Annotated in this window: 103 protein-coding genes and 5 tRNA genes (1 of these 108 running past the window's edge); 56 read left to right on the forward strand and 52 right to left on the reverse strand. The window is 66.0% G+C overall.

The window, feature by feature from the left end:
- The 3 genes from hisB to hisA form a co-directional block, all read left to right on the forward strand.
- Positions 1 to 91: the 3' end of an imidazoleglycerol-phosphate dehydratase HisB gene (gene hisB / locus INR38_RS02025; protein WP_012207318.1), read on the forward strand. It extends 515 nt beyond the left edge of the window; the window shows 91 of its 606 coding nt (coding positions 516-606); its start codon lies off the left edge, out of view; its stop codon occupies positions 89 to 91.
- 81 nt (positions 92 to 172) lie between these two features.
- Entirely contained in the window at positions 173 to 841 is a 669-nt protein-coding gene (gene hisH / locus INR38_RS02030) for an imidazole glycerol phosphate synthase subunit HisH (RefSeq protein WP_207441758.1), read from the forward strand.
- A gap of 61 nt (positions 842 to 902) precedes the next feature.
- Positions 903 to 1,643: a 1-(5-phosphoribosyl)-5-[(5-phosphoribosylamino)methylideneamino]imidazole-4-carboxamide isomerase gene (hisA, locus tag INR38_RS02035; protein ID WP_012207316.1), complete on the forward strand. Its 741-nt coding sequence runs from the start codon at positions 903 to 905 to the stop codon at positions 1,641 to 1,643.
- A gap of 85 nt (positions 1,644 to 1,728) precedes the next feature.
- Here the strand turns inward: hisA and INR38_RS02040 are convergent, their stop codons facing one another.
- Positions 1,729 to 2,919 carry a spherulation-specific family 4 protein gene (locus tag INR38_RS02040; protein WP_207441759.1) on the reverse strand — a complete coding sequence of 397 codons (1,191 nt, stop codon included), beginning with the start codon at positions 2,917 to 2,919 and terminating at the stop codon, positions 1,729 to 1,731.
- A gap of 85 nt (positions 2,920 to 3,004) precedes the next feature.
- On the opposite strand from INR38_RS02040, the gene INR38_RS02045 reads away from it, so the two are divergent.
- Positions 3,005 to 3,907 (forward strand): D-hexose-6-phosphate mutarotase, encoded by a 903-nt coding sequence (locus tag INR38_RS02045; RefSeq protein WP_207441761.1) that lies wholly within the window; start codon positions 3,005 to 3,007, stop codon positions 3,905 to 3,907.
- Positions 3,908 to 3,977: 70 nt separating this feature from the next.
- Here the strand turns inward: INR38_RS02045 and INR38_RS02050 are convergent, their stop codons facing one another.
- Complete coding sequence (locus INR38_RS02050) at positions 3,978 to 5,129, reverse strand: Do family serine endopeptidase (RefSeq protein ID WP_013800805.1); 1,152 nt, start codon at positions 5,127 to 5,129, stop codon at positions 3,978 to 3,980.
- A 298-nt stretch (positions 5,130 to 5,427) separates the two neighbouring features.
- On the opposite strand from INR38_RS02050, the gene INR38_RS02055 reads away from it, so the two are divergent.
- From INR38_RS02055 to pdxA, 3 genes are all read left to right on the forward strand, one after another.
- On the forward strand, positions 5,428 to 6,753 hold the full coding sequence (locus tag INR38_RS02055) for an MFS transporter (RefSeq protein WP_097201457.1): 1,326 nt from the start codon (positions 5,428 to 5,430) through the stop codon (positions 6,751 to 6,753).
- Between the two features lie 74 nt (positions 6,754 to 6,827).
- A complete protein-coding gene (locus tag INR38_RS02060; protein WP_065345736.1) occupies positions 6,828 to 7,583 on the forward strand; it encodes a Nif3-like dinuclear metal center hexameric protein in 756 nt (251 codons plus the stop codon).
- A gap of 101 nt (positions 7,584 to 7,684) precedes the next feature.
- Positions 7,685 to 8,746: a 4-hydroxythreonine-4-phosphate dehydrogenase PdxA gene (gene pdxA / locus INR38_RS02065; RefSeq protein ID WP_207441763.1), complete on the forward strand. Its 1,062-nt coding sequence runs from the start codon at positions 7,685 to 7,687 to the stop codon at positions 8,744 to 8,746.
- A gap of 92 nt (positions 8,747 to 8,838) precedes the next feature.
- On the opposite strand, the gene mscL is transcribed toward pdxA, so the two are convergent.
- Complete coding sequence (gene mscL, locus INR38_RS02070; RefSeq protein WP_012207302.1) at positions 8,839 to 9,267, reverse strand: large conductance mechanosensitive channel protein MscL; 429 nt, start codon at positions 9,265 to 9,267, stop codon at positions 8,839 to 8,841.
- A gap of 149 nt (positions 9,268 to 9,416) precedes the next feature.
- On the opposite strand from mscL, the gene petA reads away from it, so the two are divergent.
- From petA to INR38_RS02100, 6 genes are all read left to right on the forward strand, one after another.
- On the forward strand, positions 9,417 to 10,013 hold the full coding sequence (gene petA, locus INR38_RS02075) for a ubiquinol-cytochrome c reductase iron-sulfur subunit (protein WP_097201459.1): 597 nt from the start codon (positions 9,417 to 9,419) through the stop codon (positions 10,011 to 10,013).
- 14 nt (positions 10,014 to 10,027) lie between these two features.
- Positions 10,028 to 11,443 carry a cytochrome bc complex cytochrome b subunit gene (locus INR38_RS02080; RefSeq protein ID WP_013800811.1) on the forward strand — a complete coding sequence of 472 codons (1,416 nt, stop codon included), beginning with the start codon at positions 10,028 to 10,030 and terminating at the stop codon, positions 11,441 to 11,443.
- Positions 11,444 to 11,460: 17 nt separating this feature from the next.
- Positions 11,461 to 12,216, forward strand: a complete 756-nt coding sequence (locus INR38_RS02085) for a cytochrome c1 (RefSeq protein ID WP_012207299.1) — start codon at positions 11,461 to 11,463, stop codon at positions 12,214 to 12,216.
- A 103-nt stretch (positions 12,217 to 12,319) separates the two neighbouring features.
- A complete protein-coding gene (locus tag INR38_RS02090; protein ID WP_012207298.1) occupies positions 12,320 to 12,931 on the forward strand; it encodes a glutathione S-transferase N-terminal domain-containing protein in 612 nt (203 codons plus the stop codon).
- Between the two features lie 101 nt (positions 12,932 to 13,032).
- A complete protein-coding gene (locus INR38_RS02095) occupies positions 13,033 to 13,569 on the forward strand; it encodes a ClpXP protease specificity-enhancing factor (protein ID WP_207441767.1) in 537 nt (178 codons plus the stop codon).
- Between the two features lie 98 nt (positions 13,570 to 13,667).
- Positions 13,668 to 13,743: transfer RNA gene (locus INR38_RS02100), tRNA-Thr, on the forward strand.
- Positions 13,744 to 13,812: 69 nt separating this feature from the next.
- Here INR38_RS02100 and INR38_RS02105 read toward each other — a convergent pair.
- The gene (locus INR38_RS02105) at positions 13,813 to 14,118 is read right to left on the reverse strand and encodes a hypothetical protein (protein WP_034396930.1); all 306 of its coding nucleotides are present in this window, start codon (positions 14,116 to 14,118) and stop codon (positions 13,813 to 13,815) included.
- 311 nt (positions 14,119 to 14,429) lie between these two features.
- On the opposite strand from INR38_RS02105, the gene secA reads away from it, so the two are divergent.
- The 4 genes from secA (at position 14,430) to INR38_RS02125 (ending at position 20,251) form a co-directional block, all read left to right on the forward strand.
- The gene (secA, locus tag INR38_RS02110) at positions 14,430 to 17,177 is read left to right on the forward strand and encodes a preprotein translocase subunit SecA (RefSeq protein WP_013800813.1); all 2,748 of its coding nucleotides are present in this window, start codon (positions 14,430 to 14,432) and stop codon (positions 17,175 to 17,177) included.
- Positions 17,178 to 17,327: 150 nt separating this feature from the next.
- Positions 17,328 to 18,560, forward strand: coding sequence for a bifunctional glutamate N-acetyltransferase/amino-acid acetyltransferase ArgJ (argJ, locus tag INR38_RS02115; protein WP_123690460.1), 1,233 nt, complete (start codon positions 17,328 to 17,330; stop codon positions 18,558 to 18,560).
- Between the two features lie 165 nt (positions 18,561 to 18,725).
- Positions 18,726 to 19,682 carry an ATP-binding protein gene (locus INR38_RS02120; protein WP_123690462.1) on the forward strand — a complete coding sequence of 319 codons (957 nt, stop codon included), beginning with the start codon at positions 18,726 to 18,728 and terminating at the stop codon, positions 19,680 to 19,682.
- Positions 19,683 to 19,732: 50 nt separating this feature from the next.
- Entirely contained in the window at positions 19,733 to 20,251 is a 519-nt protein-coding gene (locus tag INR38_RS02125) for an NUDIX domain-containing protein (RefSeq protein ID WP_065345741.1), read from the forward strand.
- Between the two features lie 10 nt (positions 20,252 to 20,261).
- Here INR38_RS02125 and INR38_RS02130 read toward each other — a convergent pair whose 3' ends face one another.
- The 8 genes from INR38_RS02130 to INR38_RS02165 form a co-directional block, all read right to left on the reverse strand.
- Complete coding sequence (locus INR38_RS02130) at positions 20,262 to 20,498, reverse strand: DNA gyrase inhibitor YacG (RefSeq protein WP_123691054.1); 237 nt, start codon at positions 20,496 to 20,498, stop codon at positions 20,262 to 20,264.
- Between the two features lie 17 nt (positions 20,499 to 20,515).
- Positions 20,516 to 21,271 (reverse strand): cell division protein ZapD, encoded by a 756-nt coding sequence (zapD, locus tag INR38_RS02135; RefSeq protein ID WP_012207290.1) that lies wholly within the window; start codon positions 21,269 to 21,271, stop codon positions 20,516 to 20,518.
- Positions 21,272 to 21,360: 89 nt separating this feature from the next.
- Positions 21,361 to 22,005, reverse strand: coding sequence for a dephospho-CoA kinase (gene coaE, locus INR38_RS02140; RefSeq protein ID WP_207441768.1), 645 nt, complete (start codon positions 22,003 to 22,005; stop codon positions 21,361 to 21,363).
- Between the two features lie 14 nt (positions 22,006 to 22,019).
- Positions 22,020 to 22,904: an A24 family peptidase gene (locus tag INR38_RS02145; RefSeq protein ID WP_123690466.1), complete on the reverse strand. Its 885-nt coding sequence runs from the start codon at positions 22,902 to 22,904 to the stop codon at positions 22,020 to 22,022.
- Positions 22,904 to 24,121 carry a type II secretion system F family protein gene (locus INR38_RS02150; RefSeq protein WP_207441769.1) on the reverse strand — a complete coding sequence of 406 codons (1,218 nt, stop codon included), beginning with the start codon at positions 24,119 to 24,121 and terminating at the stop codon, positions 22,904 to 22,906. The genes INR38_RS02145 and INR38_RS02150 overlap by 1 nt, the downstream gene beginning before the upstream one ends.
- A gap of 38 nt (positions 24,122 to 24,159) precedes the next feature.
- On the reverse strand, positions 24,160 to 25,902 hold the full coding sequence (pilB, locus tag INR38_RS02155) for a type IV-A pilus assembly ATPase PilB (RefSeq protein ID WP_207441772.1): 1,743 nt from the start codon (positions 25,900 to 25,902) through the stop codon (positions 24,160 to 24,162).
- A gap of 130 nt (positions 25,903 to 26,032) precedes the next feature.
- A tRNA-Pro gene (locus INR38_RS02160) sits at positions 26,033 to 26,109 on the reverse strand.
- A gap of 33 nt (positions 26,110 to 26,142) precedes the next feature.
- Complete coding sequence (locus tag INR38_RS02165) at positions 26,143 to 27,072, reverse strand: polyprenyl synthetase family protein (protein ID WP_034396917.1); 930 nt, start codon at positions 27,070 to 27,072, stop codon at positions 26,143 to 26,145.
- 230 nt (positions 27,073 to 27,302) lie between these two features.
- Here INR38_RS02165 and rplU point away from each other — a divergent pair, with 230 nt between their 5' ends.
- From rplU to proB, 4 genes are all read left to right on the forward strand, one after another.
- Positions 27,303 to 27,614 (forward strand): 50S ribosomal protein L21, encoded by a 312-nt coding sequence (gene rplU, locus INR38_RS02170; protein WP_012207284.1) that lies wholly within the window; start codon positions 27,303 to 27,305, stop codon positions 27,612 to 27,614.
- 15 nt (positions 27,615 to 27,629) lie between these two features.
- Complete coding sequence (gene rpmA, locus INR38_RS02175) at positions 27,630 to 27,887, forward strand: 50S ribosomal protein L27 (protein ID WP_012207283.1); 258 nt, start codon at positions 27,630 to 27,632, stop codon at positions 27,885 to 27,887.
- A 149-nt stretch (positions 27,888 to 28,036) separates the two neighbouring features.
- The gene (gene cgtA / locus INR38_RS02180) at positions 28,037 to 29,152 is read left to right on the forward strand and encodes an Obg family GTPase CgtA (protein ID WP_207441778.1); all 1,116 of its coding nucleotides are present in this window, start codon (positions 28,037 to 28,039) and stop codon (positions 29,150 to 29,152) included.
- An 83-nt stretch (positions 29,153 to 29,235) separates the two neighbouring features.
- Complete coding sequence (gene proB / locus INR38_RS02185) at positions 29,236 to 30,384, forward strand: glutamate 5-kinase (RefSeq protein ID WP_012207281.1); 1,149 nt, start codon at positions 29,236 to 29,238, stop codon at positions 30,382 to 30,384.
- A gap of 66 nt (positions 30,385 to 30,450) precedes the next feature.
- Here the strand turns inward: proB and INR38_RS02190 are convergent, their stop codons facing one another.
- Positions 30,451 to 31,140, reverse strand: coding sequence for an RNA pyrophosphohydrolase (locus INR38_RS02190; RefSeq protein WP_099732891.1), 690 nt, complete (start codon positions 31,138 to 31,140; stop codon positions 30,451 to 30,453).
- 93 nt (positions 31,141 to 31,233) lie between these two features.
- On the opposite strand from INR38_RS02190, the gene INR38_RS02195 reads away from it, so the two are divergent.
- Positions 31,234 to 32,979: a proline--tRNA ligase gene (locus tag INR38_RS02195; protein ID WP_099751233.1), complete on the forward strand. Its 1,746-nt coding sequence runs from the start codon at positions 31,234 to 31,236 to the stop codon at positions 32,977 to 32,979.
- Positions 32,976 to 33,629 carry a lytic transglycosylase domain-containing protein gene (locus INR38_RS02200; RefSeq protein ID WP_034396910.1) on the forward strand — a complete coding sequence of 218 codons (654 nt, stop codon included), beginning with the start codon at positions 32,976 to 32,978 and terminating at the stop codon, positions 33,627 to 33,629. Before INR38_RS02195 ends, INR38_RS02200 begins: the two co-directional genes overlap by 4 nt.
- Before the next feature lie 54 nt (positions 33,630 to 33,683).
- On the opposite strand, the gene INR38_RS02205 is transcribed toward INR38_RS02200, so the two are convergent.
- From INR38_RS02205 to hemA, 5 genes are all read right to left on the reverse strand, one after another.
- On the reverse strand, positions 33,684 to 35,057 hold the full coding sequence (locus tag INR38_RS02205; RefSeq protein WP_034396907.1) for a hemolysin family protein: 1,374 nt from the start codon (positions 35,055 to 35,057) through the stop codon (positions 33,684 to 33,686).
- 186 nt (positions 35,058 to 35,243) lie between these two features.
- A complete protein-coding gene (grxD, locus tag INR38_RS02210; protein ID WP_012207276.1) occupies positions 35,244 to 35,567 on the reverse strand; it encodes a Grx4 family monothiol glutaredoxin in 324 nt (107 codons plus the stop codon).
- A gap of 116 nt (positions 35,568 to 35,683) precedes the next feature.
- A complete protein-coding gene (gene prmC / locus INR38_RS02215) occupies positions 35,684 to 36,553 on the reverse strand; it encodes a peptide chain release factor N(5)-glutamine methyltransferase (protein WP_207441784.1) in 870 nt (289 codons plus the stop codon).
- A 10-nt stretch (positions 36,554 to 36,563) separates the two neighbouring features.
- Positions 36,564 to 37,646 carry a peptide chain release factor 1 gene (prfA, locus tag INR38_RS02220; RefSeq protein ID WP_099735051.1) on the reverse strand — a complete coding sequence of 361 codons (1,083 nt, stop codon included), beginning with the start codon at positions 37,644 to 37,646 and terminating at the stop codon, positions 36,564 to 36,566.
- Between the two features lie 173 nt (positions 37,647 to 37,819).
- Complete coding sequence (hemA, locus tag INR38_RS02225; RefSeq protein ID WP_012207273.1) at positions 37,820 to 39,145, reverse strand: glutamyl-tRNA reductase; 1,326 nt, start codon at positions 39,143 to 39,145, stop codon at positions 37,820 to 37,822.
- Between the two features lie 72 nt (positions 39,146 to 39,217).
- On the opposite strand from hemA, the gene INR38_RS02230 reads away from it, so the two are divergent.
- Positions 39,218 to 39,493 carry a hypothetical protein gene (locus INR38_RS02230; RefSeq protein WP_013800828.1) on the forward strand — a complete coding sequence of 92 codons (276 nt, stop codon included), beginning with the start codon at positions 39,218 to 39,220 and terminating at the stop codon, positions 39,491 to 39,493.
- Between the two features lie 55 nt (positions 39,494 to 39,548).
- Here the strand turns inward: INR38_RS02230 and INR38_RS02235 are convergent, their stop codons facing one another.
- Entirely contained in the window at positions 39,549 to 40,472 is a 924-nt protein-coding gene (locus INR38_RS02235) for a LysR substrate-binding domain-containing protein (RefSeq protein WP_013800829.1), read from the reverse strand.
- A gap of 148 nt (positions 40,473 to 40,620) precedes the next feature.
- Between INR38_RS02235 and INR38_RS02240 the strand changes: the two genes are divergently transcribed.
- Positions 40,621 to 41,613, forward strand: a complete 993-nt coding sequence (locus INR38_RS02240; protein ID WP_012207270.1) for a tripartite tricarboxylate transporter substrate binding protein BugE — start codon at positions 40,621 to 40,623, stop codon at positions 41,611 to 41,613.
- Positions 41,613 to 42,518 (forward strand): N-formylglutamate amidohydrolase, encoded by a 906-nt coding sequence (locus INR38_RS02245; RefSeq protein ID WP_013800830.1) that lies wholly within the window; start codon positions 41,613 to 41,615, stop codon positions 42,516 to 42,518. Before INR38_RS02240 ends, INR38_RS02245 begins: the two co-directional genes overlap by 1 nt.
- Here INR38_RS02245 and INR38_RS02250 read toward each other — a convergent pair.
- The 6 genes from INR38_RS02250 to ugpB all read right to left on the reverse strand — a co-directional run bounded on the left by INR38_RS02250 (position 42,515) and on the right by ugpB (position 50,210).
- Positions 42,515 to 44,941, reverse strand: coding sequence for a DUF3772 domain-containing protein (locus INR38_RS02250; protein ID WP_207442160.1), 2,427 nt, complete (start codon positions 44,939 to 44,941; stop codon positions 42,515 to 42,517). The genes INR38_RS02245 and INR38_RS02250 overlap by 4 nt on opposite strands.
- A gap of 153 nt (positions 44,942 to 45,094) precedes the next feature.
- A complete protein-coding gene (ugpQ, locus tag INR38_RS02255; protein WP_207442147.1) occupies positions 45,095 to 45,859 on the reverse strand; it encodes a glycerophosphodiester phosphodiesterase in 765 nt (254 codons plus the stop codon).
- Between the two features lie 90 nt (positions 45,860 to 45,949).
- Positions 45,950 to 46,960, reverse strand: coding sequence for a sn-glycerol-3-phosphate ABC transporter ATP-binding protein UgpC (ugpC, locus tag INR38_RS02260; protein ID WP_034396898.1), 1,011 nt, complete (start codon positions 46,958 to 46,960; stop codon positions 45,950 to 45,952).
- 89 nt (positions 46,961 to 47,049) lie between these two features.
- A complete protein-coding gene (ugpE, locus tag INR38_RS02265; protein WP_012207265.1) occupies positions 47,050 to 47,898 on the reverse strand; it encodes a sn-glycerol-3-phosphate ABC transporter permease UgpE in 849 nt (282 codons plus the stop codon).
- A gap of 2 nt (positions 47,899 to 47,900) precedes the next feature.
- On the reverse strand, positions 47,901 to 48,782 hold the full coding sequence (gene ugpA / locus INR38_RS02270) for a sn-glycerol-3-phosphate ABC transporter permease UgpA (protein ID WP_012207264.1): 882 nt from the start codon (positions 48,780 to 48,782) through the stop codon (positions 47,901 to 47,903).
- 123 nt (positions 48,783 to 48,905) lie between these two features.
- Entirely contained in the window at positions 48,906 to 50,210 is a 1,305-nt protein-coding gene (gene ugpB / locus INR38_RS02275; RefSeq protein WP_013800834.1) for a sn-glycerol-3-phosphate ABC transporter substrate-binding protein UgpB, read from the reverse strand.
- 420 nt (positions 50,211 to 50,630) lie between these two features.
- On the opposite strand from ugpB, the gene INR38_RS02280 reads away from it, so the two are divergent.
- The 22 genes from INR38_RS02280 (at position 50,631) to INR38_RS02385 (ending at position 75,309) form a co-directional block, all read left to right on the forward strand.
- Complete coding sequence (locus INR38_RS02280) at positions 50,631 to 54,545, forward strand: FAD/FMN-binding oxidoreductase (protein WP_141835063.1); 3,915 nt, start codon at positions 50,631 to 50,633, stop codon at positions 54,543 to 54,545.
- Positions 54,545 to 55,000, forward strand: coding sequence for an HIT family protein (locus tag INR38_RS02285; protein WP_207442146.1), 456 nt, complete (start codon positions 54,545 to 54,547; stop codon positions 54,998 to 55,000). The genes INR38_RS02280 and INR38_RS02285 overlap by 1 nt, the downstream gene beginning before the upstream one ends.
- Positions 55,001 to 55,010: 10 nt before the next feature.
- Positions 55,011 to 55,433 (forward strand): DUF971 domain-containing protein, encoded by a 423-nt coding sequence (locus INR38_RS02290; protein ID WP_013800837.1) that lies wholly within the window; start codon positions 55,011 to 55,013, stop codon positions 55,431 to 55,433.
- 227 nt (positions 55,434 to 55,660) lie between these two features.
- Positions 55,661 to 56,392 carry a bifunctional demethylmenaquinone methyltransferase/2-methoxy-6-polyprenyl-1,4-benzoquinol methylase UbiE gene (gene ubiE / locus INR38_RS02295; protein ID WP_088163872.1) on the forward strand — a complete coding sequence of 244 codons (732 nt, stop codon included), beginning with the start codon at positions 55,661 to 55,663 and terminating at the stop codon, positions 56,390 to 56,392.
- Between the two features lie 53 nt (positions 56,393 to 56,445).
- The gene (locus tag INR38_RS02300) at positions 56,446 to 57,462 is read left to right on the forward strand and encodes a Tim44-like domain-containing protein (RefSeq protein ID WP_012207258.1); all 1,017 of its coding nucleotides are present in this window, start codon (positions 56,446 to 56,448) and stop codon (positions 57,460 to 57,462) included.
- Positions 57,463 to 57,585: 123 nt separating this feature from the next.
- Positions 57,586 to 58,224 carry a hypothetical protein gene (locus tag INR38_RS02305; protein WP_065345757.1) on the forward strand — a complete coding sequence of 213 codons (639 nt, stop codon included), beginning with the start codon at positions 57,586 to 57,588 and terminating at the stop codon, positions 58,222 to 58,224.
- Entirely contained in the window at positions 58,221 to 59,786 is a 1,566-nt protein-coding gene (gene ubiB / locus INR38_RS02310) for a ubiquinone biosynthesis regulatory protein kinase UbiB (RefSeq protein WP_013800840.1), read from the forward strand. The genes INR38_RS02305 and ubiB overlap by 4 nt, the downstream gene beginning before the upstream one ends.
- Before the next feature lie 58 nt (positions 59,787 to 59,844).
- The gene (locus tag INR38_RS02315; protein WP_013800841.1) at positions 59,845 to 61,293 is read left to right on the forward strand and encodes a sodium:solute symporter family protein; all 1,449 of its coding nucleotides are present in this window, start codon (positions 59,845 to 59,847) and stop codon (positions 61,291 to 61,293) included.
- Positions 61,294 to 61,470: 177 nt separating this feature from the next.
- The gene (locus tag INR38_RS02320) at positions 61,471 to 63,489 is read left to right on the forward strand and encodes a DUF11 domain-containing protein (RefSeq protein ID WP_207442145.1); all 2,019 of its coding nucleotides are present in this window, start codon (positions 61,471 to 61,473) and stop codon (positions 63,487 to 63,489) included.
- A 223-nt stretch (positions 63,490 to 63,712) separates the two neighbouring features.
- Positions 63,713 to 64,030: an FmdB family zinc ribbon protein gene (locus tag INR38_RS02325; RefSeq protein ID WP_012207253.1), complete on the forward strand. Its 318-nt coding sequence runs from the start codon at positions 63,713 to 63,715 to the stop codon at positions 64,028 to 64,030.
- Positions 64,031 to 64,048: 18 nt separating this feature from the next.
- Positions 64,049 to 64,672 (forward strand): DUF502 domain-containing protein, encoded by a 624-nt coding sequence (locus INR38_RS02330; protein WP_012207252.1) that lies wholly within the window; start codon positions 64,049 to 64,051, stop codon positions 64,670 to 64,672.
- 41 nt (positions 64,673 to 64,713) lie between these two features.
- Positions 64,714 to 66,516 (forward strand): aspartate--tRNA ligase, encoded by a 1,803-nt coding sequence (gene aspS, locus INR38_RS02335; protein WP_043824963.1) that lies wholly within the window; start codon positions 64,714 to 64,716, stop codon positions 66,514 to 66,516.
- Positions 66,517 to 66,594: 78 nt separating this feature from the next.
- Positions 66,595 to 67,419, forward strand: a complete 825-nt coding sequence (locus INR38_RS02340) for a CsgG/HfaB family protein (protein ID WP_207442144.1) — start codon at positions 66,595 to 66,597, stop codon at positions 67,417 to 67,419.
- Positions 67,419 to 67,904 carry a dihydroneopterin triphosphate diphosphatase gene (gene nudB / locus INR38_RS02345; RefSeq protein WP_012207249.1) on the forward strand — a complete coding sequence of 162 codons (486 nt, stop codon included), beginning with the start codon at positions 67,419 to 67,421 and terminating at the stop codon, positions 67,902 to 67,904. The genes INR38_RS02340 and nudB overlap by 1 nt, the downstream gene beginning before the upstream one ends.
- Before the next feature lie 27 nt (positions 67,905 to 67,931).
- Positions 67,932 to 68,705: an endonuclease/exonuclease/phosphatase family protein gene (locus tag INR38_RS02350; protein WP_012207248.1), complete on the forward strand. Its 774-nt coding sequence runs from the start codon at positions 67,932 to 67,934 to the stop codon at positions 68,703 to 68,705.
- A 129-nt stretch (positions 68,706 to 68,834) separates the two neighbouring features.
- Positions 68,835 to 69,557: a GTP cyclohydrolase I gene (gene folE / locus INR38_RS02355; protein WP_013800846.1), complete on the forward strand. Its 723-nt coding sequence runs from the start codon at positions 68,835 to 68,837 to the stop codon at positions 69,555 to 69,557.
- A gap of 112 nt (positions 69,558 to 69,669) precedes the next feature.
- Positions 69,670 to 70,551 (forward strand): EamA family transporter, encoded by an 882-nt coding sequence (locus INR38_RS02360; RefSeq protein ID WP_013800847.1) that lies wholly within the window; start codon positions 69,670 to 69,672, stop codon positions 70,549 to 70,551.
- A gap of 14 nt (positions 70,552 to 70,565) precedes the next feature.
- Entirely contained in the window at positions 70,566 to 71,429 is an 864-nt protein-coding gene (locus tag INR38_RS02365; RefSeq protein WP_207442158.1) for a DUF429 domain-containing protein, read from the forward strand.
- A gap of 45 nt (positions 71,430 to 71,474) precedes the next feature.
- The gene (locus INR38_RS02370; RefSeq protein ID WP_012207244.1) at positions 71,475 to 72,119 is read left to right on the forward strand and encodes a LysE family translocator; all 645 of its coding nucleotides are present in this window, start codon (positions 71,475 to 71,477) and stop codon (positions 72,117 to 72,119) included.
- Between the two features lie 62 nt (positions 72,120 to 72,181).
- Positions 72,182 to 73,069: an alpha/beta fold hydrolase gene (locus INR38_RS02375; protein WP_242698931.1), complete on the forward strand. Its 888-nt coding sequence runs from the start codon at positions 72,182 to 72,184 to the stop codon at positions 73,067 to 73,069.
- Positions 73,070 to 73,127: 58 nt separating this feature from the next.
- Positions 73,128 to 74,153, forward strand: coding sequence for an AraC family transcriptional regulator (locus tag INR38_RS02380; protein ID WP_012207242.1), 1,026 nt, complete (start codon positions 73,128 to 73,130; stop codon positions 74,151 to 74,153).
- Between the two features lie 142 nt (positions 74,154 to 74,295).
- Positions 74,296 to 75,309, forward strand: coding sequence for a tripartite tricarboxylate transporter substrate binding protein (locus tag INR38_RS02385; RefSeq protein WP_207442143.1), 1,014 nt, complete (start codon positions 74,296 to 74,298; stop codon positions 75,307 to 75,309).
- Here INR38_RS02385 and INR38_RS02390 read toward each other — a convergent pair.
- From INR38_RS02390 to INR38_RS02415, 6 genes are all read right to left on the reverse strand, one after another.
- Positions 75,296 to 76,771, reverse strand: coding sequence for an amidase (locus INR38_RS02390; protein ID WP_207442141.1), 1,476 nt, complete (start codon positions 76,769 to 76,771; stop codon positions 75,296 to 75,298). The genes INR38_RS02385 and INR38_RS02390 overlap by 14 nt on opposite strands.
- 100 nt (positions 76,772 to 76,871) lie before the next feature.
- Positions 76,872 to 78,365, reverse strand: a complete 1,494-nt coding sequence (locus INR38_RS02395; protein ID WP_013800854.1) for an ABC transporter substrate-binding protein — start codon at positions 78,363 to 78,365, stop codon at positions 76,872 to 76,874.
- A gap of 129 nt (positions 78,366 to 78,494) precedes the next feature.
- A complete protein-coding gene (locus INR38_RS02400) occupies positions 78,495 to 79,352 on the reverse strand; it encodes an ATP-binding cassette domain-containing protein (RefSeq protein ID WP_123691058.1) in 858 nt (285 codons plus the stop codon).
- The gene (locus INR38_RS02405) at positions 79,349 to 80,401 is read right to left on the reverse strand and encodes an ABC transporter ATP-binding protein (protein ID WP_063328213.1); all 1,053 of its coding nucleotides are present in this window, start codon (positions 80,399 to 80,401) and stop codon (positions 79,349 to 79,351) included. The genes INR38_RS02400 and INR38_RS02405 overlap by 4 nt, the downstream gene beginning before the upstream one ends.
- 15 nt (positions 80,402 to 80,416) lie before the next feature.
- Positions 80,417 to 81,340, reverse strand: a complete 924-nt coding sequence (locus tag INR38_RS02410) for an ABC transporter permease (protein ID WP_207442139.1) — start codon at positions 81,338 to 81,340, stop codon at positions 80,417 to 80,419.
- Positions 81,337 to 82,299 carry an ABC transporter permease gene (locus tag INR38_RS02415; protein WP_099752818.1) on the reverse strand — a complete coding sequence of 321 codons (963 nt, stop codon included), beginning with the start codon at positions 82,297 to 82,299 and terminating at the stop codon, positions 81,337 to 81,339. Before INR38_RS02415 ends, INR38_RS02410 begins: the two co-directional genes overlap by 4 nt.
- A gap of 308 nt (positions 82,300 to 82,607) precedes the next feature.
- Between INR38_RS02415 and INR38_RS02420 the strand changes: the two genes are divergently transcribed.
- Positions 82,608 to 82,871 (forward strand): YfhL family 4Fe-4S dicluster ferredoxin, encoded by a 264-nt coding sequence (locus INR38_RS02420; RefSeq protein WP_012207234.1) that lies wholly within the window; start codon positions 82,608 to 82,610, stop codon positions 82,869 to 82,871.
- A 4-nt stretch (positions 82,872 to 82,875) separates the two neighbouring features.
- Here the strand turns inward: INR38_RS02420 and pth are convergent, their stop codons facing one another.
- The 7 genes from pth to INR38_RS02455 all read right to left on the reverse strand — a co-directional run bounded on the left by pth (position 82,876) and on the right by INR38_RS02455 (position 88,805).
- A complete protein-coding gene (gene pth, locus INR38_RS02425) occupies positions 82,876 to 83,499 on the reverse strand; it encodes an aminoacyl-tRNA hydrolase (protein WP_207442137.1) in 624 nt (207 codons plus the stop codon).
- 126 nt (positions 83,500 to 83,625) lie between these two features.
- On the reverse strand, positions 83,626 to 84,255 hold the full coding sequence (locus tag INR38_RS02430) for a 50S ribosomal protein L25/general stress protein Ctc (protein WP_013800859.1): 630 nt from the start codon (positions 84,253 to 84,255) through the stop codon (positions 83,626 to 83,628).
- Positions 84,256 to 84,428: 173 nt separating this feature from the next.
- Positions 84,429 to 85,388: a ribose-phosphate pyrophosphokinase gene (locus INR38_RS02435; RefSeq protein WP_012207231.1), complete on the reverse strand. Its 960-nt coding sequence runs from the start codon at positions 85,386 to 85,388 to the stop codon at positions 84,429 to 84,431.
- Positions 85,389 to 85,432: 44 nt separating this feature from the next.
- Positions 85,433 to 85,509 (reverse strand) — tRNA-Gln (locus INR38_RS02440).
- A 29-nt stretch (positions 85,510 to 85,538) separates the two neighbouring features.
- Positions 85,539 to 86,402, reverse strand: a complete 864-nt coding sequence (gene ispE / locus INR38_RS02445; protein WP_096913894.1) for a 4-(cytidine 5'-diphospho)-2-C-methyl-D-erythritol kinase — start codon at positions 86,400 to 86,402, stop codon at positions 85,539 to 85,541.
- Between the two features lie 70 nt (positions 86,403 to 86,472).
- Positions 86,473 to 87,021, reverse strand: a complete 549-nt coding sequence (locus INR38_RS02450; RefSeq protein ID WP_242698932.1) for an outer membrane lipoprotein LolB — start codon at positions 87,019 to 87,021, stop codon at positions 86,473 to 86,475.
- Positions 87,018 to 88,805, reverse strand: a complete 1,788-nt coding sequence (locus INR38_RS02455; protein WP_170962004.1) for a tetratricopeptide repeat protein — start codon at positions 88,803 to 88,805, stop codon at positions 87,018 to 87,020. The genes INR38_RS02450 and INR38_RS02455 overlap by 4 nt, the downstream gene beginning before the upstream one ends.
- Positions 88,806 to 88,866: 61 nt before the next feature.
- Between INR38_RS02455 and mutM the strand changes: the two genes are divergently transcribed.
- From mutM to mutY, 3 genes are all read left to right on the forward strand, one after another.
- Positions 88,867 to 89,697 (forward strand): bifunctional DNA-formamidopyrimidine glycosylase/DNA-(apurinic or apyrimidinic site) lyase, encoded by an 831-nt coding sequence (gene mutM, locus INR38_RS02460; RefSeq protein WP_207442135.1) that lies wholly within the window; start codon positions 88,867 to 88,869, stop codon positions 89,695 to 89,697.
- Positions 89,698 to 90,033: 336 nt separating this feature from the next.
- Positions 90,034 to 92,031 carry a dynamin family protein gene (locus tag INR38_RS02465; RefSeq protein ID WP_013800863.1) on the forward strand — a complete coding sequence of 666 codons (1,998 nt, stop codon included), beginning with the start codon at positions 90,034 to 90,036 and terminating at the stop codon, positions 92,029 to 92,031.
- 4 nt (positions 92,032 to 92,035) lie between these two features.
- Positions 92,036 to 93,106: an A/G-specific adenine glycosylase gene (gene mutY / locus INR38_RS02470; protein ID WP_207442133.1), complete on the forward strand. Its 1,071-nt coding sequence runs from the start codon at positions 92,036 to 92,038 to the stop codon at positions 93,104 to 93,106.
- A 21-nt stretch (positions 93,107 to 93,127) separates the two neighbouring features.
- Here mutY and INR38_RS02475 read toward each other — a convergent pair whose 3' ends face one another.
- The 7 genes from INR38_RS02475 to INR38_RS02505 form a co-directional block, all read right to left on the reverse strand.
- A complete protein-coding gene (locus INR38_RS02475) occupies positions 93,128 to 93,370 on the reverse strand; it encodes a hypothetical protein (protein ID WP_012207224.1) in 243 nt (80 codons plus the stop codon).
- Positions 93,367 to 94,800, reverse strand: a complete 1,434-nt coding sequence (gene creD, locus INR38_RS02480; protein WP_207442131.1) for a cell envelope integrity protein CreD — start codon at positions 94,798 to 94,800, stop codon at positions 93,367 to 93,369. Before creD ends, INR38_RS02475 begins: the two co-directional genes overlap by 4 nt.
- 109 nt (positions 94,801 to 94,909) lie before the next feature.
- Entirely contained in the window at positions 94,910 to 96,370 is a 1,461-nt protein-coding gene (gene creC / locus INR38_RS02485; protein ID WP_207442130.1) for a two-component system sensor histidine kinase CreC, read from the reverse strand.
- Positions 96,371 to 96,386: 16 nt separating this feature from the next.
- On the reverse strand, positions 96,387 to 97,091 hold the full coding sequence (gene creB, locus INR38_RS02490) for a two-component system response regulator CreB (protein WP_065345775.1): 705 nt from the start codon (positions 97,089 to 97,091) through the stop codon (positions 96,387 to 96,389).
- Between the two features lie 44 nt (positions 97,092 to 97,135).
- On the reverse strand, positions 97,136 to 98,038 hold the full coding sequence (gene rapZ, locus INR38_RS02495; protein ID WP_012207220.1) for an RNase adapter RapZ: 903 nt from the start codon (positions 98,036 to 98,038) through the stop codon (positions 97,136 to 97,138).
- A gap of 4 nt (positions 98,039 to 98,042) precedes the next feature.
- On the reverse strand, positions 98,043 to 99,818 hold the full coding sequence (recN, locus tag INR38_RS02500) for a DNA repair protein RecN (protein ID WP_207442129.1): 1,776 nt from the start codon (positions 99,816 to 99,818) through the stop codon (positions 98,043 to 98,045).
- 2 nt (positions 99,819 to 99,820) lie between these two features.
- Positions 99,821 to 100,717, reverse strand: a complete 897-nt coding sequence (locus INR38_RS02505) for an NAD kinase (protein ID WP_012207218.1) — start codon at positions 100,715 to 100,717, stop codon at positions 99,821 to 99,823.
- A 30-nt stretch (positions 100,718 to 100,747) separates the two neighbouring features.
- Between INR38_RS02505 and hrcA the strand changes: the two genes are divergently transcribed.
- From hrcA to INR38_RS02520, 3 genes are all read left to right on the forward strand, one after another.
- Entirely contained in the window at positions 100,748 to 101,752 is a 1,005-nt protein-coding gene (gene hrcA, locus INR38_RS02510; RefSeq protein WP_034396851.1) for a heat-inducible transcriptional repressor HrcA, read from the forward strand.
- A 67-nt stretch (positions 101,753 to 101,819) separates the two neighbouring features.
- A tRNA-Ile gene (locus INR38_RS02515) sits at positions 101,820 to 101,898 on the forward strand.
- A 177-nt stretch (positions 101,899 to 102,075) separates the two neighbouring features.
- Positions 102,076 to 102,152: transfer RNA gene (locus INR38_RS02520), tRNA-Arg, on the forward strand.
- Positions 102,153 to 102,227: 75 nt separating this feature from the next.
- On the opposite strand, the gene INR38_RS02525 is transcribed toward INR38_RS02520, so the two are convergent.
- From INR38_RS02525 to INR38_RS02545, 5 genes are all read right to left on the reverse strand, one after another.
- A complete protein-coding gene (locus tag INR38_RS02525; protein ID WP_207442126.1) occupies positions 102,228 to 104,597 on the reverse strand; it encodes a CHASE2 domain-containing protein in 2,370 nt (789 codons plus the stop codon).
- A 27-nt stretch (positions 104,598 to 104,624) separates the two neighbouring features.
- Positions 104,625 to 106,424 carry a FecR domain-containing protein gene (locus INR38_RS02530; protein WP_207442153.1) on the reverse strand — a complete coding sequence of 600 codons (1,800 nt, stop codon included), beginning with the start codon at positions 106,422 to 106,424 and terminating at the stop codon, positions 104,625 to 104,627.
- Positions 106,418 to 107,131, reverse strand: a complete 714-nt coding sequence (locus tag INR38_RS02535; RefSeq protein WP_012207214.1) for a response regulator transcription factor — start codon at positions 107,129 to 107,131, stop codon at positions 106,418 to 106,420. The genes INR38_RS02530 and INR38_RS02535 overlap by 7 nt, the downstream gene beginning before the upstream one ends.
- Before the next feature lie 94 nt (positions 107,132 to 107,225).
- Positions 107,226 to 108,518 carry a tryptophan--tRNA ligase gene (locus INR38_RS02540; protein WP_207442125.1) on the reverse strand — a complete coding sequence of 431 codons (1,293 nt, stop codon included), beginning with the start codon at positions 108,516 to 108,518 and terminating at the stop codon, positions 107,226 to 107,228.
- A gap of 75 nt (positions 108,519 to 108,593) precedes the next feature.
- A complete protein-coding gene (locus INR38_RS02545; RefSeq protein WP_170962005.1) occupies positions 108,594 to 109,262 on the reverse strand; it encodes a site-2 protease family protein in 669 nt (222 codons plus the stop codon).
- Positions 109,263 to 109,447: 185 nt separating this feature from the next.
- Between INR38_RS02545 and INR38_RS02550 the strand changes: the two genes are divergently transcribed.
- Positions 109,448 to 110,800 (forward strand): methyl-accepting chemotaxis protein, encoded by a 1,353-nt coding sequence (locus INR38_RS02550; RefSeq protein WP_207442124.1) that lies wholly within the window; start codon positions 109,448 to 109,450, stop codon positions 110,798 to 110,800.
- Between the two features lie 105 nt (positions 110,801 to 110,905).
- On the opposite strand, the gene INR38_RS02555 is transcribed toward INR38_RS02550, so the two are convergent.
- Both INR38_RS02555 and INR38_RS02560 read right to left on the reverse strand, forming a co-directional pair.
- Positions 110,906 to 111,550, reverse strand: a complete 645-nt coding sequence (locus tag INR38_RS02555; RefSeq protein WP_207442123.1) for an L-threonylcarbamoyladenylate synthase — start codon at positions 111,548 to 111,550, stop codon at positions 110,906 to 110,908.
- A gap of 25 nt (positions 111,551 to 111,575) precedes the next feature.
- The gene (locus tag INR38_RS02560) at positions 111,576 to 112,439 is read right to left on the reverse strand and encodes a 3',5'-nucleoside bisphosphate phosphatase (RefSeq protein ID WP_013800875.1); all 864 of its coding nucleotides are present in this window, start codon (positions 112,437 to 112,439) and stop codon (positions 111,576 to 111,578) included.
- Positions 112,440 to 112,539 lie beyond the last annotated feature (100 nt).

Below are 112,539 nucleotides of genomic sequence, written 5' to 3' on the forward strand. Positions count from 1 at the left end.
CTTCAAGGCCTTTGCACGCGCCCTGCGCTTTGCGCTGGAGCATGACGAGCGCATGGCTGGCGTCATCCCCTCGACCAAGGGCGCTCTGTAAAGAGAAGCGATTGACTCCGGTCAGAGCTTGATCTGACCGGGCAATCCAGCCGAAAATCCGACCGAACACGCGCCACACGCTATGAGTTTGACTGACAACACCGTCGCCGTCGTCGATTACGGCATGGGCAATCTGCGCTCGGTTTCACAGGCCGTGCGCACGGCCGCCGCCGACTCCGGCTGGCAGGTCGTGGTCACCGCCGATCCCGAGGTGGTGCTGGCCGCCAACCGGGTCGTGCTGCCGGGCCAGGGCGCCATGCCCGACTGCATGCGCGAACTGCGCGAATCCGGCCTGCAGGACGCCGTGCTGCATGCCGCTGCCAACAAGCCCCTGTTCGGCGTCTGCGTGGGCATGCAGATGCTGCTGGACCACAGCGACGAGGGCGATGTGCCTGGTCTGGGCCTGATCCCCGGCAATGTGCGCAAGTTCGATCTGGCGGGCCGCGTCCAGGCCGACGGCAGCCGCTTCAAGGTGCCGCAAATGGGCTGGAACCGCGTGCATCAGAAGCACAATGCCGGGCAGTCCCACCCGCTGTGGCGTGGAATTCCCGAAGACAGCTTCTACTACTTCGTGCACAGTTTCTACGCCGTGGTGCAGCAGCCCCAGCATTGCGCTGCAGAGGCCGACTACGGCGGGCGCTTTGCCTGCGCCATCGCACGCGATAATATTTTCGCCACCCAGTTTCACCCCGAAAAGAGCGCGGACCAGGGCCTGGCCCTGTTCCGCAACTTTCTGGGCTGGAAGCCCTGAACCCTCTTTCCCTCCCCGCACCGGCCGCTGCATCCCAGGCCTTCATTGCTCGCAAACCATCATGCTGCTCATTCCTGCCATCGACCTCAAGGACGGCCACTGCGTACGCCTCATCCAGGGTGATATGGACCAGTCGACCACGTTCGGCGAAGACCCGGCCATCATCGCCCGCCGCTGGCTCGACGCCGGCGCACGCCGCCTGCATCTGGTGGACCTCAATGGCGCGTTTGCGGGCCAGCCCAAGAATCTGGTGGCCATCAAGGCCATCCTCAAAGAGGTGGACGGCCGGATTCCGGTGCAGCTCGGCGGCGGCATCCGTGACCTGGACACCATCGAGAAATACATAGACGCCGGCATCAGCTACGTGATCATCGGCACCGCTGCCGTGAAGAACCCCGGCTTTCTGCAGGACGCCTGCAGCGCCTTCGGCGGCCATGTGATCGTTGGGCTCGATGCCAAGGACGGCAAGGTGGCCATCGACGGCTGGAGCAAGCTCACGGGCCAGGACGTGCACTCGGTGGCCAAGCGCTTCGAGGACTGGGGCGTGGAGTCCATCATCTACACCGACATCGGCCGCGACGGCATGCTCACGGGCATCAACATCGACGCCACCGTCAATCTCGCCCAATCGCTGAAGATTCCCGTCATCGCCTCGGGCGGCCTGGCGGGCATGGCCGACATCGAAGCGCTGTGCAAGGTCGAGGACGAAGGCATCGAAGGCGTGATCTGCGGCCGCGCCATCTACTCGGGCGACCTTGACTTCGCCGCGGCGCAGGCCCGCGCCGACGAGCTCAGGGCCTGAACGGCCTGCGCCTTCCCTGTATCCGCGGGCGCCTGTGCTTCACAGGCGCCCGCGCTGCATTCAGCGCCAGGGATTCAGGCTTTCTTTACGAGCAGGCGGGCATGGCCTGCCCGGCATTGGCGGCGCGCACGGTCTGCACAAAGGCATCCCAGTAGTTCGGCAGCCCGGCCCAGGGGTTGCCAACGCCGGTGCTGGGCTCGAACTCCAGCTGGGTCACATAGATCCATCCCGCCTGGTAGCGGGCCGAGGCGGCCGACTGCACGGCCGTCTGCATGGCCGCGCAGCCCGACACGTTGTGCACCAGCGAGGCCTGGTGGCTGTTGGGCAACCCGTACAGCCAGTCAAAACTCGTCGTGCGCGGATCATAGGTGGCGTAGGTGGAGCCCTTGCCCTCGAACGTGGTCAGCACATCGGCCACATCGGCATAACCGGCCACGGGCACGAGGCCCGGGTTGCCGATCACGATCAGGTTGGGATTCTTGGCCTTGATGTACTGGTAGATGCTGCGGTAGAAGTCCAGCCGGTTGGTGGTGGCCGCCATCTCGTCAATGAAGAAGCCCTTGACCAGGCCTGCGCCGTAGTGCGTGAAATAGTTGTCGATATTGGCCTGGATGTTGGCCAGCGATCGCGTGCCCGTGCCATAGCTGGAGCTCACATAGCCCACCAGCTGCCCGCCCGCGTTGGCAAAAGCGGTGGCGGCGCGCGTGATGTTCGCGTCCGGGCCACTGAAAATGCCGTTGGCCGGATTCAGGATGGCCGTCATCTGCACGGTCGGATTTGCCTGTGCGCTGGCCGTCAGCGCATTCCAGGCCGTGGCGCCCGAGCCGGTGGGATAGAAATACGTGGGCACCAGCACCCGCAGCGGTGCAGGGGCAGGACGCAGATAGAAGGTCTGGGAAGCGCTGCCCGTGCGGCCTGCCACGGTGGCGCTGGCCTGTACCTGCTGGCGGCCCGGCGTGGCGCCGGTCAGCGAAGCCGTTGCCACGCCGGAGCTGGTCAGCGCCGAGGTGCTGACGCCTGTGGCTGCGCTGAAGCTCACCACGGTTCCATCGGCGGCATTCACGCCATCGGCCAGAACACCTGCGCGCAGGGTCAGTGCCGAGCCTGCAGTCACCACATCCCTGGCGGCAGGGGCCGTCCATTGCACGGTGACCGAGGTCACTCCGGGCTGGCCGGTGCCGCCATCACCCCCATTACCGCCATTGCCGCCGCCAGCGTTGCTGTCACCACCGCCGCCTCCGCCGCAGGAGGCCACCGAGGCGGCCAGGGCGAGCATGCCGAGTCGCAGGACAAGAGGAGAGGGAGCGGGGGAGCGTTGCATGACAGAGGAGGGCTGAGCGGGGGAAAGGCTATATTCAAGCATGAAAGTTACATCTTCCTTTCCCGCAGTAACAGCTTTACCTGCGGCCGCGCAAGCTCCCGGCGCCTGCGCTGATGCATGGCAGGGCCTGCCCGCCATCCGCCTGCGCCTGGCCTGCGGCGATACCGCCCTGGTGGCCTTGCAGGGCGCGCAACTGCTGTCCTGGCAGGCCGGTGGCGAGGAGCAACTGTTCCTGAGCCCTCATGCCGCCCATGACGGCCACACACCCATACGCGGCGGCATTCCGGTCTGCTTTCCCCAATTCAACCAACGCGGCCCACTGGTCAAGCACGGCTTTGCGCGCACCCTGCCGTGGCAGGCTGATGCAGCACAGGCCGAGGTTCTTGCCGGCGATGGCTTGTTCCTGCGGCTCAAGCTCGCCGACACGCCGCAGACGCGCGCCGTCTGGCCGCACTCCTTCGAGACCTGGCTGGAGGTCACGCTGTTGCCCGGCCGGCTTGACGTGGAGCTGGTGGTGCACAACCGGGGAGACACGCCTTTGGCCTTCACTGCCGCCTTGCACAGCTACCTGCGCGTGGCGGACGTGGAGCAATGCCGGCTGCAAGGCCTTGACGGCCTGTCCTACTGGGATGCCGTGGCCGACACCCATCCCACGCAGCAAGGCGACGTGCGCTTTGGCGAAGAGCTCGATCGCGTCTACTCCCGGCCCGGGAAGACCATGGAACTGGCCGTTCCTGCCGGAGGCTTGCGCATCTCGCAGGATGCCGCCTGGAGCGAGACCGTGGTCTGGAACCCCGGCCCTGCGCTGTGTGCCCGCCTGGCCGACATGCCGCCACAAGGGTGGCGGCAGATGCTGTGCGTGGAGGCCGCCGCCATCGATGCGCCCGTGCATGTGGCGCCCGGCGCGCATTGGCGCGCGGCGCAGCGCTTGAACAAGCGGTAGTCCGGCACCCGCTCTTGAACGAAAAAAGCGCCTGTGAACAGGCGCTTTTTTCATGGGTTCGTGAGCCGGGTCAGCGGCGCTGCATGCGTTGTGCCGACTGCGCTGGGCGCAGGCCCGGGGTGATCTGCAGTTCCACTGGGCCTTCGCCCCGGCGCACATCGAATTTCGCGGCCTCGCCGGGTTTGAGCGCGGCCACCGCGGTCAGCAGCTCGGACACATTGCGGATGGGCTTGTCGCCCACTTGCACGATCACATCGCCCGGGCGCATGCCGGCCTGGGCAGCGGGGCCTGCCTGCAGCACGCCGGTGATGATCACGCCGGAGTCGGCCTTCACGCCAAAGGTCTCTGCCAACTCTGGCGACAGTTCATTGGGTTCCACGCCGATCCAGCCGCGCACCACGCGGCCGTCCTTGACGATGCCGTCCAGCACCAGCTTGGCCGTGGATACGGGAATCGCAAAGCCAATGCCCATGCTGCCACCCGAGCGTGAATAGATGGCGGTATTGATGCCCAGCAGATTGCCGCTGGCGTCCACCAGTGCGCCGCCCGAATTGCCGGGGTTGATGGCGGCATCGGTCTGGATGAAGTTCTCGAAGGTGTTGATGCCCAGCTGACTGCGGCCCAGTGCGCTGACGATGCCGCTGGTCACCGTCTGGCCCACGCCGAAGGGGTTGCCGATGGCCAGCACGCGGTCGCCTACGTCGATCTGGTCGGAATTGCCCAGAACGATGACGGGCAGCTTGTCCAGGGCGATCTTGAGCACGGCCAGATCGGTCTCGGGATCGGTGCCGATCACCTGGGCCTTGGCCTGGCGGCTGTCTGTCAGCGTGACCTCGATGTCGTCCGCACCCTCGACCACGTGGTTGTTGGTCAGGATGTAGCCGTCGGTGCTGATGATCACGCCGCTGCCCAGGCCTGCCTGCTCCTGCGTGCCCTGGTCGCCGAAGAAGAACTGAAACCACGGATCGTTGCTGCGCGGATGGCGCACCGCCTTGCTGGTGTTGATGCTCACCACGGCCGGCGCTGCCTTCTTGGCGGCAGGAGCAAAGCTGCCGGGGCTGACTTCTCCGACGGGCGTGGCCGGCGCCTCCAGCAACGCAATGCCGGCATTGCTGCGCACGGCTCCACGGCGCAGCCAGTCCGGCTGCAGGGTGGCGACGACAAAGTAGGCAGCCACCAGGATGGTGACCACCTGCGAAAACAGCAGCCAGGTGCGTTTCATGAAGTGTGGTGTTCTGTGCGGGAGTACAAGGCCTCATTGTGAGGCATGTCGTGTAAGGGCTAGCACCGACACACCGGCCCCCAAAGCCGCGCTCCCCACACAGCTACAGTACAAACCCTAGAATCCCCCGACGACTGCGCCACGCCGCGTTCGCTGTTGCGCCGGCCCACAAGCCGGCCCCAAGAGAGAGCCAAGTCCTCCGATCCCGAAGTCTTGCAGAACGATCTGCCGCTGCACGCTCATCCGTTGCCGTGGTATCCACCGCGCCGTCCTGCTGTTCGATCCCTGGAAAAAAACCATGACTACGCTTGACCAAGCGCAGCCGGGCATGGCCCCTGCTGTTGCGACCGCACGTCCTCTCAACCGACAGGACTACAAGACCCTGGGCCTGTCGGCCCTGGGCGGCACCCTGGAGTTCTACGACTTCGTCGTTTTCGTTTTCTTCGCCAATGTCATCGGCAAGCTGTTCTTCCCGGCCGAGATGCCGGACTGGCTGCGCCAGCTGCAGACGCTGGGCATTTTTGCCGCGGGCTACCTGGCCCGGCCCATCGGCGGCATTCTGATTGCACACTTTGGCGACATCCTGGGCCGCAAGAAGATGTTCACGCTGTCCATCTTCCTGATGGCCGTGCCCACGCTGGTGATCGGCCTGCTTCCCACCTATGCATCCATCGGCATTGCCGCGCCGATTTTGCTGCTGGCCATGCGCGTGCTGCAGGGCGCGGCCATTGGTGGCGAGATGCCGGGCGCCTGGGTCTTCGTGGCCGAGCATGCGCCGGCGCGCCACTATGGCTTTGCCATCGGCTCGCTGACTTCGGGCATCACGGGCGGCATTTTCCTGGGCTCCATCATCGGCGTCTGGCTCAACAGCACCTACAGCGCCGAAGAGATCCACGACTGGGCCTGGCGCATGCCCTTCATCCTGGGCGGCGTGTTCGGCCTGGTGTCGGTCTACCTGCGCAAGTTCCTGCATGAGACCCCCATCTTCCAGGAGCTGATGGCTCGCAAGCAGGCCGACCGCGAACTACCGCTCAAGACCATCGTGCGCGACCACCGCCAGGCCTGCGTGCTGGTGGCGCTGATGACCTGGGTGCTGTCCACGGCCATCGTGGTGGTGGTGCTGTTCACGCCTGCCTATCTGCAGAAGGTCTTCCACATCGACGCGGCCCTGGCCATGAAGGCCAACGCCGTGGCCACGGTGACGCTGACGCTGGGCTGCGTGTTCTGGGGCTGGCTGTCCGACAAGATGGGCACGCGTGTGGCCATGGTCACGGGCTGGCTGGGCATGACGGTGACGGCCTATGTGTTCTATCTGAACCTGCCGGGCACGGCGTCTTCGCTGGTGTGGAGCTATGCGCTGGTGGGCTTTTTCGTGGGCAGCATTGCGCTGCTGCCGGTGGTGGGCGTGCGCGCCTTCCCGGCCGAGGTGCGTTTCACAGGCCTGTCTTTTGCCTACAACATGGCCTATGCGGTGTTCGGCGGCATGACGCCCATGCTGGTGTCCGTGTGGCAGCAGGTGGATGTGATGGCGCCTGCGCACTATGTGGCGGCCATGGGCATCCTGGGCGCGGCCATCGGCTTCTGGCCCCTGGCCTGCCGTGGTTGGCAACCCAAGCGCGGCTGAGCTGGGCAGTGGAATGAAGGGCAGCATGGCTGCCCTTTTTCTTGGGCGCCGCATGGATCGCTGACAATCCTTTCATGAGCACCACGCGACAAGAACTCCTGGCCCACTTCGACGGTTTGCTGCAGCCCGAGCGCTTCAAGGACTACGGTCCCAACGGCCTGCAGGTGGAGGGGCGCGGCGAGATCCGTCGCATCGTCAGCGGGGTGACGGCCAGCCGCGCGCTGATCGAGGCGGCCATCGAGGCGCAGGCCGATGCCATCTTCGTGCACCACGGCCTGTTCTGGCGCGGCATGGATGGCCGCATCACGGGCTGGCTCAAGGAGCGCATCCGCCTGCTGCTGGCCCACGACATCAATCTCTTTGCCTACCACCTGCCGCTGGATGCCCATCCGCAATGGGGCAACAACGCGCAGCTGGGTGTGCAGCTGGGGCTTGAGGGCCAGGCAACGTTTGGCGAGCAGAACCTGGGCTGGATGGCCGCGGCGGAGTTTGCCGACGCGGCGGCGCTGGGCAGGCATGTGGAGCAGGCGCTGGGGCGCACTCCTGTCTGCGTGGGGGGAGAGCGCCCCATTCACCCCATTCGCCGCATTGCATGGTGCACGGGCGGCGCGCAAGGTTTCTTCGAGGCCGCGATTGCCGCTGGGGCGGATGCCTTCATCACGGGCGAGATTTCCGAGCCGCAGGCGCACCTGGCCCGGGAAACGGGCGTGGCCTTTCTGGCGGCAGGCCACCATGCCACGGAGCGCTATGGTGCGCCGGCCCTGGCAGGGCAGGTGGCATTGGAGCTGGGGCTGGAGCACCGTTTCATCGAGATCGACAATCCGGCCTGATGCTGGCCTGTTAGTGGCCCACTATTGGCCCGCCCAGGGGGCGAGGCCTTTTGCTGCAAGCGCGGCGCGAATGACCGGCTTGCTTGATCCGGATACTGAAAATGCCTGATTCCACACAGTCCACGACCTTGATGGCCATCACCCAGGGCGACTCTGCCGGGGTGGGGCCCGAGACCATCGCCAAGGCGTTCATGGACGCGCCCGAGCAGATGCGCGGCTGCTTCGTCGTCGGCGAGTTGCAGACGCTGCGCCGGGCAGCCGCCGTGGCGGCGCGTGCGCGCGATGGCGACAACGCCATTCCCATGCCCGTAGCCGTCATCGAGTCGGCTGAGCAACTGTGGCAGGTGCCGCCTCATTGCATCCCTTTGCTGGAGCTGCCCGGGCTGCCCGGTCCTGCGCCCTGGGGCCAGGTGAGTGCCAGCGCCGGTGACGCGGCTGCGCGTTGCGTGGTCTGGGCCGCGCGGGCTGCCTTGCGCGGCGAAATCGCGGCTCTTGTGACGGCGCCCCTGCACAAGGAGGCGCTGCATGCTGCGGGCGTGGACTTTCCTGGTCATACCGAGCTGCTGCAGGTCGAGGCTGCGCAGCATGCGGGTGTGGGCCTTGACCGCATGCCGGTGCGCATGATGCTGGCCAACGATGAGCTGCGCACGGTGCTGGTCAGCATCCATACCTCGCTGCGCAAGGCAATCGATGCGGTAACGAAGGACAACCTGCTGCAGACCTTGCGCATCACGCATGAGGCCTTGTCGCGCAGCCTGGGCCGCCCGCCGCGGATCGGTGTGGCAGGGCTGAACCCGCATGCGGGCGAGGGCGGCCTGTTCGGCAGCGAGGAGGTGGAGATCATTGCCCCGGCCATCGCCCAGGCGCGCGCCGAGGGCCTGGACGCCCATGGACCTTTTGCGCCCGATACGGTGTTCATGCGCGCCCGCAATGCGCCCGGCCACCCCGGTGAGTTCGACGTGGTGCTGGCCATGTACCACGACCAGGGACTGATTCCCGTGAAGTACCTGGGCGTGGAAAAGGGCGTGAATGTCACATTGGGGCTGCCGCTGGTGCGCACCAGTCCGGACCACGGCACGGCTTTTGATATTGCAGGGCAGGGCCTTGCAGAGGCGAGCAGCCTGATTGAGTCCGTGCGAATGGCGCGCAAATTGGCGGCTTGAATGGCTAGCCCAAGCATCGGGAATCTGCAGTAATGGAAAACGCCCGTGGCAACCATGCCACGGGCGTTTTGATTTGCGTCAAAACACGAATTTCAGCGCTTGAGGCTGTCGCGAATCTCGCGCAGCAGCACGATGTCTTCAGGTGTGACGGGAGCCGGCGCGGGGGCGGCCGGGGCCTCGCGGCGCAGGCGGTTGATCTGCTTGACCATCATGAAAATGATGAAGGCCAGGATGATGAAATTCACCGCCACCGTGATGAAGTTCCCATAGGCAAATACGGGGACACCGGCCTTCTTGAGGGCATCGAGCGTCATCGCTGTTCCGGGGGGCACGCTGCCCAGCACGACGAACAGATTGGAGAAGTCCAGCTTGCCGAAAACCAGGCCAACGACCGGCATGATCAGGTCGTTTACCACGGAATCGACGATTTTGCCAAACGCTCCGCCGATGATGACGCCCACGGCGAGATCTACCACGTTTCCCTTAACTGCGAACTCACGAAATTCCTGCATCATGCCCATGGCTGGCTCCATCTGGAAAGAGTTTGAGATAGCGCAGTATTGCGCGGCTTTGGAGCCTGTCAATGTCGGAGTCGGTATGGAATAACCATACTCGCCCCGCTACAATTTATTGTTGACCCCAACTCAAGCGACGTAGTTCGAGGAACCCCATGAGTGACACTCCAATCGACTCCAGCAAGCGGACGTGGATCATCACGTCGGCGTGTGCTGGCGCGGTGGGCGGCGTGGCGACAGCCGTCCCGTTCGTGAGCACCTTCCAGCCATCCGAGAAGGCCAAGGCCGCAGGGGCTGCAGTGGAGGTCGATATCTCCGCACTCAAGGACGGCGAGAAGCTCACGGTCGAGTGGCGCGGCAAGCCAGTCTGGATCATCAAGCGCACGCCGGAACAGATCAAGGAACTGCCCGAGCTGGACAGCCAGCTGGCCGATCCCCAGTCCAAGCGCCACCCTGAAGAGTTCACGCCGCCCTACGCGATGAATGAAGCCCGCTCGATCAAGCCCGAAGTGCTGGTCGTCGTCGGCATCTGCACGCACCTGGGCTGCTCGCCTTCCGACAAGTTCCAGACCGGCGCGCAGCCTTCGCTGCCCAATGACTGGAAGGGCGGCTTCCTGTGCCCCTGCCATGGCTCGACCTTTGACATGGCTGGCCGTGTCTTCAAGAACAAGCCGGCCCCCGACAACCTGCAGGTGCCACCGCACATGTACCTGTCGGAGACCAAGCTCCTCATCGGTGAAGACAAGGCTTGAGGGAGACAAGAACAATGGCCCACGAATTCAAGGACATCGATCCGAACGCGCCCGCAGGCGCCAAGCTCACGAACTGGTTCGAGAACCGTTTTCCAACGGCTTTCGACGCCTACCGTGTGCACATGTCGGAGTACTACGCTCCGAAGAACTTCAACTTCTGGTACATCTTCGGCTCGCTGGCACTGCTGGTGCTGGTGATCCAGATCGTCACCGGCATCTTCCTGGTGATGCACTACAAGCCGGACGCCGAGAAGGCGTTCGCCTCGGTCGAGTACATCATGCGCGATGTGCCCTGGGGCTGGCTGATCCGCTACATGCACTCCACGGGCGCGTCGGCCTTCTTCGTCGTGGTCTATCTGCACATGTTCCGCGGCCTTCTGTACGGTTCGTACCGCAAGCCGCGTGAACTGGTCTGGATCTTCGGCTGCGCCATCTTCCTGGTGCTGATGGCCGAGGCCTTCATGGGCTACCTGCTGCCCTGGGGCCAGATGTCGTACTGGGGCGCCCAAGTGATCGTGAACCTGTTCTCGGCGATCCCCTTCATCGGCCCTGACCTGGCGCTGCTGATCCGTGGTGACTACGTGGTGGGCGATGCCACGCTCAACCGCTTCTTCAGCTTCCACGTGATCGCCGTGCCCCTGGTGCTGCTGGGCCTGGTCGTGGCTCACTTGCTGGCGCTGCACGACGTGGGCTCCAACAATCCGGACGGCATCGAGATCAAGGGCCCCAACGCGCCCAAGGACGCCAAGGGCCATCCGCTGGACGGCATTCCCTTCCATCCCTACTACACGGTGCACGACATCTTCGGCGTGACGGTGTTCCTGTTCCTGTTCTCGGCCGTTGTGTTCTTCGCGCCCGAGTTCGGCGGCTACTTCCTGGAGTACAACAACTTCATCCCGGCCGATCCGCTGAAGACGCCTTCGCACATTGCGCCGGTCTGGTACTTCACGCCGTTCTACTCGATGCTGCGTGCCATCACCAGCGAGATGATGTATGTGCTGATCGCCTGCGTGTTGCTGGGTGCGGGCTTTGGCGTGCTCAAGTCGCGCCTGCCGGCCGCCGTCAAGGGCGTGGTCGCCATCGTGGCCCTGGGCGTCATCGCCATGATGCTGTCCATCGACGCCAAGTTCTGGGGCGTGCTGGTGATGGGTGGCGCCGTGATCATCCTGTTCGCGCTGCCCTGGCTCGATTGCAGCCCGGTCAAGTCCATCCGCTACCGTCCGAGCTGGCACAAGTACCTCTACGGCATCTTCGTGATCAACTTCGTGATCCTGGCCTATCTCGGTGTGCAGCCGCCTTCGCCCATCGGCGAGCGCGTGTCCCAGGTCGGAACGCTGTTCTACTTCGGCTTCTTCCTGCTGATGCCCTGGTGGAGCCGCCTGGGCAAGACCAAACCCGTTCCCGATCGTGTGACGTTCAAGCCGCACTGAAGCTGGAGAGAACAACAATGAAGAAACTGATTCTCACGTTGATCGCGGCCCTGGGCATCATGACCGGTGCACAGGCTTCCGAAGGCGGCATCGCCTGGGACAAGGCCCCGGGCAAGACCAATGACACGGCATCGCTGCAAAACGGCGCCAAGCTGTTCGTCAACTACTGCCTGAGCTGCCACTCGGCCGCATTCATGCGCTTCAACCGTCTGCAGGACATCGGGCTGACCGAGCAGGAAATCAAGGACAACCTGCTGTTCACCACCGACAAGGTGGGCGAGACCATGAAGGCGGCCATCAACCCGAAGGAAGCCAAGGAGTGGTTCGGAGCCAATCCGCCGGATCTGACGGTGATCGCGCGCTCGCGCGCAGGCCACAACGGCACGGGCGCCGACTACCTCTACACCTTCCTGCGCACCTTCTACCGCGATGACACCAAGGCCACAGGCTGGAACAACCTGGCCTTCCCCAGCGTGGGCATGCCCCATGCACTGTGGCAACTGCAGGGCGAGCGCCGTGCCATCTTCGAAGAAGCCGAAGAGCACGGCGTGAAGACCCAGGTTTTCAAGGGGTGGGAGCAGGTCTCTCCCGGCTCCATGAGCCCAGTGCAGTACGATCAGGCAGTTGGCGATCTGGTGAACTACCTGCAATGGATGGGTGAGCCGGCACAGAACAGCCGCATCCGCATTGGCGTGGGCGTGCTGCTTTTCCTGGCGGTCTTCATCTTCATTGCATGGCGCCTCAACGCCGCGTTCTGGAAAGACGTCAAATAAAACCGTGACTGCAGAAGGTCGTGCAAGCGATTGCACGGCTGAACTGTGTGCAGAGTGGGCGCCGCGAGCGACCCACTCTTTTTGATTTTTAGGAGCCTCCACCATGATGGTGCTTTATTCGGGAACGACCTGCCCCTTTTCACACCGTTGCCGTTTCGTCCTGTTCGAAAAAGGCATGGACTTCGAGATCCGCGATGTGGACCTGTTCAGCAAGCCTGAAGACATCAGCGTGATGAACCCGTACGGCCAGGTGCCCATCCTGGTCGAGCGTGACCTGATCCTGTACGAATCGAACATCATCAACGAGTACATCGACGAGCGCTTCCCGCATCCCCAACTGATGCCCGGCGACCCGGTGGACCGCGCCCGCGTTCGCCTGTTCCTGCTGAACTTCGAGAAGGAACTGTTCGTGCACGTGAGCACGCTCGAGGAGCGCAACGTCAAGGGCAACGAAAAGGCCATCGAAAAGGCGCGCGCCCACATCCGCGACCGCCTGACGCAACTGGCTCCCGTGTTCCTCAAGAACAAGTACATGTTGGGCGAGAACTTCTCCATGCTGGACGTGGCCATTGCCCCGCTGCTGTGGCGCCTGGACTACTACGGCATCGAGGTGTCCAAGAACGCTGCCCCGCTGCTCAAGTACGCCGAGCGCATCTTCTCGCGCCCTGCCTACATCGAAGCGCTGACGCCTTCCGAGAAGGTGATGCGCAAGTAATTCGCATCGGTTGACAACTGATTGCGCGGGCAGGGAAGGCGGTCAACCGGTCGCCATCCTGCCCGTTTTCGTATTACGACCACTCTTTTCCTGGGATCGTCATGACTGCCCCCGAAGCAACTTCCACCCGCCCCTACCTGATCCGGGCCCTGTACGAGTGGTGCACCGACAACGGCTTCACACCCCACATCGCAGTGCGCGTGGACCGCAACGTGCAGGTGCCGCGCGAGTTTGTGCGCGACGGCGAGATCGTGCTCAACGTCAGCTACGACGCCACCAGCGGCCTGCAGATGGGCAATGACTTCATCAGCTTCACGGCCCGCTTCGGCGGCAAGCCACGCGAAATCATGGTGCCTGTCGAGCAGGTGATGGCCATCTACGCACGGGAGACCGGCCAAGGCATGGCTTTCCCGGCGCCGGAGTCGGATGCCGACAACGACAACGACAACGAAGTTTCGGTCGAGCAGGAATCCGATGAGCCCGTGTCGCAGGACGCAGTTGCCGAAGTGCCGGCCGAGCCAGCTGCCGACGAACGTGTGGTGCAATTGGTGAGTATCCAGAACGAGGGTGATGATGAAGAGCCCCCGCGCACGCCGCCGCCCTCGGGCACGCGGCCCTCGCTGAAGCTGGTGAAGTAGGTTTTTCGTATCCCGGGCCTGCGATCACGCGCGCAAGCGTGTTCGCAGACGCCGGGAACGGCTGAAGCAGTCTTTTTCTGCGCTAGAATTCGTGCTTCGCCGGTTTAGCTCAGTTGGTAGAGCACCCGCCTTGTAAGCGGTAGGTCGTCAGTTCGAATCCGACAACCGGCACCAAAAGGTCTCCTTCGGAGGCCTTTTTTCATTGCCTTCTTCATTTCCGGCCGCGTTTGTTTCAGCGGCCGATCAGGCCTGCACTTTGAGCCGGATCTCGGTCACATCCCATCCCTTGGTGCGCAGGTGGGCGGCCATGGCGGGCAGCAACTGGCGGATCTTGGCGGCGGCCGCATTGTTTCGCACCAGCAGGCACCAGGTGCTGCCCTCGATGGGGCCTGCCTGCAGGCTGGCGCGCAGCAGCGGCGGCACCAGGGGCAGGATGGCCGTCAGGCGATTGCTGGAGTCCCGGGTGAGCTGTGCGAGCCGCGCCAGCGTGGGCGAGTTCTCGACGGCGTGCAGGGCGGTGACGGCGTGGTGGCGGCGTGTGAAGGTCATGGGCTTGAAGGGCTGGACTGGCAGCGTTGGCATGCGCCGGCCCGGAGGGTCGTTATAGCAGCATCTGCGGGGTGGCGCGGGTCCGGGGATTCGGGTTCGGGGCTGTGCGGCTGCATGCGTCGGCCTGCCTGAAAGAGGGTTGGACAGAGGCAGTTAGAATCAATTGTTCGGTTCTCGCTTCGGCCCGGTCGCATGTGTTCTTCAGAAGAGCACTTGCAGGCAGGTGGAGCGGCCCCATCTGAAATCCAACAATCTAGGGATTCCAGGCACACCGCAGTCCGCTTCAGCGGGCGGCGGTGTGTCTTTTTCGCATGGCCACCAACTTCCTCACCAAACTATTCGGCAGCCGAAACGATCGGCTTCTCAAGCAATACCGCAAGACGGTTGTTCGCATCAATGCGATGGAGCCCGACTACGAGAAGCTCAGCGACGAGGCTCTGCGTGCAAAGACGCAGGAGTTCAAGGAACGTGTGGCCAAGGGCGAGTCGCTGGACGACCTGCTGCCCGAAGCCTTCGCCGTGGTGCGCGAGGGCTCCAAGCGCGTCATGAAGATGCGCCACTTCGACGTTCAGCTGCTGGGCGGCATGGCGCTGCACTACGGCAAGATCGCCGAAATGCGCACCGGCGAAGGCAAGACGCTGACCGCCACGCTGCCGGTCTACCTGAACGCACTGTCGGGCAATGGCGTGCACGTGGTGACCGTGAACGACTATCTGGCCAATCGCGATGCGACCTGGATGGCCAAGCTGTACAACTTCCTCGGACTGTCGGTGGGCATCAACCTGCCCAATATGCCGCGCGAGGAAAAGCAGGCCGCCTACAACAGCGACATCACCTACGGCACGAACAACGAATACGGCTTCGACTACCTGCGCGACAACATGGTCTACGAGTCGGGCGACCGCGTTCAGCGCGTGCTCAACTACGCCATCGTCGACGAGGTGGACTCCATCCTGATCGATGAGGCCCGCACGCCGTTGATCATCAGCGGCCAGGCCGAAGACCACACGGCCATGTACGTGGCCATGAACAAGATCGTTCCCAACCTGGTGCGCCAGGAAGGCGAAGCCGACCCGCGCACCGGCGAAGGCGTGACCAAGCCCGGCGACTTCACCGTGGACGAGAAGAGCCACCAGGTGTTCCTGACCGACCAGGGCTACGAGGCTGCAGAGCGCCTGCTGGGCCACGCCGGCATGATTGCCGAGGGCGCCTCGCTGTACGACCCGGCCAACATCACCCTGGTCCACCATCTCTACGCGGCGCTGCGTGCCAACAACCTCTACCACCGTGACCAGCACTATGTGGTGCAGAACGGCGAGATCGTCATCGTTGACGAGTTCACGGGCCGCCTGATGGCAGGCCGGCGCTGGAGCGATGGCCTGCACCAGGCGGTCGAGGCCAAGGAAGGCGTGACCATCCAGGCCGAGAACCAGACCATGGCCTCGATCACCTTCCAGAACTACTTCCGTCTCTACGGCAAGCTGGCTGGCATGACGGGCACGGCCGACACCGAGGCCTACGAATTCCAGGAAATCTATGGTCTCGAGACCATGGTGATTCCGCCCAACCGTCCCAGCAAGCGCGACGACCAGCTCGACCGTGTCTACAAGACCACGCGCGAGAAGTACGAGGCGGCGATCCGCGATATCCGTGAATGCCATGAGCGCGGCCAGCCCGTGCTGGTGGGCACGACTTCGATTGAGAACTCCGAAATCATCGACGAGCTGCTCAACAAGGAAAACCTGCCCCACCAGGTGCTCAACGCCAAGCAGCACGAGCGCGAGGCCGACATCGTGGCCCAGGCCGGCCGTCCCGGCATGATCACCATCGCCACCAACATGGCCGGCCGCGGCACCGACATCGTGTTGGGCGGCAACATCGAAAAGCAGGTGGCTGCTGTCGAGGCCGATGAATCCCTGTCCGAAGCCGAACGCCAGCAGCGCATCGAACAAATGCGCGCCGACTGGAAGATCGAGCACGACAAGGTCTCGGCCCTGGGTGGCCTGCGCATCATCGCCACCGAGCGCCATGAATCTCGCCGTATCGACAACCAGCTGCGTGGCCGTTCGGGCCGCCAGGGCGATCCCGGCTCCTCGCGCTTTTACCTGAGCCTGGACGATGCGCTGATGCGCATCTTCGCGGGCGACCGTGTGCGCGCCATCATGGACCGCCTGAAGATGCCCGATGGCGAAGCCATCGAAGCCGGCATCGTGACCCGCTCCATCGAAGGCGCTCAGCGCAAGGTCGAGGCCCGCAACTTCGACATCCGCAAGCAGCTGCTTGAATACGACGACGTGTCCAACGACCAGCGCAAGGTGATCTACCAGCAGCGCAACGAGATACTCGACGCCTCGGACCTGTACGAGATGATCACGGTGATGCGCGACGACGTGGTGTCCGATCTGGTGCGCCAGTACGTTCCTGCCGAGTCCATGGAAGAGCAGTGGGACCTGGCCGGTCTGGAAAAGGCGCTGGAAAGCGAATGGCGCATCCAGCTGCCGCTGCAGTCGCAGGTGCAGTCCGCGCACGCCATCACCGACGAGGAAATCCTCGAAAAGGTGCTGCAGGCCGCCCGCGAAGTGTTCGATGCCAAGGTCGAGCTGATCGGCCGCGAGAACTTCACGCAATTCCAGCGCGCCGTTCTGCTGCAAAGCTTCGACACCAACTGGCGTGACCACCTGTCTGCACTCGACTATCTGCGCCAGGGCATCCACCTGCGCGGCTATGCGCAAAAGCAGCCCAAGCAGGAATACAAGCGCGAGGCCTTCGAGCTGTTCCGCCAGCTCATCGACCAGGTCAAGACCGAAGTCACGCGCGTGCTGATGACCGTGCAGGTGCAGTCGCGCGAACAGGTGGAGCAGGCCACCGAGGCCCTGGAGCAGCGCAGCGCCCACAGCCTGGAGCACATGACCTATGGCGCTCCGTCGGATGGCGATATCGGCGGCTCCGTCGAAGACGAACCACTGGAGCTGCCCGAAGGCGCTCGCGTGGGCCGCAATGATCCCTGCCCCTGCGGCAGCGGCAAGAAGTACAAGCAGTGCCACGGCAAGCTGTCGTGATGCGGCGGGCGTCGTAAGACACCGCAAGACACGGAAAACGGCACGGATGCACTCCGTGCCGTTTTCTTTTTTAAGGTCGATGAAATACGTGCCGCTCCGGTTTGTTCCGATAATGGAGCGCGTTTTTCTTTCACTGTAGGAAGCCCCTCAATGCCTGTGAATCTCTCCGCTCCCGTGCACGCCGACCTGTTGGCGATCGACGGCGTTCGCATCGGCGTCACCGAAGCCGGTGTGCGCAAGGCCAACCGCAAGGACCTGTCCGTGTTCCTGCTCGACGAGGGCGCTTCGGTGGCTGGCGTGTTCACACAGAACCGTTTCTGCGCAGCGCCTGTGCAGGTCAGCCGCGAGCATCTGGTTCAGACAGCGGGCGCCATCCGTGCCATGGTCATCAACACAGGCAATGCCAATGCGGGCACCGGCGCCGACGGCCTGGCACGTGCGCGCCGTACCTGCTCAGATCTGGCAACGCTGCTGCAGCTCAAGCCCGAGCAGATCCTGCCGTTCTCCACTGGCGTGATCATGGAAGAACTGCCTGTGGACCGCATTGCAGCCGGCCTGCCGGCCGCCATTGCCGCAGCCAAGGCCGACAACTGGGGCACGGCTGCCGAGGGCATCATGACCACCGACACCCTGCCCAAGGCCTTCAGCCGGGCCGTGGACATTGGTGGCAAGCGCGTGAGCATCACCGGCATCAGCAAGGGCGCGGGCATGATCCGCCCCAACATGGCGACCATGCTGGGCTTTCTGGCCACCGATGCGGCCATCGCTCCCGAGCTGCTGCAGCCCCTGGTCAAGGAGCTGGCCGACGGCTCGTTCAACCGCGTGACCATCGACGGCGACACATCGACCAACGATTCCTTTGTGCTGGTGACCACGCACAAGGCCGGCAATGCGCAGATCACTTCGCTGACCAGCGCCGAAGGCCAGGCCCTGAAGGCTGCATTGCTGGATGTGTCGCGTTTGCTGGCCCAGGCCATCGTGCGCGATGGCGAAGGTGCCACCAAGTTCATCACCATCAAGGTGGAGGGTGGCAAGACCGAGGCCGAGTGCCGCCTGGTGGCCTACTCCATCGCGCATTCGCCCCTGGTCAAGACGGCGTTCTTTGCCAGCGACCCGAACCTGGGCCGCATCCTCGCGGCGGTGGGCTATGCTAGCATCGACGATCTGGACCAGACCAAGATCGACCTGTACCTGAACGATGTGCATGTCGCAGTCAATGGCGGCCGCAACCCTGCCTATCAGGAGGAAGACGGCCAGCGCGTGATGAAGCAGCAGGAGATCATCGTGCGCGTGCTACTGGGCCGAGGGGAGGCCGAGCAGACCGTGTGGACCTGCGATCTGAGCCACGACTACGTGAGCATCAACGCCGACTACCGCTCCTGACTCTCCACCCACCGTGCCGCCGGCAGCCGCAGGCCTTGTGCCTGGCTGCTGCCAGCTTTCAATGGCGGCCGGCGCGCAAAAGCTCTGGCGTTGGCATGAGATCCATCTCGATTCCCGGGCATATCCAGCGTCGGTGGCCGTGAGATCCGTATTCGAGAGACATCCATGACATTGCCCACAGAAGCCGTCGCCGCCCCCTTGCTGCAACTCGTGCAGCGCGCCGAGCAGCTGATGCAGCGCATCGAGGCCATCCTGCCCCAGCCGCTGCAATCCCCCGCAGATTGGAATACCGCCATCGCCTGGCGCTATCGCAAGCGCGCCAACGGCTGCGGCCTGCTGGAGCCCGTGCGCCACGTCGGCGCCATGCAACTGTCCGACTTGCAGAACATCGATGTGCAAAAGGACAAGATCGCGCGCAACACCGAGCAGTTCGTGACCGGCCGCACGGCCAACAACGTGCTGCTCACCGGTGCGCGCGGCACGGGCAAATCCTCGCTGATCCGTGCCTGCCTGCATGCCTTTTCTGCGCAGGGGCTGCGCCTGATTGAGGTGGACAAGGCCGATCTGACGGACCTGCCCGACATCGTCGATGTGGTGGCCGGCCGGCCCGAGAAGTTCATCATCTATTGCGACGATCTGAGCTTTGAGGAAGGCGAGCCTGGCTACAAGGCCCTGAAGTCCATTCTGGATGGATCAGTCAGCGCCGCCAGCCCGAACGTGCTGGTCTATGCGACCAGCAATCGCCGCCACCTGCTGCCGGAGTACCAGTCCGAGAATCTGACCTACCAGCGCGGCGAGGATGGCGAGCTGCATCCCGGCGAGGTGATTGAGGAAAAGATCTCGCTGTCCGAGCGTTTCGGCCTGTGGGTGAGCTTCTATCCCTTCAGCCAGGACGAGTACCTGCGCGTGGTGGCGCAATGGCTGGAGGCCCTGGGACTGGACCAGGCCACGATCGAGGCCGCGCGTCCTGAGGCCCTGGTCTGGGCGCTGGAGCGTGGCTCGCGCAGCGGCCGTGTGGCCCATCAGTTCGCCCGTGACTATGCGGGCCGCGCCGAGCGCCCGAACCAGCGCCAGACCGGCATCGCCGATGTCCAAGGGCTGGCCGAAGAGGCTGAGCTCTGACAAGCCTGCTGCCTGGCCTTGGGGCCGGGCGGTTTTTTGCGAAAGATCAAGTGACTGAAAAAGAAATCTCCCTGAACACCGGCGCCGATGCTGCCCAGTCTCAACCGCCGTCTCAAGCGCCGGCCCAGCGCAAGCACACAGAAGTCGCCGTTGGCGTGCTCCTGCGCGAGTCCGATGGTGCGCTGCTGATCACCAGCCGGCCGCCGGGCAAGCCCTATGCCGGCTATTGGGAGTTCCCTGGTGGGAAGATCGAATCCGGCGAGACCGTGGAGCAGGCATTGCGTCGCGAGCTTCAGGAAGAGCTGGGCGTCGAGATCGCAGCAGCCCCCGTCTGGAAGGTGACCGAGCATGACTATCCGCATGCCCTGGTGCGCCTGCACTGGTGCAAGATCACGCGTTGGAGCGGGGAGTTCGAGATGCGAGAAGGCCAGCAGATGGCCTGGCAGCAACTTCCGCTGCAGGTGCAGCCGGTGCTGCCTGGCGCCTATCCGGTGCTGCAATGGCTCAGCGAGGAACGCGGGCTGCCTTTTGATGCCGGCTTCTACGAGGCAGGCCAACCGAAAGTCTGATCAGGCCTGATCAGGGTTCAGTACGAGGATCGCCGAAGGGCGAATCCTCGGGAGGCATGGGCGCAGGCACGCGGAATTCCTCGTTGGCCCAGGCGCCCAGGTCGATCTGGTAGCAGCGCTCGCTGCAAAAGGGCCGAAAGCGGTTGGCCGGCGCGAACAGGCTGGGGCCGCTGCAGGTCGGGCAGCGCACCGTGGGCCCTGCGGATGCGGATGATGCATCGACAGAGGGCGTGGCTTTCGTGGACATGCCGGCAGTCTTTTTCATCAGCTGCAAAGCGTGACCTCGAACGAGGCATCTTCGCTGCAAGGCTGGGGTTTGGCGCCGCTCTCGGGGCGAAGCAGGCGCACTGAAACCAGCAGGCGGTTGCCGCTGATTTCCGGAACAAGATTCAATGCCGGGTCTATGCGAAGGCGCAGCAGCTGAAAGCTGCGACCGGGCGGCATGGCCTGCTGGAACACGCCCTTTTCTGCGGCCACCCATTGCGGCACGCCGGTTTCGCGCAGCATCTTGAGCAGCAGCTGCAGCGACTGACCCAGCGGGGTCAGTGTGCTGGCCCAGTCCTCCAGATCACGCAGGCGCACCTGGGGGTCATGGAACTGCCAGGCATGATAGGCCGGCAAATCGAAACCGCAGGTGCCGCCAGGGATGCCGATGCGGCTGCGCACAGCCATCAGCCATTCGTTGTCGGTCAGGGACTGGCCGGCCTTTCCGTTCTGGGCGTTGAGCTGGGCAAAGCACTGCTCCACATGGCGGGAGACCTGGTCGAGCATGTGCTCGGCGATATCGGGGTTGCCGCGCAGGCTGTCGAGCAGGCTCTTGTGGCGTTCGAGGTCCTTGAGCACGTCCGTCTTCAGGTCGGTGCGTGCTGCCACGTCCATGATCTCGAAGATGGTGACCAGCGCGAAATGGTGATCGATGGAATGAGCGCGCGACAGCAGCTCGCCCAGGCGGCGATACAGCTGCTCCAGCCTGAGGTAGGTCCTCAGGCGCTCATTGAAAGGATATTCGTACAGGATCACGCTTGCTGGGCTCCTCGGGGTGCTCAGGAATCAGCTGTCTACGTCGTGCACATGCTGAATTACACGCACAGGCCAAGCCATGGCGTGCATCATAGCCCGAACCATGCCGAGATTCGATCGGTGCATGCGTGCAAAGCCTCTATCGTCATGGCTTCGTCGTTGTAGATCACCCAGTCGGCTGCCGCCAGCCGTGTCGCGCGGGTGGCCTGGGCGGCGATGATGGCTTGCACGGCATCGCGGGGCAATCCGTTGCGGGCCATGACGCGTGCGATCTGTGTTTCCGTCCGGCAGTCCACGACCAGCACGGCATCGAGCAGGGCAGGCCAGCGGCCGGACTCCACAAGCAGCGGGATGTCATGCACGATGAGCGCGCATCCGGCATCGGTGGCCTGCTGGACTTCAAGGCCCGTTTGCCGAGCCACCAGAGGGTGAATGATGGCTTCCAACTGCTGGCGTGCGGCAGGCTGCTGGAAGACCAGTTCGCGCATGCGCGCACGGTCCAGAGCACCGTTCGCATCGATCAGTTCAGGTCCGAAGCTGCGTGCAATCTCGGGCAATGCGGCACCTGCCGGGGCGGTGAGGCTGCGCGAGATCTGGTCTGCATCGATGATGCTTGCTCCGCGCAAGGCAAGCTGTGCGGCCACGGTGCTCTTGCCGCTGCCGATGCCGCCGGTCAGGCCCAGCCGGAAAGGGCGCGGGTGCGGACGTGGTGGCGGGGCGTTGCTGGATTCCATGCCGCAGTGTCGGATCAAAGACCGATGGCCGCCAACAGGGATTGCAGCATCTGCTGGGGGCCGAACACCATGGCGGCAAAGCCGGCGCCCGCAAGAAAGGGGCCGAAGGGAACATAGCCACCTTCGCGCAGGCGGCTGTTGATCTTCAGCGCAATGCCCACGATGGCGCCAATCACGGACGAAATCAGGATGATGGGCACAAGAGCCTGCCAGCCGAACCAAGCCCCCAGCGCGGCAAACAGCTTGAAGTCGCCGTAGCCCATGCCTTCCTTGCCGGTGACCAGCTTGAAGGCCCAGTAGACCAGCCACAGCGAGAGATAGCCCGCTGCAGCACCCCAGACCGCGTCGGCCAGAGGCACGGCGGTCCAGTGCAGTGCCGATGAAAGCAGCCCGGCCCACAGCAAGGGCAGGGTGATGTCGTCGGGGAGCAGTGTGGTATCCCAGTCGATCAGCGCCAGGCTCAGCAAGGCGGCGCTGAACAGGCACCAGATGCCGCCCGTGGGCGTGATGCCCCATTGCATCGTGCAGTAGGCGAATAGCGCGGCGCAGGCCAGTTCCACCAGCGGGTAGCGGATGCTGATCGATGCCTTGCATTCCGAGCACCGGCCCCGCAGCGCCAGATAGCTGAGCACGGGAATGTTCTCGTACCAGTGGATGGCATGGCCGCAATGCGGGCAGCGCGAGCGGGGGCGGCTCAGGCTCAGGGGGGGCTCGGCAGGGGCAGGCGCAGCAGAGGGAGGCGTGGCGCCGGATTGCTCCTGCGCCCATTGGGCGCATTCCGCATTCCATTGCTGCTCCATCATGCGGGGCAGCCTATGCACCACCACGTTGAGAAAGCTGCCAACCAACAGGCCCAGCAGGCCGCCCAATGCAGCCTGCATCCAGAGTTCCAAAACCATCAGACCACCTGACCCAGCTTGAAGATGGGCAGATACATCGAAACCACGATGCCGCCGATGAGGGTGCCCAGGAAAACAATGATGATGGGCTCCATCAGGCTGGACAGGCCAGCCACCATGTCATCGACCTCTTCCTCGTAGAAATCGGCTGCCTTGCCAAGCATGTGGTCGATGGAGCCGGATTCCTCGCCGATGGCGCACATCTGCAGCACCATGGAGGGAAAGACGTTGGCATTGGTCATGGCCACCGTGAGGCTGGTGCCGGTGGAGACTTCCTGCTGGATCTTCTCGGTGGCATTGGCGTAGACGGCATTCCCGGAGGCGCCGCCGACGGAATCCAGTGCCTCGACCAGCGGAACGCCTGCAGCAAACATGGTCGACAGCGTGCGCGTCCAGCGTGCAACGCAGGACTTTTCGATCAGCACGCCAAAGACCGGCATCTTCAACATTGCACGATCCATGAACTGCTGCATGCGCTCATTGCGCTTCCAGGCCTGCATGAAGAAGTAGAAGCCGCCTCCGATCACGCCGAAGATCACCCACCACCATTGAACAAAGATGTCGCTGATACCCATCACGAACAGCGTCGGTGCCGGCAGATCCGCGCCGAAGGAAGTGAACACTTCCTTGAAGGCGGGAATCACGAAGATCATGATGATGGTCACGACGATGAAGGCCACGACGACCACCGAGATCGGATACATCAAGGCGGACTTGATCTTGGACTTGATGGCCTCGGTTTTTTCCATGTAGGTGGCCAGCCGATCGAGCAGGGCCTCCAGGATACCGGCCGCTTCCCCGGCCTCCACCAGATTGCAGTAGAGGCTATCGAAGTACATGGGGTGCTTGCGATAGGCCGCATTCAGCGAGGTGCCCGTCTCCACGTCGGAGCGGATATCGGCCAGCAGGCGCGTGACACTGGGGTTGGTGTTGCCGCGCCCGACGATGTCGAAGGCCTGCAGCAGCGGGACACCAGCCTTCATCATCGTGGCCATCTGGCGCGTGAACAGCGCGATGTCCTTGGGCTTGATCCTCTTGCCGCCGCGCGTACGGCGCTTCTTGATCTTGCTGGGAAGCACGCCCTGACGGCGCAGCATGGCCTGGACCTGGTTGATGCCCCCAGCCCGGGTTTCGCCACGGACGATCTTGCCGTTGCGATCCTTGCCCTCCCATTCAAAGACAAATTCCTTGATTCCTTTGGACGCGGCTGTGGCCATCGTGCTCCCTCGTTTATTGTCTGCGCTGTTCGCGCTATTTACTCATTGGTAACTGCCAGCACTTCTTCGAGTGAGGTCAGTCCTAGTCTGGCCTTGTGCAGTCCGGATCCGCGCAGAGACCGCACGCCTTCACGCTTGGCTTGTGCCGCGATCTCCAGCGCGCTGCCGTCTTGCAGGATGATGCGCTGGATTTCCTCGCTGATCGGCATCACCTGGTAGATGCCGACGCGTCCCTTGTAGCCGTTGTTGCATGCCTGGCAGCCCACGGGCTTGTAGGTGACCCAGCTGCCGTCGATGTCCGCCTCGTCATAGCCCGCCTCCAGCAGTGCCTCCCGCGGGATATCCGCAGGCTCCTTGCACTGGGGGCACAGGCGCCTGGCCAGCCGCTGGGCGGTGATCAGGATCACGCTCGATGCGATGTTGAAGGGGGCAATGCCCATGTTGCGCATGCGCGTCAACGTGGTCGGTGCGTCGTTGGTGTGCAGCGTGGACAGCACCAAGTGGCCGGTCTGCGCGGCCTTGATCGAGATGTCGGCGGTTTCCAGGTCGCGGATTTCACCGACCATGATGATGTCGGGATCCTGGCGCAGAAAGGCCTTGAGCGCCGTCGCAAAGGTAAGGCCCGCCTTTTCGTTTACATTGACCTGGTTGACGCCGGGCAGGTTGATTTCCGAGGGGTCTTCTGCCGTCGCGATGTTCACCCCGGCCTTGTTCAGCATGTTCAGGCAGGTGTACAGCGACACCGTCTTGCCCGAGCCGGTGGGGCCTGTCACCAGAATCATTCCGTAGGGGCGCCCGATGGCTTCAATCAGGCGAGCCTTTTCCTCGGGTTCGTAGCCCAGGGCATCAATGCCCATCTTGGCCGAGCTCGGGTCAAGGATACGGATCACGATCTTCTCGCCGAAGAGCGTGGGCAGGGTGCTCACGCGAAAATCGATGACGCGGTCCGGACCCACCTTGAGCTTCATGCGCCCGTCTTGCGGAACCCGCTTTTCCGAGATGTCCATGCGCGAGATCACCTTGATGCGCGAGGCCAGCTTCTCCTTGATCGCAATGGGGGGCGATGCAATCTCGCGCAACTCACCGTCAATCCGGAAGCGCACGCGGTACTGATGTTCGTAGGGCTCGAAATGCAGGTCCGACGCGCGCATGTTGAAGGCGTCGAGCAGCATTTTGTGCAGGAACTTGACGATGGGCGCGTCCTCGACGTCCGCTGCCGCCGTGTTGTCCTTCTCCTCGGCAACCTCGTCGGGCTTGAGGTCGCCGAACTCGAAATCGCCGCCCCCGCTGTAGCTCTCCATGGCTTCGCTGGCGCTTTTGCTCTGCTGAGCTATCAGGCGTTCCAGCTTGTCGGCCTCGACGATGATCCAATCCACGCCTAGCTGGGTGGTGAACTTGATCTGCTCTGCAGCTTCCTGCTGTGTCGGGTCGGCCGTGGCCACCGTGAGGCGGTTGCCGCGTTTGCTCAAGGGGAGGACGCGATAGGAGCTGATGATCTTGGCGTCCAGCAACTCATGCGGCAGGCGCGCGGCGTTGATGGCATCAAGATCGAGCAGCGGCGCGCTGAACATGGTGGAGACCGTCTCGGCCACTTCCAGGGCCGAGAGGATGCCCGCGTTACTCAACTCGGCAATAAACGAGGTGCGGTTGGCGCCGGCCTTGCTGGCGGCGGCTTCCGCTGCCTGCTGCGATACCTTGCCTGCTGATATCAGGGCTCGCCCGATGCCGGGAAGCGATGCAACAGCGGAAGCATTCTTGAGCGAGGAGTCAGCAACAGCCATGTAGCAAGACGTTTGAGAGGAAAGGACATTTATCCTATCATCCCTGAAGGCTTGAAAGGCCAGACGCACTGTTGCGCGCCCAGGTCTTGAACCTGGCTCAATGGTGGCGTGGTAATGAAGTGACCAGAAATGGTCGGGGTGAGAGGATTCGAACCTCCGGCCTCTACGTCCCGAACGTAGCGCTCTACCAGGCTAAGCTACACCCCGTTGCTTTTGTAGACAAAGCAATGCAGCCTGAAATCAGGTGCGTCGCTCCAAAAGCTGAGAGGCTAATTGTAGCAAACTTGCCGTATGCAAATTGCTCGGGAGCACATTTATTGCGTCGATGGCGCGGCGCGCCTCGGCGTGTGCAGCCTCGCGTGCCACGTCCAGCGCGCCTGTGCTGCGCACGATATCCACAACGGCAGACAACTGCTCGGTTGAGCCCTGCTCGATGGCGTTGCGCACGATGGCAGCCTGCTCCGGAGTGCCGCGCTGCATGGCGGCAATCAGCGGCAGGGTGCACTTGCCTTCGCGCAGGTCGTCGCCCAGGTTCTTGCCCATTTCCTGGGTGTCGCCTGTGTAGTCGAGCACGTCGTCAATGATCTGGAAGGCGGTGCCCAGGGCCTGGCCATAGATGGCGCAGGCCTGTTCGATCTCGCGGGGGGCGTCGGCCAGCACGGCGCCCAACTGGGCGCTGGCCTCGAACAACTGGGCGGTCTTGGAGCGGATGACGTGCAGGTAGCCGGCTTCGTCCAGCGAGGCATCGTGCGTGTTGATGAGCTGCTGCACCTCGCCCTCTGCGATCACGTTGGTGGCGTCCGAGAGGATCTTGAGCACACGCATGCTGCCCACTTCCACCATCATCTGGAAGGAGCGCGAGTGCAGGAAGTCGCCGACCAGCACGCTGGCCGGATTGCCGAAGGTCTCGTTGGCCGTCGGGCGGCCACGGCGCAGGGTGGATTCGTCCACCACGTCGTCGTGCAGCAAGGTGGCGGTATGAATCAGCTCGACCACGGCCGCCAGGACATGCCTGTCCCTGCCTTCGTAGCCCAGCGCATTGCAGACCATGAGCAGCAAGGCCGGGCGAAGGCGTTTGCCGCCGGCAGCGATGATGTACTGGGAGATCTGGGCAATCAGCGGGACGGTGGTCGTCAGGCGCTGGGCGATCACATGATCCACCTCGCGCATGTCGTCAGTGATCAGGGCAAGCGGATTGGGGGTGGAGAGAGCTGTGGTCAAGGTACTGTGGCCGCCAAGTGGATCGGCAATTATAGGAAGAGCGATCCCGCCTGCGGCCCGCTCTGGCGGTTGTTTGGGCGCGGGGTGGGAGCGCTTCATGCAAAGAATGTGAGTGCGTGCTAGAATCTCCGGCTTCCGTGGAAATTCGTTCGCGGAACTCTCAAATTCAAGAGGTTTAAATGTACGCAGTCATAAAAACCGGCGGCAAGCAGTATCGCGTTGCAGCCGGCGAAAAGATCAAGGTAGAACAGATTGCTGCGGACGTAGGCCAAGAAGTTGTGATCGATCAGGTTCTGGCAGTCGGCAACGGCGCTGAAATCAAGGTCGGCACACCTCTGGTGTCCGGTGCGTCTGTCAAGGCAACCGTGGTTGCTCACGGCAAGCACGACAAAGTGCACATCTTCAAGATGCGCCGTCGTAAGCATTATCAGAAGCGCCAAGGCCATCGCCAGCAGTTCACAGAGCTGCAGATCGTGGCGATCGCTGCTTAATTCAGGAGCTGAGTCATGGCACAGAAAAAAGGCGGCGGCTCTACGCGAAACGGGCGCGATTCCAAGCCCAAAATGCTCGGCGTGAAGGCTTTCGGTGGTGAACTGATCACGGCCGGCTCGATCATCGTGCGCCAACGTGGCACCAAGTTCCATCCCGGCGACAACGTCGGCGTGGGCAAGGACCACACCCTGTACGCTCTGGTGGACGGCCACGTGTCGTTTGCTGTCAAGGGTGCACTGTCCAAGCACACGGTCAATGTGACGGCTGCCTAAGCCCTGTCACTTCGACGCTCGAAGCCCCGACCTGTCGGGGCTTTGTCGTTTCAGGAGGGTTGTGCATCGTGCCTTCGCCCTCTTTTCCGTCTCTGAGGTGTGGCCTGGGGCTGTCTGGTGCACACTGCTTTTTGTAAACTGGATGCCTCATGAAGTTCGTCGACGAAGCTTATATCGACATTTCCGCCGGTGACGGCGGCAATGGCTGCGTGTCATTCCGGCACGAAAAATACAAGGAATTTGGCGGTCCCGATGGTGGAGACGGTGGCCGTGGCGGCCATGTCTACGCGGTGGCCGATGTCAACCTCAACACTCTGGTGGACTACCGCTTCTCGCGCCGGCACGATGCCACGCGCGGTGAGCACGGCAAGGGCTCGGACATGTTCGGCGCAGCGGGCAACGACATCACGCTGCGCATGCCGGTTGGCACCATCATCAGTGATGCCGAAACCGGCGAGGTGCTCTACGAGCTGCTGACGGCCGGTGAGGTAGTCACCATTGCCAAGGGTGGCGACGGCGGCTACGGCAACCTGCGCTTCAAGAGCGCGATCAACCGCGCGCCTCGGCAAAAGACACCCGGCTGGCCTGGCGAGCGCAAGAATCTCAAGCTGGAGCTCAAGGTGCTGGCCGACGTGGGCCTGCTGGGCATGCCCAATGCGGGCAAGTCCACCTTCATTGCCGCGGTCTCCAATGCGCGCCCCAAGATTGCCGACTACCCGTTCACCACGCTGCATCCCAATTTGGGCGTGGTGCGCGTCGCTGCCGAGCAGAGCTTTGTGGTGGCCGACATCCCTGGCCTGATCGAAGGCGCCTCGGAAGGTGCGGGCCTGGGTCACCAGTTCCTGCGCCATCTGCAGCGCACCCGATTGCTGCTGCATGTGGTGGACCTGGCGCCGTTCGATGACAGCGTGGATCCTGTGGCCCAGGCCAAGGCCATCGTGGGCGAGCTGCAGAAGTACGATGCCGAGCTGTACAACAAGCCTCGCTGGCTGGTGCTCAACAAGCTGGACATGGTGCCGGCCGAGGAGCGCGCCGCACGCGTCAAGGACTTCGTCAAGCGTTTCAAGTGGAAGGGTCCGATCTTCGAGATTTCCGCCCTGACGCGCGAAGGCTGTGAAGTGCTGATCCGCACCATCTACAAACATGTGCATGAGCAGCAGCAGATTGAGGCCGGTCCCAAGGAAATCGATCCGCGCTTCGTCGAAGTCGAGGGTGATGGCGTGGATCTCACCGATCCGCGTTTTGCTCCCCGCGATTCCGAGTAAGAGCCGCCTGCCGCTCCCATCGCCTTGAACACAACAGCGGCGCGGCCTGCCTGGGCCTGCGCTGCAAGAATCACTATCCATCCATGTCTTCCAACTTGTTGCGTGATGCCCATCGCATCGTGGTCAAGGTCGGCTCCAGCCTGGTGACCAATGAAGGTCGCGGTCTTGATGAAGCCGCCATCCAGGAGTGGAGCCGCCAGTTGGCGGCCCTGGTGCGCGGGGATGAGAGCCATGGCGGTCAGCGGCGCGAGGTGATCATGGTCTCCAGCGGCGCGGTGGCTGAAGGCATGAAGCGCCTTGGCTGGGCCGCGCGGCCCAAGGAGATCCATGAGCTGCAGGCCGCTGCAGCCGTGGGCCAGATGGGGCTGATACAGATGTATGAGTCCAAGCTGCGCGAACAGGGCATGGGCAGTGCCCAGGTGCTGCTCACGCATGCCGACCTGGCGGACCGCGAGCGCTATCTGAATGCGCGCAACACCTTGCTGACGCTGCTGGAACTGGGCATCGTACCGGTGATCAACGAGAACGACACCGTGGTCAACGATGAGATCAAGTTCGGCGACAACGACACCCTGGGTGCTTTGGTGGCGAACCTGATCGAAGCTGATGCCCTGGTCATCCTGACCGATCAGCGAGGCCTTTACAGCGCCGATCCACGCAGCAATCCCGATGCGCGTTTCATCGACGTGGCAAATGCCGGCGATCCTGCACTGGAGGAGATGGCGGGCGGCGCGGGCTCGTCCATTGGCAAGGGCGGAATGATCACCAAGATCCTTGCGGCCAAGCGTGCGGCGGGCTCGGGTGCCTCAACCGTCATTGCCTGGGGTCGCGAACAGGACGTGCTGGTACGTCTGGCTGCGGGCGAGTCCATTGGCACGCTGCTAGTGGCGCAGACCCACAAGAACCAGGCGCGCAAGCAGTGGATTGCCGACCATCTGCAGCTGCGCGGCTCCGTGTCCGTGGATGCCGGTGCCGTGGCCAAGCTGCGCGACGAAGGCAAGAGCCTGCTGCCCATCGGCATGGTGAATGTGGATGGCGAATTCGCCCGCGGCGATGTGATTGCCGTGCGCGATGCGCTGGGCATCGAGGTGGCGCGTGGTCTGGCCAACTATGCAAGTGCCGAGGCGCGCCTGCTTTGTCGTAAGAGCTCGGTGGAGATCGAGCGCCTGCTGGGCTACTCCGCAGGCCCGGAGATGGTGCACCGCGACAACATGGTGATTGCCGGGCACTGATGCCTGCGCAATCGGGGTAACGAAAAAGCGCACCCTCGGGTGCGCTTTTGCATGGAGCCTTTGGCTTCAGGCCTTGCCTGGATCGGGCTGCAAGATCTGCTGCTGCCCTGACTGTGGATCAGGATCGAAGCAGGCGCCAGGCGGCAACTCCATGCCGGGATTGACGCGAAAGCTGCCTGAGCGCGCCGGATGCAAGCCTGGAGCGCCATAGGTTTCGGGGCCTGTTTCATGGGCTTCCCTGGGGCGCATGCCGCTGCGAAGATAGCGGTTGCGCTGCTGCTCGCCCCGTGGCAGAAAGCGTGCCAGCTCGGTCAGGGCCATCTCGTAGACGCCGCGTTTGAACTCCACCACCACATCCAGTGGCACCCAGTAGTCGTTCCAGCGCCAGGCGTCGAATTCGGGGTGGTCCGTGGCACGCAGGTTCAAATCCCAGTCGTGACCCATGAGTTGCAGCAAATACCAGATCTGCTTCTGGCCTTTGTAGTGTCCGCGCGCATCGCGGCGGATGTACCGGTCTGGCACCTCGTAGCGCAACCAGTCCCGGGTGCGGGCGACCACGCGAACGTGGTTGGGCATCAACCCCACTTCCTCATGCAGTTCCCGGAACATGGCCTGTTCGGGTGTCTCCCCCCGGTCAATGCCGCCCTGTGGAAACTGCCAGCTGTGGGTGCGGATGCGCTTGCCCCAGAACACCTGGTTCTTTTGGTTGAGCAGGATGATGCCGACGTTCGGGCGAAATCCGTCCCGGTCAAGCATAATCGAACCCCAATTTTCTGAATTGTGTCCATTATGCACGGTGCCTTGCCAGCGGCAAGCACGCTGCCCCGATTCCCGCGAAGCCCCTGATCCATGAAAGCCTCCCAATTTTTCATCTCCACCCTCAAGGAAGCTCCGGCCGATGCCGAAGTGGTCAGCCACAAGCTCATGACGCGGGCCGGCCTGATCAAGAAGCTGGGCGCAGGCATCTATAACTACATGCCCATGGGGCTGCGCGTGATCCGCAAGGTCGAGGCCATCGTGCGCGAGGAAATGAACCGTGCCGGTGCCGTGGAAGTGACCATGCCCGTGGTCCAGCCTGCCGAGATGTGGGAGGAGACCGGCCGCTTCGAGAAGATGGGCCCCGAGCTGCTGCGCATCAAGGACCGCCATGGCCGTGACTTCGTGATCCAGCCCACCAGCGAAGAGGTGGTGACGGACATTGCGCGCCAGGAGCTCAAGAGCTACAAGCAGCTGCCCAAGAATTTCTACCAGATCCAGACCAAGTTCCGCGATGAGCGCCGCCCGCGCTTTGGCCTGATGCGCGGCCGCGAGTTCATCATGAAGGACGCCTATTCCTTCGACAAGGACCGCGATACCGCCCAGATCAGCTACCAGACCATGCGCGCGGCCTACAAGCGCATCTTCGATCGCTTCGGCCTGCAGTACCGTGCCGTGCGTGCCGACAGCGGCGCCATCGGCGGTGATCTGAGCGAGGAATTCCAGGTGATCGCCTCCACGGGCGAAGACGCCATCGTCTACTGCCCCAGCAGCGACTACGCCGCCAATATCGAGAAGGCCGAGGCCCTGGCGCCTGCAGGCCCCCGTCCCGCTGCAGCCCAGGCCATGGCCCGTGTGGCAACGCCGGGCAACAGCACCTGCGAATCCGTGGCTGCTCAGCTGGGCCTGCCGCTGTCGCAGACGGTGAAGTCCCTGGTGCTGGCCACCGACAAGCTCGACGACAAGGGCGATGTGGCGGGAAGCCAGGTCTGGTTGCTGCTGCTGCGTGGCGACCATGAGATGAACGAGATCAAGGTGGCCAAGGTGCCTGGCCTGGACGTGGGCTTCCGCTTTGCCACTGTGGCCGAGATCGAGGATCACTTCGGCTGCCAGCCCGGCTACCTGGGGCCCATCGGCCTGAAGCAGCCCGTGAAGCTGGTCGTGGACCGCGAGGTGGCCGTGATGGCCGACTGGGTCTGCGGCGCGAACGAGGCCGACTTCCACATCACCGGCGTGAACTTTGGCCGTGACCTGCCCGAGCCTGATGTCGTGGCCGACCTGCGCAATGTGGTGGCTGGCGACAAGTCTCCTGATGGCGCGGGCGAGCTGGCCATCGAGCGTGGCATCGAAGTGGGCCATGTGTTCTACCTGGGTACCAAGTACTCCCAGGCCATGAATGCCACCTTCCTGGCCGAGAACGGCAAGCCCTCGCTGTTTGAAATGGGTTGCTACGGCATTGGCGTGACACGCCTGCCGGCTGCCGCCATCGAGCAGAACCATGATGAGCGCGGCATCATCTGGCCCGACGCGATTGCGCCCTTCACCGTGGTGGTCTGCCCCATCGGCATGGACCGCAGCGAGCCCGTGAAGGAAGCTGCCGAGAAGCTGCATGCCGAGCTGCTGGCACTGGGCGTGGACGTGATCCTGGACGACCGTGGCGAACGCCCGGGCGCCATGTTTGCCGACTGGGAACTGATTGGCGTGCCGCACCGCGTGGTGCTGTCCGACCGGGGCCTCAAGGAAGGTCAGGTCGAGTACCAGCATCGCCGCGACACGGAAGCGACCAAGATGGCCGCTGCCGATGTGCTGGGCCATCTCAAGCAGAGGCTGGGTCTGTGAGCCAGGCCCCCGTGATAGCGCGCCGCGATTGCCTGCGCCTGGCGGCTTCGCTGGGTGCTGCGCCGTTGCTGGGCGCGGTGGCCGCGCCCGCCTGGGCCGGCGGGCAGCTGGAAGAGCCGCTGGCCGATTCGGTGCGCACCGCGCTGAGTTCGGCCGTCACGGGATCGGCGCCGCCCGAGCTGCGCTTTGCCTCCACCGAGGCCCGCATGGACTACCTGCGCTGGCTCACGGCCAGCAGCGAGCGCCTGCGCTCGCGCAAGCCCGAACTTGCAACACGGCTGGAGTTCTTGCAGACCGTCTGGTACGAGGCCAAGCGCGCCGGCCTGGAAGTCTCGCTGGTGATGGGACTGGTGCAGGTGGAGAGCGCGTTCCGCAAGTTCGCCATCTCCAGCGTGGGCGCGCGCGGCTATATGCAGATCATGCCGTTCTGGATGCGGCTGATCGGCGATGGCGACATCGGCAAGCTGTTCCACATGCAGACCAATCTGCGCTTTGGCTGCGTCATCCTGCGCCACTATCTGGACCGCGAAAACGGCGATGCCTACATGGCGCTGGGCCGCTACAACGGCAGCCGCGGCCAGCCCCAGTATCCGAATGCGGTGTTTGCTGCGCAGCGCCGCTGGGAGATCGAGCCCTCGCGCTCGGCCTGAGGGGCCGCAGGCTGGCGCCTGGCGGCAGTCCTGCAGGCCTGCCTTGCTGCGTTTTCAGGACGACGTGTCCGGCGACATGCTGGACACCTTGGCCACGGCGGCGGCCGTGTCGCCTGCGTTGGGCGGGGCGGCCGGGCTGCTGCCGGACATGCGTGTGACCAGCACCTGGTCGATGCGGTAGCTGTCCACGTCCATGACCTCGAAGCGGTAGCCGCCCCATTGCACGGTGTCCGTGCGCCTGGGAATGCGCCGAAGCATGACCATGAGAAAGCCCCCCAGAGTTTCGTAGTCCTCGGAATGCGGCAACTCGTCGAGCTCCAGGGCCTGCATCACATCCTCGACCGGCGTGACGCCATCGATCAGCCAGGAGTTCTCGTCGCGGCGCAGGATCTGCTCCTCGTCGCCCGGGCTGACCAGGCCGCCCATCACCGTGCTCATCACGTCATTGAGCGTGACCACGCCGACCACCAGGCTGTACTCGTTGACGATGACGGCAAAGTCCTCATGCACCTGGCGGAACTGCTCCAGCACCTCGGCCAGCGTCAGGCGGTCCGGCACGACCAGCACCTTGTGGACCAGCGAGTCGTCCATGAGCGACAGGGACTGGTTGTTCAGCGCGCGCTGGAACAGGTCCTTGGCATCGACATAGCCGACGATGTGGTCGATGTCGCCGTCGCACACGGGGTAGGTGGAAAAAGGCTCCTCGGCAATGCGGACCCGGATCAGTTCATCGGGGTCGTCGCGGTGGAAGTAGGCGATGCGGTCGCGCTGCGTCATGGCCGAGCCGATGGTGCGCGAGTCAAGTTCGAACAGGTTGGCGATCACCTGCTGCTCCTTCGCGGCCAGCACGCCTGCGCGTGCGCCGGCTTCGGTCATGGCCAGGATGTCTTCGTGCGTGATGCGGTCATCGCGCACCGTGGGCAGGCCGAACAGCTTGGCAACGGCGTCGGCCAGGTGGTTGAAGCACCAGACCAGGGGCTTGAGCACGGCCATGCACCAGAGCATGGGGCGCAGCACGCGGATGGCCAGGGCCTCGGGCTCGGCCATGCTCAGGCGCTTGGGCAGCAGGTCGGCGAACAGGATGAACAGGGAGGTGACGCTGGCGAACGAGAGCAGGAAGCCCACGGTCTGCGCACGGCTGTCGGGCAGCCAGAGCATCAGCAGCTCGGCCAGATAGGGGGTCAATGCCCCTTCGCCCACCACGCCGCCCAGGATGGCGACGGCATTCAGCCCAATCTGCGTGACCGTGAAATATTCGCCCGGCTGGGCCTGCATCTTCATGACCAGTTCGGCGCGGGGTTCGCCGTCCTCCATCATCTGCCGCAGTCGCAGGCGCCGCGAGGCGGCCAGCGAGATTTCGGCCACGGAGAAGAAGGCACTGGTCAATATCAGCGCGACGATCAACAGCAGACTTTGGGACAGACTCATAGGCAGGGCGGAGAAGCGGGCGCAGGCGCGCTTTTCCGGATGTGAAAGATGTGACCATTCGACCACACATCGCATGCCCCGGCCCTGAGGCATGCCCGGGGAGTCCGCCGGCAGCGCGGCGCAGGCGAAAAAAAGCCACCCGAAGGTGGCTCGATGCTGCGCCGAAGGTGCGTGGTGCGAGAAGGCTCAGGCCTTGGGTGCCAGCAGCTGCTGCAGCTCGCCCGACTCGTACATCTCCATCATGATGTCCGAGCCGCCGATGAACTCGCCCTGCACGTAGAGCTGGGGGATCGTGGGCCAGTTGCTGTAGTCCTTGATGCCCTGGCGGATTTCCTGGTCTTCCAGCACGTTGACGGTGGAGATGTCCTTGGTTTCCACGCCGCAGGCCTTGAGGATCTGGATGGCGCGGCCAGAGAAACCGCACATGGGAAAGCTGGCGCTGCCCTTCATGAACAGCAGGATGTTGTTGCTCTTGACCAGTTGGTCGATGCGTTGCTGGGTGTCGCTCATCTGTGTGGTGCTCCGGGGTCGTGGTGGGCGCCGCAGGCGCGGCGGCATGGATGGGATTATTTCACTCTCGGCGCGGACTTTGAAAGCATGCGGGATTGCTGCGCCCAGGCCAGAGCTCAGGTCAGAGCTCTGGCCTGCCCTTGCCATTGCCCGCCCGTGCAGCGGGCAATGCCGCCCAGGTCGTTGCGATGCTGCACGTCGCCAAAGCCGGCATGGCACAGCAGGGCGGCCACGGCATCGGCCTGGTCCCAGCCATGCTCCATCAGCAGCCAGCCGCCCCGGGCCAGCAGCGCGGGCGCCTGGGCGATGATGGCGCGGATATCGGCCAGGCCATCGGCACCGCTGGCCAGTGCCGACAGCGGCTCATGCGCCAAGGCCTGCAGGTGCGGATCGTCATCACGGATGTAGGGCGGGTTGCTGACGATGAGGTCGAACGGTGCCTGCCCTGCCAGCGGCTGGAGCCAGCTGCCATGCGCGAACTGCACGCCCAGTTGCAGGCGCGTGGCATTGGCGCTGGCCACGGCCAGTGCGTCGGCGCTGGCATCCACGGCCCAGACCGTGGCGCCGGGGCGCTGGCTTTGCAGGGCCAGCGCTATGGCGCCGCTGCCGGTGCCCAGGTCCACCACGCGGCAAGCGGGGCCTGCCTGGGTCTGGATTGGCATGAGCTCCAGTGCCCAGTCCACCAGGGTCTCGGTATCAGGGCGTGGGTCGAGCACACGCGCGTCCACGGCCAGATCGAGCCCGTAGAACTCCTTGTGGCCGAGCAGGTAGGCAACGGGTTCTGCGCCAAGGCGGCGTGCACACAGCGCGGCATAGGCCTCGGCCTGGGGCCCGGTCAGCATGTCCTCGTCATGGGTCAGCAGCCAGGCGCGGCCGCCAGACTGGCGCTCGAGCACGTGCAGCAGCAGCATTTGCGCATCGATGCGCGCAAGCCCCAGGGCCTGGGCCTGCTGCAGCGCTTCTTTGACGATGGGTGGATTGGCCATGGCCCGGGCCTCAGTTGTTGACCTGCAGCTCGGCCAGCAGTTCGGCCTCGCGTGCGGCCTGCAGCGCGTCGAGCACATCGCCCAGGTCGCCTTCCATCACGGCCAGCAGTTTGTAGATGGTGAGGTTGATGCGGTGGTCGGTGAGCCGGCCCTGCGGGAAGTTGTAGGTGCGGATGCGGTCGCTGCGGTCGCCGCTGCCGATCAGGCCCTTGCGCAGTGCGGCCTCCTTGGCCTCGCGCTCGCTGCGCTCCTTTTCCTGCAGGCGCGCCTGCAGCACCTGCAGGGCCTTGGCCTTGTTGCTGTGCTGGCTGCGGCCGTCCTGGCACTCGGCGACGATGCCCGTGGGCAGGTGGACCACACGCACGGCCGAGTCGGTCTTGTTGATGTGCTGGCCGCCGGCGCCGCTGGCGCGGAAGGTGTCGATGCGCAGGTCGGCCGGGTTGAGCGTGATGGCCTGGGTTTCGTCCGGCTCTGGCATGACGGCCACGGTGCAGGCGCTGGTGTGGATGCGGCCCTGGGTCTCGGTGGCCGGCACGCGCTGCACGCGGTGGCCGCCGGATTCGAAGCGCAGGCGACCGTAGACATCCGAGCCTTCCACGCGCAACACCACTTCCTTGTAGCCGCCCAGCTCGCTCTCGTTGGCGCTCATGATCTCGACCTTCCAGCCCACGGCGTCGCAGTGGCGCGTGTACATGCGGGCCAGGTCGCCTGCGAACAGGGCCGATTCGTCGCCGCCCGTGCCTGCGCGGATTTCGAGGTAGGCGTTGCGCGCGTCATCGGGGTCCTTGGGCAGCAGCAGGCGCTGCAGCTCGTCCTCAAGCTGGACCAGCTCGGCCTCGGCGCTGGCGATTTCCTCCTGCGCCATGTCGGCCATGTCGGGGTCGGAGAGCATGTCCCGCGCGGCGGCCAGATCGGCCTCGCGCTGGCGGTGGCGCGCATAGCGGCCTGCAATGGCGGTGACGTCCGCGTGCTCGCGCGAGATGGCACGGTACTGCTTCATGTCGCCCATGATGTCTTCGCGCGAAAGCAGGAAGTTGAGTTCTTCAAGGCGCTGGGCGTAGCGCTCCAGTTGTTGGCGCAGAAAGTCTTGCATGGTGTGGGGCGGTGGTGCGAAGGGCTGCTCGGGCAGCACTGCGGCGGGAAACGTGGGGGCCTGGAAGGGCGGATGGGCCTTAAAAACCGGGAGGGGCGGGGAGGGGCCGCAAGTGCGGCCGGGGCGCCACAGGCCCGCTGGCACGCAGCCCTGCGCAGGGGCGGCGAGCGCCGCTAGAGCGCCTTGTCGGGGGCCGTGCCGCGCGGGCCGCTTTGGGCCGAGCGCAGGAACAGGCGCGAGACCGTGTCCATGGTCTGGCTGCGCTGGTCGGCATCGCCCTTGTGCAGCTCGGCCAGGGTGCCGTGCAGCATTTTCTGCGTGAGGCCGCGCGACAGGGCCTCCAGCACGGTGTCGATGTCTTCGCCCTTGGCCAGCAGCTTCTTGGCGCGCGCAATCTCCAGCGCACGCCATTCATCGGTCTGGGTGTTGAGCTGGCGGATCAGCGGCACAACGCCGGCCTGCGGGCGGCGCTGGTCCAGCCAGTGCATGAAGCTTTGCACGCCGTGGTCGATGATGACTTCGGCCTGCTCGACCGCTGCCTGGCGCTGGGCCTGGCCCGTGCGCACCACGGTGGCCAGATCGTCCACGGTGTAGAGGTAGACGTCGCGCAGGTCCTTGACCTCGGATTCGATATCGCGCGGCACGGCCAGATCGACCATGAACATGGGGCGGTGCTTGCGCTTCTTGAGCGCGCTTTCCACGGCGCCCAGGCCGATGATGGGCAGGCTGGACGCCGTGCAGCTGATCACAGCATCGTATTCATGCAGATGGTCGGGCAGGTCGGCCAGCCGCATGGTGCCGGCGCCGAACTGGGCAGCCAGCTTCTCGCCGCGCTCCAGCGTGCGGTTGGCGATCATGATCTGCTTGGGGTGGCGGGCCGCGAAGTGGGTGGAGACCAGCTCGATCATCTCGCCCGCGCCCACGAACAGCACGCGGATCTGGGACAGGTCTTCGAACAGCTGGCCGGCCAGCCGCACGGCGGCAGCGGCCATGCTGATGCTGTGGGCGCCGATCTCGGTGGAGCTGCGCACTTCCTTGGCCACCGCGAAGCTGCGCTGGAACAACTGGTTCAGCGTGCTTCCCAGGGCGCCTGCGTTCTCTGCGGCGCGCACGGCATTCTTCATCTGGCCCAGGATCTGGGCCTCGCCCAGCACCATGGAATCGAGCCCGCTGGCCACGCGGAAGGCATGGCGCGCCACATGGCCGTCTTCCAGCAGATAGGAGTGCGAGCGCAGCAATTCGGACGAAATACCGCCGCTGTTGGCCAGCCAATGCAGGGTATGGTCCATGGCCGGCATTTCGGCCGCGCAGTAGATCTCGGTACGGTTGCAGGTGGAGAGGATGGCGGTCTCGACGGCGCTGTGCTGGCGGCCCGGGCCGGTCAGCGATTCGCGCAGACCCTGCAGCGTGGGCACGATCTGGTCAAGCGCGAACGCGAAACGTCCCCGCATATCAAGCGGAGCCGTGTGGTGGTTGATGCCGAGTGCCCAGACTGCCATAACCCGGGATTATAAAATTTCGCGCAGTTTCAGGCATCCCTGATCACAACACCCTGGAATCGGAGCCCGCACATGGGATGGATTGCGAGTACGAATCATTGGCTGAACTTCCTGGCGCCTGCACTTTTCCTGTCGCCGGCCCTGATGTTGTGCGCGCTTTTGATCTATGGAAAATCGCAGCAATCCCTTGCCTGGTGGTTGCAGGTTGCTATCAATTTGGTTGTTGGTGCGCTGGTATTGCTGGCCGGTTTGTGGTGGTTCGGGCGCGATGCAAAGATGGCCACCTACACCGCCCTGGTGCTCGTGATGGCGCTTTGCCAGTGGGTGCTTTCGCGCGGCTGGCGCTGATGGCTGACAGCAAAGATTGATGCAGATCAACGGAAGAGGGCGTTTCTCCCGGCGATCAGGGGCCTGAGACTGCGGCTGGAGGCACGGCACCCGGCGCGGCCTGCTCCAGCAGCCATGCGCGGAACTGCACAAACGCTTCGGAAGGCGCCCGCGCGGCCGGCCGGCACAGAAAGTAGCCGCGTTCGATGTGGACGGGTGCAGGCAAGGCAAGGGCCACGCGGCCGGCGGCCAGGTCTTCCTCCACCAGGCAGCGCTGCACCAGGGCCACGCCCATGCCGGCGGCCACGGCCTGGACCAGCAGGGCCACCAGTTCGAAGTCCGCCGCAGGCGCGGGGCAGGGCCCGGGCAGGCCGAGGTGGCTCATCCAGCGCGCCCAGTTGCCAGGGTAGTTGGTGTGAAACAGCAAGGGGCGCGCGAGCACATCCGCTGCGCTGCGAATGGCTTGCGGGCCCTGCAATTCGCGCGGATGGCAGATGGGCACCAGATCGCGGCCCACCACATAGTCGGCCACCACATGGGCGGGCCAGGGCTCGCTGCCCACGCGCAGCCAGCCGTCGATCTCGGCGGCGGACAGCGGGTCATCGCGCCGGTAGGGGGCAAACGAAAGGACGATGCCCGGATGCAGGGCATTGAATCGCGGCAGGCGTGGAATCAGCCAGTGGCTGAACAGCGTGGGAACGACCGACAACCGCAGTTGCGGGCCGAAGTGGCGCCTGCGTGCGGCGGCCGAGGCCGATTCGATGGCGTGTACGGAGGGCTCCACGGCTTGCAGGTATTCACGGCCAGCCTCGGTCAGCACGCTGCGCCGGCCCTGGCGCTCGAAGAGGGCAAAGCCCAGGTGCTCTTCCAGCCGGGCGATGGCGCGGCTGATGCCGCCCTGGGTGACATACAGCTCCTGGGCTGCCAGCGAGTAGCTGCCCAGGCGCGCCGCCGCCGCAAAGGCGTGCAGCTCGGAAAGCGAGGGAGAGTGCATGCGCATGACGGACGCAATTATGACGGTTTGTCATAGTTGCTTGCCGTCTTGTCTCTTTTCGCGCGTGCGGCGGCTGTCCAGAATCGGCGCCTGTTCCGCGAAGCCCTGCCCTGCCGCAGGCCGCTCTTTCATCCATCACGAGAGGAAACACACCATGGCAATGCGCCGCACCCTGTTGTCCAGCCTGGCCGCCTGCGCCGCCACTGCTCTTTTGGCTCCCGTCGCCTGGGCCCAGGGCCCGGCTGCCGACTATCCCAGCCGGCCGATCCGCCTGGTCGTGCCGTTTGGCGCGGGCGGCTCCACCGACATGGTGGCGCGTCTGCTGGCCGAGAAGATGAGCGTGATCCTGGGCAAGTCCGTGGTGGTGGATAACCGGGGCGGGGCGGGCGGCTCCATTGGCGCCTCCGAAATTGCGCGTGCTGCGGCCGATGGCTACACCATCGGCATGGCCACGGTGAGCACGCATGGCTCCAACCCGGCCATCTTCCGCAAGCTGCCCTACGACCCGATCAAGGACTTCGCGCCCATCACCAATGTGATGTCCGTGCCCAGCGTGTTCGTGATCAACGCCAGCGTGCCCGCCAAGACCATGAAGGAGTTCATCGCCCTGGCCAAGGCCAACCCGGGCAAGTACAGCTTTGCCTCGCCGGGCACAGGCTCCCTGGGCCACGCCAACATCGAGAATTTCATGAACCTGGCCGGTATCGACCTGCTGCACATCCCCTACAAGGGCGCGGGCCAGGCCATCACCGACGCGCTGGGCGGCCAGGTCAATGCCATGACGGACAACCTACCCTCCACGCTGCCCCACATCAAGGACGGCAAGCTGCGCCCGCTGGCCGTGCTGGCCTTCAAGCGCGCCGACGTGCTGCCCGACGTGCCCACCTACACCGAGCTGGGTTTTCCGCAGATGGGTGATGGCGGCTGGTTCGGCCTGGTCGCACCTGCCGGCACGCCGCGCCCCATCATCGACAAGCTCAATGCGGCTGCGCACAAGGCCATGGCCATGCCTGACTACCTGGAAAAGCAAAAATCCATCTCGGGCGAGTCCATGGGCAACACGCCCGAGGAATTTGCCAAGCAGATCAAGGCCGCCATCGAGCGCTACACGGCCGTGGCTAAGCGCGCCAACATCAAGCTCGACTGATGGACCGCATGGCACAGACCGATTTTCTGCGCCCCCGGCCGGACACCCCGGTCGTGGTGCACCCCGCCACCGGCGAGGTGCTGCCCATCGTCTGCGACTCGCCGCACAGCGGCACGTCCTATCCCGAGGATTTCGGCCATGCCGTGCCCATGTCCCTGCTGCGCCGTGGCGAGGACACGCATGTGGCCGCGCTCTGGGACCAGTGGCCCGCGCATGGGGCAACGCTGATCGAGGCCACCTTTCCGCGCACCTACATCGACCCCAACCGCAGCGAGGCCGACCTGGACCCCGCCCAGATCGACGGCCAGTGGCCCGTGCCCCTGGCGCCCAGCGTCAAGACCCGCCAGGGCCTGGGCCTGATCTGGCAGCGCATCAGCCGGGACGGCGTGGCCACGCCGCTGTATGAACGCCCGCGCACGGTGGCCGAGGTGGAGCACCGCATCGCGCGCTACTGGCGTCCCTACCATGCGGCGCTGGCGCAGGCCATCGATGACAGCGTGCAGCGCTTTGGCGGCGTCTGGCACCTGAACCTGCACTCCATGCCCAACGATGTCTACAAGCGCCTGGGCCGTACCGACGCGCCGCCGCTGGCCGACTTCGTGCTGGGCGACCGCGACGGCACGACCTGCGCGCCCGAGTTCATCCAGCTGGTGGGCGAGACGCTGGCGGGCTTTGGCTACAGCGTGGCCTACAACGAGCCCTACAAGGGCGTGGAGCTGATCGGCCGCATAGGCCAGCCGCACCTGGGCCGGCACAGCCTGCAGATCGAGATCCGCCGCCCGGTCTACATGGACGAGGACACGCGCGAGCCCAACGCGGGCTTCGAGCCGCTGCGCGGCCATCTGCGTGAGCTGATGGCCGTGGTTGCGGCGCATGTGCGCGCTGAAATGGCCGGGCGAGGCTAGGCCGGGCTGGCGGGGTCGCTGGGCATGGGCGGCGTGCCTGGCGTGCCCGGCATGCCTGTCACCACCGGCGCCGCCACCGAGGTGGTGGCCGGTGGCGACAGGTACAGGCCCGCGCCCTTGAGCGATGCCAGGATGCTGAACAGCACATCGCTGCGCACCCCGCCCGCATTGCGCGGGTTGCCCACGTAGCCGATGGCCAGGAAGGTCAGCGTGCCGTTGGCGATGCCTTCGAGCTGCACCAGAGGCTCGGGCGTGTCCAGGATGCCTTCATGCGTGCGAAAGGCCTCCAATATCAGGGTGCGCATGCGTTCGGCATCGGTGTCCAGCGGTGCGGGCAGGCGCAGCAGCACGCGCCCGGGCGCGCCGGCCAGCGTCATGTTGCGCACGGTCTTGGTGATGAATTCCGAGTTGGGCACGATGACGGTGGAGCGGTCGCCCAGCTGGATCTCGGTCGCGCGCACGTTGACGCGGCGCACATCGCCCTCGGTATCACCCAGCACCACCCAGTCGCCCACTTTCACGGGCCGCTCGGCCAGCAGGATCAGGCCCGAGATGAAGTTCTGCACGATGGCCTGCAGGCCAAAGCCAATGCCCACCGACAGCGCGCTGGCCACCCAGGCGATGCGCTCCACGCTGATGCCCAGCCCCGCCAGCGCCACGGCCACCACGAAGATGCCGCCCACATAGCCCAGCAGCGTGGTGATGGAGCTGCGCATGCCCGGCTCCAGCGAGGTGTTGGGGAAGTAGCGGTCCGTCAGCCAGCGCTTGATCACGCGGATCACGATCAGGCCCGTGACGATCACGGCGAATGCGGTGAACAGGGCCTGCGGCGCCATGGTGAAGTCGCCCACCTTGAGGCTGTGGTTCACCGTGCTGCCGCGGCGAAACACCTCGTCCGGCCCCGTGCCCAGCGGGGCCAGCAGGGCGATCACCATGTAGAACAACAGGGCCACGCGCAGCAGGCCCGAGACCAGCACCGAGGCCTGGTCCAGCAGCCGGCCCTCGATGCCCAGGCTCTGGTTCAGCCGGGTGCCGAAGCTGCCCTTGGACGACAGCAGGGCCTCGCACAGATCGTCGCCCAGCTGGAACAGCAGGTAGGTGGTGGCAAAGACCACGCCGGTCCACACCATCTGGCGCGCCAACGTTCCGGCCAGCGCCACGTAGCCGGTCACGGCCAGCGCAATGGTGGCAATGCTGGCCACCGCCGCGCAGGCTACGAGCAGGCCCACCCACAAGGGCCGGGGCGGTGCGGGCTCGGCCTGGGTGCCGTCTTCCTGCGCGACCGGCGCCGGCGCGCGCAGATGCCGCAGGGCCAGCATGACCACGGCCGAAATCAGCAGGGCCGACAGGGCGTGCACCGTGACCTCGGCGGCCAGGCTGGCGCCGATGATGGCGTTGACTTCGGTCACCAGGCCGTTGAGCGCGGCTCCGGCGGCAATCCACCAGGGATAGGGGCTGAGCCGCTCGGCCAGCTCGTCCGACACGCCGGGCAGGCGCCAGGAACTGCGCCTGCGCGACAGCAGGGTCTGGCCCAGCGACACCACGAAGGCGCCGAACAGCGTGACCTGCACACTGGCCTTGGCCAGCGCGTCCAGCGATTCGCTGAAGCCATCGCCGGCCTTGAGCACGCTCCAGGCCAGTTGCGCTGCCAGGCCGATCAGCAGCGTGTTGATCAGCACGGTGGCCGCCGCGCGCAACGAGCGGCGCAGGCGGCCGCTGGGCAGGCGCGCGGGCGCGGCGCGCACCAGCAGACGCTCGGCCAGCCAAGGGCCGAGCAAGGCGATCAGCAAGGCGGCGGCCAGGCTGGCGATGAAGCCGCCCCGGCGATCGGACGCCATGGTGGAGGCGACGGCCTGGCGCAGCTCGCGCCCCAGGCCCTGCAGGCGCGCCGCGTCCAAAGGCGCGGCAGCGCGCAGGTTGCGCCAGAAGGGCCGGCCCAGTGGCGAGTCGGTGCGGGCCGTCAGCGCGGCCTGGAATTGTTCGCGGCGTTGGCGTATCAGCTCGTTGCCGCGCTGGTCGGCATCGACCGACACCAGCCGCGCGAGTTTGAGTTCGGAATCCACGGCACTGCGCTGCCTGGCCAGGCTGGCTCGCTGCTCGGCCACATCGGGCGCATCGGCAGGGGCGCCTTTTTCGGGCGCGGGGCCCAGGCCGGCCAGGCGCGAATCGATGTCGGCCAGTTCCTCGGTGCGGCGGGCTGCGACCTGGTCGGCCGCCGTGCCTATGGCCGCAGCCTCGTCCAGCAGCTTGCGGCCGTCATCGTCCTCGGCCAGCTTGCGGGGAATGGCGTCCAGCTGCTTGCGCAGATCGTCCACGCTGGGCAGGGCGGGCCGGCCGTCGGGCGCCGCCGTGGCCGCCGTTGCTGTGCGGTCCTGCGCATGGGCCGGAGCGGGCGCAGTGAGGACCAGCATGGCCAGGACCATCAGGCCGGTGGCCAGGCATTGACGCAAGGCCTGCGCCCACGTAGGGCGCAGCGGGAGAGGGCACGGGCGGGGCGGTGTCATGGACGCACATTGTGCGGCGGGCCGCCGCGACGTTTGTTTCCAAAGGTCCGGCCCCGCCAGCCGGCAGCCGTCTCAGTGCGATGCGGGACTGAACATATCGACACGGTCGGTGATGACGCCGTCCGTGCCCAGGTCGATCAGGCGCTGCGCGGCCCACTCATCGTTGACCGTATAGCTGCTGCAGCGCAGGCCCGCGCCATGCACCTTGGCGACCAGAGCGGCATCCCACAGCGCATGGTTGAGCACCATGGCCGCGCAGCCCAGGTCCAGCGCGGTGCGCAGGTCGGCATCGCCCGTGGCATCGGCCAGCTTGTCCACCAGCAGGCCCCGCGGAATGTGCGGTGCCGTGTCGCGTGCGCCCTTGAGCGCATCGGTCTTGAACGAGGTGAACAGCGGCTGGATGCAGTCCCTGGGCCAGATGCGGTTCATCAGCTCGCCCGTGGCGCGGCCCGTGGCCTCTTCCTGGCCGGGCGTGGGCTTGATCTCCACGTTCAGGAAGAAGTGGTTGGCCAGGCACCAGCGCGCCAGGGCTTCCAGCGTGGGCAGGGCCTCGCCCGCAAAGGCGCGCGAGTGCCAGCTGCCGGCGTCCAGCTGGGCGATCTCGCCCATGGACAGGTCGCCACCCGTGCCGTGGCCGTTGGTGGTGCGCTCCAGTGTGGCGTCGTGCATCAGGAACAGCACGCCGTCGGCAGACAGCTTGGCATCGCACTCGAACATGCGATAGCCGTGCGCGGCGCCCAGGCGGAAGGCGGCCATGGTGTTCTCGGGCGCCAGCTTGCCGGCACCGCGGTGGGCCACCCACAGTGGGTAGGGCCAGGATTTCAGGTTCTCGGTCATGGCGAGTCCGTCAAAAGAATGGAGCTTGGATGGAAAAAGAGAGCCTCTGGGGCTCTCTTGGAAAAGGTCGGAGATCCGGCCTTCAGGGGATCAGATCCGCTTTCCGGATTCTGCGTCGAACCAGTGCAGGCGACGCTCTTCGGAAGGACGCACGCGCATGGTCTCGCCGGACTTGGGGAAGGGCGCGCCTTCGTCGATGCGCACTGTCATCGTCTCGCCATTGAGCGAACCATAGACCAGGCGCTCGGCACCCAGCATTTCCACGGTATCCACCTTGATTTCCCAGCCGCCTTCGCTGACGACGACCAGGTGCTCGGGGCGGATGCCCAGGATGCGGCCGGCCGTGCCGCCGGGCGCGTTCTTGAGCAGGTTCATCGGGGGCGAGCCGATGAAGCTGGCCACGAAGGTGGAGGCGGGCGTGTGGTAGACCTCTTCGGGCGTGCCGAACTGCTCCATCACGCCGCCGTTCATGACGATCATGCGCTGGGCCAGGGTCATGGCCTCGACCTGGTCGTGGGTCACGAACAGGCTGGTGATGCCCAGCTCGGCGTGCAGCTTCTGGATCTCGATGCGGGTCTGGCCGCGCAGCTTGGCGTCCAGGTTGGACAGCGGCTCGTCGAACAGGAAGACCTTGGGCTGGCGCACGATGGCGCGGCCCATGGCCACGCGCTGGCGCTGGCCACCCGACAGCTGGCGCGGCTTGCGGTCCAGCAGGTGCGACAGCTCCAGGATCTTGGCGGCCTTGTCCACGCGGCGCTTGATCTCCTCGGGCGGCACCTTGGCGATCTTCAGGCCGTAGGCCATGTTTTCGTAGTTCGACATATGCGGGTACAGCGCATAGTTCTGGAACACCATGGCGATGTCGCGCTTGGCCGGTTCCACGTCGTTGACCACCTTGTCGCCGATCAGCAGCTGGCCGTCGGAGATCTCCTCCAGGCCCGCCACCATGCGCAGCAGGGTGGACTTGCCGCAGCCCGAAGGGCCGACGATGACGACGAACTCGCCGTCCTTGATTTCGGCGTTGACGCCGTGCAGTACCTGGTTGGCCGACGGGCCCTGGCCGTAGCGCTTGATCAGGTTGCGAAAGGAAATGGATGCCATACGAAGATTCTGGTTGAGTCGCAGAGCGAAGGGCGCTGGCGCTTGCTCTGCGGGGTTCTATACGGTGGGTTGGGGCGGGGGCGGGCGGTTTACTTTTCGGTGTCCACCAGGCCCTTGACGAACCAGCGCTGCATCAGGATCACCACGGCGGCGGGCGGCAGCATGGCCAGCAGGGCCGTCGCCATCACCACGTTCCAGTCGTTGCCGGTATCGCCGCTGGCCACCATGCGCTTGATGCCGATGACCACGGGGTACATGTCTTCCGAGGTGGTCACGAGCAGCGGCCACAGGTACTGGTTCCAGCCGTAGATGAACTGGATCACGAATAGCGCCGCGATCGAGGTCTTGGACAGCGGCACCAGCACATCCTTGAAGAAGCGCATGGGGCCTGCGCCGTCGATGCGGGCGGCCTCCACCAGCTCGTCCGGCACCGTCAGGAAGAACTGGCGGAACAGGAAGGTGGCCGTGGCCGAGGCGATCAGCGGAATCGTCAGGCCGGCGTAGCTGTTGAGCATGCCCAGCGTGGAGACGACTTCGTAGGTGGGGCCGATGCGCACTTCCACGGGCAGCATCAGGGTCACGAAGATCAGCCAGAAGCAGATCTTCTTGAACGGGAAGCGGAAGTACACCAGCGCGAAGGCCGACAGCAGCGAGATCGCGATCTTGCCCACGGTGATCACCATGGCCGAGACGAAGCTGATCCACATCATGCGTGCCACGGGCGCGCTGGAGCCGGGGCCCGAGCCGCCGAACAGCGCGGCCTTGTAGGTTTCCCAGAAGTTGCTGCCGGGCACCAGGGGCATGGGCACCTGGATGATGTCCTGCGGCGTGTGCGTGGAGGCCACGAAGGCCAGGTACAGCGGAAAGCCGACGATGATCACGCCCAGCACCATGATCAGGTGCGAGAAAAAGGAGAGAAGGGGACTGCGTTCAACCATGATCAGTACTGCACTTTCTTCTCAACATAGCGGAACTGGATCACGGTCAGTGCAACCACGATCACCATCAGCACGACGGATTGGGCAGCCGAGCCGCTCATGTCCATGGCCTTGAAGCCGTCGTGATAGACCTTGTAGACCAGGATGGAGGTGTCCTGTCCCGGACCGCCCTGGGTCGTGGCGTCCACGATGCCGAAGGTGTCGAAGAATGCGTAGACCACGTTCATCACCAGCAGGAAGAACGTGGTGGGCGACAGCAGCGGGAACTGGATGTCCCAGAAGCGGCGCATGGGGCCTGCGCCGTCGATGGCGGCGGCCTCGATCAGCGACTTGGGGATGGACTGCAGGCCCGCAAGGAAGAACAGGAAGTTGTAGGAAATCTGCTTCCAGATCGCGGCGATGACGATCAGCGTCATGGCGTTGCCGGAGTTCAGCAGGTGGTTCCAGTCATAGCCGATCATGCGCAGCGCATAGGCCACGACGCCGATGGACGGCGAGAACATGAACACCCACAGCACACCCGCCACGGCGGGCGCAACGGCATAGGGCAGCAGCAAGGCGGTCTTGTAGGCAAGCGCGCCCTTGATCACGCGGTCCGCAAAGATGGCCAGCATCAGCGACAGCGCAATGCCGAACACCGCCACCAGCACGGAAAAGATGGCCGTGGTCTTGAACGAGGCCAGGTAGGCAGGGTCATCCAGCAGGTGCTGGAAGTTGGCAAACCCCACCCATTCGGTGGAGAAGCCAAACGTATCCTGCGCCTGGAACGACTGCACGATGGCCTGGCCTGCGGGCCAGAAAAAGAAGACCAGCACGATGACCATCTGTGGTGCTATCAGCAACCACGGCAGCCAGGCGGATCGAAAAAGAACGCGTTTTTCCATGACGGAACTCGGTAGAACAAAACAGCCCGCAAACCGGATGGCCGTGGGGCCGCCGGTTGCGGGCCTGTGACGCACGGTGCGGGCTGCCTGCGCAGCGGCCACACCGCAGATCACATGGGAGGATTACTTGTTGGCCCGGGCGAAGCGGCCCAGTTGCTCGTTGCCACGGGTGACAGCGGTGTCCAGGGCTTGCTGGGGAGTCTTCTTGCCAGTCCAGATCTGTTCGGTTTCCTCATCGATGATGGTGCGGATCTGAACGAAGTTGCCCAGGCGGATGCCGCGCGACTTGTCGGTGGTCTTGCGGATCATCTGCGTCACGGCGGTGTCGGTGCCGGGATGCTTTTCGTAGAAGCCCGATGCCTCGGTCAGCTTGTACGCAGCGGTGGTCACGGGCAGGTAGCCGGTGCGCTGGTGGCTGGCAGACTGGATCTTGGTGTTGTTCAGGAAGTTGAAGAAGTCAGCCACGCCCTTGTAGCGTTCGGCGCTCTTGCCGGCCATCACCCACAGGGAGGCACCGCCGATGGCCGTGTTCTGGGGCGCGCCCTTCACATCGGCGTAGTAGGGCAGTTGCGACTGGCCGAAGGCGAACTTGCCTTCCTTGACCACGCGGGCGTACAGGCCGGAGGAGCCGGTGATCATCGCGCACTCGCCGGAAGCGAAGGCGGCGTCAGGCACGTTGCCGCGGCCCTTGTAGACGAAGCTGCCATCCTTGGCGGCCTTGGCCAGGTTCTCGAAGTGCTTGACGTGCAGCGGCGAGTTGAACACCAGCTTGGCATCGGTGCCGTCAAAGCCGTTGTTCTTGGTCGCGTACAGGGTGTTGTGCCACAGCGAGAAGCTCTCCAACTGGGTCCAGCTCATCCAGCTCGTGGTCAGTGCGCAGCGGTGGCCCGAGGCCTTGAGCTTTTCGGCGGCGGCGAACACTTCGGGCCAGGTCTTGGGCGGCTTGTTCTCGTCCAGGCCGGCCTTCTTGAAGGCGTCCTTGTTGTAGTAGAAGATGGTGGTCGAGCTGTTGAGCGGGTAGCTCATCATCTGGCCGTTGGGGGCGGTGTAGTAGCCGGCCACGGCGGAGATGTACTCGCCCTGGTCGAACTTGAAGCCGCCGTCGTTCATGATCTTGGTGACGGGCACCACGGCGCCCTTGGAGGCCATCATGGTGGCCGTGCCCACTTCGAAGACCTGCAGGATGTCAGGCGCGTTGCCGGCGCGGAACGCGGCGATGGCGGCCGTCATCGACTCGTCATACTGGCCCTTGTACGTCGGCACGATCTTGTACTGGGTCTGGCTGGCGTTGTACTCCTTGGCCAGGTCGTTCACCCAGTCGCCCAGGGCTGCGCTCATCGAGTGCCACCACTGGATTTCGGTTTGGGCTTGTGCCGAGATGGTGGTGGCCGCGATCGCGGCTGCCATGGCCAGTTGCTTCAGTTGCATGAGGACTCCTCTAGTTCGGTGACGGTTTCAGACCGCTGCCACAGTAAGGCAGGGGCATGACATGTCTGTGTCATTGTTTTCGGATGCTTCATACCGCACTACAGGCCAAACCCGGTGAGCCGCTGGTCCCGTATGTCAGTCGTGTGACAAAAAATGACACGCGAAGCGGCGCTATTTTAGGTCAATACCATTTCGTTTCAAAAGCCGGGTTGTTCGTATTGGCTCGTTTGTGCTCTTTCTGTATAAGGCACCTTCACCGGGCTCCGTAAGATCCCGCCACGTTGGCGAGGGCTGGCTTCGCGGGCCGAGACGGCGCGCCGTCCAGAGCCCCGTGGGAAGCGCATCTTCGGGGCGCTCGCTTAAAATTGCGCTCCCACTTGGCTTAGCGGCGCCCCGAGAGCGCCAGACACGGTCTACCCCATGAATGTACCGATTGCGTTGGCAGCCCTGCAGGCACAGGCTGCCGAACCTGCACGTCTGCGAGAGATTCCCTACAACTACACCTCGTTTTCCGATCGCGAGATCGTGATCCGCCTGCTGGGCACGTCCATGTGGGATGTGCTCAACCAGCTGCGCCAGGAGCGGCGCACGGGCCGCTCCGCCCGCATGCTCTACGAGGTGCTGGGGGACATCTGGGTCGTTCAGCGCAATCCCTACCTGCAGGACGACCTGCTGCACAGTCCCGACCGCCGCAAGTCGCTGGTGGAGGCCCTGGAGCACCGCCTGGGCGAGATCGACAAGCGCCGTGCTCCGCAGCAGGACCCCGTGCGCGATGCGCTGGTGGGCCAACTGGTGGATGCAGCGCGCCGCGCCGTGCATGAGTTCAACGCCACCTTCGTCGAGGCCGAGCAACTGCGCCGCCGGGTACAAAAGAGCCTGGGCCGCCACACGGCCAAGGACAACATCAAGTTCGACGGCCTGTCGCGCGTGGCCCATGTGACGGATGCCACCGACTGGCGCGTCGAATACCCCTTCGTGGTGCTCACGCCTGATACCGAAGCCGAGATGGCCGCCCTGGTGCGTGCCTGCATCGAGCTGCGCCTGACCATCATTCCGCGCGGCGGCGGCACCGGCTACACGGGCGGTGCGATCCCGCTGACCTGGCGCAGCGTGGTGATCAACACCGAAAAGCTCGAAGCCATGACCGAGGTGGAGATGCGCCGCATTCCCGGCGTGGACCACGAGGTGCCCACCATCTTCACCGAAGCCGGCGTGGTCACGCAGCGCGTGGCCGATGCGGCCGAGCGCGCGGGCTTCGTCTTCGCCGTGGACCCCACATCGGCCGAGGCCTCGTGCATCGGCGGCAATGTCGCCATGAATGCGGGCGGCAAGAAGGCCGTGCTCTGGGGCACGGCGCTGGACAACCTGGTGTCCTGGCGCATGGTCACGCCCGATGCGCAGTGGCTGGAAGTCACGCGCGTGGGCCACAACCTCGGCAAGATCCATGACGCCGAGATGGCCAGCTTCGAGCTGCAGTACTTCGAGGCAGACGGCAAGACCCCCATCCGCAGCGAGCGGCTGGACATTCCCGGCCAGAAATTCCGCAAGGAAGGCCTGGGCAAGGACGTGACCGACAAGTTCCTGTCGGGCCTGCCCGGCATCCAGAAGGAAGGCTGCGACGGCCTGATCACCAGCGCGCGCTGGGTGGTGCACCGCATGCCCGAGCACACGCGCACGGTCTGCATGGAGTTCTTCGGCAACGCCAAGGACGCCGTGCCCAGCATTGTCGAGATCAAGGACTTCATGTTCGCCGAGCAAAAGCGCTCGGGCGTGCTGCTGGCCGGCCTGGAACACCTGGACGACCGCTACCTGAAAGCCGTGGGCTACGCCACCAAGAGCAAGAAGGGCAACGGCCATCTGCCCAAGATGGTGCTGCTGGGCGACATTGCCGGCGACAACGCCGACGATGTGGCCCGCGTGGCCGCCGAGGTGGTGCGCATTGCCAACTCGCGCAACGGCGAAGGCTTCACGGCCGTCAGCGCCGAGGCGCGCAAGAAATTCTGGCTGGACCGCAAGCGCACGGCCGCCATCTCGCGCCACACCAACGCCTTCAAGATCAATGAAGACGTGGTGATCCCGCTGCCCCGCATGTGGGAGTACACGGACGGCATCGAGCGCATCAACATCGAACTGTCGCTGCGCAACAAGCTCAAGCTGTGCGACGCGCTGACGGACTTCTTCCAGCACGGCGACCTGCCGTTGGGCAAGCAGGACGATGCGGGCGACATCCCCTCGGCCGAGCTGCTGGAGGACCGCGTGCAGCAGGCCCTGGCCCTGGTGGCCGACGTGCGCACGCTGTGGCAGGGCTGGCTGGACGATGTCGAGAACCTTTTCCCGCAGCTGCAGGACCATACGCTGCGCGCCAGCTGGAAGACCCAGCTGAAGGCGCCCATGGCCCAGATCTTCGCGGGCGCGGCCTTCCAGCCGCTGCTGGCCGAAGTCAACGCCATCCACCAGCGCGTGCTCAAGGGCCGTGTCTGGGTGGCGCTGCACATGCACGCTGGCGACGGCAACGTGCACACCAACATTCCGGTCAACAGCGACGACTACGAGATGCTGCAGACCGCCCATGAGGCCGTGGCACGCATCATGGTGCTGGCACGCCATCTGGACGGCGTGATCTCGGGCGAGCACGGCATCGGCATCACCAAGCTGGAATTCCTCAGCGACGACGAGCTGGCGCCCTTTGCCGCCTACAAGCAGCGCGTGGACCCCGAAGGCCGCTTCAACAAGGGCAAGCTGATCCGCAACGAGAAGCTGCAGGCCGTGGTGGGCCAGAGCCATGACGGCCGCTCGCCGCGCGAATCGCTGATGTTCGCCGACCTGACCAACGCCTACACGCCCAGCTTCGGCCTGATGGGGCACGAGTCGCTGATCATGCAGCAGAGCGACATCGGCGCCATCGCCGACTCGGTCAAGGACTGCCTGCGCTGCGGCAAGTGCAAGCCCGTGTGCGCCACCCACGTGCCGCGCGCCAACCTGCTGTACAGCCCGCGCAACAAGATCCTGGCGACCTCGCTGCTGGTCGAGGCCTTCCTCTACGAGGAGCAGACGCGCCGCGGCGTGTCGCTGCGCCACTGGCAGGAGTTCGAGGACGTGTCGGACCACTGCACGGTCTGCCACAAGTGCTTCAATCCCTGCCCGGTCAAGATCGACTTCGGCGACGTGACCATGAACATGCGCAACCTGCTGCGCAAGATGGACAAGAAGAGCTTCAGGCCCGGCAACAAGCTGGCCATGGCCATGCTCAACGCCACCAATCCGGACACCATCAAGTTCATGCGCTCGGCCATGGTCGGCGTGGGCTTCAAGGCCCAGCGCCTGGCCTCCGACGTGCTGCACAGCCTGGCCAAGAAGCAGACCCAGCGTCCGCCCGCCTCGGTGGGGCGCGCGCCGCTCAAGGAGCAGGTGATCCACTTCGTCAACAAGAAGCTGCCGGGCGGCCTGCCCAACAAGACGGCGCGGGCCCTGCTGGACATCGAGGACAAGGACTACGTGCCCATCATCCGCAGCCCGCAGACCACGAGCGCGGACACCGAGGCGGTGTTCTACTTCCCCGGCTGCGGCTCCGAGCGCCTGTTCAGCCAGGTGGGCCTGGCCACCCAGGCCATGCTCTGGCATGCCGGCGTGCAGACCGTGCTGCCACCGGGCTACCTGTGCTGCGGCTATCCCCAGCGCGGCAGCGGCCAGTTCGACAAGGCCGAGAAGATGATCACGGACAACCGCGTGCTCTTCCACCGCGTCGCCACCACGCTCAACTACCTGGACATCAAGACCGTGGTGGTCAGCTGCGGCACCTGCTACGACCAGTTGCAGGGCTACGAGTTCGGCAAGATCTTCCCGGGCAGCCGCATCATCGACATCCACGAATACCTGCTGGAAAAGGGCGTGACGCTGCAGGGCAAGGAGGGCTACCTCTACCACGACCCCTGCCACTCGCCCATGAAGCTGCAGGACCCGATGAAGACCGTCAAGGCGCTGGTGGGTGAGGGCGTGGTCAAGAGTGAGCGCTGCTGCGGCGAATCGGGCACGCTGGGCGTCACGCGCCCCGACATCTCCACGCAGATCCGCTTCCGCAAGGAAGAGGAACTCAAGAAGGGCGAGGCCGCGCTGCGCGCCAGCGGCGCCCTGGCCGAGAAGGACAACGTGAAGATCCTCACCAGCTGCCCCAGCTGCCTGCAGGGCCTGTCGCGCTACGGTGGCGATATGAACAACGGCCTGCTGGAAGCCGACTACATCGTGGTCGAGATGGCGCGCCAGATCCTGGGCGAGAACTGGATGGCCGAATATGTTCAGCGCGCCAACGCCGGCGGCATCGAACGGGTGCTGGTCTGATGGCTGCTCCCGCTTCCTGCCCCCTGTGCGCCACAGAAGGCGGCGTGCCCGTCTGGCGCGGCCGGCGCCTGCGAGTGATCCGCGCGCAGGAAGAAGGCTTTCCAGCCTTCTACCGCGTGGTCTGGAATGCGCATGCGGCCGAGTTCTCCGACCTGGACGCCGCCGACCGCCAGCACTGCATGGATGCCGTGGTCGTGGTCGAGCGCGTCTTGCGTGAGCGCCTTGCGCCGGCCAAGATCAACCTGGCGGCACTGGGCAACATGGTGCCGCACCTGCACTGGCATGTGATTGCGCGCTTTGACTGGGACAGCCATTTCCCGGGCGCGGTCTGGGCCCCGGCCCAGCGCCCGCGCAATGGCGAGCGCGAGGCCGAGGTGGCAGCGCGCTTGCCAGCCATAGACACGGCGCTGGTCCAGGCACTCGATGCCTGGCAGCAGCACCCCGCCACTGAATGAGGAGCACCGCATGGCCGGCCTGACCCCTGACACCCCAACCCCCGAAGCCCTGACCGTGCACGGCGCATCGCGTGTGCTGGAAGTCGCCTACTCCGACGGCGCAAGCTTTCGCATCCCCTTCGAGCTGCTGCGCGTGTACTCGCCCTCGGCCGAAGTCCAGGGCCACGGCCCGGGCCAGGAAGTGCTGCAGACGGGCAAGCGCGAGGTGTCCATCACGGCCATCGAGCCCGTGGGCAACTACGCCATCAAGCCCTTCTTCAGCGACGGGCATGAAAGCGGCCTGTACACCTGGGAATACCTCTACGAACTGGGCCGCCGCCAGGACGAGTTCTGGGCGCAGTACCTGGACCGGCTGCAGGAGTCCGGCATGGACCGCGACACGCCCATGCCCGGCAAGGCCAGCGGCGGCGGACACGGCTGCGGCAGCCACTGACGCCGCACACGGGTGCGCGCTGTATGGCGCCGTTCCCCTCGCACCACATTCCGGACCTCTGTATGGCACAGGGTTATTGGGGGTGGTGCTATATTTAAAATAGCTTGAAAGTCTTTGTTTGAAGGCGTTTCAAGCTGTTTTTTCTTGATAACCCTTGCCCGGCAAAGCCCGTGGCCACACGGGGTTGTCGCTGTACGCATTACTACTGCTTGCTTAGCATCGTTGTTATGAGCACCACACATTTCGGATTCCAGTCGGTGGACGAGCGCGAGAAGGCCAGCCGCGTGCGCGGCGTGTTCGACTCGGTCGCTTCGCGCTACGACGTCATGAACGACCTGATGTCGGGTGGTCTGCACCGTGCCTGGAAGGCCTATACGGTGATGGTGGCCAACCTCAAGGAAGGCGACAAGGCGCTGGACATCGCGGGTGGCACGGGCGATCTGGCCCTGGCCTTCGCCAAGAAGGTCGGCTCCACCGGCCAGGTGGTGCACACCGACATCAACGAAGCCATGCTGCGCGTGGGCCGCGACCGCCTGATCGACAAGGGCGTCATCCTGCCCACCATGGTCTGCGATGCCGAGGCCCTGCCGTTTCCCGACAACCATTTCGATCTGGTCAGCGTGGCCTTCGGCCTGCGCAACATGACCCACAAGGATGCGGCGCTCAAGGAAATGAACCGTGTCCTGCGCCCCGGCGGCAAGCTGCTGGTGCTGGAGTTCTCCAAGGTGGCCAAGCCCCTGGAGAAAGCCTACGACTGGTACTCCTTCAAGATTCTTCCGGCCATGGGCAAGCTCGTGGCGGGCGATGACGCCAGCTACCGTTATCTGGCCGAGTCCATCCGCATGCACCCCGGCCAGGAGGAACTCAAGCGCCTGATGCAGGAATGCGGCTTCGGCCATGTGGACTATCACAACATGACGGGCGGCATTGCGGCCCTGCATGTGGGAATCAAGTGCTGAGCGCGTGAGGCGTTCGGTGAGGTGACGGCAACACGATTATTCGAGGAGATGACATGAAAAAGCTATGGTCTATGGTCTTGGTCGCGATGCTGGTGGTGGTCCACGGCACGGCCGACGCCAAGCGCATGGGCGGTGGCGGATCGGTGGGCAAGCAGTCGAGCAATGTGACGCAGCGTGAAGCTACGCGCGCGCCGGCGCAGAACACGCCGCCGCAGAACGCCGCCACACAAAACGCTGCGGGCAAGCCTGCCACGCCGCCTGCGGCCGCTCCGGCCAAGAAGCCCTGGGGCGCCATGCTCGGCGGCCTGGCCGCCGGCCTGGGTCTGGCATGGCTGGCCCACTCGCTGGGTCTGGGCGCCGCCTTCGGCCAGTTCCTGCTGATCGCCCTGCTGGCTCTGGTCATCATGGTCGTGGTGGGTATGGTCATGCGTTCGCGCCGTGCAGCGGCTGGCGCGCAGCAGGCATCGTCCAGTCCCTTTGCCTTCCAGAACGCGGCCCCTGCGGGCGCGGGCAACATGGGTGGCAACGTGGACAGCGCACCGCTGGCACGCCAGTACAACCCCGAGAAGGTCGGCAACGACGCCTCGGCCCGTCCCTGGGAGCAGAACCACCAGCCGGCCGCCCTGGCCTCGGGTTCCGGCGTGCAGATCGGCTCTGCCCTGGCAGGCTCGCAGAACTGGGGTGTGCCTGAAGGCTTCGATACCGAAGGCTTCCTGACGGCTGCCAAGCGCAACTTCGTCACCCTGCAATCGGCATGGGACCGCTCGGACATCGCTTCGCTGCGCGCCATGATGACCGACGAGATGCTGACCGAGATCCGTGGCCAGCTCAGCGAGCGCGAGGTGCAGCGCCCTGGCCAGCCCAACCAGACCGACGTGGTCATGATCGATGCCCAGTTGCTGGGCATCGAGGATCTGGGCAATGACTACATGGCCAGCGTGGAATTCTCGGGAATGATCCGCGAGGACGCCTCGGCAGGCCCCACGCCCTTCCGCGAGGTCTGGAACATGACCAAGCCCAAGAGCGGCAGCAGCGGCTGGCTGGTCGCCGGCGTCCAGGCACTGCAGTAAGTAATTTGCAGAGGACCGGCGCAAGCCAGGGATGCGACAGGGGGGGCACGCCATGGGCTGGCCACTTGTCTCGACCGGATTTGCGTCGGCCGCATCCTCTCACTTCGGGAATAATCGGGGACTATGGCAACACAGTCCCCTTTTTCTTTTCTGAACGGTCTCATGGAACGCGTGATGGCCGGTCCGCAACCGCCGCAATGGCTGGTCAGCGAGGTGCATCAGCGCCTCGTGCTGTTCCTCAACCATGTGCTGATGCAGGAGAAAGAGGCGATGGAGCGCCTCGTGCGGCAAAAGGGCCGCGTGGCGCGCGTGCAGTGGCGCGGCTACTCCATGGCCCTGCAGATCACGCCCGCCGGCCTGTTCAACGTGGCTCCCGAAGGCGCGCAGCCCGACCTGCTGCTTGAAGTCACCGAGACCTCCCCGCTGGCCCTGGCCCAGGTGGCCCTGCGCGGCGACAAGCCTTCCATCCGCATCGAGGGCGACGTGCAACTGGCCGCCGACATCAACTGGCTGGTGGACCACGTCGAATGGGACGTGGAGGAAGACCTGGCCCGCATCATCGGCGATGCGCCCGCGCACACCGTGGCCAAGGTCGCGCGCAGCGCCGCCCAGGCGCTGCGCCAGTTCGTGGGCGCCCGCATGGCCGGCAAGCCCGATGCCGATGCCCCCGCCCCCGAGGCCGCACGTGCGGCAGCGCCCGCCAGCGCGCCCGTTGGTTCCCCCGTGGTATCCCTGCCCGGTTTCGAGAACGACAAGCCATGAGCCGGTTTCTTCGCGGGCTGACCATCCTCTGGGTGGTGTTCCGCTACGGACTCGACGAACTGGTGCTGTCGAGCTTCGAGCATCCCTGGATGCGCCGCGCACGCGCGGTGCTCACGCTGGGCCGGCGGCTGGACAAGCCGCGCGGCCAGCGCCTGCGCGAGGCCCTGGAAGAGCTGGGACCCATCTTCGTGAAGTTCGGCCAGGTGCTGTCCACGCGCAGCGACCTGATGCCGCCCGACGTGGCCGAGGAGCTGGCCCGGTTGCAGGACCGCGTGCCGCCCTTCGATTCGCAGATTGCGGTGGACACCATCGAGCGCGCCTTCCGCAAGAAGCTGGACCAGATCTTCGTGAGCTTCGAGCGCGAGCCGGTGGCCAGTGCCTCCATCGCCCAGGTGCACTTTGCCGTGATCAGCGACCGCAACGGCGTGCAGCGCGACGTGGCCGTCAAGGTGCTGCGTCCGGGCATGAAGACCGTGATCGACAAGGACCTGGCGCTGATGCACATGATGGCGCGCTGGGTCGAGCGCCTGTCGGCCGACGGCAAGCGCCTCAAGCCCCGCCAGGTCGTGGCCGAGTTCGACAACTACCTGCACGACGAGCTGGACCTGATCCGCGAAGCCTCCAACGCCGCGCAGTTGCGCCGCAACATGGAAGGGCTGGACCTGGTGCTGATCCCCGAGGTGTACTGGGATTTCTGCCGCAACGACGTGATGGTCATGCAGCGCATGACCGGCGTGCCCATCAGCCAGGTCGAGCGCCTGCGCGAAGCCGGCGTGGACATCCCCAAGCTGGCACGCGACGGCGTGACCATCTTCTTCACCCAGGTCTTTCGCGATGGCTTCTTTCACGCCGACATGCACCCGGGCAACATCATGGTCAGCCTGGAGCCCGAGACCTTCGGGCGCTACATCTCGCTGGACTTCGGCATCGTCGGCACGCTGACCGAGTACGACAAGGAATACCTGGCGCAGAACTTCACGGCGTTCTTCCGCCGTGACTACAAGCGCGTGGCCGAGCTGCACATCGAAAGCGGCTGGGTGCCGCCGAGCACGCGCGTGGACGAGCTGGAGGCCGCCATCCGCGCCGTCTGCGAGCCGTACTTCGACCGTCCGCTGGCCGAGATTTCGCTGGGCATGGTGCTGATGCGCCTGTTCCAGACCTCGCGCCGCTTTCAAGTCGAGATCCAGCCGCAGCTGGTGCTGCTGCAAAAGACGCTGCTCAACATCGAAGGCCTGGGGCGCCAGCTGGACCCCAACCTGGACCTGTGGAGCACGGCCAAGCCCTTCCTCGAAAAATGGATGCTGGACCAGATGGGCCCGCAACGGCTGTGGCGCGAGCTGCTGGCCGAGGCGCCGCGCTATGCCAAGCTCATTCCCGAGCTGCCGCGCCTGATCCATCGCCGGCTCACGCGCAACTCCGGCGAGCACGACGAACTGCTCAAGGAGCTGCTGCAGCAGCAAAAGCTCACCAACCGCCTGTTGCAGGCCATCGTCAGCGCCGGCATCGGCTTTGTCATCGCGCTGATCCTGCTGCAACTGGTGGTGCGGCTGCGCTGGTACTGAGAACACTGACGGGTTTCCGGACCTCTCCCTTTTCCCACTTTGAAACAGGAGTGCCAGCGTGCTGCTCTCTATGGTGATCGCCTACCTGTTCGTGACCATCGCCATCGGCCTGTGGGCGGCCAGGCGGGTCAAGAACACGGCCGACTTCGCAATTGCCGGGCGCCATCTGCCCATGTACATGATCATCACCACCACGTTTGCCACGTGGTTCGGCTCGGAGATCGTGCTCGGCGTGCCCGCCAAGTTCATCGAGGGCGGCCTGCGCGGCGTGGTCGAAGACCCGTTCGGCGCAGGCATGTGCCTGATCCTGGTGGGCCTGTTCTTCGCGGGCAAGCTGTACCGCATGACGCTGCTGACCATCAGCGACTACTACCGCCACCGCTATGGCCGGTCCATCGAGATCGTCTGCTCGCTGATCATCATGCTCAGCTACCTGGGCTGGGTCTCGGCCCAGGTCACGGCCCTGGGCCTGGTGTTCAACCTGCTGTCGGGCGGCACGGTCAGCATTCCCGTGGGCATGGCCATCGGCGTGGTGTCCATCCTGGCCTATACGCTGTTCGGCGGCATGTGGTCGGTGGCGGTGACGGACTTCCTGCAGATGATCATCCTGGTCGTCGGCCTGGTGGTGCTGGCCTGGTTTGCCAGCGACATGGCTGGCGGTGCCGGCAAGGTCATCGACCTGGCCGTGAGCCGCGATCTGTTCCAGTTCTGGCCCGAGCCCAGCTGGCATGAAATTCTCTTCTTCTTTGGCGCGGCCATCACCATGATGCTGGGCTCCATTCCCCAGCAGGACGTGTTCCAGCGCGTGATGTCGGCCCACAGCGAGAAGGCCGCCACGCGCGGCACCGTCATCGGTGGCTCGGCCTATATCTGCTTCGCCTTCGTACCCATGTTCCTCGTGGCCAGCGCGCTGATCATCATGCCGCAGGAGGCTGCGGAACTGCTCAAGCAGGACCCGCAAAAGGTGCTGCCAACCCTGGTCATGGACAAGATGCCCTTCGTCATGCAGGTGCTGTTCTTCGGCGCGCTGCTGTCGGCCATCAAGTCCTGTGCCTCCGCCACGTTGCTGGCGCCCAGCGTGACCTTCACCGAGAACATCTGGCGCCAGTTCCGCACCCAGGCCAGCGACCGGGAAATGCTGCTGGCCATGCGCATCAGCGTGCTCGTCTTCAGCATCTGCGTGCTGGCCTACTCGATCAAGATGGAAGGAACGCCCATCTATGAGCTGGTCTCCAGCGCCTACCAGGTGCCGTTGGTTGGTGCCTTCGTGCCGCTGGTCTTCGGGCTGTACTGGAAGCGCGCCACCACGCAGGGCGCCATTTGCGCCGTGGCACTGGGCATTGGCGTGTGGGTGGTCTTCATGGCCACTCCTGCTTTGCACGAGGCATTTCCGCAGCAATTGGCGGGCCTGCTGGCGGCAGTGACGGGGATGGTGGCCGGATCACTGGCGCCGCAGTGGCTGGCCAATCGCAGCGCAGACATTCTTGAATTCAGCCCCGAAAGGTAGGCGCCGCTGCCCCATAATTTGCAAAAACAATTGATGACAATCATCAATAGTTATTAACTATATAGTCAGCGGCTGGGATTGTGGAGGTCCCGGAATGCTGACTTGGGTGGTGTGAAGCACAGGTCGTGACAGTACGGCGGACCTCCGAATAGCAAACGCTTGGGAGGAAGCACCGTCATGAAAACACTCAAACTGATTGCGAGGGCTCGCCAACTGAAGCTGCGGCCTGTTGCCGGCGTCCGGTTCCGATGGAGTTGGCTTGGAGGCGCCTTGCTTGTGCCAGCCCTGTGCGGCCAGGTGGCAATGGCTGCGCCGAGGATCCCGGTCGCGCCGGTCATTGTCTGGAGCGAGGACTTCGAAAACCCGCAGACACCCCCCATCACCACGGAGGGGCGGGATCTGCTGGTCTACCAGGGCGCGGACCCTGCGGGGCAGATGTATACCGCCGACCCCCTGTACCGGATGAGCGCCAACCAGTGCAATGGCATAGTCACGTCCTTCAACCAGGATCCAACTTCGGCGACGATGAGTGCGGCCTGCGGTTCCCAAGGCAATTGGAACGCCCTGCAGCAGATGGCGGAGGTCGCAGGGCGCTATCAGGGCCAGAGTGCGGCGGATGCGATCAAAAATCACGTCATGGCGATGCTTACAGCGAATGGAACCTATCCTGCTGGCGCAATTGCCTTTCGCACCAAGGCCAATATTCCGCAAAGTTCCGGCAGCAGATTCCTCACGGCCCGTGCCGATGTGGTGGCGAACTTCTGCTCGTCAGGATTCGTCGCTCCGTTGCTGCGTTTTTCTCTTGTCAATGACGCTAATGCGGAACTGCCCATCTCCATGAATGCTGTCGATCCATGCGTGGATGGTGTGTCGTTCAATACGATGCCTATCGGTATTGGGATCATACAAACGGCCAGGGCCCAGACAGTGACCTCTCCCGGAGCCCTGCTCTTCAGCGGAGCCTCTGTCGGGTTTGTTCTGCACAACGACCAGACCAGCTCCATGGGCAACGATTCGTCGATCGACAACGCGCAGATCATCGATGTCACGCCGCAGCTGGACAAGGCCTTCTCGCCTGCCAGCATCCACCTCGGCCAGGTCTCCCGGCTGACCATGACCATCACCAATACGACCGATCTGCTGCGCAAGCGAGGCTGGTCGTTTACCGACAACCTGCCTGCAGGACTGGTCGTCGAGGGCAATGCCAGCACCACCTGCCCCGGCACGACCGTGCAGGCGGCAGCAGGCGGCAGCACCGTGACCGTGTCCAACGGAGACCTGGCCCAGGGCGCCGCCTTCTGCGAGGTGAGCCTCGACGTGCGTCCGACCGCGACAGGCAGCTTCACCAACGGTCCTTCCAACCTCAGTCTGATCGGCCTGAACCAGCCGGCCACACTGGCCGTGCTGGCGGTTGCGCCAGCGGCCGACATGCAGGCCGCCAGCGTTGATCTTCCGCCGTCCATGACGGTGGGGGCACCGGTGTCCGGCAGCTTCAGCTGCACCAATGCCGGCCCCAGTGCAGCGACGGCGGCTTCGTGCGTGATCTCCGGCCTGCCAGCCGGGGCGACCACGTCCTGCACGCCCGGCGTGCCCACGGCCTCGCCATTGGCATCGGGCGGCAGCATTGCCTGCACAGTGCAGTTCACGCCCACCACAACGGGCACCATCGCGGCCTTGGTGACGGCGAGCAGCAGCACGGTGGATCCGGTGCCGGCCAACAACACCAAGGCCCACCCCTTCAACCCCGTGGAGCGGGCCGATATGCAGGCCACCAGCGTCACGCTGCCGGCCACCGCCAACGTGGGTGTTCCCGTGAAGGGATCGTTCGTCTGCACGAATGCCGGCCCCAATGCGGCGGCCTTTGCCAATTGCTCCATCGCAGGGCTGCCGGCAGGTGCCAGCACCTCATGCACGCCTGCGGTACCGACTGGCACACCGCTGGCCTCGGGTGCCCGCATTTCCTGCACGGTGAGCTTCACGCCCACCACGCAGGGCAGCCTGACAGCCACGGTGACGGCGGTCAGTGGAACCACGGACCCGGAGCCGGCCAACAATTCGCGTGACCAGGAGTTGGTGGTTGCTGCCGCATTGACGCCGGAGCCGGTCCCCGCCACCGGGGTGCCTGCCCTGGTGCTGATGGGCCTTGCCGTCATGCTGGCCGGTATGGGGATGCAGCGGCGCCGGGCACGGCGCTGAACATGGACGCGGCAGGCGCCCCGGCAGCGGGGCTTGCCGGCACCGCCCTGATGGAATGCCAGTCCGCGCGACTGGCATTTTGCATTTCGGGCCATCAGGTACCGACTGATGCATGCGGCTTGCGGCTCTCTGGCCTGGGCCTTTGGGGGCAAGGCAGCCGCAGTATCGGGCGGATGCCTATAATCGAAAGTTTTGCATCTTCTCTCGTATAAGCATTAGCGCCATGCCTATTTATGCATACAAGTGTGGCTCCTGCGGTCATGCCAAGGACGTGCTGCGGAAAATCTCGGATGCTCCGCTGACGACCTGCCCGGCCTGTGGTGCCGAGGCCTTTTCCAAGCAGCTGACGGCTGCCGGCTTCCAGCTCAAGGGCTCGGGCTGGTACGCGACCGACTTCAAGAACAGCGGCAGCAAGAGCGCCGCCACGCCGGCTCCAGCGGCCGACACCCAGGCCTCGGATACATCTGCCGCACCTGCGACAACTGCGCCTGCGCCTGCTGCGGCCCCCGCATCCGCTCCCGCACCCTCCACGGGCCATTAATCAAGGCTTGCATTTCTCATGTCCGCTCTGCGCAAATGGCTGTTCGCCGGCCTGCTGGTGATTGTTCCTCTGGTGATCACGCTGGGCGTGCTCAACTGGATCATCGGCACGCTGGACCAGACGCTGGCCATCCTGCCCGAGGCCTGGCATCCGGACCGGCTGCTGGGTTTCCACATTCCCGGCTTCGGCGTGGTGCTCACGCTGCTGATCCTGCTGGTGGTTGGCGCTGCGGCCAGCAACTTCATCGGCCGCAAGCTTGTCTCCTGGGGCGATGCGGTGGTCAGCCGCATTCCCGTGGTGCGCTCCATCTATTCCAGCGTCAAGCAGGTGTCCGACACCGTCTTCTCGGACAGTGGCAATGCGTTTCGCACTGCCGTGCTGGTGCAGTGGCCGCGCGAAGGCGTCTGGACCGTGGCCTTCGTCACCGGCTCGCCCAGCGGAGAGGTCGCCGCCTATCTGCGTGACGAATACCTGAGCGTCTTCGTGCCGACAACGCCGAACCCGACGGGCGGCTATTTCGTCATCGTTCGCAAGAGCGATTGCATCGAGCTGGAAATGAGCGTGGATGCCGCGCTCAAGTACATTGTTTCGATGGGCGTGGTGACTCCTCCGGATCTCACACTGCCCGCGGAATCCAAATAACAAACTGTCGCGCCCATCCCGGGCGCAGGAAGCTTTTCATCATGGCCATGCGCTCCCATTACTGCGGTCTAGTGACCGAAGCCCTGATGGGCGAAACCGTTACCCTGTGCGGCTGGGTGAACCGTCGCCGCGACCATGGCGGCGTGATCTTCATCGACCTGCGCGACCGCGAAGGCTATGTGCAGGTGGTCTGCGACCCCGACCGTGCCGAGATGTTCAAAACCGCCGAAGGCCTGCGCAACGAGTTCTGCGTGCAGGTCAAGGGCCTGGTGCGCGCACGTCCCGAAGGCACGACCAACGACAAGCTCAAGAGCGGCCAGATCGAAGTGCTGTGCCACGAGCTGAACGTGCTCAATGCCTCGGTCACGCCCCCGTTCCAGCTGGACGACGAGAACCTGTCCGAGACCGTGCGCCTGACCAACCGCGTGCTGGACCTGCGCCGTCCCTACATGCAGCGCAACATGATGCTGCGCTACCGCACGGCCATCCAGGTGCGCAACTTCCTGGACAAGGAAGGCTTCATCGACATCGAAACGCCCATGCTGGGCAAGAGCACGCCCGAAGGCGCGCGCGACTACCTGGTGCCCAGCCGCGTGCACGATGGCGAGTTCTTCGCCCTGCCGCAGTCGCCCCAGCTGTACAAGCAGATGCTGATGGTGGCCGGCTACGACCGCTACTACCAGATCACCAAGTGCTTCCGCGACGAAGACCTGCGCGCCGACCGCCAGCCCGAGTTCACGCAGATCGACTGCGAGACCTCGTTCCTGGGCGAAGAGGAAATCCGTGCCATCTTCCAGCGCATGATCACCGAGGTCTTCAAGACCCAGCTGGACGTGGATCTGGGCGAGTTCCCGATGATGACGTACCAGGATGCGGCCTTCCGCTTCGGCTCGGACAAGCCTGACCTGCGCGTCAAGCTCGAGTTCACCGAACTGACCGAAGTCATGAAGGACGTGGACTTCAAGGTGTTCTCCACCCCCGCCACGACCAAGGGCGGCCGCGTGGTCGCGCTGCGCGTGCCCGGCGGCTCGCAGATCTCGCGCGGCGAGATCGACCAGTACACCGAATTCGTCAAGATCTACGGCGCCAAGGGCCTGGCCTGGATCAAGGTCAACGAAGTGGCCAAGGGCCGCGATGGTCTGCAGTCTCCCATCGTCAAGAACCTGCATGACGCGGCCATTGCCGAGATCCTCAAGCGTACGGGCGCACAGGACGGCGACCTCATCTTCTTCGGCGCCGACAAGGAAAAGATCGTCAACGACTCCATCGGCGCGCTGCGCCTGAAGGTGGGTCACAGCGAATTCGGCAAGGCCAACGGCCTGTTCGAGAACCGCTGGGCGCCGCTGTGGGTGGTGGACTTCCCCATGTTCGAGCACGACGAGGAAAACGACCGCTGGGCGGCCGTGCACCATCCCTTCACCTCGCCCAAGGACGGCCACGAGGAGCTCATGGTCACCGACCCGGCCAACTGCCTGGCCAAGGCCTACGACATGGTCCTGAACGGCTGGGAGCTGGGCGGCGGCTCGGTGCGTATCCACCGCGCCGACGTGCAGAGCAAGGTGTTTGACGCGCTCAAGATCTCGCCCGAAGACGCTCGCGCCAAGTTCGGCTACCTGCTGGACGCGCTGCAATACGGCGCGCCCCCGCACGGTGGCCTGGCCTTCGGCCTGGACCGCCTGATCACGCTGATGACGGGTGCCGACTCCATCCGTGACGTGATCGCCTTCCCCAAGACCCAGCGTGCCCAGGACCTGCTGACGCAGGCACCTTCGCCCGTGGACGAAAAGCAGCTGCGCGAGCTGCACATCCGCCTGCGCAACCCGCTGGCGGCCACCCAGGGCTGAGGACCGGGCCTGGCGGCTTGATACGGACGGCAGAAGCTGGCACAGCTTCTGCCGTTTTTCTTTTTGCGGAGAGCTTTCATGCGTTTTCAAGGCATTGCATCGGTGGCGCTGGCTGTGCTGGCAGGGCTGGCAGGGCTGGGTCTGTCCGGCTGCGGAGAAAAGAAGACCGAGCTGGGGCAGGGCGGCTCGGAGATCACCGGCTCCGCCGGGCCCCTGGGCGCGAACAATGGCTCGCGCGAACTCGTGCGCTGCGACGCGCCCGTGGCCACGCTGGCCCTGGCCGAGAATCCCAACGGCTACGTCATGGGGTCGGGCTACCAGCTGCCTGCCTCGCCCGTGCCGCTGATCAAGCTGCTGGCCCAGCAAAGCGGCTGCTTCCGTGTGGTGGACCGGGGCGCGGGCCTGCGCGGCACGGTGCAGGAGCAGGACCTGAAGAACGCCGGCGTGCTGCGCGAGAGCTCCACGGTGCGCAAGGGCCGTGGCTATGAGGCGCAATACACGCTGACGCCCAGCCTGACCTTCAGCGAGCAGGACGCGGGCCGGGGCCTGGCCGGCGTGGTTGCCATGATTCCGGTGCTGCGGGACATCGCGGGGTTGGTCGGCATGGTCGAGCAGGTCAAGTTCAAGGAGGCGCAGACCGCGCTGCTGCTGTCGGACAACGAAACTACCGAGCAGGTGGCCGCTGCCACGGGTGCCGCCCGCACCACCGATCTGGGCGTGGGCGGCATGGTGCTGGGCCGCCTGGGCGCGGCGGGCGCGGGCTGGAGCAATACCAACGAGGGCAAGGTCATCGCCGCCGCCTTTCTGGATGCGCACAACCAGCTCGTGCATCAGGTACGCGCGCTGCAGGCCAAGGAGTTGCCACCGCCCGTGGCGACCAAAGCGGTCCAGGGCAAGGGCTGATGCCTGCCATGCCAGGCTACAAGATCCCTGAATCGGTGCTGGTCGTCATCTACCGCGATGACGGGCAGGTGCTGCTGATGCGCCGCACGGCACCGGCGCCTGAGGGCGGGGAGTTCTGGCAGTCGGTGACGGGCAGCAAGGACCATGAAGGCGAGTCCTGGCGCGAGACCGCAGTGCGCGAGGTGCGGGAAGAAACCGGCATCGACCCCGAGGCGCCCGGCTGCCTGCTGCAGGACTGGGCGCTGGAGAACATCTACACCATCTACCCTGCCTGGCAGCACCGCTATGCGCCCGGTGTATGGCACAACCGCGAGAGGGTTTTCGGCCTGCGGATTCCGTCCTACACCCCTGTGTTCTTGAATCCGAGGGAACATACCGCATCTGCTTGGCATCATTGGCATGACGCTGCCGAGCGCTGCTACTCCCCGTCCAATGCGGAAGCCATCCTGATGCTGCCGCGATTCGCTTCACTGGAGCTGGACTGATCCCGATCCCTGTGTTCCTGACCGCCTATGACTGACAACGTGAAATCCTCCCACGAGGTGGACCCCGGCCCGTCCATACTGCGCGTCGCGACCTACAACATCCACAAGGGCGTGCAAGGCATGGGTCCCGTGCGCCGCCTGGAGATCCACAACCTGGGACACGCTGTGGAGCAGCTCGATGCCGACATCGTCTGCCTGCAGGAAGTGCGCAAGATGAACCACAAGGAGGCCGCCTACTTCGAGCGCTGGCCCCAGGTGTCGCAGGCGGAGTATCTGGCTCCCCTGGGATACGAGGCCGTCTACCGCACCAATGCCTACACGCGCCATGGCGAGCATGGCAACGCGCTGCTCACCCGCTGGCCCGTGGTGGGCCACCAGCACGAGGACATCTCCGACCACCGCTTCGAGCAGCGGGGCCTGCTGCATGTGGAGGTGGAAGTGCAGAACCGGCGCGTGCACACCATCGTGGTGCATCTGGGGCTGATCCCCGGCAGCCGCGTGCGCCAGGTCTCCCAGCTCAAGCGCTTCATCGAGCGCGAGGTGCCGCCCGGCGCGCCCGTGGTGGTGGCGGGCGACTTCAACGACTGGGGTGGCCAGATCAAGCGCATGCTCGGCGGTTTCGGCCTGTACGAATACGACGAATTGCCCAGCGTGCCCACCTATCCCTCGCGCCTGCCGCTGGCCCAGCTGGACCATGTCTACGTGCGTGGCCTCACCCCGCTGGGCCTGCATGTGCCCAAGGGACGCATCTGGTGGCGCATGTCCGACCATCTGCCGCTGATTGCCGAATTCCGCCTCTAGCCCCGGGTTCTGTCACACAAGCCATTCTTTTGCTATTGAAATGATAGCTTTCAGCGCGGGCAGAACCTGCGTTTGGGTGGAAAATCCCTTGCGTGCCATGCCGCGGGTTTCGCTGTTACCATGCCAGCCATGTTCAGAGAACTCGTCGACATGAAACAAGACAGCCAGGCCGAGGGCACCCCCGTCTCGGTCAAGATCCGCGAACGGTTGAAGCAGGCGCAAAAGCGCTTTCATGCGAACGACAACATCTCCGAATTCATCGAGCCCGGTGAACTCGAGCTGCTGCTCGACGAAGTCCAGGACAAGATGCAGGGCGTGCTCGACAGCATGGTCATCGACACCACGCACGACCACAACACGCGCGCCACGGCGCGCCGCGTGGCCAAGATGTATGTCAACGAGGTGTTCCGCGGCCGCTATGTGGCGCAGCCCGCCATCACCGAGTTCCCCAACGCCGAGCACCTCAACGAGCTGATGATCGTCGGCCCGATCACGGTGCGCAGCGCCTGCAGCCACCATCTGTGCCCGGTGATCGGCAAGATCTGGATCGGCGTGCTGCCCAACAAGAACACCAATGTCATCGGCCTGTCCAAGTACGCGCGGCTGGTGGACTGGATCATGGGCCGCCCCCAGATCCAGGAAGAGGCCATCATCCAGCTGGCCGACCTGATCCTCGACAAGACCCGCCCCGACGGCCTGGCCGTGGTGATGGAGGCTTCGCACTTCTGCATGTCCTGGCGCGGCGTGCGCGAGATGGACAGCAAGATGCTGAACTCCGTCATGCGCGGCGCCTTCCTCACCAATCCTGAACTGCGCCGCGAGTTCCTCTCGCTGGTGTCCAGCCGCAGGTAACTCCCCCGGGGTGGCGTCCCCGGACGCCTCAGACAAGACCCCAGGCTGCGCAGTGCGCGGCCTTTTTTCTTTCCCGCGCCAAGCCCAAGCCCCGCTTTCCCCGGACCTGACCATGTCGCTGCAAGCCTTTGCCCTGATCATCATTGCCGGCCTCATCCATGCCGGCTGGAACATCGTGGCCAAGAAGGCGGGCGGCGACTCGCGCTTCGCCTTCTTCACCTCGGTCATCATGATGGTGATCTGGGCACCGCTGGGCTGGTGGGTGGGGCGCGATGTGGTGCCCACATGGGGGCGCAACGAATGGCTGGTGGTGCTGGCCAGCGGCCTGCTGCACGTGGCCTACTACGTCACCTTGCTGCGCGGCTACCGCAGCGCGGACCTCACCGTGGTCTATCCGCTGGCGCGCGGCTCCGGGCCGCTGCTGTCGTCCATGGTGGCGGTGGTGTTCCTGGGGGAGCAGATTTCCTCGCTGGGCGTGCTGGGCATTGCCGGCGTGGTGGTTGGCGTGTTCCTGATCGCGGGCGGCCCCGGCCTGCTGCGCGCACGCCATGACCCCGAAGCGCGCGAGCGGCTGCGGCTGGGCCTGTGGTACGGGCTGCTGACGGGCGCCTTCATCGCCAGCTACACCGTGGTGGACGGCTACGGCGTGAAGATGCTGCTGATGTCGCCCATCCTCATCGACTACATGGGCAACTTCGTGCGCGTGTTCCTGCTCGCTCCCGTGGTGCTGCGCGACCTGCCCACTGCGCGCAGCCTGTGGCGCACGCAGTGGCGCTTCGCGGCCCTGGTGGCGCTGATCAGCCCCATCGCCTATGTGCTGGTGCTCTACGCCATGCAGGATGCACCCATGTCGCACGTGGCGCCTGCGCGCGAAGTCTCCATGCTGTTCGCGGCGCTGATCGGCGGCCACATGCTGCGCGAAGGCGACCGCCTGGCGCGCATTGCGGGCGCGGTGTGCATTGCCGTCGGCGTGACGGCGCTGGGCCTGGGCTGAGCGCCATGGCTGCAATGCGGGTGCTGGGCTGCGATTTCAGCAGCCGGCCTACGGTGCGCAAGCCCATCACCATGGCCCTGGGCCACCTGCTGGCTGGCGACACGGTGGTCCTGCAGGAGCTGCTGGAGTTCGCCTCGCTGGACGCATGGGCCGCCTGGCTGGCCCGGCCCGCCGATGTGGCGCAGTCGGCGCAGTCGGCCTGGGTGGGCGGATTCGACCTGCCTTTTGGCCTGCCGCGCGAACTGGTGGAGCAACTGGGCTGGCCCACGGATTGGGCGGCCTGCATGGATCACTACGCCGGCCTCACGCGCCAAGCCATACGCGAGCAGTTCAAGGCCTTTTGCGCGGCGCGGCCCCCAGGCGGCAAGTTCGCGCACCGCGCCACGGACGGGCCTGCCGGTGCCAGCCCTTCCATGAAGTGGGTCAATCCGCCCGTGGCCTACATGCTGCATGCCGGGCTGCCCTTGCTGCGCGCGGCTGGCGTACATCTGCCGGGCCTGCAACGGCCAGGCGAAGGCGATGCGCGCCGCGTGGCGCTGGAAGCCTACCCGGGCATGCTGGCGCGTGCCGTGATCGGCCGCCGCAGCTACAAAAGCGACGAACCCGCGCGACAAACGTCCGAACGCCATCAGGCGCGTGTGCAATTGCTGGCGGCGCTGGAGCGCGGCGACAACCCGCTGGCGCTGCGCCTGCGTATCGACGCCGAAGAAGCCCGCAACCAGTTGCTGGCGGACGGCAGCGGAGACCGGCTGGACGCCGTGATCTGCATGCTGCAGGCCGCCTGGGCGGTGGCCCGCCATGCGCAGGGCGATGCGCTCTACGGGCTGCCGCATGACCTGGATCCGCTGGAAGGCTGGATCGTCACCGCGCAAGCCTGACCCAAGCCGCGCTGGAACATGCGATGAATCGAAAAGAGAGAAGCGATGCCGACCTTTGAAACCCTGCTTGCCTTTTTTGGCGTGGCCGTGCTGCTGGGCCTGAGCCCGGGGCCTGACAACCTGTTCGTGCTCATGCAATCGGCCCAGCGCGGCTGGCGCGTGGGGCTGTGCGTGGTGCTAGGCCTGTGCCTGGGGCTGGTGGTGCATACGGCGGCGGTTGCGTTGGGCCTGGCGGCGCTGGTGGCTGCATCGCCCCTGCTGTTCACCGCCATCAAGCTGTGCGGCGCGGCCTATCTGGCCTGGCTGGCCTGGGGCGCGCTGCGCGCCGTGGCCCGGCCGGGCGAGATGCCGCTGGCCGGCGCAGCCGACCCGCTGACCCCCGCACGGGCGCTGCGCTGGGTGGGGCGTGGCGTGGTGATGAACCTCACCAATCCCAAGGTGCTGATCTTCTTCCTGGCCTTTCTGCCGCAGTTCGCTGACCCCGCGCGCGGCAGCGTGGCCACCCAGGTGATGGTGCTGGGCTGCGTGTTCATGCTGGCGGCGCTGCTGGTGTTCGGCGCCATCGCCTGCTGTTCGGGCTGGTTCGGCGTGCTGCTTCAGCGCTCCGTGCGCGCCCAGAACTGGCTCAACCGCGTGGCCGGGCTGGTCTTCCTGGGCATGGCCGTGCGGCTGGCCCTGGTGCAGCGTTAGGAATACTCTGCTTTTCGCTGCGGGCCACGGCGCAAGGGCCGGGCCGTGGCACAGTCCACGCCATGCTTTCCCGATTGCGCAATCTTTCATGGCCTGCCGCCTTGCTGATGGCCGGATTGTCCGGACTGGCCCTGCTGATGGTGGCGGCCTGGCTGGTGGGCAGCCTGTTGAGCCAGCCGGACCACCAGCCTGTCGGCGCGCCGCCCGCGGACTGGCCGGTCCAGACGCTGCAGTTGCCCACCGACGAGGGCGGGCAGGTCCGGGGCTGGTTCGCCAAGGGGCAGCCGGGCCATGGTGCCGTGCTGCTGCTGCACGGCGTGTACGCAGACCGGCTGGCCATGCTGGCGCGTGCGCGCATGCTCCATCGGCAGGGGTACTCCGTCTGCCTGATCGACCTGCCCGCGCACGGCGAAAGCAGTGGCGAGCGCATCAGCTTCGGCATGGTCGAAGGCGCAGGCGTGCGTGCCGCCATGGCCTATGTGCGGCAGCAGCTGCCGGGCGAGAAGGTGGCGGTGATCGGCACATCGCTGGGCGGCGCGGCCCTGCTTTTGTCCCATGTGGAGCCGGGGCCGGATGCGGTGGTGCTGGAGTCCGTGTTCCCCGACATACGGCAGGCCATAGACAACCGCGTGCGCGCGCACATCGGCTGGCTGGCGGACGTGGTCACGCCCTTGCTGGCGTGGCAGCTGCCGCTGCGCCTGCATCTGGAGCTGGCGCAACTGCGTCCCATCGACCATGTGAAGGCGCTGGGCGCTCCCGTGCTGATCGCGGCCGGCCTGCAGGACCGGCACACCACGCCCGCAGAAACGCGCGAGCTGTTCGATGCGGCGCGTGAGCCCAAGGCGCTGTGGATGGTGGAAGGCGCCGCGCATGTGGACCTGTACGACTACGCGCCCAAGCCCTACGAGCAGCGGGTGCTGGGATTCCTGGATCGATATCTGGGCCATTGATGGAGACAATGGCGGGCAGGCCTTGACCTGCCCATCTGACGCCGTCTCCACCAAGCCCATGCCACAGACCACGGCCCACACCATTGCCATTGCCCAGGTCCTGCAGATCGTGCAGGGCGTGCAGCGCAATGGCATGGATGTGCCAGCCATCCTGCGCCGCGCCGGCATTGCGCCGGCCCTGCTGGATGCGCCGCTGTCGCGCGTGACCCAGGCGCAGTACGCGGCGCTGATCCGCGTGCTGCGCCGCGTTTGCCGCGACGAGCTGTGGGGCCTGTGCCGCCATCCGCTGCCCGTGGGCAGTTTTGCCCAGGCCTGCCGCACCATGCTGCCCTGCCGCACGCTGGGCGAGGCATTGCAGGCCGGGCTGCGTTTCTACCGCCTGGTGCTGCGGGACTTCGCTCCCCGGCTGCAGGTGGTGGACGGCGTGGCCCGCATCGCCATGGTGTCGCTGCGCGAGCGTGATGCGCCGCTGGCCTATGCCGAGCGGTCCTTTTGCTTTCTGGGCTATGGCGTCATGTCCTGGCTGGTGTCGCGCAGGATTGAGTTGACGGGCGTGTGTGCACCGGCCGGAGCCAGCATGCCGTATGGCACGGAGGCGCAGCGCCTGTTCCTGGCGCCGCTGCAGCGTGACCGCGACTTCACGGGGCTGGAGTTCGATGCGCGCTGGCTGGAGCTGCCCGTGGTGCAGACCCCGGAGAGCCTGGCCGAATTCCTGGACCAGGCGGCCATGGGCCTGGTGATCCGCTACCGCGACCGCACGCGCCTGGGCGAGCGCATCCGCCGCCTGCTGCGCCGCGATCTGGCGGGGGAGCTGCCTTCGCTGGAGCAGGTGGGCGCCGCGCTGTCCATGACACCGCAGACGCTGCGCCGCCGCCTGCGCGACGAAGGCCTGGGCTTCCAATCCCTCAAGGACGACCTGCGCCGCGACGCCGCCATCGAATTGCTGAACCGCCCGGATCTGACCCTGGCCGACATCGCGGCCCGCGTGGGGTTTGCGGAGGCCAGCACCTTTCACCGCGCCTTCAAGGGCTGGACCGGCCTGCCGCCGGGCGCCTACCGGCAGGCCCAGCATCGCGGCCGCTGATCTTTTTTGCCAATCATTTTGAGACGATCGGCGATTGGTGGCGGAAGGCCCGGTGGCCACACTGTCCATGGACCCTGCCACTGCGGCAGGGCACACCGCCCCGCCAACGAGGGCGGAGCACCGAAGGACAAGGAGACAAGCCATGGAATCGAGCCGACGCGGCTGCCTGCGGGCGGCGCTGGCATGCGCCGCCAGCGCCTCACTGGGTGCCGCCCTGGGAACGGCATCGCCGATCGCCTTTGCACAGCCGGCAGGCGGTGCCTATCCGTCCAAGCCGCTGCGCATGGTGATTCCCTACCCGGCAGGCGGCGGCACGGACATCATCGGCCGCATCATTGCCCAGCAACTGAGCCAGGCCTGGGGCCAGCCCGTGGTGGTGGAGAACCGGCCGGGCTCCAGCGGCATCATCGGCGGCGACGTGGTGGCTAAGTCGGCGCCCGATGGTTATACGCTGCTGCTGGGGATCACGGCCATGATCCAGTCGCCGGCGCTGTACGCAAAGATGCCTTATGACGTGCTCAGGGACTTTGCCCCCGTATCGCAGGTGGCCCTGTCCTCGGACCTGTTCGTGGTGCCGCGCGACGTGCCGGCCACGACGCTGCAGGAGTTCATCGCCCTGGTCAAGGCCCATCCGGGCAAGTACAGCAACGGCAACTACGGCAACGGCACCTCCTCGCACATGCATGGCGAACTGCTGCGTGCCAGGGCCGGGCTGGATCTGGCGCTGATTCCCTACAAGGGCGCGGCACCGCTGGTCAACGATGTGCTGGGCGGGCAGCTGTCGTCGGCTTTCATCGACGTGTCTTCGGCCAATGCGCACCTGAAGTCCGACAAGATCCGCATCCTGGCCATCACCGGCATGCAGCGCCATCCGGCGCTGCCCGATGTGCCCACCTTTGCCGAGCTGGGGCTGGCGGGCTTCGAGGCCAATGGCTGGTTCGCCACCTTCGTGGCGGCGGGAACGCCCCGGCCCATCGTGGACAAGCTCTCGGCCGAGGTGAGGCGCATCGTGGCCTCGCCCGAACTCAGCGGGCGCCTGGCGGCCATGGGGTTGCGTCCGGTGGGCGGCACGCCCGAGGAGCTGTCAGCGGCCATGGCGCGCGACTTGCCGCGCTGGGCGCGCATCGTCAAGGATGCGGGAATCAGGCTGGAGTAGCCGACGCTGCCCGTGCCTGTGCGCCGTCTTCGCTGTCGCCAGTGCTCTGGCCCGGCGGCAGGGGCTGTGGCCAGGCAGGCTGCGGCGGCCGCAACTGCTCCAGCACGCGGCTGAGCCGCAGCACGCCCAGGTCGTCAAAGCGGCGGCCCGCGATCTGCACGCCGATGGGCAACTGCCCGTCATGCCCGCAGGGCACGGACGCGGCGGGCTGCTCGGACATGTTGTAGGGCACGGTGAAGGCAATGTGCTCCAGCGGTCGCAGCGGGTCGTTGGTGGGGCTGGGCAGGTGGGCCGGGAAAGCCGTGATGGGCGCCACGGGCGACAGCACATAGTCGAAGGCCGCCGTGGCACGCACCGTGGCCACGCGCAGCAGGTGCGATTGCTGGCTGGCCACGAACAGCTGGGTGGCGGTGATGGACCCGGCACTGTCGGCCCAGTCGCGGATGAAGGGCAGGACCACGCGGCGCTGGGCGTCCGGCAGCGACTGCATTTCCACATGCGAGCGCATGCGCCAGAAATGGTCGAGGCCGTCGAGCATGTCGCGGGTGAGCCAGGGCTGGATGATCTCGATATGGGCGCCGGCCGATTCCAGCCAGGCCGCAGCCTGCTCCACCACGGCACGCACGCGGGGCTGCAGGGGCAGGCCGCAGCCGGCATCCAGCAGCAGGCCTATGCGCAGGCCGCGCACCTGGGCGGGGTCCATGTCGAAGCCGCTCCAGGCAATGTCCTGGTGCGGCAGGCCCATGCTGTCGCGCGCATCGGGCAGCGACAGCGCCTGCATCATCAGCGCGGCATCGGCCACGCTGCGCGTCATGGGGCCGGCGCAGCGGCCGGTATAGGGCGGGTCGATGGGCACGCGGCCCAGGCTGGGCTTGAGGCCGAAGATGCCACACCAGCTTGCGGGCAGGCGGATGGAGCCGCCAATGTCCGTGCCCACATGCAGCGGCCCGTAGCCGGCCGCCGCAGCGGCGCCCGCGCCTGCGCTGGAGCCGCCCGGCGTCTTGTCCAGATCCCAGGGGTTGAAGGTGTTGCCGTGCAGCGAGGACAAGCCCGAGGACAGCATGCCGTAGTCGGGCATGGTGGTCTTGGCGAAGAGGATGGCGCCCGCCTCGCGCAGGCGCGCAGCGGGCGGGGCATCCAGCGGGGCCGCGACCTGCGGCATGGCGGCCGTGCCCACGGGCGTGGGGTCGCCGCGCGTGGCGATGTTGTCCTTGACCGTGGCGGGAACGCCGTCGAGCAGGCCTGCCGGCTCGCCGCGCAGCCAGCGGGCCTCGCTGGCGCGTGCCTGGGCCAGTGCGGCCTCGGGGCGCAGCAGGTAGGTGGCGCCCAGGGCCGGCTCCCAGCGCTGCACATGGGCCAGCAGGTCTTGCATGACCTCGACGGGCGAGAGGCTGCGCTCCCGGTAGGCGCGCAGCAGCGCATGGGCGGGTAGGTCGTGCAGAGCCTGTGTCGTTCCAGTCATCGCGGCTTCCTTGAGGATGGCGGTTCCAGCGGCAGATCTGCCGCAGTGTGGCCCGGGGCCACCGGCGCACCTGTCGCCTGTGGCTCAGCCGGTGCGCGGCTCAGGTGGCCCAGGACAGTGCCGAGAGATCGTTGACGAAGATGGGCATGTCCTTCCACAGTCCGCGCAGGTTCTTGTTGGCCACGGTGACCCATTGCGGCGTGTAGAGGAAGGCGTGCACGCAATCCTGGGCCAGCAGGCGCTGGGCATCGCCCAGCAGGCGCGAGCGGTCGGCGGGGCGCGAGGCGTTCTTGATCTTGTCGTACAGCTCGTTGAACTGGGCGGACTCGTAGCCCCAGTAGTAGTCGGGCTTGGCGAAGTTGCCCAGGTCGAAGGGCTCGACATGGGAGATCAGCGTCAGGTCGTAGTTCTTGAGGGTGTAGGTGCCCGACAGCCACTGCGCCCATTCGACGTTCTGCAGCTTGGCGCGGATGCCGATCTTGGCCAGCTGCGCGGCAATCACCTCGCCGCCCTGGCGCGCGTAGGGCGTGGGTGGCAGGGTCATGGTCAGCTCCAGCGGAGTCTTGACGCCGGCCTCGGCCAGCAGCGCCTTGGCCTTTTCCACGTCGAAGGGGTTGATGCCCGTGGTGTCCACATAGCCAAAGGCCGTGGGCACGTAGTAGCTGCCGATGGGCAGGCCGTAGCCGTCGCCCGCGCCGTCGATCACGGCCTTGCGGTCGATGGCCGCGGCGATGGCGCGGCGCACGCGCGCGTCGCCCAGGGGCTTGCGTGCGTTGTTCATGGCCAGGATGGTCTTGGCGCGCGAGCCGCTGACCACGACCTGGAAGCGCCCGTTGGCCTTGAACTGGGCCACGCTGCGCGGCGTCACGCGTGGGAAGGCATCGACATCGCCAGCCAGCAGCGCAGCGACCTGGGCCGCAGGGTCCGAGATGAAGCGAAAGCTGGCGCGGCGAATGCGCAGGCCGGAGGCCATGCGGTGCTGCGGCCAGGCCGTGAGCGTGACCGAGGCGCCCTTGCTCCAGTTGCCCAACTGGTAGGGGCCCGTGCCCACGGGGCGCGTGGCGTTGGTGGCCGCGCTCTTGGGCTCGACGATGATGGAAGTCGCCTGGCCGAGCACGAAGAGGAAGTCGGGATCGATGTCCTTGTTGATCACGACCACGGTGTGGTCGTCCACCACGCGCGTGGACAGGGAGGCGAAGGTCCGCTTGTCCTTGTTGGTGCTCTTGTCGTCGCCCGCCCGGTCGAAGGAGTACTTCACGCTGTGGGCGTTGCAGGGCTCGCCGTTCTGAAAACTCACGCCCTTGCGCAGGCGGAAGGTGTAGGTCTTGAGGTCGGGCGAGACCTCCCAGCTCTCGGCCAGCAGCGGCGAGACGCTGCCGTCCGGGTTGATCTTGGTCAGCGTCTCGAACAGGTTGTAGAGCACGATCTCGCCGATGGACGATGCGGCCCCGGCCGTGGGGTCCAGCCCCGGGGGCTCCAGCGTCATCGCCAGCGTGATGCTGTCCTTGCGGCTCTGGGCCAGCGCAGGCCAGGGCATCAGCAGGGGCAGGCCGGCAGCAGCGGAGCTGGCCAGCAGGGAACGGCGGTTGAACATGAACAGGTCTCCGGAAATTCTTGCAGATGGTTCTCGGGCCGCTGTCTGCGGCCTGCAGCAGTGTTTTTACACCACGGCGCACGGGTGCGTGGCCCTGGGGGCCTGGTCCGCGCGGGCGGCCGTCAGCTTTCAGGCCCGGTGCTGCAGGGCGATGCGCGGCACGGCCCGGACCAGGGCCTGCGTATACGGGTGCTGCGGGGCGTGGAACAGCTGCTGCGGCGCTCCGCGCTCGACGATGCGGCCCTCGCTCAGCACGATGGCGTCGTCGCACAGGTGCTGGACCACGGCCAGGTCGTGGCTGATGAACAGATAGGACAGGCCCAGCTGCTGCTGCAGATCGTGCAGCAGGTTCAGCACCTGGGCCTGCACCGAGACGTCCAGCGCACTCACGGGCTCATCGGCCACGATTAGGCGGGGCCGTGTGATCAATGCCCGCGCAATTGCGATGCGCTGGCGCTGGCCGCCCGAGAACTCATGCGGGTACTTGTCCAGATCCTGCGCACGCAGGCCGACCTGTTCCAGCGTGGCGCGGGCCAGGTCGCGCCGGGCGCTGCGTTCGGGCGACGCAGGCTGGGCGGTCAGGGGCTCGCAGACGATGTGCTCCACCGTCATGCGCGGGTCCAGCGAGCCGTAGGGGTCCTGGAACACCATCTGGAAGTCGCGGCGTGCCGTCCGCAGTGCCTGGCGGTCCAACTTGTGCAGATCCTGGCCCAGCAGCCGCACGCTGCCGGCGCTGGGCGTGTCCAGCGCCATGACCAGGCGTGCCAGCGTGGACTTGCCTGAGCCCGACTCGCCCACCACGCCCAGGCTGCGCCCCGCCGGCAGCGTGAAATCCACGCCGCGCAGCGCATGCACCTGCTCCGGCGCGCGCCACAGCGACCGGCGCGGCAGCTGGTAGCTGCGGGCCAGGCCTGTCACTTGCAGCAGGGGTGCATCGGCGGCCGGTGGCGTCTGGACCGGTGGCGTCTGGAGGGGGGGGCCTGTCATGCGCATTCCTGTGCAGGCAGGCCCTGTGCAATGGCCTCGGGGCGCAGGCAGCGCACCACATGCGGCTGTGCCCAAGCCTGCAGGGATGCGGGCGTGGGCCGCTGCGGGCGCTCCAGTACCACGGGGCGCGGGCGCTCGCTGTGGCAGGCCGGCTCGGTGAAGCTGCAGCGGCCCGCGAAGGCGCAGCCGGCCGGCAGGTCCACCAGCTCGGGCACGGTGCCGGCAATGGTGGGCAGCCGGGCCGGCGGCAGGCTGCCTGGGGCGGACAGGTCCAGCTGGGGCCTGGCCGCGAACAGGCCGCGCGTATAGGGATGGGCGCGGCGCGCGAAGATGGCCTCGGTCATGCCGCTTTCGACCACGCTGCCGCCGTACATGACCAGCAACTGCTCCACGTTCTGCGCGATCACGCCCAGGTCGTGCGAGATCAGCAGCAGGGCCATGGAATGCTCGGCCACCAGTTCCTGCAGCAGGTCCAGGATTTGCTGCTGAACGGTCACGTCCAGCGCCGTCGTGGGTTCGTCGGCAATCAGCAGGTCGGGCCCGCAGGCCAGGGCCATGGCGATGGTGATGCGCTGGCGCTGGCCGCCCGAGAACTGGTGCGGATAGTCGTCATAGCGCTGGGCCGCACGGGCAATGCCCACGCGCTCCAGCAGCGCCACCGCATGCGCGCGCGCGGCCTGGCGGCCCAGGCGCAGGTGATGGCGCAGCGGCTCGGCCACCTGGCGGCCGATGCCGTGCACGGGGTTCAATGCCGTCATAGGCTCCTGGAACACCATGGCCATGCGGTTGCCACGCAGGCGGCAAAGCGCGTTCTCGTCCATGTCCAGCAGCTCCTTGCCGTTGAGCTGGATGCTGCCGTCCACCTGCGCATGTTCGGGCAGCAGGCCCATCAGCGCCAGGGCGGTCAGCGACTTGCCGCAGCCCGACTCGCCGATCAGGCCCAGCGTGGCGCCGCGCTCCAGGATGAACTCCAGGTTCTGCACGGCGCGCGCGCGGCCGCGCGGGGTCTGCAAGGTGATGGTGAGGCCGGAGACTTCGAGCAGGGGCATGGGCGCGTGCCTTCCTCAGCGCTGGCGCGACAGGCGCGGGTCGAGCAGATCGCGCAGCCCGTCGCCCAGCAGGTTGAGCCCGAGCACCGACAGCGCAATGGCCAGGCCCGGCCACACGGCCAGCAGCGGTGCCTGGAACATGAGGGTCTGCGCCTCGCTGAGCATGCGGCCCCAGGAGGCCTGGGGCGGCTGCGTGCCCAGGCCCAGATAGGACAGGGCGGCCTCGGCCAGAATGGCCAGCGCGAACTGGATGGTGGCCTGCACCACCAGCACCGGCAGGATGTTGGGCAGCACATGGCGCCAAGTGATGCTGGCGCGGCCATGGCCGCAGGCGCGTGCGGCGAGCACGTATTCGCGTGCCCACACGGCCTTGGCCGATGCCCGCGTGATGCGCGCGAAGGTGGGAATGTTGAAGATGCCGATGGCAATGATGGCGTTGACGATGCCCGCGCCGAACACGGCCGTGAGCATGATGGCCGACAGCAGCGCGGGAAAGGCAAAGCTGAAATCGGCCAGCCGCATGATGGCCTCTTCCACCCAGCCTCTGCAGGCTGCCGCGACCAGGCCCAGCGCCACGCCCATCGACAGCCCGATGCCCACGGCAATGACGCCGACCAGGATGGAGCTGCGCGCGCCCAGGAACAGCAGCGAGGCCACGTCCCGCCCATAGGCGTCGGTGCCCAGCCAGTGCAGGGCGCCCGGTGCAGCCAGCTTGGCGTCCATGTCCATGTCGTAGGCAGAGCCCGGCGTCCACCAGAAAGACAGCAGGGCCGTGAGCAGCAGCAGCGCGGTCAGCACCGCTCCCAGCAGGAAGCTGCGGTGGCCCAGCATGCGCCGGCCCGCTCCGGCGGGCGCGCCCAGGGTGACGGCCCGCGTGGGCCGGTGGCCCGCTGGCGAGGCGGAGGGCGGGGGCGAAGGAGGGCTGTGCGGCTGGCTCATACGTCGCTGGCTTCGATGCGCGGATCAATGGCCGCGTACAGCACGTCCACGATGAAGTTGATGACCACCACCATGGCCGCCAGCAGCAGCACGCAGTTGCGCACCACGATCAGGTCGCGGTTGGCGATGGACTGGAAGATCAGCCGGCCCAGGCCCGGCAGGTAGAACACGTTTTCCACCACGATGGTGCCTGCCAGCAGCTGGGCGAACTGCAGGCCCATGACCGTGAGCACGGGAATCATGGCGTTGCGCAGCACATGGCCCCAGAGCACGGCACGGCGCGACAGGCCTTTGGCGCGGGCCGTGCGCACGAAGTCCTCGCGCAGCACCTCCAGCACGGCCGAGCGCGTGATGCGCGCCAGGATGGCCGCCTGCACCACGGCCAGCGAGATGGCCGGCAGCAACAGCGCCTGCAGTGCCTGCAGCGGGCCGCCGCCGTCGGCCTCGCTCCAGCCGGGAAAGCCGCCGGCGGAAAACCATTGCAGCTTCACCGAGAACACCAGGATCAGCAGGATGGCAAACCAGAAATTGGGGATGGCGATGCCGACCTGTGCCAGGCCCATGACGCCCAGGTCGCCCCAGCGGTTGTGGCGCGATGCGGCATAGATGCCGGCGGCCAGTGCCAGCACGGTCGTGATGAGCATGGCCATCACGGCCAGCGGCACGGTGACGGCCAGCCGCTCCAGCACCAGCTCGCTGACCGGCGTGCTGTAGGCGTAGCTCAGTCCCATGTCGCCGTGCAGCAGCCCCTGCAGCCACTGCAGGTAGCGCTGCCAGGCCGGCTGGTCCAGCCCCAGTTGCACGGCCAGCGCCTGCACCGCCTCGGGCGCGGCATCGGGGCCCATCAGCGTCTGGGCGGCATTGCCGGGCAGCACTTCCAGCACGCCGAAAACCACGGCCGATGCGCCCAGCAGCGTGGCTGCCAGCATCAGCAGGCGCTTGAGCAGAAAGATGCTCATGGGCAATCGGCCTCGGCAGGGTGGGTGGCGGTCACGTCGGCGGAGTGGGTGGGTTGTTCTTGGAAGGGCCCGAATGGTACTGCGCACGGCCCATGCGCGCAGCATAGCGGCCTTTGAAGCGGCAGGGCCCCGATGGACGGGGACGCGGCCATCGATTTCAGGGCGCCGGGCTTGCCCGTGCAGGCTCCATGCTTATGTGGCGGACAGGATAATGGCGGCATGACTGATGCCACCTTGCTGCAAGGCCCCTTCGGGGCGCATGGGCCCGCCTGGCCCGGAGCGTGGCTGGCACTTGCGAGGGACCTGCCATGGCTTTGATGATCACCGACGAATGCATCAACTGCGATGTCTGCGAGCCCGAGTGCCCGAACGATGCGATCTCCATGGGCGAGGAGTACTACGAGATCGAGCACAGCAAGTGCACGGAGTGCGTGGGCCATTTCGATGAGCCCCAGTGCGTGCAGATCTGCCCGGTGGCCTGCATTCCCGTGAATCCCGCCCATGTGGAAGACCGCGAGACGCTGATGCAGAAGTACCTGCGTCTGCAGTCCCAGGCTCCCGCTTCTTCCTGAACGTTCAGCCCTTGTCGCTCTCGGCCGTGGCCGGGCGTGCGGGCTTGGGGCGCGGCGGCTTGGTGGTGTGGATCAGCAGGGTTGCCTTGTCCATGTTGCCGGCCTGCAGTTCGGGCCAGGCCTTGAGGGAGTGGGCGATGCTGTCCTCGATCAGCTGGCGCTGGTCGGGTGCGGGCTTCTTGAGCACCCAGTTGGCGACTTCGGCCTTGTGGCCCGGATGGCCTATGCCGATGCGCAGCCGCCAGTAGTCGGCCGAGCCCAGCTGGGCATGGATATCGCGCAGGCCGTTGTGGCCACCGTGGCTGCCGCCGCGCTTGAGCTTGACCTGGCCGGGCTCGAAGTCCAGTTCGTCATGGACCACCAGGACTTCCTCGGGCTGGATCTTGAAGAAGCGCGTCAGCGCGCCCACCGACTTGCCCGACAGGTTCATGAAGGTCTGCGGCTGCAGCAGCCAGACGTTCTCGCCGCGCACGCTGGCACGGGCCATGAGGCCGAAGTAGCTGCGTTCGGGCACCAGATGGACCTTGAGTTCGCGCGCCAGCGCATCAATCCACCAAAAGCCCGCGTTGTGGCGGGTGTCCTCATACTCCGGCCCGGGGTTGCCCAGGCCGACAAACAATTTGATCATCGGGCGATTATCTCCATGGCGGCCGCAGCAGGCGGGTGAGGGTGCTCCCCCATGCAAAAGGCCCACGCGAGGTGGGCCTTTTGCAGGTTTGCGGCAGCCGGGGCCACCGCAAGGGAAAGCCAAGAATTACTTCTTGCCCTTCTTGGCCGGAGCGGCAGGGGCTGCCACGGGAGCTGCCGATGCATCAGGAGCCACTTCGGGCAGCTTGATGGAGATCAGGGCGGGGTTCTTGTTGGAACCGCGCACCACGGCCTTCACGCCGTTGGGCAGCTTGACGCCTTGCAGGCCCAGGGTGGACTTGGAAGTCAGGCCGCTCAGGTCCACGGTGATGAACTCGGGCAGTTGGGCGGGCATGCACACCACGTCCAGTTCATGGACCAGGGGAGTGATCGTGCAGTTCTCGACCTTGACGGCCTGGGACTGTTCCATGCCTTCGAAGTGCAGAGGCACCTTCAGGTGAACCTTGGTCTTGTCGTCAACGCGCTGGAAGTCCACGTGCAGGATGAGCTGCTTGTAGGGGTGGAATTGCACGTCGCGCAGCACGACCTTGGAGGTCTGGCCGTTGACTTCCATGTCCAGGATGCTGGAGTGGAACACTTCCTTCTTCAGGGCGTGCCACAGGGCGTTGTGATCGATTTCGATCAGTTGGGCTTCGGCAGCACCGCCGTAGACGATGCCAGGGGCCTTGCCCGAATTGCGCAGACGGCGGCTCGCACCCGTACCTTGCTTGGCGCGCTCAAAAGCGACGAATTGCATAACTAACTCCTAGATGGATGGACCGCGACCAGCCTCATCCGTTGATAAAAGAACGCCTGTCCGATGCGGACCAGGCTGCTCTTGCGGTGTCCCGGGGTGGTCCTGAAACCACTCCGGAACGCGCAAACCTCCCGAAGGAGGTTTGCTGGGTTCCGACCACAGGGGCCGATATTTTATTCAGAGAACAGGCTCAGCACCGAATCACCGGTGGAAATCCGCTGGATCGTCTGGGCAATCAGGGGTGCCACGGACAGTTGGCGGATCTTGCCGCAGGCCTGTGCCTCGGCGCTCAGGGGGATGGTGTTGGTCACCACGACCTCGTCCAGGGCGTTGCCATTGCCGATGCGCTCGATGGCCGGACCCGAGAAGATCGGGTGCGTGCAGTAGGCATAGACACTCTTGGCGCCGCGCTGCTTGAGCACTTCGGCCGCCTTCACCAGCGTGCCGGCGGTGTCGATCATGTCATCCATGATCACGCAGTTGCGGCCGTCGATATCGCCGATGACATGCATGACTTCGGAGACATTCGCCTTGGGGCGGCGCTTGTCGATGATGGCCAGGTCGCAGCCGAGCTGCTTGGCCAGCGCACGTGCGCGGACCACGCCGCCGACGTCAGGGGAGACGACGATCAGGTCTTCGTAGTTCTTCTGGCGCAGATCGCCCAGCAGCACCGGCGTGGCATAGATGTTGTCCACGGGGATGTCGAAGAAGCCCTGGATCTGGTCTGCGTGCAGGTCCATGGTCAGGACGCGCTCGACGCCCACGGCCTGCAGCATGTTGGCCACGACCTTGGCCGTGATCGGCACGCGGGTGGAGCGCGGGCGGCGGTCCTGGCGGGCGTAGCCGAAGTAGGGAATCACCGCGCAGATGCGCTCGGCCGATGCACGCTTGAGCGCGTCCACCATGACCAGCAGTTCCATCAGGTTGTCGTTGGTCGGTGCGCAGGTGGATTGCACGACGAAGACGTCGCGCGTACGCACGTTCTGCTTGATCTCGACGGCGACTTCTCCATCGGAGAAGCGACCCACGTCGGCTGCGCCCAGCGTGGTGCCGAGGTGCTGAACGATTTCAGTGGCCATGCCAGGATTGGCATTGCCGGTGAAGACCATGATGTCAGGATGATGTGAATGCATTGAGCGCCCCAGTACGATGGGTTTGCCTTGACGCGAAAGACGTTTGGCAGGGGAGGAAGGACTCGAACCCTCGCATGCCGGAATCAAAATCCGGTGCCTTTACCAACTTGGCGACTCCCCTACACAGGCCTTCTGCCGCAGGCAGACAGCCTATAAACTTTCATCTTTCAGCCAATCCTTGAGGGGATGGGCCTGCAGATTGCTGCAAACTCTGACATTCCAGGCGCCAGGGGCATCCTTTAAGTCAATCGTTTGCGTCAGTGGTGCAAATACTGCACTTCCTGAGCCCGTCATTCTAGCATGCAGTTTTAGTGAGTTTAGCCAATCGATGGCTTTTTTCACTTCAGGCTGCAGCCTTTCGGCGACAGGCTGCAAGTCGTTTTGGCCAAAGCCATAGTGATCTGCAGCAAAGTCTTCGATTGTAGCATGGGCATGATCGCGCTTGAGGGTTGCGTCGCGGAAGATGGACAGGGTCTCCAGCCCCGCCTCGGGCTTGACCACCACGAACCGCTGGGGCGGCAGGGCATTGGCCTGTTCCAGCGGCGTGATGTGCTCGCCTATGCCTTCCACCCAGGCGGAGTTGCCGCACAGAAAGAAGGGCACATCGGCGCCCAGGTCCAGTGCAATGCGCTGCAGCTCGCGCCGCGTCAGGTTCAACTGCCAAAGGCGGTTCAGTGCGATAAGGGTCGATGCCGCATCCGACGAACCCCCGCCCATCCCCGCCTGCGCCGGCAGGCGCTTTTCCACGCCGATGTGCACGCCCGCGCTGCAGCCGGTCGCCTGCTGCAGGGCCCGTGCGGCCCGCACGATGAGATCGTCGGCAGGAAGTGCCATGCCCGACAGGTCCTCGCGGCTGATCTGGCCGTCGCCACGCCTGTCGAAATGCAGCGTGTCATGCCAGTCCAGCAGCATGAAGACCGATTGCAGCAGGTGATAGCCATCGGCGCGGCGGCCGGTGATGTGGAGGAACAGGTTGAGCTTGGCCGGAGCCGGCACGTCGTGGAGCGAGCGCATGGGCTGGAGAGGATGAGGAAAAAGAGGCAGGGGCGGCAGGTGGGGATGGAGCAGGCGCGCCCGGCGGAAATCAGGGCGTGTCGAGCACGATGCGCAGCACGGCCGGCGGCTGTGGGTCATTGCGCCGGGCGGACAGGCGGCCCTGCTCCATGCGGGAGAGGTCGACCTGCCAGCCTGCGGCTGCGGTGGCCCGGCCCTGCAGCCAGTCGAACAGGGCGGCAATGGGCAGATCGCTGCCGGTCAGCTCCTGCACCAGTGCGGGCAGCGAGTCCGAGGTCTTGCGCTCCTCGCCTTGCTGCAGGCTTGCCTGACCCGGCTCCCAGAGCAGGCGCGCCAGTGTCGAGCCCAGGGGCGTGAACAGCAGCAGCTCGCCGCGCTGGGGGGTGCCCAGCAGCTCGAAGCCTGCGCTGAAGGATTGGTTTTGCGCATCTTCCACCTGCAGCGCCAGCCGGCCCGCCCAGTGGCCTGCAGCGGTGGGGGCGGTTGCGTCGGCCTGCAGCTGGCGGGGTGGCAGGGCGCAGCCGGCCAGGGCCAGCAGTGCGGCGGCGGCCGCCGTGGCGCACAGCTGCCGGCGTGCAAGGGCGGGATGCGGCAACCCGGGCACGGCGCGGTAGCTCAAAGCGAGACGCCCAGGCGGCGCAGGGTTTCGCGCAGGGTCGTGTTGTCGGGACTGGTGGCCAGGCCCTGGCGCCAGATCTTCTGCGCGCGTTCGCGATCACCCTTGGCCCAGAGCACTTCGCCCAGGTGTGCGGCGATCTCCACGTCGGGGCGTGATGCGTAGGCGCTTTCGAGCAGCCTGAGGGCTTCGTCCAGGTCGCCCCGGCGGAATTTCACCCAGGCAAGGCTGTCGGTGATGAAGGGGTCGCCAGGCGACATTTCCAGCGCCTTGCCGACGAGCTTTTCGGCTTCATCCAGATGGATGCCGCGTTCGGCGAAGGAGTAGCCCAGCGCGTTGTAGGCGTGCTGGAAATCGGGCTGGCGCGCGATGATGCCGCGCAGCAGCCGCTCCATTTCGTCATGCTTGCCAATGCGCTCCGCCAGCAGGGCGGTGTCATAGGCGAGCTCGGCGTCTTCAGGGTCCTGCTTTTGCAACTCGGCCTGCAGCGCGTAGGCCTGGGCATTCTGATTGGCATCGCGCAGCAGCTGCACTTCGGCCAGGCGCTTGAGTCGCTGCTGGCTGGGGCCGCTGGCGGGCACGGCCTCGATGAGGGCGCGGGCTTCCTTGAGCTTGCCCTGGCGCGCGAGCAGGGCGGCACGGCGCGCCTGCACGCTCAGCAGGTTGGGCGCGTCGTCGATGCGGCGCAGCAGGGCGTCGGCCTCGGCGAACTTGCCCTGCTTTTCTGCAATCTGGGACTGCAGCAGGTAGTACTGGGACTGGGCCGCACTGCGCGCCACACCGGCGGGAATCTGCGGCACGAGCTTGCCGAAGCGCTCGGTGGACGCCTGGGCTGCATCCACGTCGTTGGACTGCAGCTGCAGCGCGGCCAGGGTGGCCCAGGCTTCGGCGTAGTCGGGGGAATCCACGGTGATGGAGACCAGCTGCTGGCGGGCCTCGTCCATGCGCTGCTGGCCCAGCAGAACGCGGGCATAGGCCATGCGCATCTGGGCTGAAGGGTTCTTGGCCAGGTAGCGTTTGACGATGGGCTCCGCCTCAGGCATGCCGGCTTCCAGCAGCTCCATGGACAGCAGGGCCACGGGGCCGGTATCGGGTGTCAGCGCCTGTGCCTTTTGCACGGCCTGCATGGCGGCAGCCTTCTGCCCGGCGCCCAGGCGCATGTGGCCGATGGTTGCCCAGGCCAGGGGGCCGCTGGCGGGGTTGTCGGTCTCGCCAGCCATGGCCTGCTCGACCACATCGGCCGCCAGGGCCTTGTCGCTGGCGTTGTTGTAGAGCTGGGTGATGCCCAGGTAGGTGGCGGGCTTGGAGGGCGCGGGCGTGGCCTCGATCTCCCGCTTGAGATAGCTGCCGGTATCGGCGATGCGGTTCAGTGCCACCAGGATCTGGAGCACGAAGCGGTTGGCGTCGCGGGACTGGGGAAAGGCGTCCAGCCAGGCGCGGGCATTGGCCAGTGCGCGCTCGCCGGAGCGCGACTGCAGCGCCAGCTCGGTGCCACGCCGGTACAGCTGCTCGCTGCCGCTGGTGCGAGCGGCCTCCATCATCATGGCCTGGGCGTCGCCCAGCGCACCTTCGCTGGCGGCGATCTCGCCGACCAGGATCTCGTAGAACAGCTCGGCGTTGAGGGCGGCGCGATCGTCCTCCGCAGAGGCGGCGGCGGACGAGGGAGGTTCGGGGGATTCCGTCTCGATGGTGGCTGCGGTCTTGCCCGGGAGTGCCCAGGCAGTGGCGGAACCCATGGCCAGGGCTGCTGCCACGGCAAGTCCCTGAAGGCGAAGGCGATGATCCATCGAACCATAATAATCGAAGCCCAGACCACATTTCGCACAACTAAAGCACAACCCGGATCGCATGCCTGAATTGCCAGAAGTAGAAGTCACGCGGCGCGCTTTTGCCGCGCAGATCGCCGGAGCGCGCATTGAATCCGTGGCCTTGGGCAAGCCTTTGCGCTGGCCGTTGGGCATTGCCCCCGAGCTGCTGGCCGGGCGCGATGTGCACGGCGTGCGCCGGCGCGGCAAGTATCTGCTGATGGAGCTGAGCGAGGGCCTGCTGATGCTGCACCTGGGCATGTCGGGCAGTCTGCGTTTCGTGGCCCCTCATGAAGAACCGCTGGGGCCAGCAGGGACGCATGACCATTTCGACCTGCAGACCAGCAAGGGCCTGCTGCGGCTGCACGATCCGCGGCGCTTTGGTGCGGTGATGTATGTGGCGGCCGAGAGCGATCCCTGGGCGCGCAGGCTGCTGGACCATCTGGGGATGGAGCCGCTGGATGACAGCTTCTCGTTCGAGACCTTCCGGGCCGGCCTGAAGGCCAGCCGCACGCCCATCAAGCAATTGCTGCTGAACGGCAGCGTGGTCGTGGGCGTGGGCAATATCTATGCGTCCGAGGTGCTGTTCATGGCGCGCATCGCGCCCACGCAGCCGGCCTGCGAGGTCGGGCCGCGCAAGGTGCGCCGGTTGTTCGAGGAGATCCGACGCGTGCTGGCCGTGGCGGTGGAGCAGGGCGGCACGACGCTGCGCGATTTCTCCGCGCCCGACGGCATGGCCGGCCACTTCCAGCTGCAGGCCAAGGTCTATGGCCGCGAAGGCCTGCCCTGTACGCATTGCGGCTCGCCCGTGCAAATGCTGCGCCAGGGGCAGCGCAGCACCTACTTCTGCGCGCGGTGCCAGAAGGCGGGATGATTGCTTCAAAAAATGGAGCGAATTCTCAACGTCTCGTAACGCATGTTGCGGCTACATTGCGGCAGGCCCCGCGAAGCATTTGCAGAAAACGCCTGTTTCTGTAAATTTCATGCACCAACCGCTGCAGATTGATGGTGAAATATTGTTTCATTTGTAAATAAACGATATTTTGTCCTTAATCCCCCCGCTCCAGGGGCCGGCCTTGGGGCGCCGCAGCAGGCAAAACGGGGCGACGGTGCTATATTTTGAAGAGAACAGGCATCACGCTTGCGGCGCAATGTCGAGGCGATCACTAGGCATCGGCAGACATTGGCGATGCAATGGCGGGGGAAACACGTGGGACCATCATTCAACGAGCAATTCGACCAGCACGGCGCATGGCGCCGCGGCTTTGCGCAGCAATTGCATGCGCTGCGCGAATGGCTGCAGTCCCAGGAGCTGCTGGATGTCGCGGTGCAGGAGCGGCTGCAGCGGCTGGAAGCCCAGGTGCGTGGCGACAAGGTCATGGTGGCCTTCGTGGCCGAGTTCTCGCGTGGCAAGTCCGAGCTGATCAATGCGGTCTTCTTCGCCCACTATGGCCGCCGCCTCATGCCTGCCAGCGCAGGGCGCACGACCATGTGCCCCGCCGAGCTGGGTTGGGAAGCAGAGCTGCAGCCCAGCCTGCGCCTGTTGCCCATCGATACGCGCGAATCGCTGGAAAGCCTGGGCCAGTGGCGCGCCCGTCCCGAGGCCTGGCTGCAACTGCCGCTCGACGTGAACAATGCCCAGCAGATCGCCGACACGCTGGCCAAGGTGGCCGAAGTGCGCAAGGTTTCCGTGGAACTGGCGCGGACCTGGGGTTTCTGGCATGACGAGGACCAGGGCGGCAATCCCTTCGTGGATGAGCAGGGCCTGGTGGAGGTGCCCATGTGGCGCCATGCGCTGATCAACATGCCCCATCCCCTGCTCAAGCAGGGGCTGGTGATTCTGGATACGCCCGGCCTGAATGCCGTGGGCGCCGAGCCCGAGCTGACCGTCAACCTGATCCCCCAGGCCCATGCCGTGGTCTTCGTTCTGGCGGCCGATACCGGCGTGACCAAGTCCGATCTGGCCATCTGGCGCGACCATGTGCTGCCGCCCGATGTGGCTTCGGGCCAGCATGCACTGGCCGACTCCCGCCTCGTGGTGCTCAACAAGATAGACACGCTCTGGGACAGCCTGAGTTCCGCGTCGCAGGTGCAGGCCCAACTGCAGCGCCAGCGCCAGGAGTCGGCACAGATGCTGGGCCTGCCCATGGAGCGGGTGCTTCCCGTGTCGGCGCAAAAGGGTCTGGTGGCCAAGGTCTCCAGCAACGATGCGCTGCTGCAGGCCAGCGGACTGCCCGTTTTCGAGAACATGCTGGCCGAGGGCATCATGGGCCAGCGCCAGAAGGTGCTGCAGACGGCCGTCAGGGCCAATGTGCAGCAGTTGCAGGTCGAGGTGGAGCGCGTGCTCAACATCCGCCGCCGCGACCTGGACGACCAGATGGCCGAGCTGCGCAGCCTGCGCGGCAAGAATGCCAGCGTCATCGCCTCCATGCGCCACCGCATCGAGAGCGAGCAGCAGGATTTCGATGCCAGCGCTGCCAGGATCCAGGCCGTGCGGCTGGTGCACATGCGCATGCTGCGCGACATCTTCCGCCAGCTGGGCTCCAGCGCGCTCAAGCAGGAGCTGGTTGATCTCAAGGATGCGCTGGAGCAGCGCGGCCTGAAGCTGGGCGCCCGCAAGGTCTATGCCGAAACCTTCGAGCGCCTGCGCACCGTGGCGACCCGGGCCCAGGCGCAGGCCGGAGAGATCCAGTCCATGCTGGGCGCGACCTTCAAGGAACTCAATGCCGAGTTCGGCTTCTCGCTGCAGGCTCCGGCCCAGCTGGAACTGGCCGAGTTCGGCGGCGACCTGCAGCGCATCGAGGCCAGCTATACCCAGTACCTGGGCCTGGGCCACGCGCTCAGGCGCAGCAATCCTGCGTTTGCGCAGCGCCTGATCAAGGCGCTGGCGATGCGGTTGCGCACGGTGTTCGAGTCTGCGGCCAACGACGTGGACATGTGGAGCAAATCCGCCACAGCCCAGCTCGATGCCCAATTGAAGGAGCGCAAGCGCAGCTTTGCCCGCCGCATCGAAGCGGTGGACCGCATACAGAATGCGGCCTCGGGCCTGGTGGAACGCATCGCCGAGATCGAGACCGCCGACGAACAGCTCACGGCCTTGCAGCTGCAGCTGGGGCAGGCCACCATGGAACTGCTGCAACCCCTGTCGCCCACGCCTGCCTTCCCCGGCCTGGCAAAGGCTGCACAGGAAACCTCACTGACTGCTTGATATCTTGACCTTTCCCTCGATTGCCACGCCCGTCGTGCAGTGGCAGGCGTCGCATGGACGCAATCACCTGCCCTGGCAGCAGACGCGCGATCCCTACCGCGTCTGGCTCTCCGAAATCATGCTGCAGCAGACCCAGGTGAGTACCGTGCTGGGCTACTACCAGCGCTTTCTCGATGCCTTCCCCGATGTCGCCAGCCTGGCGGCCGCACCGCAGGACGCGGTGCTGGCGCTGTGGAGCGGCCTGGGCTACTACAGCCGCGCGCGCAACCTGCACCGCTGTGCCCAGGCCGTGGTCGAGGACTGGGGTGGTGCCTTTCCCGGCAGGGCCGAGGATCTGGCCACGCTGCCCGGCATAGGCCGGTCCACGGCGGGCGCCATCGCCTCCTTTTGCTTTTCCGAGCGTGTGCCCATCCTCGATGCCAACGTGCGGCGCGTGCTCACGCGCGTGCTGGCTTTCGATGCCGATCTGGCTGTTGCCAGGAACGAGCGCGAACTGTGGGACCTGGCCGAGCAGCTGTGCCCCACCGAGGACCTGCAGCAGGCCATGCCCCGCTATACCCAGGGCCTGATGGACCTGGGTGCCACCATCTGCACGCCGCGCAAGCCCAGTTGCCTGGTCTGTCCGCTGCAGCCGCAGTGCCGCGCGGCGCGCTTTGGCAATCCCGAAAACTATCCCGTGCGAACGCGCAAGCTCAAGCGCAGTTCCGAGGCCTGGTGGCTGCTGATCGCCGTGGACGCGCAAGGCCGCGTCTGGCTGGAGCGCCGTCCTCAGCAGGGCATATGGGCAGGGCTTTATGCGCCGCCCGTGTTCAACGGGCGCGAGGCGCTGGAGCAGGCGGCGGCACAGCATTGGCCGGGAACGGCGCCCCTGGACTGGACCGATCTGCCTGCCTTCCTGCATGTGCTCACCCACCGCGATCTGCACCTGCATCCGGTGCGCGTGCGCGTGCAGGGCGGCGGCCTCGATGCCGCCACGCCGGACGGCCAGGGCTGCTGGGCCGATGCCGGAGCCTGGGCCGACATGGGCCTGCCAGCCCCGGTACGCAAGCTGCTGGATGCGCAATTTGCGGGCTGAGGCCACGGCCGGTCCGGCTGGCTAGAACCTGCGGCGCGGCAGCAGCAGGGCGCATCGCAGCAGCATCCAGGCCAGCCACTGTTCCCGTGCGCCGGGCGTGCGCCTGGCGCGTGCGGTGGCGTCGGCAATGTGCAGGCGCAGGGAGCCAAGGGCATGGCGGTCCCCGCTTTGCACGGCCTGTTGCCAGGCCTGCTCGCAGCGCTGGCGCTCCAGCGCCTGATTGTCCGGGCTGCGGATATCGCTGATGGCGGTGATGGTGCTCATGGCTGCAGCGCTCCCACGGTGGGTGGGGTGCCCGCGTCTTCACTGGAGCGGTCGCCATCCTGCCGGCCGAAGGCATACCAGTCCACATGCCGCGTGCAGACCATGATCAGGGCCAGCACCGCGAACAGCGCGATCGATCCCACGATGAGCGCGCTTTGCTCCAGTTGCAGCAGCACGTACAGGAGGCCGTAGAGTGCGGCGATGCCCGCCGCAAACGGCAGGCCGCGGCGCAGGCTGCCCAGGATGTGGCTGGCGTAGTAGCCCAGCAGCAGCACGCAGGCCGAGGCGGCAATGCCGTAGGCGCTGGCAAATCCCATGTGCTCCGACAGGCTGATCAGCAGCAGGAAGAAGCTGCACAGCGCCGATCCCACTAGCAGGTACTGGATGGGATGCACGCGCAGCTGCTTGAGCACCTCGAACAGGCCGACGGCCACGAAGGTCAGCACCACGAAGAGCAGGCCGTACTTGGTGGCGCGGTCGCTCAACGAGTAGGCGTTGATGGGGTCCACGAGGTCCGTATCCAGCGATTCCAGGCAAGGGCCGCTGTTGGGGGCATGGGCGGTGGCCGCGTATTCCTCCATGTCGCGGCGGCCAGGCTGGCACAGCGGCTGCTGGTCGGTGAAGGCCTGGCGTGCGGACGAGGCCAGGGCCGAGAGGTTCCAACTGGCTTCGAAGCCCTTGTCGCTGATCTCCCGCCGGTTGGGCAGAAAGCTGCCACCGAACGAGGGATGGGGCCAGTCGGCCGATAACTGGACCTGGCTGTGGCTGCCCAGCGGCACGAAGGCCAGCTTTTCGGTGCCCACCAGTTCCAGGGCAATCTTCAGTTCAAGGGGCCCGTCCTTCTTGAGCAGGGCCGGCGCCAGTTCCGCCTGCAGGCCCTGCGAGTAGCGCTCCAGTGATGTGCCGGGGCCCACGTCCAGGCTCTTGCCATCGGCTTCGATGATGGCCGAGCGTATGCCGCGCGGATCGGTGAGCGACAGCGCCACGCGCAGTGCGCCGCAGCGCACGGTCTGGTTGGCCGCCGTGTCGATGGAGGGCTTTTCCAGGTACTGGGCGGCGTTCGTGAAGCTGGCGCTGATGCTGTCCTGCATGGCATAGGTGCTGACCTGGTGCAGGCCGCGCGAGCGCTCCTCCATGCGCGCCGTGGCCTGGTGGCGCAGTTGGTCGGGCAGCAGCATGCGCTGGAACTGGCGCGTGGTCCATTCGGTCTTGCTGCCTTTCTCGATGCCCGTGGTCTCGGTGCAGTTTTGCACCAGCACCGGGCCCATCAGCGTCTGGCGGCCAGCCAGGCTGGCGACCACGCCCTGCACGGCGTTGTCGCGGTTGCGTATGCGGTCCCGCACCACGTCGTGTATCAGGCCCAGGCCCAGCATCAAAAGGCCCAGCATGACCAGCAGGGCCACGCCTTTGGCAAGCAGTCGGTTCTTCATTCCACATCCCGTTCGTTGATCGTGGACGCAGTCTGGACGGGGGCTGTGTGGCCGGAATGAAGTGTGTGAAGCGGGTGTGAAGTCGGATTCGCAGGGCAGATAGGGGGCGTCAGTGTGCCCGCAGTGGCCAGTTCAGCGTGACACGCAGCCCGGGCTGGGCGTTGCCGGCCTGCATGCTGCCGCCGTGCAGCAGCATGATGCGCAGCACGATGGACAGGCCCAGGCCCGTGCCGCTGCGCTCCCCGTTGGGGCGGGGGGTGGTGAAGAAGCGCTCGCCCAGCCGGCCGAGTAGCGCCTCGGGCACGCCGGGGCCGTGGTCACGCACGCTGACGCGGCCGGGCTCCAGGTCCACGTGGATGCTGCTGCCCTCGGGGGCGAAGTCGATGGCGTTGCTCAGCAGGTTGCTCAGGGCCAGCACCACCAGGTCCTGCTCCCAGGGGCCGCTGCTGTCCTGGCCTTGCAGCACCAGCTGGATGCGGCGCTGGTGCGCTGCGCTGTGGACTTGCGCCATGGCCTGTTCGGCACAGGCCTGCAGGCTGCAGGCCGTGTGCGCGTGCAGGGCGCGGCGCTGCTCCAGCTGGCTCAGGCGCAGCAACTGGTCCACGAGGTTTTGCAGGCGCTGGCACTGGTCCACCACCTGGCGCGCGAACAGTTCGCGGTCGGCCGGGGGCAGGTCTTCCTGCAGCAGCTCGCCTGCGCCACGGATGGCAGCCACGGGGCTCTTGAGCTCGTGCGTGAGGGCGCGCACATAGCCTTCGATGTAGTCGCGCCCTTCCAGGCGGCTGCGCATGTTCTCCATGGCGCGGGCCAGCTCGCCCAGCTCGCCGGGCATGCGCGGGGCCTCGGGCATGGGGGGCGCCGTGGTGGGCGAGGCGGCCTCGTTGAGCGTGGGCGCCTGTACCTGCTGGGCATAGCTGCGCAGGCGCCGCACATGGATGACCAGCCACCAGGTGACGGCAAATCCCACGCCGGCCGACAGCAGCAGGAACAGCAGGCCGCCGCGCAGCATCTTGCTTTCCGCGCTGTCCACGATCTTCTGCACCGAGTGGGCAGGCTTGGAGGCGGTGAGCACGCCCGCCACGCGGCCATCGACCATGATGGGTGCCGAGACATACATGACGCTGCTGGCCTCGTCGTTCTGCACCTCGCGCGTGGTGCGTGCGCCGTATTCGCCGCGCAGCGTGCGGTACACGTCGCGCCAGCGCGAGTAGTCGGCGCCCTGGTCCAGGCCGGCGGAGTCGAACAGCACCAGGCCCTTCTGGTCCGTGACGGTGACCCGCATATCCAGGCTGGTCTTGCGCGTGTCCCAGATCCAGACCTTGACGGTCTGGTTGGCATAGGCCTGCATGTGGTGCGCGAAGCGGCTGTCGGCGGGGCTTTGCTGCAGCACGCCGCTGGCCATGTCGTCGCTGGCCAGCGCGGCCAGTGCGTAGGCGGTCTCGACCAGCGTGTCCTCGGTCACCTTGCGCACGCTGGGCTTGACCTCGACCATGAAGACGCGCAGCACGAAGAATGCGGCCAGGCCGTTGATGACGAAAAAGGCGAAGAACAGCCGCAGTCCGAGGCGCATGGCGTGCTGCGGTGGCTCAGCCCGGCAGCGTCAGGCTGTAGCCCATGCCGCGGTGGGTGGTGATGAAGTCCTGCTGCGGCGCCTGGGCGCGCAGCTTGGCGCGCAGGGTCTTGACGTGCGTATCCACGGTGCGGTCCGTGCTGTCGCTGTCCTGGCCCCAGATGCTGTCGAGCAGGAACTCGCGGCTGAGGATGCGCCCGGGGCGCTCCAGCAGGCAGCGCAGCAACTGGTACTCGCGCCGCGTCAGCTCCAGGGGCACACCCTGCATGCGCACGCGCTGGCCCTGTGGATCGATGCTGAACAGGGCATCGGCCGGCGTTGCGCTGGCCGTTGGCGTGGGCTGCAGGCGCTGCGCACGGCGCAGCAGTGCGCGGGTGCGGGCCACCAGCTCGCGCGGGCTGAAGGGTTTGGTCAGGTAGTCGTCGGCGCCCAGCTCCAGGCCCAGCACGCGGTCCATTTCCTCGCCGCGTGCGCTGAGCACCAGCAGCGGCACGGCGGCGCCGGCCTGGCGCAGCTCGCGGCACCAGTCCAGGCCGTTGCCATCGGGCAGGCCAACGTCCAGCAGCAGGGCATCGGGCGGCTGCGCCTGCCATTGCGCGCGTGCATCGGCCAGCTGCAGGCAGTGGCGCACGGCAATGCCGTCACGCTCCAGCGCATAGCAGACGGTGCGCGCGATGGCGGGGTCGTCCTCCACCAGCAACACGCGCGGGGCGTTCGTCATCGGCAAGCCTTGCATCGCAGTGTTCCGGAGGCGGGGCCTGGCGCTCAGACGTCGTGCGCAAGCAGGTCGGCAGGCTTGAGCGTGGGCCGGCTGTCCAGCGATCGGTGCCGGCACAGCGTGGGCCAGCGCGGGGCGAAGTGCCGCGCCAGTTCTTCGACCAGGAAGACCGAGCGGTGCTGGCCCCCCGTGCAGCCGATGGCCACGGTGACATAGCTGCGGTGGTTGCTGGCCATCATGTCCAGCCAGGACTCCAGGAACTGCTGGATGTCTCGGCGCATCTGGTCCACGCCGGGCTGCTGGCGCAGGAACTCGGCCACAGGCGCGTCCATGCCGGTCAGCGGGCGCAGCTGGGGTTCGTAGTGCGGGTTGGGCAGCATGCGCACATCGAACACATAGTCGGAATCCGAGGGCAGGCCGTGCTTGAAGCCGAAGGACTGGAAGACCAGCGTCATCTGGCCCACCGGGGCTGCAATCAGCTCCTTGATATAGCTTTGCAGCTGGGACGAGCGCAGATGGCTGGTGTCGATGACATGCGACTTCTCGCGCAGGTCGCCCAGCAGCTCGCGCTCGGTTTCTATGTCCTGCACCAGGGCGCGGCGGCCTTCGGCGACCGGCCCCTGCGACAGCGGATGGCGGCGCCGGGTTTCGGAGAAGCGCCGCACCAGGGTGCCCGTGGTGGCGTCCAGAAAGACCAGGTGGGGCACGACGCCCTGGCGCTGCAGCCGTTCCAGCTGGCCGGGCAGGTGGGGCAGTCCGCCGGCGCTGCGCGCATCCATGGCGATGGCCACCTTGTTGCTGTGGCGGCCATGCTCCAGTTCGACGAAGGCGGACAGCAGCTCGGGGGGCAGGTTGTCCACGCAGTAGTAGCCGGCATCCTCCAGCGCATGCAGGGCGACGGATTTGCCCGATCCGGACATCCCGGTGATCAGCACGATCTCAAGCGACATGGCATCAGCCTCCATTGGTGTTGCGCGCGCCGTTGGCCGCGCGTCCCGGCTTGGACCGTGTGCGGTCGGCATCGGACTGTGGCCGCTGCCGACCGGCCCGTCGCGGGGGTGGGCGGGGTGCAGGTGCCTGGCGCGCCATGGCCAGCATTTCGCGGGCATGGGCCATCGTGGTTTCGGACTGTCGCTCGCCACCCAGCATGCGCGCCAGCTCGGCCTCGCGTGCGGCGCTGTCCAGCGGCTGCACGGTGCTGAGCGTGCCTTGCCTGGCGCGCTGCTTGGCCACCAGGTAGTGCTGGTCGGCGCAGGCGGCAACCTGCGGCAGATGGGTGACGGACAGCACCTGCCGCGATCGGCCCAGTGCGTGCATGAGGCGGCCCACGGTCTCGGCAACGGCGCCGCCAACGCCGGAGTCCACCTCGTCGAAGATCAGGGTGCCGGCCTCGCCCAGCTCGCTGGTGGTCACGGCAATCGCCAGCGAAATGCGCGACAGCTCGCCGCCCGACGCCACCTTGGCAATCGGCTTGGGACTGGCGCCCGGGTGGCCGGCAACCAGAAAGGCCACGCTGTCCACGCCAAAGGCTCCAGGGGAGTCGGCCGTGGACAGGGCGGCCTCGAACAGGCCGCCTTCCATGCCCAGGCCCTGCATGGCCTGGGTGATGGCGCGCGACAGGCGTGGCGCAGCCAGGGCGCGCTGCTGTGACAGCACCCGGGCGCTGGCCTGGTAGTGCTGCTGCGCCGATTGCTCGGCCGCATGAAGGGCCTCGATGTCCACGGCGGCGTCCAGCTGCTGCAGTTCCTGGCGCCATCCGGCCAGCAGCGCGGGCAATTCATCGGGCGTGCGGCGGTAGCGGCGCGCCAATTGCATCCACAGCGACAGGCGTTCATCGAGCTCGGCCAGGCGCTCGGGGTCCAGGTCGGCGCGGCGCAGATAGCTTTGCAGCGAATGGCGCGCATCCTGCGCCTGGGCCATGCATGAGGCCAGCACGTCGGCAATGTTCTGGAAGTCGGGCTCCAGGTGCTCCTGGTTCTGGATCAGGTGGCTGGCGCGGCCCAGCGGAGTGATCACGCCGGCCTCGTCGTCCTCCAGCATCTGCAGCGTGGTCTGGGCGGTGTCGATCAGGGTCTGGGCATGGGACAGGCGCGTGTGCTGGGCATTGAGCTCGTCCCACTCGTCGGCCTGCGGGGCCAGCTTGTCGAGTTCGGTGATCTGCCACTGCAGCCGCTCGCGCTCGCGCTGCAGGCTGTCCTGAGCGGATTGCGCATGCTGCAGCGCCTGCCGGGCCTGGGACCAACGGCTCCAGCAGCCCTGGACCTCGCGGCTGTCGATGCCCGCATAGGCGTCCAGCAGCGCGCGCGCCGCATCGGGCCGCGTGAGGCTTTGCCAGGCATGCTGACCGTGGATGTCGATGAGTTGCTCACCCAGGGCGCGCAGCTGCGTGGCCGTGGCTGGTGTGCCGTTGATCCAGGCGCGGCTGCGGCCCTGGGTGTCCACCGTGCGCCGCAGCAGCAGGCCGCTGTCCTCGCAGGCCAGGCCTGCGGCCTCCAACCAGGGGCGCAGCCGCGCGCAGCCGTCGAACTCCACGCAGATGTCGGCCTGGGTGCAGCCTTCACGCACCACGTCGGCGTCGGCGCGGGCGCCCAGGGCCAGCTGCAATGCGTCGATCAGGATGGATTTGCCGGCGCCGGTCTCCCCGGTCAGCACGGTGAAGCCCGCATGCCAGTCCAGATCCAGGGCCTGCACGATCACGAAGTCGCGCAGAACGATGCGCTTGAGCGCCATGGTCAGGCGCCTCCCTCGTTCCAGCCCAGTTTCTTGCGCAGCGTGGCGAAGTAGTTCCAGCCCTTGGGATGCAGAAAGCGCACGCTGTGGTGGGCGCGGCTAACGAGGATGCGGTCGCCGTGCTGCAGCGAGGCCAGGGACTGCATGTCGAAATTGGCGCTGACATCGCGCCCGGCCACGACCTCGATCGTGACCTCGTTGGCATCGGACAGCACGATGGGGCGGTTGGACAGGTTGTGCGGCGCAATGGGTGCCATGACCCAGGCGGGGATGGAAGGGTGCATCATCGGCCCGCCAGCGGACAGGGCATAGGCCGTGGAGCCCGTGGGCGTGGCCACGATCAGGCCGTCGGCGCGCTGGTTGGAGACAAAGCGGCCACCCACCTCGATGCGCAGCTCCACCATGCCCGAGGTGCCGCCGCGGTTGACCACCACGTCGTTCATGGCCAGGGCCTCGAACACGCACTGGCCGTCGCGGATCACGCGGGCGCACATCAGGGGACGCAGGTCCTCCTCGTATTCGCCCTGCAGCATGGGCGTGAGCGTGGCCTCGAAGTCCTCCAGCGCGATGTCGGTGACAAAGCCCAGGCGGCCCTGGTTCACCCCGATCAGGGGCGTTCCGTATTGCGCCAGGTGCCGGCTCACGCCGAGCATGGTGCCGTCGCCGCCGACGACCAGGCCCAGGTCGCAATGCCTGCCCAGGCCATCGACATCGAGGGTGGGGTAGTCTGTGAGCCCTGCGTGCAGGGCCGATTGGGTATCAAGCACGACTTCGCAGCCCTGGCGCCTGAGGAAGTCCGCAATGCGCTCAAGCGCGTTGCTGGCATTCTCGGACGGGGCGCTTGCGCTGGGAGCGTGGTACTTCCCGATCAAGGCAACGTGGCGAAACGTGGACGTCATTTCTGGAAATTACATCATTAAAATCATCACATGCTCGACGAACGTGCCAAGTTGTTGCTCAAAGCGCTGATCGAGCGTTATATCGCTGACGGCCAGCCTGTGGGCTCGCGAACCCTGTCGCGTGCGTCGGGGCTTGAATTGTCGCCTGCCACGATACGCAATGTGATGGCTGACCTCGAAGACCTGGGGTTGATCATCAGCCCGCACACCTCGGCGGGCCGCATTCCGACCGCCCGGGGCTACCGGCTGTTCGTGGACACCATGCTCACTGCAGACCGTGCCGATATCGTGACGCCCGAGCTCGCGCCCGAGCAGCCGCAGAAAGTCATCGCCAACGCCGCCAACCTGCTGTCCAGCCTTTCCCAGTTCGTGGGCGTGGTGCTGGTGCCGCGCCGCACCTCGGTGTTCAAGCACATCGAATTCGTGCGGCTGTCGGAGCGGCGTTTTCTGGTCATCATCGTATCGCCCGACGGTGACGTGCAAAACCGCGTCATCTTCACCGACGTGGACTACTCGTCCTCGCAGCTGATCGAAGCCTCCAACTTCCTCAACAGCCACTACGCGGGCCTGGCCATGGAAGAGGTGCGCGAGCGCCTCAAGGGCGAGGTGGAGCTGCTGCGCGGCGAGGTGGCCACGCTCATGCAGGCGGCCGTCAACATCGGCACGGAAGCGATGACCAGCGCCCAGGAGGACGTGGTCATCGCGGGCGAGCGCAACCTGCTGTCGGTCAGCGATTTCTCCAGCGACATGGGCAATCTGCGCCGCGCCTTCGACCTGTTCGAGCAAAAGACCCAGATCCTCAGGCTGCTGGACTTTTCCAGCCAGGCGGAAGGCGTGCGCATCTACATCGGCGGTGAAAGCCAGGTCGTGCCTTTTGAGGAGCTGTCCGTGGTCAGCGCGCCCTACGAGCTCGACGGCAAGGTGGTGGGCACGCTGGGCGTGATCGGGCCCACCCGCATGCACTACGACCGCATGATCCAGATCGTGGACATCACCTCCAAGCTCGTCAGCAATGCGCTGAGTCACAAGCGCTGAGTCCTGCGGGTTAGGCTCTACAATAGTTGTTTGCCATGGCCTGCATCCGTGCTGCCTTGGTGAATCAGGGGCCTTAGCTCATGCTTGGTTAGAGCAGCGGACTCATAATCCGTTGGTGCCCAGTTCGACTCTGGGAGGCCCTACCATCCATTGGTATGAAAAGCCTGCCGCCTTTCCGGGCGGCAGGCTTTTTTGCTGGGCGCACGGCGCTGCATGGCGATGCCATCGCCCGGTTGCCAGGGAATGCGGTCGCCGGGTTTTTTGCAGAAATATGGCGCTTTTGTCCGGGAGCCCCAAAACCCGCTGCTACAATGCGAAGCGTTGCGGCTGTAGCTCAGCTGGATAGAGTACTTGGCTACGAACCAAGGGGTCGTGGGTTCGATTCCTGCCAGCCGCACCAAAAAACGCAAAGCCCTGAAGTTGAAAGACTTCAGGGCTTTTTCGTTTTCCGTATCCGCCTCCCTGGGCGGTCAGGTCAGGCCTTTTCCGCTTTCGGCAGCACGATGCTGAAGGCGCTGCCCTGGCCGGGCGTGCTTTCTATCTCAAGCTGCCCGCCATGTCGGGCGGCCACGGTGCGCACGAAGGCCAGGCCCAGGCCCACGCCGTCGAGGTGCTGGTGATGGTCCAGGCGTTCGAACGGCTGGCTCAGCCGGGCGACGGCCTTCCCATCCATGCCGGGCCCGTGGTCCCGGATGGTGATGCGGCAATGGCCTGCGTCCTGCTGCAGCAGGCATTGCACCGTGGCGGGGTTTGCCTGATCTGCGCGCGCTCCGTATTTGATGGCGTTGCCGATCAGGTTGACGGCCGCGCGGTGGAGCATGCCCGCATCGCCCAACACGGGGCATTCCTGTTCGGGCAGGTGGAACTCCAGCTGCACGTGGGCCGCAGAGGCCTGGGCCCAGCAGCTTTCCACGGCTTGGTCCAGCACCAGGCCCAGGTCCAGCCGTTCCCGGCGCAGCGCCTGCTGCTGGGCGCGTGCCAGGTGCACGAAATCGTCGGCCAGCTGCAGGGAGGCCTGGGCATAGCCTTCGATGCGCGGCAGCAGGAGGCCGAGGTCGGGCGCCTGTACGGCGCCGCGCTGCATCTCCAGCAAGGTGATGATGGACGCCACGGGCGCCCGGATGTCGTGCGAGATGAACTGCATGGCCAGGTCGCGCTGGGCCTGGGCGCTGCGCAGATCGCTGATATCGACCAGGGTGATCAGCCAGCCCGTGGTGGGCGGTGCCTCGAAGGTCTGGGTCAGCAGCATCAGGCTGCGTCCCATGGGGTCGCGCCCCTCGCTGCTGGGCGGCAGGCCGTGGGTGGCAAGTGCCTCGGGCGTGAGCAAGGGCTGGCCGGCGGATGCGCCGGCTGCCGTCTCCAGTGCCCGCAGACCATCGAGCAGCCGGGGCAGGGCATCGCCGGCCCTGAGGCCATGCCCCAGGCTGCGCGCATAGGCGTGGGCTGCGGCATTGGCCAGCAGCACATGGCCCTGCCGGTCGCAGACAAAGGTGGGCGAGGGCAGCTGGCGCAGGCTTTCGCTGACGAAATGGTGCAGGGCGCGCAGTTGGCGCGAAGCCTGCTCCACGGCCGCGATGCGCTGGTCCAGCAGGTCGCCGCCCAGGCGCAGCGCGGTGGGCAGGCCCTGCCCCTGCAGGTCGCGCAGCTCCAGCGCCAGAAAGCGCGCGGCGGCGCGCAGGCGCAGCCAGCTCCATAGCGGATAGGCCAGGGCCAGGCCCAGCAGGCCGGCTGCAGGCGCCGTCTGCACCTGCCACAGGCGCGGTGCAAGCCCGGCCAGCGAAAGGCAGGCCAGGGCCAGCAGCGCGCAGGCCAGCATGCCGCCCGACGGGCCCAGCCAGGCCAGGGCCAGCAGGGCCAGCAGCACGGCTGCCGCATTGAGCGCGCGGTTGAGCATGGCCGACGCGGGATGCACATGCGAGCCCTGCAGGCTGCCGTTGAGCACATGGGCCAGCATCTCCACGCTGGAGATGGGCCGCGCGCTGGTGCCCAGCGGTGCGGTGAAGCGGCTGCCCAGGCCGGTGGCCGTCGTGCCGATGAGCACGTATTTGCCGCGGAATGCCGCTGCAGGAATGCGGCCGCGCAGCACGTCGATGTAGGAATAGGTGGTGAAGGGCGAGCGGTCCCTGGCGCCTTGCTCCGGCCTGGCCTGTGCAAAGGCAATGATCTCCTGCTGGCGGCGTTGCCAGGAGGGCGAGTCGGGGTCCATGGGCGGCACGGGCTCCGGGCGGGCGCATGCGCGGCCGTTCTCGCCCACGCAGTGCAGGGCCAGCGCCATGTGCCACCAGGGCTGCTGCGCACTGCCTTCGATGGCATGGAAGCCGCGCACCGCGCCATCGGCGTCCACGGGCAGCTGGGTGTGGCCCAGCGCCGCTGCGGCCTGTGCGAAGGCCGGCAGCGGGCCGCTGCCTGGCGCCACGGGCAAGACGGTGCGGCCGCTGCGCTGCAGAACGCGCGCCAGCAGCAGGTCGTCGCCGGGGTAGTCCAGGTCTTCCTCGCTGAGCATCACGTCCAGGCCTATGGCGCGCGGCGGTGCCTGGCTGATGCGTTCCAGCAGGCCGGCGTGCAATGCGCGGCGCCAGGGCCAGCGGCCAATGGCGTCGATGCTGGCATCGTCGATGGCGACGATGACGATGTCCTGCGATGCCTTGGGGCGGTGCAGCCAGCTGGCCGTGTCCTGGACGAAGCCGTTGATGCGGTCGAGCTGCCCGTCGCCGCTGAGCCAGAACACCAGGGACAGCAGGCCCGCCGCCAGCAGCAGCCAGTCCCGCCGCAGTCCACGGCCACGCGCAGGCGCTGGCTGCGCCGGCGTGGCGGGGCTGTCAGGCAGGGGCGGCTGGGTGGACAAGCGCGGTCAGGGAATGAACGGGCACGGTTACTGGCGCTGCAGGCGCTCTCCGTTGCCCGAATGCATCATCTCGCCGCTGGCATCGACGATCCAGCTGCCGGTGCGGAACTGGCGCGCGGCCGAGAAATCGCTGCGCAGGCCGTTGGCATCCTCGATCTGCAGGCGCAGGTAGTAGCTGCCTGCGGCCAGCTCCTCGGTGCTCCATTGCGGCTGGTCGGTCCAGAGGTCCACCAGCGGCGCGGTGAACTCCTGGTCGCGCGCCACCATCACGTGGTAGCGCTGGCCGGGCTCGCCGCTCCAGCGGATCTGGCGGCTGCCTTCGGCCGGGCCGTCGCCCATCTGCAGCGCGCTGGCCGAGGGCTGGGGCGGAACGGCCGCCAGTTGCATGGCCTGGGCTGCGGCAAACGGGCCCTGGTCGGGCTGTCCATCGGCCAGCGTGCGAATGCTGGCGGCACGCCAGAGATAGCGTCCGGCCGGCAGGCGGGCCAGCGTGGTGGCGGGCAGTGTGCAGTCGTTCAGGTCGCGTGCATCGATGGCGGGCTCGGCAAAGCCGGCCTGCGCATCGGCAGAGACGACCTGGATGCGGTAGCGCGCGGCGCCCACGACCTGGGTGCATTGCAGGCTGGCGCGGCCCAGGCCCACGGTGGCGTCGGCCTGCGGTGATTCATACAGCGGCGGCACGGGATGGGCCTTGACGCGCAGGGCGCGGCGGCTGGCGGCGCCCGGAATGCCCTGGGCATCGATGCCGCGCAGGGACAGCACGTAGTCGCCGTCCTCCACGCCGGCCAGGCGAAGCGGCGATGCCGTGGCCTGGAAGCTGGCGCTGCGCAGCACCTGGGTCATGTCGGCATCGCGCGACAGCTGTAGCTGGTAACGCACGGCGCCCGGCAAGCCGGGCAGGGGCAGGCTGATCCAGTTGGCGTCTTCCGCCAGCGCGGGCCACGCCGTGATGTCGGGCGCACCCAACATGGGGCGGGGCTCGCCTACGCGGCCATTGGCGGCCACGGCCACGCCCTGGCCCGGGCGCAGCAGCGCATCGCCAGTGTTCGCGCTTGAGGCGTCGGAGCCCACGGCGACAGTGCCTTCATCAACGGCGGCCGCCGTGCTGCCTTCGGCATCGGCCTGGACCAGGAAACGGGTGCCGCGCACGCTGGTCGATGCAGCGGGCGTGCGGATCTCGAAGCGGCGCTGTGCGTTGCCGGGTTCGGGCGGCACCGAGGCCTCGACGCCGCCCTCGCGCAGGTCCAGTACGGACTGCAGGCTGCCGGCACGGCCCTTGCGGCGCATCTGGCGCAGCACCACATCGGACTGCGACTGCACGCGCACCAGGGAGCCATCGGCCAGGCGCACGGCGACGAATGCGTCCGGGGCCAGCTGCAGGCGCTCGCCTTCCTGCAGCGTCTGTCCCTTGCGCAGGGGCTGGCCCGCATCGTCTCCGGCCGCGCCCTGCGTATCGGCTAGGTGGTCCAGCGGGCGCGTGCTGCGTGCATCGCCCTGCACGAATTCCACGGAGGCGACAGCGGCGCGCAGCAGGCGCACGGGAATCTCCAGCACGGAGCCGGGCCGCAGGCGGTAGGGATTGGCCACGCCGTTGTGCTGCTGCAGGTCGGTCCACTGGCGGGCATCGCCCAGGTAGCGGGCCGCCAGCTGCTCCAGCGTGTCGCCGGCGACGACCCGGTGCGCCATCGTGTCGCCGTTGCGGCCCACGGGTTTGATCTGGGCCTGCGCGCCGCCCAGGCCGAGCAGGCCCAGCAGGCCGAGAGCGGCCAGCATGCAGGCCCGCGATACGGGCCTGCCCAGGGCGGCAGGCATCTGTACGGTCATGATGCCTGCTGCAGCGCCTGCAGCGCTGCGTCGGGCACATCGAGGCGATAGCCATAGCCGTACACGGCACTGATGGCGTAGGGCTGTCCGGCGCGCAGGTTCAGCAGGGCGCGCAGGCGCGAGATATGCGTGTCCAGCGAGCGCGACTGCACTTCGGCGTTGTGTCCCCACACGGCTTCGCGCAGGTGCTCGCGCGACAGCAGCCGGCCCTGGTTCTGGAACAGGGTCAGGGCCAGCGTGTACTCGCGGTGCGTCACCTCGATGGGCTGGCCGTGCATTTCCAGGCTGTTGGTGGTGGTGAGGAAACGGTAGGGACCGAACTCCAGCACGCTTTGCGTGTTCACCGGATAGGCGCGGCGCAACAGGGCGGCCATGCGCGCGCGCAGCTCGGCATGGCGCACGGGCTTGACCATGAAGTCGTCGGCGCCGCAGGACAGGCCCTCGACGATGTCGGCCTCTTCGCTGCGGTGGGTGATGATGAGGATGGGCAACTCGCGGCTGACATGGCCACGCGCCCATCGCACCAGGTCCGTTCCTTCCATGTCCGGGAGGTGCCAGTCCACGATCAGCAGGTCGAAGCTCTCGCGGCGAAGCTCCAGTTGCAGGGCCGAGCCCGTCTGGTAGGTGTGGCAGCTGTGGCCCGTCTCCAGCGCGACCTGACGCAGCATCTCCAGTTGCAGCGGATCATCGTCCAGAGCAGCTATACGCATCCAAATGTCCTTTCACGCACGCGCCGCAATCCCGGCGCCGAGCCCGCGGGCAAGACTGCCCGCAAATAGGCGGTTTCTAAAGCGAAGCTTACCCTTACTCTGCGGCATCGCGCAGTTGCTGCAGGGCGGCCAGCACCAACTGGGGGTCTGCGGGCTGCAGCCGGGGCTGCAGTGCGGACAGGGCCGCCTCGCCTTCCTTTTGGAGCTGGCCAATGGCCTGGCCGGCTTCCTTGGGGGCGTCGAAGCCCAGGCTTTGCAGCAGCAGCTGGCCGTCGGCGGCGACGAGCTTGAAGTAGAACTTGCCGTCGGCTTCGCGGTATTGCTTGAACTGGGGCAGGGCCTGCCTGGCGGCCTTGGCCTTGGCGGCCACGGGCGCCTGTGCCAGGCTGCGCAGGCCGACGGCCGAGCGCAGTTCGCGGATCAGGGGCAGGGTCTCGCGGCGGGCCTTGGCGGCGCCGGCCTGCAGGATGTCCTCCAGCTCGGCAGGGTGGGCCACCAGGTGCTCGTAGCGCTCGCGCATGGGCGCCAGCTCGCGGTCGATGCGCTCGAACAGCTGCTGCTTGGCGTCACCCCAGGCAATGCCTTCGGCGTACTGGCGGCGCAGCGCCTCGGTTTCCTCTTCGCTGGCAAAGCCCTGGTAGATCTGGAACAGGGCCGAGCCCTCGACTTCCTTGGGCTCGCCGGGCGTGCGCGAGTCGGTGGTGATGCTGCCGATGAGCTTGCGCAGCTGCTCGCGCGAGGAGAACAGAGGGATGGTGTTGTTGTAGCTCTTGCTCATCTTGCGGCCATCCAGGCCGGGCAGCGTGGCCACGTTCTCCTCGACCTGCGCCTCGGGCAGCGTGAAGAACTCGCCGCCGTAGATGTGGTTGAAGCTGGAGGCCATGTCGCGCGCCATCTCGATGTGCTGGACCTGGTCGCGGCCCACAGGCACCTTGTGCGCATTGAAGGCGAGGATGTCGGCCGCCATGAGCACGGGGTACATGAACAGGCCGGCGGTGACGCCGTCATCGATCTCGGTGCCGTCCGCGTGGTTCTTGTCCACGGCCGCCTTGTAGGCGTGGGCACGGTTGAGCAGGCCCTTGCCGGTCACGCAGGTCAGCAGCCAGCACAGCTCGGGGATCTCGGGAATGTCGGACTGGCGGTAGAAGGTCACATGCTCGGGGTCCAGCCCGGCCGCCAGCCAGCTGGCCGCGATCTCGATGGTGGAGCGCTGCACGCGTGCCGGGTCCTGGCATTTGATCAGTGCGTGGTAGTCGGCCAGGAAGTAGAAGTTCTCGACCTCGCGCGAGCGGCTGGCCGCGATGGCCGGGCGCAGCATGCCGGCATAGTTGCCGAGGTGCGGGGTTCCGCTGGGAGTGATGCCGGTGAGGAAACGGATGGTGCTCATGACGGGAGGCTTCGACAGGCAAGAAAGAAAAACAGGGAGCCGCAGAGACAGCCGGTGGACCGTTCTGCAGCGCGTTCAGCGCAGCAGCGCGATCAGCGGGGTCAGCGCGAAGTCGATCACGGCGTAGCCCAGGTCCATCAGCGGGCGAAGCCACAAGCTGCCGACCACGCCGGCGATGACCAGGCCCATGACGATGAAAAAGCCCCAGGGCTCGATGCGCGCCACCCACTGCGCCTGCCGCCAGGGCAGCAGGCCGACCAGGATGCGGCCACCGTCCAGCGGCGGCAGCGGAAACAGGTTGAAGGCCCACATCACCAGATTGACCAGGATGCCGGCGCGGCACATTTCTATGAAGAAGCGCTCGCCCACGCCCGATCCCACCAGAACCACCAGCAGCACGCCCCACAGCAGGGCCTGCACGAAATTGGAGGCCGGGCCTGCCAGGGCCACCCAGATCATGTCGCGCTTGGGGTTGCGCAACTGGTCGAAGCGCACGGGCACGGGCTTGGCGTAGCCGAACAGAAAGGCGCCCGAGGTGGCGAAGTACAGCAGCAGCGGCATCAGGATGGTGCCGATGGGGTCGATGTGCTTGATGGGGTTGAGCGTGATGCGTCCCATCATGGCGGCCGTGTTGTCGCCGAAGTGGCGCGCGGCATAGCCGTGGGCTGCCTCGTGCACCGTGATCGCGAAGAGCACGGGCAGGGCATAGATGAGTACGGTCTGGATGAGGTTGGAGATGTCCACGGCGGGCATTGTCTCAGACGCTGGCCACCCTTGCCGCTGGCAGCCGCCAGAGCCCGTGCGCTGCGCTCTGGCCGCGTGGATATGGTGGTTTCCCGCAGATTGGCAATGCCCCATTCTGTGTTGCAAAATGAAACACCGATGAGATGGTTCCCTCAACAGGTTTTTCACCAAGGCCCTCGGGCCATATGTACAAGAGGTGGCACGTGGGCGTACTGGGCTTGGGCAGGCTGCCGATAGGCTGGCGGCTGGTGATTGCGTTCGGCGGTATCAATCTGCTGGTCTTCACGATGATGGCGGTCACGGTGTTTTCACTGGGGCAGGCCGAACAGGCGCTGGCGGCCGGGGGGGCGACCACGGTGGCCGAGCAGGCGCTGGTGCACACGCGCTGGTGGGTGCTGGGGCTGGGGGCCGCCGTTTGCGTGCTGGCCCTGGTGGCCTGGTTCAGCCTGCGGCGGGGAATCGTGCAGCCGCTGGGCCAGGCCATCCTGATTGCCGAGACCGTGGCGGCCGGTGATTTGAGCCAGGAGTTCTCGACCGAGCTGCAAGGCGACTTCGGCCGCCTGCTGGGCGCGCTGGGCACCATGGAGGACACGCTGACCGAGCTGGTCGGCCGCATCAAGCAGTCCACGGATTCCATCGGCCTGTCGGCCGGCGAGATCGACGCCGGCAACTCCGACCTGTCGCGCCGCACCGAGGCCCAGGTCTCGGCGCTGGCCCAGACGGCGGCCAGCATGGAGCAGCTCACCGCCACCGTGCGCCAGAACGCCGACCGCGCGCATTCGGCCAGCGGCCTGGCCGTCGATGCCTCGTCCACCGCCAAGCGCGGCGGGGCCGTGGTGAGCGAGGTGGTGCAGACCATGGAGGCCATCAGCGGCAGCTCGCGCAAGATCGTGGACATCATCCAGGTCATCGAAGGCATCGCCTTCCAGACCAATATCCTGGCGCTCAATGCGGCGGTGGAGGCGGCGCGTGCGGGCGAGCAGGGCCGGGGCTTTGCCGTCGTGGCCAGCGAGGTGCGCAGCCTGGCCGGGCGCTCGGCCGAGGCCGCCAAGCAGATCAAGGAACTGATCACCACCAGCGTGCGCCAGGTGGAAAGCGGAGCCGGCCTGGTCAACCAGGCGGGCGCCACCATGCAGGAAATCGTGGGCGCCGTGGGCCAGGTCTCGGGCCTGCTGGGCGAAATGTCGCAGGCGCTGCGCGAGCAAAGCGAGGGCATCGCCCAAGTCAACGCCGCCGTGGGCCACATGGACAGCGCCACCCAGGAGAACGCAGCCCTGGTGCAGCAGGCCTCGCGTGCGGCCTCGGCGTTGAGCGAGCGCGCCCAGGATCTGGAGCAGGCGGTGGGCGCCTTCAAGCTCGATGACGAGCCCGAGTCTGCGGCGGGTGCGGGGGTCTCGGCAGCGCAGGGCAGGCCTGCGCTGGCTCCGTCCGTTGCCGTGGCGCCCGCAGCAAGTTCGCCAAGTTCGCGAAGGCCGCCGCAGCGTGCGCCGACTCCTGCGGCCCGGTCGCTGCAGTCGCTGGAATTGGCTCAGCACTGATCTGCATCTTTCTCGTCAGCGTCCCTTCACAACACAAACGCCGGGCTTGCCCGGCGTTTGTGTTTCATGCGGTGCGGAGCATGGCCCCTGCTCGGGCCATCTTCGTCAGGCCATCTCGAGGCCCAGGGCGTCCAGGCTGCCCCGTCCCTGGCGCACCACGGTCGGCGGATTGCCCACGGCCATGGGAACCAGGTCGATCACGGTGGTCGGCTCCGACGGGCAGGCGCCTGCATCGACGATGGCGTCAAGCTCGTGGGGAAAGCGCTCCAGGATGGCGTCCGCGTCGTGCAGGGCCTCGGTCTCGCCCGGCGGGATCAGCGTGGTGGCGATCAGCGGCTCGCCCAGTTGCTCCAGCAGCAGCTGCGTGCCCTTGCGGTCCGGCACGCGCAGGCCGATGGTCTTGCGCGAGGGATGGCTCAGGCGCTTGGGCACTTCCTTGGAGGCTTCCAGGATGAAGGTATACGGCCCCGGCGTGGCCAGCTTGAGCAGGCGGTACTGGCGGTTGTCCACGCGCGCATAGCTGGACAGCTCCGACAGGTCGCGGCACAGCAGCGTGAGATGGTGCTTGTCGTTGATCTGCCGGATGCGGCGAAGCCGCTCCACCGCAGGGCGGTCGTCCAGATGGCAGACCAGCGCGTAGCTGGAGTCCGTGGGAATGGCCAGGATGGCGCCCTGGCGCAGCATGTCGGCGGCCTGCTTGATGAGACGGGGCTGGGGATTGTCGGGGTGGGCTTCGAAGCGTAGGACCATGGTGTGCGTTGTTGGCGGGAGGAGCTCAGGCCAGCTGTATGCGCTCGCTCAGCAGTTCCCATACCGGCGTCAGCTGGCCCGGCAGGTAGGGCAGGTCGCCCAGATCGGTGTGCGATTCCTCGGGGCTGTGGAAGTCGCTGCCGCGCGATGCGGCCAGGCCGAATTCGCGCGCCATGTCGGCATAGATGGTGTATTCGCTGGGCCGGTGGCTGCCGGTGACGACCTCGACGCCCTGGCCGCCATGGGCCTTGAACTCGGAAAACAGCGCGTATTCCTCGTTGGCGGTGAGCGCGTAGCGGGCCGGATGGGCGATCACCGCCACACCGCCGGCCTGCGTGATCCAGCGCACGGCATCGGCCAGGCGGGCCCAGGTGTGGGGCACGTAGCCGGGATGGCCTTCGGTCAGGTAGTGGCGGAACACCTCGCCCGTGTCGCGGCAGCGGCCCGATTCCACGAGAAAGCGCGCGAAATGGGTGCGTGAGATCAGGCCGGGATTGCCGGCGAAGCGCAGCGCGCCTTCGTAGCTGCCTTCGATGCCGGCCAGCTCCAGCTGGCGGGCCATCTCGCGGGCGCGTGGGCCGCGCCCGTCGCGCGTGGCGTGCAGCCCTTCGAGCAGGGCGGGGTCGTCCGCGTCAAAGCCCAGTCCCACGATGTGCACGGTGGCACCTGCAAAGCTCACCGAGATCTCGGCGCCCGTCAGGTAGTCCATGCCGCAGGCGCGCGCGGCGGCGGCGGCGCGGTGCTGGCCGCCGACTTCGTCATGGTCGGTCAGCGCCCACAGCTGAACGCCCCGGGAGGCGGCGCGTTCGGCCAGTTGCTCCGGCGTCAGCGTTCCATCCGAGACCACGGAGTGGCTATGCAGATCGGCGTTCAGATAGGACTTGGGCACCGGTCCATTGTAGGTGTCGGTGCTTTTCCGAGCCGGGCAGTGCGGCTGGGGGACTTCCCTGAGTGCGGGTTAACAGGCCTCAATAGTGACGGATGCATGA

It is taken from the genome of Delftia sp. SD018 (assembly GCF_017355445.1).
GTDB classification, from domain to species: Bacteria; Pseudomonadota; Gammaproteobacteria; order Burkholderiales; family Burkholderiaceae_C; genus Comamonas; species Comamonas acidovorans.

Coding starts and splice junctions, on each gene's coding strand:
- INR38_RS02280 (WP_141835063.1), top strand. CDS start 50,631: ATGAATGTACCGATTGCGTTGGCAGCCCTGCAGGCACAGGCTGCCGAA.
- INR38_RS02555 (WP_207442123.1), bottom strand. CDS start 111,550: ATGGTCCTACGCTTCGAAGCCCACCCCGACAATCCCCAGCCCCGTCTC.
- INR38_RS02540 (WP_207442125.1), bottom strand. CDS start 108,518: ATGAGCACCATCCGTTTCCTCACCGGCATCACTCCCAGCGGAACCCCG.
- INR38_RS02095 (WP_207441767.1), top strand. CDS start 13,033: ATGACTGCCCCCGAAGCAACTTCCACCCGCCCCTACCTGATCCGGGCC.
- INR38_RS02105 (WP_034396930.1), bottom strand. CDS start 14,118: ATGACCTTCACACGCCGCCACCACGCCGTCACCGCCCTGCACGCCGTC.
- INR38_RS02300 (WP_012207258.1), top strand. CDS start 56,446: ATGAAAAAGCTATGGTCTATGGTCTTGGTCGCGATGCTGGTGGTGGTC.
- INR38_RS02505 (WP_012207218.1), bottom strand. CDS start 100,717: ATGACGTCCACGTTTCGCCACGTTGCCTTGATCGGGAAGTACCACGCT.
- nudB (WP_012207249.1), top strand. CDS start 67,419: ATGCCTGCCATGCCAGGCTACAAGATCCCTGAATCGGTGCTGGTCGTC.
- rapZ (WP_012207220.1), bottom strand. CDS start 98,038: ATGTCGCTTGAGATCGTGCTGATCACCGGGATGTCCGGATCGGGCAAA.
- grxD (WP_012207276.1), bottom strand. CDS start 35,567: ATGAGCGACACCCAGCAACGCATCGACCAACTGGTCAAGAGCAACAAC.
- secA (WP_013800813.1), top strand. CDS start 14,430: ATGGCCACCAACTTCCTCACCAAACTATTCGGCAGCCGAAACGATCGG.
- INR38_RS02380 (WP_012207242.1), top strand. CDS start 73,128: ATGCCACAGACCACGGCCCACACCATTGCCATTGCCCAGGTCCTGCAG.
- INR38_RS02245 (WP_013800830.1), top strand. CDS start 41,613: ATGGACCGCATGGCACAGACCGATTTTCTGCGCCCCCGGCCGGACACC.
- INR38_RS02420 (WP_012207234.1), top strand. CDS start 82,608: ATGGCTTTGATGATCACCGACGAATGCATCAACTGCGATGTCTGCGAG.
- folE (WP_013800846.1), top strand. CDS start 68,835: ATGTTCAGAGAACTCGTCGACATGAAACAAGACAGCCAGGCCGAGGGC.
- hisH (WP_207441758.1), top strand. CDS start 173: ATGAGTTTGACTGACAACACCGTCGCCGTCGTCGATTACGGCATGGGC.
- INR38_RS02430 (WP_013800859.1), bottom strand. CDS start 84,255: ATGCAATTCGTCGCTTTTGAGCGCGCCAAGCAAGGTACGGGTGCGAGC.
- INR38_RS02190 (WP_099732891.1), bottom strand. CDS start 31,140: ATGCTTGACCGGGACGGATTTCGCCCGAACGTCGGCATCATCCTGCTC.
- ugpQ (WP_207442147.1), bottom strand. CDS start 45,859: ATGACCGAGAACCTGAAATCCTGGCCCTACCCACTGTGGGTGGCCCAC.
- INR38_RS02240 (WP_012207270.1), top strand. CDS start 40,621: ATGGCAATGCGCCGCACCCTGTTGTCCAGCCTGGCCGCCTGCGCCGCC.
- ubiB (WP_013800840.1), top strand. CDS start 58,221: ATGAGCCGGTTTCTTCGCGGGCTGACCATCCTCTGGGTGGTGTTCCGC.
- INR38_RS02360 (WP_013800847.1), top strand. CDS start 69,670: ATGTCGCTGCAAGCCTTTGCCCTGATCATCATTGCCGGCCTCATCCAT.
- INR38_RS02325 (WP_012207253.1), top strand. CDS start 63,713: ATGCCTATTTATGCATACAAGTGTGGCTCCTGCGGTCATGCCAAGGAC.
- INR38_RS02390 (WP_207442141.1), bottom strand. CDS start 76,771: ATGACTGGAACGACACAGGCTCTGCACGACCTACCCGCCCATGCGCTG.
- INR38_RS02535 (WP_012207214.1), bottom strand. CDS start 107,131: ATGCGTATAGCTGCTCTGGACGATGATCCGCTGCAACTGGAGATGCTG.
- mutM (WP_207442135.1), top strand. CDS start 88,867: ATGCCTGAATTGCCAGAAGTAGAAGTCACGCGGCGCGCTTTTGCCGCG.
- INR38_RS02435 (WP_012207231.1), bottom strand. CDS start 85,388: ATGCATTCACATCATCCTGACATCATGGTCTTCACCGGCAATGCCAAT.
- creC (WP_207442130.1), bottom strand. CDS start 96,370: ATGCGCCTCGGACTGCGGCTGTTCTTCGCCTTTTTCGTCATCAACGGC.
- INR38_RS02395 (WP_013800854.1), bottom strand. CDS start 78,365: ATGTTCAACCGCCGTTCCCTGCTGGCCAGCTCCGCTGCTGCCGGCCTG.
- INR38_RS02320 (WP_207442145.1), top strand. CDS start 61,471: ATGAAAACACTCAAACTGATTGCGAGGGCTCGCCAACTGAAGCTGCGG.
- INR38_RS02250 (WP_207442160.1), bottom strand. CDS start 44,941: ATGGTCCTGGCCATGCTGGTCCTCACTGCGCCCGCTCCGGCCCATGCG.
- proB (WP_012207281.1), top strand. CDS start 29,236: ATGTCTTCCAACTTGTTGCGTGATGCCCATCGCATCGTGGTCAAGGTC.
- INR38_RS02060 (WP_065345736.1), top strand. CDS start 6,828: ATGAGCACCACGCGACAAGAACTCCTGGCCCACTTCGACGGTTTGCTG.
- rpmA (WP_012207283.1), top strand. CDS start 27,630: ATGGCACAGAAAAAAGGCGGCGGCTCTACGCGAAACGGGCGCGATTCC.
- petA (WP_097201459.1), top strand. CDS start 9,417: ATGAGTGACACTCCAATCGACTCCAGCAAGCGGACGTGGATCATCACG.
- INR38_RS02405 (WP_063328213.1), bottom strand. CDS start 80,401: ATGCCCCTGCTCGAAGTCTCCGGCCTCACCATCACCTTGCAGACCCCG.
- INR38_RS02340 (WP_207442144.1), top strand. CDS start 66,595: ATGCGTTTTCAAGGCATTGCATCGGTGGCGCTGGCTGTGCTGGCAGGG.
- INR38_RS02550 (WP_207442124.1), top strand. CDS start 109,448: ATGTACAAGAGGTGGCACGTGGGCGTACTGGGCTTGGGCAGGCTGCCG.
- rplU (WP_012207284.1), top strand. CDS start 27,303: ATGTACGCAGTCATAAAAACCGGCGGCAAGCAGTATCGCGTTGCAGCC.
- INR38_RS02350 (WP_012207248.1), top strand. CDS start 67,932: ATGACTGACAACGTGAAATCCTCCCACGAGGTGGACCCCGGCCCGTCC.
- mscL (WP_012207302.1), bottom strand. CDS start 9,267: ATGGGCATGATGCAGGAATTTCGTGAGTTCGCAGTTAAGGGAAACGTG.
- hisA (WP_012207316.1), top strand. CDS start 903: ATGCTGCTCATTCCTGCCATCGACCTCAAGGACGGCCACTGCGTACGC.
- INR38_RS02370 (WP_012207244.1), top strand. CDS start 71,475: ATGCCGACCTTTGAAACCCTGCTTGCCTTTTTTGGCGTGGCCGTGCTG.
- ugpE (WP_012207265.1), bottom strand. CDS start 47,898: ATGGTTGAACGCAGTCCCCTTCTCTCCTTTTTCTCGCACCTGATCATG.
- creD (WP_207442131.1), bottom strand. CDS start 94,800: ATGAAGAACCGACTGCTTGCCAAAGGCGTGGCCCTGCTGGTCATGCTG.
- INR38_RS02080 (WP_013800811.1), top strand. CDS start 10,028: ATGGCCCACGAATTCAAGGACATCGATCCGAACGCGCCCGCAGGCGCC.
- INR38_RS02050 (WP_013800805.1), bottom strand. CDS start 5,129: ATGAAACGCACCTGGCTGCTGTTTTCGCAGGTGGTCACCATCCTGGTG.
- ugpC (WP_034396898.1), bottom strand. CDS start 46,960: ATGGCATCCATTTCCTTTCGCAACCTGATCAAGCGCTACGGCCAGGGC.
- INR38_RS02120 (WP_123690462.1), top strand. CDS start 18,726: ATGACATTGCCCACAGAAGCCGTCGCCGCCCCCTTGCTGCAACTCGTG.
- ugpA (WP_012207264.1), bottom strand. CDS start 48,782: ATGGAAAAACGCGTTCTTTTTCGATCCGCCTGGCTGCCGTGGTTGCTG.
- recN (WP_207442129.1), bottom strand. CDS start 99,818: ATGGCGCTCAAGCGCATCGTTCTGCGCGACTTCGTGATCGTGCAGGCC.
- INR38_RS02415 (WP_099752818.1), bottom strand. CDS start 82,299: ATGAGCATCTTTCTGCTCAAGCGCCTGCTGATGCTGGCAGCCACGCTG.
- INR38_RS02165 (WP_034396917.1), bottom strand. CDS start 27,072: ATGCGCGAGGTGGATCATGTGATCGCCCAGCGCCTGACGACCACCGTC.
- ugpB (WP_013800834.1), bottom strand. CDS start 50,210: ATGCAACTGAAGCAACTGGCCATGGCAGCCGCGATCGCGGCCACCACC.
- INR38_RS02130 (WP_123691054.1), bottom strand. CDS start 20,498: ATGTCCACGAAAGCCACGCCCTCTGTCGATGCATCATCCGCATCCGCA.
- INR38_RS02040 (WP_207441759.1), bottom strand. CDS start 2,919: ATGCTCGCCCTGGCCGCCTCGGTGGCCTCCTGCGGCGGAGGCGGCGGT.
- INR38_RS02150 (WP_207441769.1), bottom strand. CDS start 24,121: ATGGCCACAGCCGCGTCCAAAGGAATCAAGGAATTTGTCTTTGAATGG.
- INR38_RS02195 (WP_099751233.1), top strand. CDS start 31,234: ATGAAAGCCTCCCAATTTTTCATCTCCACCCTCAAGGAAGCTCCGGCC.
- INR38_RS02455 (WP_170962004.1), bottom strand. CDS start 88,805: ATGGATCATCGCCTTCGCCTTCAGGGACTTGCCGTGGCAGCAGCCCTG.
- INR38_RS02375 (WP_242698931.1), top strand. CDS start 72,182: ATGCTTTCCCGATTGCGCAATCTTTCATGGCCTGCCGCCTTGCTGATG.
- pilB (WP_207441772.1), bottom strand. CDS start 25,902: ATGGCTGTTGCTGACTCCTCGCTCAAGAATGCTTCCGCTGTTGCATCG.
- INR38_RS02230 (WP_013800828.1), top strand. CDS start 39,218: ATGGGATGGATTGCGAGTACGAATCATTGGCTGAACTTCCTGGCGCCT.
- ubiE (WP_088163872.1), top strand. CDS start 55,661: ATGAGCACCACACATTTCGGATTCCAGTCGGTGGACGAGCGCGAGAAG.
- creB (WP_065345775.1), bottom strand. CDS start 97,091: ATGACGAACGCCCCGCGCGTGTTGCTGGTGGAGGACGACCCCGCCATC.
- INR38_RS02290 (WP_013800837.1), top strand. CDS start 55,011: ATGGCCGGCCTGACCCCTGACACCCCAACCCCCGAAGCCCTGACCGTG.
- INR38_RS02410 (WP_207442139.1), bottom strand. CDS start 81,340: ATGAGCCAGCCGCACAGCCCTCCTTCGCCCCCGCCCTCCGCCTCGCCA.
- coaE (WP_207441768.1), bottom strand. CDS start 22,005: ATGGAATCCAGCAACGCCCCGCCACCACGTCCGCACCCGCGCCCTTTC.
- INR38_RS02045 (WP_207441761.1), top strand. CDS start 3,005: ATGAAAGTTACATCTTCCTTTCCCGCAGTAACAGCTTTACCTGCGGCC.
- INR38_RS02235 (WP_013800829.1), bottom strand. CDS start 40,472: ATGCGCATGCACTCTCCCTCGCTTTCCGAGCTGCACGCCTTTGCGGCG.
- INR38_RS02365 (WP_207442158.1), top strand. CDS start 70,566: ATGCGGGTGCTGGGCTGCGATTTCAGCAGCCGGCCTACGGTGCGCAAG.
- INR38_RS02055 (WP_097201457.1), top strand. CDS start 5,428: ATGACTACGCTTGACCAAGCGCAGCCGGGCATGGCCCCTGCTGTTGCG.
- pdxA (WP_207441763.1), top strand. CDS start 7,685: ATGCCTGATTCCACACAGTCCACGACCTTGATGGCCATCACCCAGGGC.
- cgtA (WP_207441778.1), top strand. CDS start 28,037: ATGAAGTTCGTCGACGAAGCTTATATCGACATTTCCGCCGGTGACGGC.
- INR38_RS02285 (WP_207442146.1), top strand. CDS start 54,545: ATGGCTGCTCCCGCTTCCTGCCCCCTGTGCGCCACAGAAGGCGGCGTG.
- INR38_RS02090 (WP_012207298.1), top strand. CDS start 12,320: ATGATGGTGCTTTATTCGGGAACGACCTGCCCCTTTTCACACCGTTGC.
- INR38_RS02085 (WP_012207299.1), top strand. CDS start 11,461: ATGAAGAAACTGATTCTCACGTTGATCGCGGCCCTGGGCATCATGACC.
- INR38_RS02330 (WP_012207252.1), top strand. CDS start 64,049: ATGTCCGCTCTGCGCAAATGGCTGTTCGCCGGCCTGCTGGTGATTGTT.
- INR38_RS02305 (WP_065345757.1), top strand. CDS start 57,586: ATGGCAACACAGTCCCCTTTTTCTTTTCTGAACGGTCTCATGGAACGC.
- INR38_RS02385 (WP_207442143.1), top strand. CDS start 74,296: ATGGAATCGAGCCGACGCGGCTGCCTGCGGGCGGCGCTGGCATGCGCC.
- INR38_RS02145 (WP_123690466.1), bottom strand. CDS start 22,904: ATGGTTTTGGAACTCTGGATGCAGGCTGCATTGGGCGGCCTGCTGGGC.
- argJ (WP_123690460.1), top strand. CDS start 17,328: ATGCCTGTGAATCTCTCCGCTCCCGTGCACGCCGACCTGTTGGCGATC.
- INR38_RS02205 (WP_034396907.1), bottom strand. CDS start 35,057: ATGAGTCTGTCCCAAAGTCTGCTGTTGATCGTCGCGCTGATATTGACC.
- prfA (WP_099735051.1), bottom strand. CDS start 37,646: ATGCAAGACTTTCTGCGCCAACAACTGGAGCGCTACGCCCAGCGCCTT.
- INR38_RS02475 (WP_012207224.1), bottom strand. CDS start 93,370: ATGAGCACCATCACCGCCATCAGCGATATCCGCAGCCCGGACAATCAG.
- INR38_RS02400 (WP_123691058.1), bottom strand. CDS start 79,352: ATGACAGGCCCCCCCCTCCAGACGCCACCGGTCCAGACGCCACCGGCC.
- aspS (WP_043824963.1), top strand. CDS start 64,714: ATGGCCATGCGCTCCCATTACTGCGGTCTAGTGACCGAAGCCCTGATG.
- prmC (WP_207441784.1), bottom strand. CDS start 36,553: ATGGCCAATCCACCCATCGTCAAAGAAGCGCTGCAGCAGGCCCAGGCC.
- hemA (WP_012207273.1), bottom strand. CDS start 39,145: ATGGCAGTCTGGGCACTCGGCATCAACCACCACACGGCTCCGCTTGAT.
- pth (WP_207442137.1), bottom strand. CDS start 83,499: ATGATCAAATTGTTTGTCGGCCTGGGCAACCCCGGGCCGGAGTATGAG.
- ispE (WP_096913894.1), bottom strand. CDS start 86,402: ATGCGCTCGCTCCACGACGTGCCGGCTCCGGCCAAGCTCAACCTGTTC.
- hrcA (WP_034396851.1), top strand. CDS start 100,748: ATGCTCGACGAACGTGCCAAGTTGTTGCTCAAAGCGCTGATCGAGCGT.